100 protein-coding genes, 1 tRNA gene, 4 pseudogenes and 1 riboswitch (1 of these 106 running past the window's edge) are annotated in these 111,593 nt (G+C 72.9%); of the genes and pseudogenes, 41 read left to right on the top strand and 64 right to left on the bottom strand.

The window, feature by feature from the left end; translation table 11 throughout:
- Positions 1–1,009: the 5' portion of an ATP-grasp domain-containing protein gene (locus tag ESG85_RS15570; protein WP_128979649.1), read on the bottom strand. 248 nt of this gene lie to the left of the window's left edge; the window shows 1,009 of its 1,257 coding nt (coding positions 1–1,009); the start codon lies at positions 1,007–1,009; its stop codon lies beyond the left edge, outside the window.
- Between the two features lie 256 nt (positions 1,010–1,265).
- On the opposite strand from ESG85_RS15570, the gene ESG85_RS15565 reads away from it, so the two are divergent.
- On the top strand, positions 1,266–1,835 hold the full coding sequence (locus ESG85_RS15565) for a GNAT family N-acetyltransferase (protein WP_128979647.1): 570 nt from the start codon (positions 1,266–1,268) through the stop codon (positions 1,833–1,835).
- A gap of 219 nt (positions 1,836–2,054) precedes the next feature.
- Here the strand turns inward: ESG85_RS15565 and ESG85_RS15560 are convergent, their stop codons facing one another.
- Positions 2,055–3,254, bottom strand: a complete 1,200-nt coding sequence (locus tag ESG85_RS15560; RefSeq protein WP_128979645.1) for an MBL fold metallo-hydrolase — start codon at positions 3,252–3,254, stop codon at positions 2,055–2,057.
- A 100-nt stretch (positions 3,255–3,354) separates the two neighbouring features.
- Between ESG85_RS15560 and ESG85_RS15555 the strand changes: the two are divergent.
- Positions 3,355–3,954: pseudogene (locus ESG85_RS15555) on the top strand (TetR/AcrR family transcriptional regulator); the annotation flags it as partial.
- Between the two features lie 348 nt (positions 3,955–4,302).
- Here the strand turns inward: ESG85_RS15555 and ESG85_RS15550 are convergent.
- Positions 4,303–5,112 carry an SIMPL domain-containing protein gene (locus tag ESG85_RS15550; RefSeq protein WP_128979643.1) on the bottom strand — a complete coding sequence of 270 codons (810 nt, stop codon included), beginning with the start codon at positions 5,110–5,112 and terminating at the stop codon, positions 4,303–4,305.
- Between the two features lie 154 nt (positions 5,113–5,266).
- Positions 5,267–6,577 (bottom strand): glycoside hydrolase family protein, encoded by a 1,311-nt coding sequence (locus tag ESG85_RS15545; RefSeq protein WP_128979641.1) that lies wholly within the window; start codon positions 6,575–6,577, stop codon positions 5,267–5,269.
- Positions 6,578–6,747: 170 nt separating this feature from the next.
- Between ESG85_RS15545 and ESG85_RS15540 the strand changes: the two genes are divergently transcribed.
- The 5 genes from ESG85_RS15540 (at position 6,748) to ESG85_RS15520 (ending at position 12,135) form a co-directional block, all read left to right on the top strand.
- A complete protein-coding gene (locus tag ESG85_RS15540) occupies positions 6,748–7,707 on the top strand; it encodes an STM4015 family protein (RefSeq protein ID WP_128979639.1) in 960 nt (319 codons plus the stop codon).
- Complete coding sequence (locus ESG85_RS15535) at positions 7,704–8,834, top strand: STM4014 family protein (protein WP_128979637.1); 1,131 nt, start codon at positions 7,704–7,706, stop codon at positions 8,832–8,834. Before ESG85_RS15540 ends, ESG85_RS15535 begins: the two co-directional genes overlap by 4 nt.
- A gap of 98 nt (positions 8,835–8,932) precedes the next feature.
- A complete protein-coding gene (locus tag ESG85_RS15530; protein ID WP_128979716.1) occupies positions 8,933–9,766 on the top strand; it encodes an STM4013/SEN3800 family hydrolase in 834 nt (277 codons plus the stop codon).
- The gene (locus ESG85_RS15525) at positions 9,763–11,202 is read left to right on the top strand and encodes an STM4012 family radical SAM protein (protein ID WP_128979635.1); all 1,440 of its coding nucleotides are present in this window, start codon (positions 9,763–9,765) and stop codon (positions 11,200–11,202) included. Before ESG85_RS15530 ends, ESG85_RS15525 begins: the two co-directional genes overlap by 4 nt.
- A gap of 54 nt (positions 11,203–11,256) precedes the next feature.
- Positions 11,257–12,135: an STM4011 family radical SAM protein gene (locus ESG85_RS15520; RefSeq protein ID WP_128979633.1), complete on the top strand. Its 879-nt coding sequence runs from the start codon at positions 11,257–11,259 to the stop codon at positions 12,133–12,135.
- Here the strand turns inward: ESG85_RS15520 and ESG85_RS15515 are convergent.
- Together ESG85_RS15515 and ESG85_RS15510 are read right to left on the bottom strand one after the other, a co-directional pair.
- Entirely contained in the window at positions 12,122–12,916 is a 795-nt protein-coding gene (locus ESG85_RS15515) for an SGNH/GDSL hydrolase family protein (RefSeq protein WP_128979631.1), read from the bottom strand. The genes ESG85_RS15520 and ESG85_RS15515 overlap by 14 nt on opposite strands.
- A gap of 165 nt (positions 12,917–13,081) precedes the next feature.
- Positions 13,082–14,080 (bottom strand): M23 family metallopeptidase, encoded by a 999-nt coding sequence (locus ESG85_RS15510; RefSeq protein ID WP_128979628.1) that lies wholly within the window; start codon positions 14,078–14,080, stop codon positions 13,082–13,084.
- A gap of 4 nt (positions 14,081–14,084) precedes the next feature.
- A riboswitch (cyclic di-AMP (ydaO/yuaA leader) is annotated at positions 14,085–14,237 on the bottom strand.
- A 373-nt stretch (positions 14,238–14,610) separates the two neighbouring features.
- On the opposite strand from ESG85_RS15510, the gene ESG85_RS15505 reads away from it, so the two are divergent.
- Positions 14,611–15,408, top strand: coding sequence for a tyrosine-protein phosphatase (locus ESG85_RS15505; protein WP_164986249.1), 798 nt, complete (start codon positions 14,611–14,613; stop codon positions 15,406–15,408).
- A gap of 44 nt (positions 15,409–15,452) precedes the next feature.
- Here the strand turns inward: ESG85_RS15505 and ESG85_RS35000 are convergent, their stop codons facing one another.
- From ESG85_RS35000 to ESG85_RS15420, 18 genes are all read right to left on the bottom strand, one after another.
- On the bottom strand, positions 15,453–15,608 hold the full coding sequence (locus ESG85_RS35000; RefSeq protein WP_164986248.1) for a DUF6126 family protein: 156 nt from the start codon (positions 15,606–15,608) through the stop codon (positions 15,453–15,455).
- 18 nt (positions 15,609–15,626) lie between these two features.
- Complete coding sequence (locus ESG85_RS15500) at positions 15,627–16,256, bottom strand: helix-turn-helix domain-containing protein (protein WP_128979625.1); 630 nt, start codon at positions 16,254–16,256, stop codon at positions 15,627–15,629.
- Positions 16,257–16,331: 75 nt separating this feature from the next.
- A complete protein-coding gene (locus ESG85_RS15495; protein WP_128979622.1) occupies positions 16,332–17,732 on the bottom strand; it encodes an aspartate aminotransferase family protein in 1,401 nt (466 codons plus the stop codon).
- A 7-nt stretch (positions 17,733–17,739) separates the two neighbouring features.
- On the bottom strand, positions 17,740–18,759 hold the full coding sequence (gene hpnH / locus ESG85_RS15490) for an adenosyl-hopene transferase HpnH (RefSeq protein WP_128979620.1): 1,020 nt from the start codon (positions 18,757–18,759) through the stop codon (positions 17,740–17,742).
- Between the two features lie 7 nt (positions 18,760–18,766).
- A complete protein-coding gene (locus ESG85_RS15485) occupies positions 18,767–19,420 on the bottom strand; it encodes a phosphorylase family protein (RefSeq protein WP_128979618.1) in 654 nt (217 codons plus the stop codon).
- Positions 19,420–21,405, bottom strand: coding sequence for a squalene--hopene cyclase (gene shc / locus ESG85_RS15480; protein WP_128979616.1), 1,986 nt, complete (start codon positions 21,403–21,405; stop codon positions 19,420–19,422). The genes ESG85_RS15485 and shc overlap by 1 nt, the downstream gene beginning before the upstream one ends.
- Positions 21,406–21,524: 119 nt before the next feature.
- Complete coding sequence (locus tag ESG85_RS15475; RefSeq protein ID WP_128979614.1) at positions 21,525–22,625, bottom strand: polyprenyl synthetase family protein; 1,101 nt, start codon at positions 22,623–22,625, stop codon at positions 21,525–21,527.
- On the bottom strand, positions 22,622–24,049 hold the full coding sequence (hpnE, locus tag ESG85_RS15470) for a hydroxysqualene dehydroxylase HpnE (RefSeq protein ID WP_128979613.1): 1,428 nt from the start codon (positions 24,047–24,049) through the stop codon (positions 22,622–22,624). Before hpnE ends, ESG85_RS15475 begins: the two co-directional genes overlap by 4 nt.
- A gap of 154 nt (positions 24,050–24,203) precedes the next feature.
- Positions 24,204–25,154, bottom strand: coding sequence for a presqualene diphosphate synthase HpnD (gene hpnD / locus ESG85_RS15465; RefSeq protein ID WP_181019039.1), 951 nt, complete (start codon positions 25,152–25,154; stop codon positions 24,204–24,206).
- A complete protein-coding gene (hpnC, locus tag ESG85_RS15460; RefSeq protein ID WP_128979712.1) occupies positions 25,151–26,053 on the bottom strand; it encodes a squalene synthase HpnC in 903 nt (300 codons plus the stop codon). Before hpnC ends, hpnD begins: the two co-directional genes overlap by 4 nt.
- A 347-nt stretch (positions 26,054–26,400) precedes the next feature.
- On the bottom strand, positions 26,401–27,045 hold the full coding sequence (locus ESG85_RS15455; protein WP_128979611.1) for a TetR/AcrR family transcriptional regulator: 645 nt from the start codon (positions 27,043–27,045) through the stop codon (positions 26,401–26,403).
- 131 nt (positions 27,046–27,176) lie between these two features.
- Positions 27,177–27,962, bottom strand: a complete 786-nt coding sequence (locus tag ESG85_RS15450) for an ABC transporter ATP-binding protein (protein ID WP_128979609.1) — start codon at positions 27,960–27,962, stop codon at positions 27,177–27,179.
- Positions 27,955–28,884, bottom strand: coding sequence for an ABC transporter permease (locus ESG85_RS15445; RefSeq protein WP_128979607.1), 930 nt, complete (start codon positions 28,882–28,884; stop codon positions 27,955–27,957). The genes ESG85_RS15450 and ESG85_RS15445 overlap by 8 nt, the downstream gene beginning before the upstream one ends.
- A 48-nt stretch (positions 28,885–28,932) precedes the next feature.
- Complete coding sequence (locus tag ESG85_RS15440; protein WP_128979605.1) at positions 28,933–29,817, bottom strand: glycosyltransferase family 2 protein; 885 nt, start codon at positions 29,815–29,817, stop codon at positions 28,933–28,935.
- 11 nt (positions 29,818–29,828) lie between these two features.
- Entirely contained in the window at positions 29,829–30,608 is a 780-nt protein-coding gene (locus ESG85_RS15435; protein WP_128979603.1) for a CDP-alcohol phosphatidyltransferase family protein, read from the bottom strand.
- Complete coding sequence (locus ESG85_RS15430) at positions 30,586–31,647, bottom strand: iron-containing alcohol dehydrogenase family protein (RefSeq protein WP_128979601.1); 1,062 nt, start codon at positions 31,645–31,647, stop codon at positions 30,586–30,588. Before ESG85_RS15430 ends, ESG85_RS15435 begins: the two co-directional genes overlap by 23 nt.
- The gene (locus ESG85_RS15425) at positions 31,635–32,384 is read right to left on the bottom strand and encodes a phosphocholine cytidylyltransferase family protein (RefSeq protein ID WP_128979599.1); all 750 of its coding nucleotides are present in this window, start codon (positions 32,382–32,384) and stop codon (positions 31,635–31,637) included. Before ESG85_RS15425 ends, ESG85_RS15430 begins: the two co-directional genes overlap by 13 nt.
- Complete coding sequence (locus tag ESG85_RS15420) at positions 32,381–34,192, bottom strand: DUF5941 domain-containing protein (protein WP_128979711.1); 1,812 nt, start codon at positions 34,190–34,192, stop codon at positions 32,381–32,383. Before ESG85_RS15420 ends, ESG85_RS15425 begins: the two co-directional genes overlap by 4 nt.
- A 400-nt stretch (positions 34,193–34,592) precedes the next feature.
- On the opposite strand from ESG85_RS15420, the gene ESG85_RS15415 reads away from it, so the two are divergent.
- The 3 genes from ESG85_RS15415 to idi all read left to right on the top strand — a co-directional run bounded on the left by ESG85_RS15415 (position 34,593) and on the right by idi (position 37,839).
- Complete coding sequence (locus ESG85_RS15415) at positions 34,593–35,534, top strand: cation diffusion facilitator family transporter (protein ID WP_128979597.1); 942 nt, start codon at positions 34,593–34,595, stop codon at positions 35,532–35,534.
- A gap of 309 nt (positions 35,535–35,843) precedes the next feature.
- Positions 35,844–37,088: a bifunctional class I SAM-dependent methyltransferase/N-acetyltransferase gene (locus ESG85_RS15410; RefSeq protein ID WP_128979709.1), complete on the top strand. Its 1,245-nt coding sequence runs from the start codon at positions 35,844–35,846 to the stop codon at positions 37,086–37,088.
- A gap of 142 nt (positions 37,089–37,230) precedes the next feature.
- The gene (gene idi, locus ESG85_RS15405) at positions 37,231–37,839 is read left to right on the top strand and encodes an isopentenyl-diphosphate Delta-isomerase (RefSeq protein ID WP_128979595.1); all 609 of its coding nucleotides are present in this window, start codon (positions 37,231–37,233) and stop codon (positions 37,837–37,839) included.
- Here the strand turns inward: idi and ESG85_RS15400 are convergent.
- Complete coding sequence (locus tag ESG85_RS15400) at positions 37,805–38,332, bottom strand: ATP-binding protein (protein WP_128979707.1); 528 nt, start codon at positions 38,330–38,332, stop codon at positions 37,805–37,807. The two genes, idi and ESG85_RS15400, sit on opposite strands and share 35 nt — an antisense overlap.
- A 130-nt stretch (positions 38,333–38,462) precedes the next feature.
- The gene (locus tag ESG85_RS15395) at positions 38,463–39,119 is read right to left on the bottom strand and encodes an HdeD family acid-resistance protein (protein ID WP_128979593.1); all 657 of its coding nucleotides are present in this window, start codon (positions 39,117–39,119) and stop codon (positions 38,463–38,465) included.
- A 66-nt stretch (positions 39,120–39,185) separates the two neighbouring features.
- Between ESG85_RS15395 and ESG85_RS15390 the strand changes: the two genes are divergently transcribed.
- Positions 39,186–39,929 carry an enoyl-CoA hydratase/isomerase family protein gene (locus tag ESG85_RS15390; RefSeq protein WP_128979591.1) on the top strand — a complete coding sequence of 248 codons (744 nt, stop codon included), beginning with the start codon at positions 39,186–39,188 and terminating at the stop codon, positions 39,927–39,929.
- A 15-nt stretch (positions 39,930–39,944) separates the two neighbouring features.
- On the opposite strand, the gene ESG85_RS15385 is transcribed toward ESG85_RS15390, so the two are convergent.
- Together ESG85_RS15385 and ESG85_RS15380 are read right to left on the bottom strand one after the other, a co-directional pair.
- Positions 39,945–40,589 (bottom strand): DJ-1/PfpI family protein, encoded by a 645-nt coding sequence (locus tag ESG85_RS15385; RefSeq protein WP_128979589.1) that lies wholly within the window; start codon positions 40,587–40,589, stop codon positions 39,945–39,947.
- 56 nt (positions 40,590–40,645) lie between these two features.
- Positions 40,646–41,641, bottom strand: coding sequence for a GlxA family transcriptional regulator (locus ESG85_RS15380; protein WP_128979587.1), 996 nt, complete (start codon positions 41,639–41,641; stop codon positions 40,646–40,648).
- Positions 41,642–41,770: 129 nt separating this feature from the next.
- On the opposite strand from ESG85_RS15380, the gene ESG85_RS15375 reads away from it, so the two are divergent.
- Together ESG85_RS15375 and ESG85_RS15370 are read left to right on the top strand one after the other, a co-directional pair.
- Positions 41,771–42,634, top strand: a complete 864-nt coding sequence (locus ESG85_RS15375; protein WP_128979585.1) for an SCO6745 family protein — start codon at positions 41,771–41,773, stop codon at positions 42,632–42,634.
- A gap of 262 nt (positions 42,635–42,896) precedes the next feature.
- A complete protein-coding gene (locus ESG85_RS15370) occupies positions 42,897–45,311 on the top strand; it encodes a Tex family protein (RefSeq protein WP_128979583.1) in 2,415 nt (804 codons plus the stop codon).
- Between the two features lie 153 nt (positions 45,312–45,464).
- On the opposite strand, the gene ESG85_RS15365 is transcribed toward ESG85_RS15370, so the two are convergent.
- Complete coding sequence (locus ESG85_RS15365) at positions 45,465–48,572, bottom strand: glycoside hydrolase family 3 protein (protein WP_128979581.1); 3,108 nt, start codon at positions 48,570–48,572, stop codon at positions 45,465–45,467.
- A gap of 286 nt (positions 48,573–48,858) precedes the next feature.
- On the opposite strand from ESG85_RS15365, the gene ESG85_RS15360 reads away from it, so the two are divergent.
- Positions 48,859–50,145: a glycoside hydrolase family 16 protein gene (locus ESG85_RS15360; protein WP_246095052.1), complete on the top strand. Its 1,287-nt coding sequence runs from the start codon at positions 48,859–48,861 to the stop codon at positions 50,143–50,145.
- Positions 50,146–50,407: 262 nt separating this feature from the next.
- On the opposite strand, the gene ESG85_RS15355 is transcribed toward ESG85_RS15360, so the two are convergent.
- Positions 50,408–50,863 carry a hypothetical protein gene (locus ESG85_RS15355; RefSeq protein WP_128979579.1) on the bottom strand — a complete coding sequence of 152 codons (456 nt, stop codon included), beginning with the start codon at positions 50,861–50,863 and terminating at the stop codon, positions 50,408–50,410.
- Positions 50,864–51,050: 187 nt separating this feature from the next.
- Here ESG85_RS15355 and ESG85_RS15350 point away from each other — a divergent pair, with 187 nt between their 5' ends.
- The gene (locus tag ESG85_RS15350; protein WP_246095051.1) at positions 51,051–51,266 is read left to right on the top strand and encodes a hypothetical protein; all 216 of its coding nucleotides are present in this window, start codon (positions 51,051–51,053) and stop codon (positions 51,264–51,266) included.
- Between the two features lie 51 nt (positions 51,267–51,317).
- Here the strand turns inward: ESG85_RS15350 and ESG85_RS15345 are convergent, their stop codons facing one another.
- The 6 genes from ESG85_RS15345 to ESG85_RS15320 all read right to left on the bottom strand — a co-directional run bounded on the left by ESG85_RS15345 (position 51,318) and on the right by ESG85_RS15320 (position 57,381).
- The gene (locus tag ESG85_RS15345; protein ID WP_128979577.1) at positions 51,318–51,722 is read right to left on the bottom strand and encodes a hypothetical protein; all 405 of its coding nucleotides are present in this window, start codon (positions 51,720–51,722) and stop codon (positions 51,318–51,320) included.
- On the bottom strand, positions 51,719–51,985 hold the full coding sequence (locus tag ESG85_RS15340; RefSeq protein WP_128979575.1) for a hypothetical protein: 267 nt from the start codon (positions 51,983–51,985) through the stop codon (positions 51,719–51,721). The genes ESG85_RS15345 and ESG85_RS15340 overlap by 4 nt, the downstream gene beginning before the upstream one ends.
- Complete coding sequence (locus ESG85_RS15335; RefSeq protein ID WP_128979573.1) at positions 51,985–53,622, bottom strand: ABC-F family ATP-binding cassette domain-containing protein; 1,638 nt, start codon at positions 53,620–53,622, stop codon at positions 51,985–51,987. Before ESG85_RS15335 ends, ESG85_RS15340 begins: the two co-directional genes overlap by 1 nt.
- A gap of 225 nt (positions 53,623–53,847) precedes the next feature.
- Complete coding sequence (locus ESG85_RS15330; RefSeq protein ID WP_128979571.1) at positions 53,848–55,212, bottom strand: NAD(P)/FAD-dependent oxidoreductase; 1,365 nt, start codon at positions 55,210–55,212, stop codon at positions 53,848–53,850.
- Between the two features lie 412 nt (positions 55,213–55,624).
- On the bottom strand, positions 55,625–55,930 hold the full coding sequence (locus ESG85_RS15325; RefSeq protein WP_128979569.1) for a hypothetical protein: 306 nt from the start codon (positions 55,928–55,930) through the stop codon (positions 55,625–55,627).
- A 116-nt stretch (positions 55,931–56,046) separates the two neighbouring features.
- Positions 56,047–57,381, bottom strand: a complete 1,335-nt coding sequence (locus tag ESG85_RS15320; RefSeq protein WP_128979567.1) for a M14 family metallopeptidase — start codon at positions 57,379–57,381, stop codon at positions 56,047–56,049.
- 203 nt (positions 57,382–57,584) lie between these two features.
- On the opposite strand from ESG85_RS15320, the gene ESG85_RS15315 reads away from it, so the two are divergent.
- Positions 57,585–59,153: a M1 family metallopeptidase gene (locus ESG85_RS15315; RefSeq protein ID WP_128979564.1), complete on the top strand. Its 1,569-nt coding sequence runs from the start codon at positions 57,585–57,587 to the stop codon at positions 59,151–59,153.
- A gap of 275 nt (positions 59,154–59,428) precedes the next feature.
- On the opposite strand, the gene ESG85_RS15310 is transcribed toward ESG85_RS15315, so the two are convergent.
- Positions 59,429–59,980, bottom strand: a complete 552-nt coding sequence (locus ESG85_RS15310) for a GNAT family N-acetyltransferase (protein WP_128979704.1) — start codon at positions 59,978–59,980, stop codon at positions 59,429–59,431.
- A gap of 47 nt (positions 59,981–60,027) precedes the next feature.
- Between ESG85_RS15310 and ESG85_RS15305 the strand changes: the two genes are divergently transcribed.
- On the top strand, positions 60,028–60,681 hold the full coding sequence (locus tag ESG85_RS15305) for a TetR/AcrR family transcriptional regulator (RefSeq protein WP_128979562.1): 654 nt from the start codon (positions 60,028–60,030) through the stop codon (positions 60,679–60,681).
- Positions 60,682–60,688: 7 nt separating this feature from the next.
- Here the strand turns inward: ESG85_RS15305 and ESG85_RS15300 are convergent, their stop codons facing one another.
- Positions 60,689–61,501, bottom strand: coding sequence for a dienelactone hydrolase family protein (locus tag ESG85_RS15300; protein WP_246095050.1), 813 nt, complete (start codon positions 61,499–61,501; stop codon positions 60,689–60,691).
- A gap of 298 nt (positions 61,502–61,799) precedes the next feature.
- On the opposite strand from ESG85_RS15300, the gene ESG85_RS15295 reads away from it, so the two are divergent.
- On the top strand, positions 61,800–62,867 hold the full coding sequence (locus ESG85_RS15295) for a GlxA family transcriptional regulator (protein ID WP_246095049.1): 1,068 nt from the start codon (positions 61,800–61,802) through the stop codon (positions 62,865–62,867).
- Here the strand turns inward: ESG85_RS15295 and ESG85_RS15290 are convergent.
- Positions 62,819–63,712, bottom strand: coding sequence for an oxygenase MpaB family protein (locus ESG85_RS15290; protein WP_128979698.1), 894 nt, complete (start codon positions 63,710–63,712; stop codon positions 62,819–62,821). The genes ESG85_RS15295 and ESG85_RS15290 overlap by 49 nt on opposite strands.
- Positions 63,713–64,441: 729 nt before the next feature.
- Complete coding sequence (locus tag ESG85_RS15285; RefSeq protein WP_128979560.1) at positions 64,442–64,930, bottom strand: F0F1 ATP synthase subunit B family protein; 489 nt, start codon at positions 64,928–64,930, stop codon at positions 64,442–64,444.
- 183 nt (positions 64,931–65,113) lie between these two features.
- Here ESG85_RS15285 and sph point away from each other — a divergent pair, with 183 nt between their 5' ends.
- On the top strand, positions 65,114–66,130 hold the full coding sequence (gene sph, locus ESG85_RS15280) for a sphingomyelin phosphodiesterase (protein ID WP_128979558.1): 1,017 nt from the start codon (positions 65,114–65,116) through the stop codon (positions 66,128–66,130).
- A 93-nt stretch (positions 66,131–66,223) separates the two neighbouring features.
- On the opposite strand, the gene ESG85_RS15275 is transcribed toward sph, so the two are convergent.
- Together ESG85_RS15275 and ESG85_RS35900 are read right to left on the bottom strand one after the other, a co-directional pair.
- Positions 66,224–66,703: a hypothetical protein gene (locus ESG85_RS15275; protein ID WP_128979556.1), complete on the bottom strand. Its 480-nt coding sequence runs from the start codon at positions 66,701–66,703 to the stop codon at positions 66,224–66,226.
- Positions 66,704–66,811: 108 nt separating this feature from the next.
- Positions 66,812–67,097: pseudogene (locus ESG85_RS35900) on the bottom strand (macro domain-containing protein); the annotation flags it as partial.
- 76 nt (positions 67,098–67,173) lie between these two features.
- On the opposite strand from ESG85_RS35900, the gene ESG85_RS15265 reads away from it, so the two are divergent.
- On the top strand, positions 67,174–67,923 hold the full coding sequence (locus ESG85_RS15265) for a MerR family transcriptional regulator (RefSeq protein WP_128979554.1): 750 nt from the start codon (positions 67,174–67,176) through the stop codon (positions 67,921–67,923).
- On the opposite strand, the gene ESG85_RS15260 is transcribed toward ESG85_RS15265, so the two are convergent.
- From ESG85_RS15260 to ESG85_RS15245, 4 genes are all read right to left on the bottom strand, one after another.
- Entirely contained in the window at positions 67,907–70,120 is a 2,214-nt protein-coding gene (locus ESG85_RS15260; protein WP_128979552.1) for a 3-hydroxyacyl-CoA dehydrogenase NAD-binding domain-containing protein, read from the bottom strand. The genes ESG85_RS15265 and ESG85_RS15260 overlap by 17 nt on opposite strands.
- A 55-nt stretch (positions 70,121–70,175) precedes the next feature.
- Positions 70,176–71,399, bottom strand: a complete 1,224-nt coding sequence (locus tag ESG85_RS15255) for an acetyl-CoA C-acetyltransferase (protein WP_128979550.1) — start codon at positions 71,397–71,399, stop codon at positions 70,176–70,178.
- Between the two features lie 145 nt (positions 71,400–71,544).
- Positions 71,545–72,696: an acyl-CoA dehydrogenase family protein gene (locus ESG85_RS15250; RefSeq protein WP_128979548.1), complete on the bottom strand. Its 1,152-nt coding sequence runs from the start codon at positions 72,694–72,696 to the stop codon at positions 71,545–71,547.
- Positions 72,693–73,919, bottom strand: coding sequence for a CaiB/BaiF CoA transferase family protein (locus ESG85_RS15245; RefSeq protein WP_128979546.1), 1,227 nt, complete (start codon positions 73,917–73,919; stop codon positions 72,693–72,695). The genes ESG85_RS15250 and ESG85_RS15245 overlap by 4 nt, the downstream gene beginning before the upstream one ends.
- Before the next feature lie 196 nt (positions 73,920–74,115).
- Between ESG85_RS15245 and ESG85_RS15240 the strand changes: the two genes are divergently transcribed.
- The gene (locus tag ESG85_RS15240; protein ID WP_128979544.1) at positions 74,116–75,303 is read left to right on the top strand and encodes a saccharopine dehydrogenase family protein; all 1,188 of its coding nucleotides are present in this window, start codon (positions 74,116–74,118) and stop codon (positions 75,301–75,303) included.
- Positions 75,304–75,403: 100 nt separating this feature from the next.
- Here ESG85_RS15240 and ESG85_RS15235 read toward each other — a convergent pair whose 3' ends face one another.
- Together ESG85_RS15235 and ESG85_RS15230 are read right to left on the bottom strand one after the other, a co-directional pair.
- On the bottom strand, positions 75,404–75,826 hold the full coding sequence (locus tag ESG85_RS15235; RefSeq protein ID WP_128979543.1) for a VOC family protein: 423 nt from the start codon (positions 75,824–75,826) through the stop codon (positions 75,404–75,406).
- Between the two features lie 65 nt (positions 75,827–75,891).
- Positions 75,892–76,593: an endonuclease V gene (locus tag ESG85_RS15230; protein ID WP_128979540.1), complete on the bottom strand. Its 702-nt coding sequence runs from the start codon at positions 76,591–76,593 to the stop codon at positions 75,892–75,894.
- A 53-nt stretch (positions 76,594–76,646) separates the two neighbouring features.
- Here ESG85_RS15230 and ESG85_RS15225 point away from each other — a divergent pair, with 53 nt between their 5' ends.
- Positions 76,647–76,946 (top strand): YciI family protein, encoded by a 300-nt coding sequence (locus ESG85_RS15225; protein WP_128979538.1) that lies wholly within the window; start codon positions 76,647–76,649, stop codon positions 76,944–76,946.
- 18 nt (positions 76,947–76,964) lie between these two features.
- Here the strand turns inward: ESG85_RS15225 and ESG85_RS15220 are convergent.
- Positions 76,965–77,672: pseudogene (locus ESG85_RS15220) on the bottom strand (WD40/YVTN/BNR-like repeat-containing protein); the annotation flags it as partial.
- A 107-nt stretch (positions 77,673–77,779) separates the two neighbouring features.
- On the opposite strand from ESG85_RS15220, the gene ESG85_RS15215 reads away from it, so the two are divergent.
- From ESG85_RS15215 to ESG85_RS15205, 3 genes are read left to right on the top strand one after another with little or no spacing between them, the layout of a single operon-like run.
- The gene (locus ESG85_RS15215; protein ID WP_128979536.1) at positions 77,780–78,535 is read left to right on the top strand and encodes a TnsA-like heteromeric transposase endonuclease subunit; all 756 of its coding nucleotides are present in this window, start codon (positions 77,780–77,782) and stop codon (positions 78,533–78,535) included.
- Positions 78,532–80,589, top strand: a complete 2,058-nt coding sequence (locus tag ESG85_RS15210) for a Mu transposase C-terminal domain-containing protein (RefSeq protein WP_128979533.1) — start codon at positions 78,532–78,534, stop codon at positions 80,587–80,589. The genes ESG85_RS15215 and ESG85_RS15210 overlap by 4 nt, the downstream gene beginning before the upstream one ends.
- A complete protein-coding gene (locus ESG85_RS15205) occupies positions 80,586–81,581 on the top strand; it encodes an AAA family ATPase (protein WP_246095046.1) in 996 nt (331 codons plus the stop codon). The genes ESG85_RS15210 and ESG85_RS15205 overlap by 4 nt, the downstream gene beginning before the upstream one ends.
- An 861-nt stretch (positions 81,582–82,442) precedes the next feature.
- On the opposite strand, the gene ESG85_RS15200 is transcribed toward ESG85_RS15205, so the two are convergent.
- A complete protein-coding gene (locus ESG85_RS15200; protein ID WP_246095058.1) occupies positions 82,443–83,219 on the bottom strand; it encodes a hypothetical protein in 777 nt (258 codons plus the stop codon).
- A gap of 121 nt (positions 83,220–83,340) precedes the next feature.
- A pseudogene (locus ESG85_RS35895) lies at positions 83,341–83,676 on the bottom strand (WD40/YVTN/BNR-like repeat-containing protein); the annotation flags it as partial.
- 406 nt (positions 83,677–84,082) lie between these two features.
- Here ESG85_RS35895 and ESG85_RS15190 point away from each other — a divergent pair.
- The 4 genes from ESG85_RS15190 (at position 84,083) to ESG85_RS15175 (ending at position 88,659) form a co-directional block, all read left to right on the top strand.
- Complete coding sequence (locus ESG85_RS15190) at positions 84,083–84,559, top strand: (4Fe-4S)-binding protein (protein WP_128979531.1); 477 nt, start codon at positions 84,083–84,085, stop codon at positions 84,557–84,559.
- A 112-nt stretch (positions 84,560–84,671) separates the two neighbouring features.
- Complete coding sequence (ssgD, locus tag ESG85_RS15185; RefSeq protein ID WP_128979529.1) at positions 84,672–85,088, top strand: spore wall synthesis regulator SsgD; 417 nt, start codon at positions 84,672–84,674, stop codon at positions 85,086–85,088.
- A 445-nt stretch (positions 85,089–85,533) separates the two neighbouring features.
- The gene (locus ESG85_RS15180; protein WP_128979527.1) at positions 85,534–87,192 is read left to right on the top strand and encodes an ABC-F family ATP-binding cassette domain-containing protein; all 1,659 of its coding nucleotides are present in this window, start codon (positions 85,534–85,536) and stop codon (positions 87,190–87,192) included.
- 495 nt (positions 87,193–87,687) lie between these two features.
- Positions 87,688–88,659 (top strand): acyl-ACP desaturase, encoded by a 972-nt coding sequence (locus ESG85_RS15175; RefSeq protein ID WP_128979525.1) that lies wholly within the window; start codon positions 87,688–87,690, stop codon positions 88,657–88,659.
- A 191-nt stretch (positions 88,660–88,850) separates the two neighbouring features.
- On the opposite strand, the gene ESG85_RS15170 is transcribed toward ESG85_RS15175, so the two are convergent.
- Positions 88,851–89,117, bottom strand: a complete 267-nt coding sequence (locus ESG85_RS15170) for a WhiB family transcriptional regulator (RefSeq protein ID WP_128979523.1) — start codon at positions 89,115–89,117, stop codon at positions 88,851–88,853.
- Between the two features lie 251 nt (positions 89,118–89,368).
- On the opposite strand from ESG85_RS15170, the gene ESG85_RS15165 reads away from it, so the two are divergent.
- The gene (locus ESG85_RS15165; protein WP_128979521.1) at positions 89,369–90,139 is read left to right on the top strand and encodes an IclR family transcriptional regulator; all 771 of its coding nucleotides are present in this window, start codon (positions 89,369–89,371) and stop codon (positions 90,137–90,139) included.
- Between the two features lie 195 nt (positions 90,140–90,334).
- Here the strand turns inward: ESG85_RS15165 and ligD are convergent, their stop codons facing one another.
- The gene (gene ligD / locus ESG85_RS15160) at positions 90,335–91,351 is read right to left on the bottom strand and encodes a non-homologous end-joining DNA ligase (protein WP_128979519.1); all 1,017 of its coding nucleotides are present in this window, start codon (positions 91,349–91,351) and stop codon (positions 90,335–90,337) included.
- A 74-nt stretch (positions 91,352–91,425) separates the two neighbouring features.
- On the opposite strand from ligD, the gene ESG85_RS15155 reads away from it, so the two are divergent.
- From ESG85_RS15155 to ESG85_RS15145, 3 genes are all read left to right on the top strand, one after another.
- Positions 91,426–92,484 (top strand): ATP-dependent DNA ligase, encoded by a 1,059-nt coding sequence (locus ESG85_RS15155; protein ID WP_128979517.1) that lies wholly within the window; start codon positions 91,426–91,428, stop codon positions 92,482–92,484.
- Positions 92,485–92,827: 343 nt separating this feature from the next.
- Complete coding sequence (locus ESG85_RS15150; protein ID WP_374050379.1) at positions 92,828–93,082, top strand: hypothetical protein; 255 nt, start codon at positions 92,828–92,830, stop codon at positions 93,080–93,082.
- Positions 93,083–93,249: 167 nt separating this feature from the next.
- Positions 93,250–95,343, top strand: coding sequence for an MDR family MFS transporter (locus ESG85_RS15145; RefSeq protein WP_128979513.1), 2,094 nt, complete (start codon positions 93,250–93,252; stop codon positions 95,341–95,343).
- A 40-nt stretch (positions 95,344–95,383) separates the two neighbouring features.
- Here ESG85_RS15145 and ESG85_RS15140 read toward each other — a convergent pair whose 3' ends face one another.
- From ESG85_RS15140 to ESG85_RS15130, 3 genes are all read right to left on the bottom strand, one after another.
- Positions 95,384–95,845 carry a YchJ family protein gene (locus ESG85_RS15140; protein ID WP_128979511.1) on the bottom strand — a complete coding sequence of 154 codons (462 nt, stop codon included), beginning with the start codon at positions 95,843–95,845 and terminating at the stop codon, positions 95,384–95,386.
- Between the two features lie 96 nt (positions 95,846–95,941).
- Positions 95,942–96,535 (bottom strand): GNAT family N-acetyltransferase, encoded by a 594-nt coding sequence (locus ESG85_RS15135; protein WP_128979509.1) that lies wholly within the window; start codon positions 96,533–96,535, stop codon positions 95,942–95,944.
- Between the two features lie 140 nt (positions 96,536–96,675).
- Positions 96,676–97,065, bottom strand: coding sequence for a VOC family protein (locus ESG85_RS15130; protein ID WP_128979507.1), 390 nt, complete (start codon positions 97,063–97,065; stop codon positions 96,676–96,678).
- A gap of 17 nt (positions 97,066–97,082) precedes the next feature.
- Here ESG85_RS15130 and ESG85_RS15125 point away from each other — a divergent pair, with 17 nt between their 5' ends.
- Positions 97,083–98,426, top strand: a complete 1,344-nt coding sequence (locus tag ESG85_RS15125; protein WP_128979505.1) for a 6-phospho-beta-glucosidase — start codon at positions 97,083–97,085, stop codon at positions 98,424–98,426.
- A 99-nt stretch (positions 98,427–98,525) separates the two neighbouring features.
- Positions 98,526–100,442 (top strand): M64 family metallopeptidase, encoded by a 1,917-nt coding sequence (locus ESG85_RS15120; protein ID WP_128979503.1) that lies wholly within the window; start codon positions 98,526–98,528, stop codon positions 100,440–100,442.
- Positions 100,443–100,516: 74 nt separating this feature from the next.
- On the opposite strand, the gene ESG85_RS15115 is transcribed toward ESG85_RS15120, so the two are convergent.
- From ESG85_RS15115 to ESG85_RS15105, 3 genes are all read right to left on the bottom strand, one after another.
- Positions 100,517–101,341, bottom strand: coding sequence for an SAM-dependent methyltransferase (locus ESG85_RS15115; protein ID WP_128979501.1), 825 nt, complete (start codon positions 101,339–101,341; stop codon positions 100,517–100,519).
- Between the two features lie 74 nt (positions 101,342–101,415).
- Entirely contained in the window at positions 101,416–101,652 is a 237-nt protein-coding gene (locus ESG85_RS15110) for a DUF397 domain-containing protein (RefSeq protein ID WP_128979499.1), read from the bottom strand.
- Positions 101,653–102,528, bottom strand: coding sequence for a helix-turn-helix domain-containing protein (locus ESG85_RS15105; RefSeq protein WP_128979497.1), 876 nt, complete (start codon positions 102,526–102,528; stop codon positions 101,653–101,655).
- Between the two features lie 262 nt (positions 102,529–102,790).
- Between ESG85_RS15105 and ESG85_RS15100 the strand changes: the two genes are divergently transcribed.
- From ESG85_RS15100 to ESG85_RS15090, 3 genes are all read left to right on the top strand, one after another.
- Positions 102,791–103,219 (top strand): ATP-binding protein, encoded by a 429-nt coding sequence (locus ESG85_RS15100; protein ID WP_128979692.1) that lies wholly within the window; start codon positions 102,791–102,793, stop codon positions 103,217–103,219.
- Positions 103,213–103,680, top strand: a complete 468-nt coding sequence (locus tag ESG85_RS15095) for a hypothetical protein (protein WP_374050249.1) — start codon at positions 103,213–103,215, stop codon at positions 103,678–103,680. The genes ESG85_RS15100 and ESG85_RS15095 overlap by 7 nt, the downstream gene beginning before the upstream one ends.
- Before the next feature lie 165 nt (positions 103,681–103,845).
- Positions 103,846–104,559 (top strand): class I SAM-dependent DNA methyltransferase, encoded by a 714-nt coding sequence (locus tag ESG85_RS15090; protein WP_128979496.1) that lies wholly within the window; start codon positions 103,846–103,848, stop codon positions 104,557–104,559.
- Positions 104,560–104,651: 92 nt separating this feature from the next.
- On the opposite strand, the gene ESG85_RS15085 is transcribed toward ESG85_RS15090, so the two are convergent.
- Positions 104,652–104,739 (bottom strand) — tRNA-Leu (locus tag ESG85_RS15085).
- Between the two features lie 204 nt (positions 104,740–104,943).
- Between ESG85_RS15085 and ESG85_RS15080 the strand changes: the two genes are divergently transcribed.
- The gene (locus ESG85_RS15080; protein ID WP_128979688.1) at positions 104,944–106,221 is read left to right on the top strand and encodes a DUF2254 domain-containing protein; all 1,278 of its coding nucleotides are present in this window, start codon (positions 104,944–104,946) and stop codon (positions 106,219–106,221) included.
- 331 nt (positions 106,222–106,552) lie between these two features.
- Here ESG85_RS15080 and ESG85_RS15075 read toward each other — a convergent pair whose 3' ends face one another.
- The 3 genes from ESG85_RS15075 to ESG85_RS15065 all read right to left on the bottom strand — a co-directional run bounded on the left by ESG85_RS15075 (position 106,553) and on the right by ESG85_RS15065 (position 109,366).
- Entirely contained in the window at positions 106,553–107,209 is a 657-nt protein-coding gene (locus ESG85_RS15075; RefSeq protein ID WP_128979494.1) for a class F sortase, read from the bottom strand.
- A 182-nt stretch (positions 107,210–107,391) separates the two neighbouring features.
- Positions 107,392–108,222: a hypothetical protein gene (locus ESG85_RS35890; protein ID WP_246095044.1), complete on the bottom strand. Its 831-nt coding sequence runs from the start codon at positions 108,220–108,222 to the stop codon at positions 107,392–107,394.
- Between the two features lie 199 nt (positions 108,223–108,421).
- Positions 108,422–109,366, bottom strand: coding sequence for a beta-ketoacyl-ACP synthase III (locus tag ESG85_RS15065; RefSeq protein ID WP_128979492.1), 945 nt, complete (start codon positions 109,364–109,366; stop codon positions 108,422–108,424).
- A 203-nt stretch (positions 109,367–109,569) separates the two neighbouring features.
- Between ESG85_RS15065 and fdhD the strand changes: the two genes are divergently transcribed.
- A complete protein-coding gene (fdhD, locus tag ESG85_RS15060) occupies positions 109,570–110,406 on the top strand; it encodes a formate dehydrogenase accessory sulfurtransferase FdhD (protein WP_128979490.1) in 837 nt (278 codons plus the stop codon).
- On the opposite strand, the gene ESG85_RS15055 is transcribed toward fdhD, so the two are convergent.
- A complete protein-coding gene (locus ESG85_RS15055; protein ID WP_128979488.1) occupies positions 110,403–111,488 on the bottom strand; it encodes an IS630 family transposase in 1,086 nt (361 codons plus the stop codon). The genes fdhD and ESG85_RS15055 overlap by 4 nt on opposite strands.
- Positions 111,489–111,593: the final 105 nt, after the last annotated feature.

The raw sequence follows: 111,593 nt of genomic DNA, 5'->3' as shown, positions 1-111,593 counted from the left end.
CACTGGTCAGTCCGGTGGCGCGGCGGCGCAGGTCCGGCTCGCGGCCCAGGGCGACGTCCACGCAGGCGCCGGCGAGGTCGATGCCGGTCACGTGTCGCACGAGTTCGGTGATGCGGTTGCCGGCGGGCCGGGGATTGACCTCGACGACACGGGGCCCGTCGGCAGTCAGTTTGATCTCGGTGTGGGCGACGACGCCGTCGAGACCCAGTGCCTTGAGGGCCCGTCGGGCGGTCTCCTCGGCGGCCTCGGTGTCCGCGGCGTCCAGGGCCGCGGGGAACATGTGGCCGGTCTCGATGAACGCGGGGGCCCCGCCGAGCGTCTTGTCGGTGACGCCGACGACGTGCACGGCGCCGTCGTGCGAGACGGTCTCGACGCTCACCTCGGGTCCGCGGAGGAGTTCCTCCAACAGCACCACGGGCTCACGGTGCTGTCCACGGGCGTTGACGGGGAAGGCGGCGAGCGCGCGGAAGGCGTCCGCCAGAGCGGCCTCGTCGTCGACGCGGCGTACGAACATCCCGGCGCACAGGTCCACGGGCTTGAACACCAGCGGGTAGCCGAGGTCGTGTGCCGCGGCGGCGACCTCGGCCCAGTCCGCGCACACCGCGAAGCGCGGTCCCGGCAGCCCGGCCTCGGCCAGGACCCGGCGCGTCGCGTCCTTGCGGCACGCGTTGTCGACGGCGTCGGGCGTGGGGCCGGGCAGCCCGAGACGTCCCGCGATGCGTGCGGCCGTCCCGAGGTAGTAGTCGCAGGAGGTGATCACTCCGTCGAAGCGCAGGGCCTCGTGGGCCCGTTCGACGAAGGCCGGCAGCGCGTCGGTGTCGTTGGTCTCCGTCGTGAGCACGTGACGCGCCGCGAGGAGGGGGTGTGCGGTGCCCTCCGGAGCCGACCGCAGGTAGTGGTGCAGGTCGCGGGTCAGGAAGGTGAACTCGTGACCTGCCTCCCGTATGGCCCGTGGCAGCAACCTGCTCATGGACCCGACCCAGCTCTCGACCATCAGCAGATGAGCCACGACTTCCCCTTCACACAGTGCGATTGAGTGCGCTCCGTCACGGAGGCAGCGGCAGCACCGGCCAGGGCGCGACCGCTTGACCGATCAGGACCTTATCGATAATCGTTTTCATTGTCATCTGTCGGAACACGGCCTCTCCGCATGCGGACGCACGCATGCCGCGACATGCCCGTACCTCCGGCGCACCCCACCGCAGCCCGAAGCCGCACCCCGGCACCGTGGCCCCGTATCCCGTTCAGGCATCCCAGGAGATCCGATGAGCCGGCCCCCGCACCCGCCCTACACCGTGCGCCCCGCCACCACAGCCGATGTGGAAGGCGCCCGCCAGGTCATGCTCGACACCTTCTACCGGGACTTCGGCTACGGCTACGTGCCCGCGTGGCACCGCGACGTCACCGAGATCGAGCACACCTACCTGAACGACCCGCGCCACCTGCTGCTGGTCGCCGTGCACCGCGGCGAGGTCGTGGCCACCACCGGCGTCCGCTCGTCAGGCCCGGCCCACCCGCCGCACCCGCGCTGGCTCGCCGAGCGCTACCCCTCGGGCACCACCGCGCAACTCGTCCGGGTCTACGTACGCCCGGAGCACCGGCGCAACGGCCTGGCCCGCACCCTCGTGGACCGGGCCCGCGCCTTCGTCGCCCGGACGCCCGGGTACGACAGCATCTACCTGCACACCAATGTGGACGTCGAGGGCGCCGAGGCGTTCTGGCGCGGCATGGCCGAGGAGATCTTCGACGCCCGCACCACGGGAGAGCACGGCCCCGGCGTGGGCACCGTGCACTTCGAGATCCCGCTCCCGAAGCACGGTCCGCTCCGCGCATGACGGCGCCAGGGACCGAGAAGGGACCTCGGGACCGAGAAGGGACCTCGGGGACGGCGAGGGCCTGAGGGCCCTCAGGGACGGCGAGGGCCTGAACCGCCGCGCAGCGGCTTCACGCTCTGCCCGGCACCCCGTGCGGCGCTCGCGGCGAACGACCCCGCTCCTCCGTCGCGGGACGCCGCGGCATCCGGGCCGTGCCCCGCGGTCCGTCCTCGGCCGGCGTCACCGCTCGCCCGCGAGGTCGAGGTCGTCGCTGCGCGACTCCACGGCGACCTCGGCAGGCCGGGGGCGACGCCACGGCTGCGCGACCGGATGCGACACCGTCCGCCACCACGGCTCCACGGGCAACTTCCCCGCGGCCTCGAACGACTCCCCGGGACGGGGAAACGCCACCGCCTGGCCGGCCTCCTCGGCCTCGTACTTCGTCCACTCCCCCGGCTCCGCCCACGCGTGCGGGGCCAGGTTGAAGGTGGCCCAGTGGATCGGCAGCAGGACGCCGTGCGGGGTGCCGCCCTGGAGGTCGAGGTGGGCGCGCAGGCCCTCCTCGGGGGTCATGTGGATGTCCGGCCAGAACTCCGCGTACGCACCGATCTGGATCATCGTGGCGTCGAACGGACCGTGGGCGGCGCCGATGTCCTTGAAGCCGGAGAAGTAGCCGGTGTCGCCGCTGTGGTAGACGCGGTGGTCCGGGCCCTCGACGACCCAGGAGGCCCAGAGGGTGTGCTGCCGGTTGCGCAGGCCGCGGCCGCAGAAGTGGCGGGCCGGAGTCGCGGTCAGCCGCAGGTCGCCCACCTCGGTGGACTCGGTCCAGTCCAGTTCGCGCAGCCGGGAGGCACGCACGCCCCAGCGCTCCAGGTGGGCGCCCACGCCGAGCGGCACCGCGAACAGGGTGTCGGTGGTCGCCAAGGCCTTGATCGTCGACAGGTCCAGGTGGTCGTAGTGGTCGTGGGAGATCACCACGACGTCGACCGGACCGAGCGCCGCCAGCGGCGCCGGCACGGGATGCAGCCGCTTGGGACCCACGAAGGCGAACGGCGAGCAGCGGTCGCCCCAGACCGGGTCGAAGAGCACCCGGCCGCCGTCGATCTCGGCGAGCACGCTGGAGTGACCCATCCAGGTGAGGCGCAGCCCGGTGGCCGCGGGCCGGGCCAGATCGGCGACGGTCGTCGGATGCACGGGGATCGTGCCGTTCGGGGCCCGGCGTGCCCGCGCCTCCTTCTCGAAGTAGACCTTGGCGAACTCCACGGTCGAACCGGACGGCCGGTGCCGGGCCTCCTCGGGGTTGCGGAAGGTCCCGTCGGCGAAGTTCGGGGAGCGGCGGATGCGCTCCAGCCGTGCGCCCGTCGGGTCGGCGCCGAAGGCCGCGGCGCGCAGTGCGCGCAGGCGTGTCCGCAGCGCGTGGTCGGAGCCGGTGCCGGTCACAGGGCCTCCTGAAGTCGGGGGGTTCCTTCATTATGGGCGGCCCGGGCGGGAAGGCGCCGTGGCGATCATGTCTTTGTCATGTGCTGTGTAGGGTCGGGGCGTGGCGAGAGAGCGGTTGAGCGTGACCGAACGGCGGGAAGCCCTGCTGCGGGCGGCCGTGGCCCAGATCGAGGCCCGCGGCGTGGCGGCGCTGCGCATCTCCGACGTGGCCCGGGAACTCGGGGTCAGCAACGCGCTGGTCCTCTACCACTTCGCGACCAAGGAGCAGCTGGTCTCGGCCGCCTTCGCCCGCGCCGCCGAGCAGGACCTGGCGCGGCTCCGCGGCCTGCTGGGGCGCCGGACCTCGGCGGTGCGGCGGCTGCGGGCGGCCGTCCGCTGGTACGCGCCGACCGGCCAGGCCAAGGGCTGGCGGCTGTGGATCGAGAGCTGGGCGGCCGCGCTGCGCGACCCGGCGCTGCGCGAGGTCGCCGGCACTCTCGACCGGGCGTGGAAGGCCGAGCTGGCCGAGGTGATCGCCGAGGGCGTGGCGGCCGGCGAGTTCCGCTGCCCCGACCCGACCGCCGCGGCCTGGCGCCTCACCGCCTTCCTGGACGGACTGGCCGTCCAGATGACCTCGTACAAGGGCTCGCTCCCCCGTGCCACGATGCTGACCTGGGCGGACGCGGCCCTCGCCCGCGAACTGGGGCTTCCCGACGCGGCTCCGGCCGGCACCGCGCACGCCGCGGGTGGCGGCGGCATGGCTCCGACGGGTGACGCGGGCACTGCCCGCGCCGCCACCGGCGTCGCGGGTGCCGCGGGCCCCGCGGGTGCCGCTGACGCGGATGCCAGGAACGGCGCGGGTGCGGACGCCACGGACGGCGCGGGTGCGGACGGCGTGGGTGCGGACGGCGTGGGTGCGGACGCCCCGGGCCCTGCGACCGCCGCGGTCCGCACGGACGCCACGGACCATGCCGCCCCCTCGGACCCCTCGGACTCCTCGGACTCCCCGAACCCCTCGGACTCCCCGGACTCCCCGGACGCTCCGCCGACCGAGTGAGCGGCTCCTCGCTCAGACCAGCTCGAACACCGCCGTGAGCGTCACGTGCTCCTCGATCTCGCCCGGCGCGAGCGGTACGCCCTCGCCGCCGTCCGCCGGTGCGCTCGGGAGCGCGCCAGGGCCGGGGCGGGTGCTCTCGCCTTCGGTGAGCGAGACCAGCCGGCCCAGCCGGTGACCGCTCAGACGGGCGTGCTGGGCGGCCTTGTCGTGGGCGTCCCGGTAGGCGGCCTCGCGGGCCTTGGCGCGCAGCGCGGTGGGGTCGGCCACGTCGAAGACGACGCCGTTGATCCGGCCCGCGTCGCCGGTGGCATCGGTGGCGGCGCCGATGATCTGGCCGGTCCGGTCGATGTCGCGGACCTTCACCGAGAAGCTCTGTCCGGCCTGGTAGCCCGTGACCTTGCTCTCGCCCCCGGGGCTCTGGGTGTAGACCGGCGAGAGGGAGAGGTTCTCGGTGCGGACGTCGCGGTCGGCGATGCCCTGAGCGTGCAGCGCGTCGACCAGCGCCTTCGCCGAGGCGCTCTGGGCGGCCAGGGCCTCCTTCGCGGTCTTCCGGGTCGCCTCAACGCCGACCGAGAGCACCGCCAGGTCGGGTGCCGAGGCGGCCCGTCCGCTGCCGCTGACCGTGACGGTGGTCGCCTTCGGCGCCCGTACGGCCGCCGCTGACGCCGCCGCCCCCGTGACGGCGCCCGGTTCGGCGGCGAGGGCGGGGGCGGCGGCGCCCAGGAGGAGGACGCCCCCCAGCGCCGCTGCGGCCACGGCGCCGCACCAGGCTCCCGGCCGGGCCTCGGGTACAGAGGGGGTGACGGTGTGACGAGGTGTCATGGGCCGTTCCTTCGCGACTGGTTGATCAGGGTTCATCCGGTTTCGTCCGGCGCGGACATCCCACCAGCCGTCGCCTGCCGCGCCGCCTCGCCACTCCTGGACCGCTCCCTCCTTCACCTCTCCGTACCAGGCCTCCGGCCCCGGGCCGGAGGCCTCAGCAGTCGAGGCGGAGCGGCGGGCGCCAGAGTTGTCCGTCGCCCGCGACGCCCGGCGTGGGCGTGTAGGTCAGCGGGACGAGATGGGTGGCGGCCGCGGCCTCGTTGCGGATGCCCAGCCACAGGTCGATGATCTGCCAGGCCTGCCCGTCGAGGACGGTCACGGTCCTGGGCTGGCCGCCACAGCTGTTGCCGTTGAAGATGCGGCGCCCGAACGCGGGCGCGTTCCAGCCGAGGTTGCCCGGCGCCGCCCAGCCCGAGTACAGCGAGGGCGCGGTGGCGTAGCCGATCGGGGTGCCGGTGCAGTAGCCGCAGGCGGGATCGGCGTAGGTGAGGACGTACAGCCGCTGCACCGGGTCCCAGTAACCGCCGGGCCCCTCGATCTTCTTGAGCCCGGCGACCCTGCGCACGCCGACGCCCGTACCGTCGCTCCCCCGGGCGTCGAGTTCCTCGATGTTGAGCTGCGCGGACCCCGGGAGGGTGCAGACGATCGCGGGATGGCCGCCCGGCGTACCGGATTCGATGATGCCGAAGTCGCCGTTGCCCGTGCAGACGGACAGCGCGGGCTTGCGGTAGAAGCCCCCGGGCACGGGTGGGGGTCCGCACGGCCCCTCCGCGGAGGCGCAGCCCATCGCGTTGTAGGCGTGGGGTCCGCCGGCCGAGTAGTGGCGGGGACTGTTGAACCAGAGGACGAAGGCCCCGTCGTCGCGACCCCAGCCCGAGCGGCGGATCATCCGCGGGTTGAAGCAGCCCTGGCCGGACGTGCCGCAGGTGTCCTGCCACGAGTCGTCGGTCCACGGATCGACGGTCGTCGGGTCGAACAGCGCCTTGGGCAGGGTCCACGGCCCCTGCGGCGCGGGCGCGGTGGAGACGCCGAAGCCGCACCAGGGCGTCGGCTTCACGTACCACTCGAAGCCGCAGCCGTACATCGAGCCGTACATGTAGTAGGTGTCGCCGAACTTGGCGATCTGGGCGTCGTGGAGGTCGATGCCGGAGATGGTGAACGCGGTCGGCCGCGCCGTGTCGCGCGCCGCGGCGGCGCTCTCCGATGCGGCGGCGCTCTCCGCAACGGAGGCGAAGCCCGGTCCGGTACCGCTCTCCGACACGGAGGCGAAGCCCGGTCCGGTACCGCTCTCCGACACGGAGGCGAAGCCCGGCCCTGCGCCGGTCTCCGGTGCGGAGGCGATGGCCCGCCCGGAGGCGCTCGTGGTTCCTCCTCCGCCCGGGCCGGCCCCGGCCGCCGCCGGGACCGTGGCGAACAGCGCGGCGGTGGTGAGCAACAGGGCCGTGAGGATGCGACGGACGTCCACGGACGATGACTACCAGACGAATCATCACATTCCGGAACGGACACGCGCGTACGGTACGGCGGCCGACGCCCGCCACCGTCCTTGTCAGTGCCGCTTGGTAGAACTTCTGCCGTCAGCCGATCTCTGCCGCCGCGATCCGACGGCCGCACACACTGGTGTCTGGAGCAGCCATGACCATCGGGAATTACCTGCGGGTGTTCCACGACCTGCCCGTGTTCGAGTTCCCCACTCCCGCGACGTCGGCCGAGCTGCCCGACGCCGCGTCGGTGGCCTGGCGGCTGTCCGCGGTGACGTACCGCGACTCGGGCGACGAGGAGGAGTGGACGGAGATCTTCGAGCGCTTCCTCGACGCCGTGGACACGTCCCGGGTACGGGCCCTGGTCGTCGGCGGCTGGGAGGACGCGTACGAGGAGTCGTCCGACCCCATCGTCGAGGCGCTGGTGGCCGCCGCGGACCGGCTGTCCGCGCTGGAGGCGGTGTTCCTCGGCGACATGCTGTCCGAGGACTGCGAGATCTCGTGGATCACCCAGGGCGACGTCACCCCGCTGCTCGCCGCCTACCCGCGCCTCGCCTCGTTGGGCGTGCGCGGCGCCACCGGACTGGAGTTCCCGCCGCTGCGGCACGAGGGGCTGCGCCGGCTCGTCGTCCAGACCGGTGGGCTGCCCGGCGGTCTGGTGCGGGACATCGGCGCCTGCGACCTGCCCGCCCTGGAGCACCTGGAGCTGTGGCTCGGCACCACCTGGTACGGCGGCGACAGCACGCCCGAGGATCTGGAGCCGATCCTCTCCGGGACCCGGCTGCCCGCGCTGCGCAGCCTCGCGCTGTGCAACAGCGTGACCCAGGACGCGGTGGTGGAGGCCGTCGCGGGCGCGCCGGTCGTCGCCCGGCTCTCCGAACTCGACCTGTCCATGGGCACGCTGACCGACGCCGGTGCGGAAGCCCTGCTCGCCGGGCAGCCGCTCACCCACCTCAAGCGGCTCGACCTGGCCTACCACTACCTGTCGGAGGAGATGAGCGAGCGGATCGTCGACGCCCTCGCGCCGCACGGCGTGGACGTGGACGTCACCGACCGGCAGGAGCCGGACGTGTACGACGGCGTCGCCAACCGCTACACCGCGGTCGGCGAGTGACGTCCGCCGCGGACCTCCGCCTGGCCGTCGTCGGGAACACCGGAAGCCGCCGGGTCCGGTTCTTCCTGGAGGCGGTCCGCGCCGCCGGGCTGCCCGGGGCGCGCGTGGTGCCGTGGGTCGACGTGCTGCGCGGCACGGCGGAGTTCCGGTCCGGTGAGACCGTCCGCGTCGACTCCCCCGGGGAGGACCCGGAGGTGGACCGGCTGCTGCGCGGCGCGGACGACCCGACGCGGGTGGAGGGATCGCGGCACTGGTACGAGACGTTCACCGGCGCCCTGCGGGGGCTCGCCGCGCGGGCGGCCGGGGCCGGTGCGGCGCTGGTGGACGAACCGGCCGAGACGGCCGTCCTGTTCGACAAGCGGCTCACGCACGCGCGTCTGCGGGCGGCCGGGGTCCCGGTGCCCGAGTCCCCCACCTCGGGCGCCGACGCGCCGCCCGTGCGGGGCTGGGCGGACGTGCGGACGCTCATGGCCGGAGCGGGGCTGCGCCGGGTCTTCGTGAAGCTCGCGCACGGCTCCTCCGCCTCGGGCGTCCTCGCCGTGGAGACCGCCCCCGGCGGACGTGTCCAGGCCACCACCTCGGTGGAACGGACCCCCGACGGACACCTCTTCAACTCGTTGCGGGTGCGGCGCTACCGCACCGAGGCCGATGTCGGCGCCGTCGTGGACGCCCTCGCGCCCGACGGGCTGCACGTCGAGCGATGGGTGCCCAAGGCCTCGCTCGACGGCCGGGCCGCCGATCTGCGGGTGGTGGTGATCGACGGCCGGGCCACCCATGCCGTGGTCCGCACCAGCGGTTCTCCGCTGACCAATCTCCATCTGGGCGGCGTCCGGGGCGACCTGGACGCGGCCCGCGCCGCGATCGGCGCGGCCGGTGGCCGGTTCGCGGACGCGCTCGCCGTCTGCGAGCGCGCCGCCGCGGCCTTCCCCGGCATCCGCTGCGTGGGCGTCGACCTGCTGCCCTCCAGCGGCTGGCGCCGCTTCTCGGTCGGCGAGGTCAACGCCTTCGGCGACCTGCTGCCCGGGCTCACCGGGCTGCCGGGCGGCGGCGCCGAAGGCAAGGACACCTACGAGGCCCAGGTCGCCGCCCTCGTCCGTACGCGAACCACAGGAACGAGCACTTCGTGAACCCCCCGACCGCCGCCACGCCCGACACGGCCGCCGTGCCGGGCATGACCGTCGCACCCGGCACCGCCGCCGCGTCCGGCCCGGCCGCCACGACCGACATGAACGAGATCGTCGGCAGCCACGACGTCCTTCTCGTCACCCTCGACACCCTGCGCCACGACGTGGCGGCCGAGCTCGCCGCCGAGGGCCGCACACCCCACCTGGCCCGGCACCTGCCCGGCGGCGTGTGGGAGCGGCGGCACGCGCCCGGCAGCTTCACCTACGCCTCCCACCAGGCCATCTTCGCGGGCTTCCTGCCGACGCCTGCCACACCGGGACCGCACCCCCGGCTCTTCGCCGCCCGGTTCGCGGGCAGCGAGACCACCGCCGACGGCACCTACGTCTTCCACGACGCGCCCGACCTGGTCTCGGCGCTCGCGTACGAGGGCTACCGGACGGTGTGCATCGGCGGGGTCGGCTTCTTCAACAAGCAGCCCCCGCTGGGTTCGGTGCTGCCCGGCCTGTTCCAGGAGAGCCACTGGGAGCCGTCCTTCGGCGTGGCCTCGCCGACCTCGTTCGAGTCGCAGGTGGCCCGGGCCGAGGAGGTCGTCGCCGCGCTCCCGCGTGACCGCCGGCTCTTCCTCTTCGTCAACGTCTCGGCCCTGCACCAGCCCAACTGGTTCCACCGGCCGGGCGCGAGCCGCGAGGACGGCGACACCCGGGAGACCCACGCGGCCGCCCTGGAGTACGTGGACCGTCACATCGGCCGGCTGTTCGCCGCGATGAGCAGCCGCCGCGACTGCTTCGCGATCGTCTGCTCCGACCACGGCACGGCCTACGGCGAGGACGGCTTCACCGGCCACCGGCTGGGCCACGAGAGCGTGTGGACGGTGCCGTACGCGCAGTTCGTACTGCCGGGACCGGACCGCGACGCGAAGGAGACGGCCGCGTGAACACCCCCACCGCGCCCTCGTACGAGCCCGAGGCCACGACCGGAAACGGGACCGCGACCCCCGCCCGGAGCGGAAGCGGGACCGCGACCCCGGCCGCGGACGCGGCCGCGCTCCCGCGTCCGTACCGGAGCTACGTCTATGCCTACCCGCACAAGACGGCGTACCGCCCGCTCACCGACCGGCCCGCGCTCGCGGAGCTCTGGGCCGGCGAGCCGAAGGACGCGCTGTCCCTCTACGCGCACATACCCTTCTGCGAGGTCCGCTGCGGCTTCTGCAACCTCTTCACCCGGATCGGCGCCCCGGACGAGCTGACCACCCGCTACCTCGACGCGCTGGAGCGGCAGGCCGTGGCCGTGCGCGAGGCGCTCGGCGACGACGGTCCGGCCCGCTTCGCCACGGCCGCCTTCGGCGGCGGCACGCCCACCTTCCTCACCGCCGCCGAGCTGACCCGGCTCTGCGACATCGCCGAGCGGCGGATGGGCGCCGATCTGCGGGCGATACCCCTCTCCGTGGAGACCTCGCCGGCCACGGCTACCGCCGACCGGCTCGCCGTGCTCGCCGAGCGGGGCGCGACCCGGCTGAGCATCGGCGTGCAGAGCTTCGTCGAGGCCGAGGCCAGGGCGGCGGTGCGCCCGCAGCGACGCGCGGACGTCGAGGCGGCCCTCGGCCGCATCCGGGACACCGGTGTGCCGGTCCTCAACATCGACCTGATCTACGGGATCGACGGCCAGACCGAGGAGTCCTGGCGCCGCTCCCTCGACGCCGCCCTGGCCTGGCGTCCCGAGGAGCTCTACCTCTATCCCCTGTACGTGCGCCCGCTGACGGGCCTCGGCCGGCTCCAGGACCCGGCGGCGGCCGACCGGGCCTGGGACGAGCAGCGGCTCCGCCTCTACCGGCACGGCCGCGACCACCTCCTCTCCCACGGCTACGAGCAGGTGTCGATGCGGATGTTCCGCCGCGCGGACGCGCCGGCGCTGGGCCCCGACGACCACGCCTGCCAGACGGACGGCATGATCGGGCTGGGCTGCGGCGCCCGCTCGTACACCTCGCGGCTGCACTACTCGTTCGACTACGCGGTGGACATGCGCGAGATCCGCTCGATCATCGACCGCTACACGGAGACGGCCGACTTCTCCCGTGCGGAGGTGGGGCGCCCGGTCGACGCCGGTGAGGCGCGCCGCCGTCATCTGCTGCAGTCGCTGCTCCAGGCCGAGGGCATGCCGGTGGCCGACTACACGGCCCGCTTCGGCGGCTCGCCGTTCGAGGACTTCGGGGCCGAGCTGGCCCGCTTCGAGCGGCGGGGCTGGCTGGACGCGGAGGCCCCGGACGGGCTGCTGCGACTGTCGCCCGAGGGACTGGCGTACTCGGACGGACTCGGTCCCGAGCTGTTCTCGCCGGCGGTGCGGGCGGCGATGGCCGCGTACGAGGCGAAGTAGCGGAGGCGACGTGGTGGCGAGGCGACGTGGCGAGGGCGAAGGAGCGAGGCCGCGATGGATCTGACCCTGCTCTACCGGGGGCCGCTGGCCTCCTGCGACTACGACTGTCCGTACTGCCCGTTCGCGAAGCGCCGCGACAGCCGGGAGCAGTTGCGGGCCGACCGGGCGGCCCTGGAGCGCTTCGCCGGGTGGGCGGCGGGACGGACCGGGGACCGGCTGCGGATCCTGTTCACGCCCTGGGGCGAGGGCCTGGTGCGGTCCTGGTACCGGCGGACGATGGTGGAGCTGTCCCGGCTTCCGCACGTGGAGCGGGTGGCGATCCAGACCAATCTGAGCTGCCGTACGGAGTGGCTGACGGAGGCGGACCTCGGCTCGCTGGCGCTGTGGTGCACGTACCACCCGGGCCAGACGCCGTACGACCGCTTCCTCGGCAAGTGCCGTGACCTCGCCGCGCGGGGCGTCCGCTTCAGCGTGGGGATCGTCGGGCTGCCCGAGCACCGGGAGCACGCCCGGCGGCTCCGGGCGGAGCTGCCGGAGGAGGTGTACCTGTGGGTGAACGCGGCCGAGGGCCGCACGTACGCCGACGAGGAGGCCGAGGACTGGACGGCCCTCGACCCCCTCTTCCCGTACAGCCGGCATCCGCACGCCTCGGCGGGGCTGCCCTGCCGCACCGGCGAGTCGGTCGTCTCGGTGGACGGCGACGGGACGGTGCGCCGGTGCCACTTCGTCCCTGCCGAGCTGGGCAACCTGTACGACGGCTCGTACCGCGCCGCGCTGCGCCCGCGCCCCTGTCCGATCGCCGTGTGCGACTGCCACATCGGCTACGTCCACCTGGAGACGCTGCCGCTGTACGACGTGTTCGCGGGCGGTGTCCTGGAGCGGATCCCGGCCCCGCCGGCCCGGCTCCCGGCCCCGCGCCCTACAGGGGCATGAGGTCGGGGCGCTTGGCCGCGACGTGGTCGCCGGAGCTCTCGCCGCGCAGCCGGCGCCCGATCCACGGGACGAGGTACTCCCTTGCCCAGTGGATGTCGTCCTTGCGGACCTCGAGGGTGCCGCGCGGCGGCAGCGGCGGCCACGGCTGCTCCGGGTCGGCGGGTACGCGCCTGCCGAGGACCTGGGCGGCGCGCAGCGCGACCCGGGTGTGGCCCTCGGGCGACAGGTGGAGCCGGTCGTCGTCCCAGGCACGGCGGTCCTGGACGGACTTCAGCGACCACAGGTCGAGCACCGGGCAGCCGTACCGGTCGGCGATGGCCCGGACGTGACCGTTGTACGTGGCGATCTTGCCCCTCAGGTGCTTGAGGAGGGGCACGTCGCGGGTGTCGAAGCCGGTGGTCACCATGACGGTGCCGACGGCGGAGGTGAGGTCGGCCACCGCGCGCTCGAAGCGCTCGGCGACGTCGTCCGGGTCGGTGCCGGGTCGGATGATGTCGTTTCCGCCCGCGCAGAAGGTCACGAGGTCCGGGGCGAGCTCCTTGGCCCGCGGGACCTGCTCCGTGACGATCTGGTCGAGGAGGCGCCCCCGTACGGCGAGATTGGCGTACCGGAAGTGGTCGTGTTCCGGCATCTCGTCGGCGAGCAGGACCGCGAAGCGGTCCGCCCAGCCGACGAACGTCCCGTCGGGCCCGGGGTCTCCGACGCCCTCGGTGAAGCTGTCACCGATCGCCGCGTACGACCCGAATGCGTGCTGGTCTGTTGATCTCGAATCGTCTGCCACGGGAGCACATCCTTCCCTTCGGGATGTGACCTACGCGACCGTAAGGAGGGGTTGACGGTGGGTGACATACGCCACCGATAAAGATTCCCCCAAGCCGGAATACGCCGGAGGCCCGGCACTGGTCGTGCCGGGCCTCCGGAGTGCCGTCCTGGTGCTGACGCGAGGTCAGATGCTCACGCCGTGCCGGCGCAGGTAGGCCAGCGGGTCGATGTCGGCGCCGTAGCTCGGGCCGGTGCGGATCTCGAAGTGGAGGTGCGGGCCGGTGGAGTTGCCGGTCGAACCGGAGAGGCCGATCTGCTGGCCGCCGCTCACGGACTGGCCGGCGGAGACGGACAGCGAGGAGAGGTGGGCGTACTGGGAGTACGTGCCGTCGGCGTGCTTGATGACGACCTCGTTGCCGTAGGCGCCGCTCCAGCCGGCGGAGTGCACGGTGCCGGGGCCGACCGCGCGGACGGTGGTGCCGGAGGAGGCGATGAAGTCGGCACCGGTGTGGTAGCCGGAGGACCACATCGAGCCGGAGGCCCGGTACGGGGTGGAGATGCCTCCGGCGACGGGGGCGACCCAGCCGGAGGAGCTGGCGGCACCGGCCGAGGAGGACGAGGAAGAGGACGACGAGGAGGAGGCCGCGTCCGGGGAGGAGACGGCGGCGGCCGGGGCCGAGGCGCGCTCGCCGCCGCGGGAGGCGCGGCCGGGCGCGGTGTCGCCGTTCTTGCCGGAGCTCTTGGGGGTGGCGGCCTTGGCGGCGGGCTTGGGAGCGGCGGCCTGGGGAGCGGGTGCGGCCTTGGCGGTGTTCCTGGCGCCGAGGGTGAGCTCCATGCCGGGGAGGATCAGCGAGGGGTTCTCGCCGACGACCTGGCGGTTGTCGCGGTAGAGCTTCTGCCAGCCGCCGGCGAGGTGGTGCTCGGCGGCGATCTTCGACAGGTAGTCGCCGCGCACGACGGTGTACGTCGTGACCTTGGCCGGGGGCTTGGCGGGGGTCGCGGCGGCGTGGGCAGCGGCGGCGGCGATCTGCTGCGGGGCGGCGGGGGCGGTCTGCTCGGCGGCGTGCGCGCCGGTGGCGCCGATCAGCGGGAGGGCGACGACGGCGCCTCCGGCGCCGGCGGCCACGATCCCGCGGGTGATCGGGGTGACCTTGGGACGGCGGTGCTTACCCTTCGCGGGCATGGCGAATTCCTCTCCGTCGCCTGCGAGGTGAGCTGTCGGGTTCGGACTGGAGATGTCCGGCCGCGCGGTCACGCGGCTTCACCCCGAGCCGTCCTTTCGAGGGATCGGCGTCTTACCTGGGTCCCCCGCTCCTGCCGTGTACGGGTGGGTGCGGATTCCGGTCGGCGGCAGGATTAGGCGGTCCGTCCGGAGTGAGCGCGACGCTAGACGAGCGAGGACGACGAGAACAAGCCGCCGGTTCCATGGAATCGGCCACCGCGTGAATTCCGGCCGGAATTCCGGTCACCCTCCGTCGATGACGGCCTTTCGATTCGCCTTTGCCGAAGGGAATTTGGAAAAGACGATCAGCCACGGTCCGTCACGCGTATGACGCTGCTCACGCCCCGAAGCCCATCTCCCCTGCAACCAGGGCGGCTTATGTCCAATCAGTCAATTCGGACAGTTCACCCATTCCCTCCCGATGGGGTGTATGCACAGCCCCGCAGCCATGATGATTGCCCCAGGAACCGATCTCGACAGCAGGAGCAACCGTGACGCAAGCGACGACCGAGCCCGAGCTCACCGGCGTGCGCAACTTCCGCGACCTCGGCGGACTGCCGACCATGGACGGCCTGTCCGTGCGCCCCGGGCAGCTGTTCCGCAGCGGCCACCTCGCCCACGCCACGACGGAGGACGCGGAGTTCCTCGCCACCCTGGGTCTGCACACCGTCTTCGACTTCCGCAACGAGGCCGACCTGAGCATCGAGGGCCCGGACGTCGATCTTCCCGGCGTGCGGAACGTGAACATACCCCTGAGCGACCCGGCCGACGGCAAGGAGTTCTGGCGACTGGTCCGCACCGGGGACCTGGCCCAGCTGCGCGAGCTGCTCGGCGACGGGAAGGCCGCCGCCAGGATGTCCGATTCGTACCGGAAGATGGTCATCGGCAAGACCGCGGAGCACAGCCGCATCCTGCACGCGATGGCCGAGGACAGCGTCCCCGCCCTGATGCACTGCGCGGCCGGCAAGGACCGGGCAGGTCTCGCCATCGCGATCTCGCTGCTCGCGGTGCGCGTGGAGCGCGAGGCCATCGAGGAGGACTACCTGAAGTCCAACGCCCCGCACCGCCGCTACAAGGTGCAGCGCAGCTCCACCGCCCCGGACGCGATGTCGCCGGAGGTGATGGAGCTGCTGAGCCCGCTGTTCGACGCGCGGGTGGAGTACCTGCGGGCCGCCTTCGACGCCGTCGAGGAGACCTGGGGCTCGGTCGACGCCTACCTGGCGGAGGGCCTGCGGCTCGCCCCGGAGACCCGTGAGCGGCTGCGCGAGCGACTGCTCGCCGGCGCGTAGCCACCTGGGGCGGGCCCTGGGAGGGGCCCGCCCCTGAGGTTCCCCTACTGGTTCTGCGCGCCCAGGGCGAACAGCAGGTAGAGGAACGCGGCGAAGAGGTGGCCGGCGACCAGGTAGGCGAAGAGCCTGAGCACCAGGCCCTTGGGGAACTTGCCGCCACCGCGCTCCTCGCCGGTGACCGGTGCGGACTTCTCGGACATGTCGATCCCTTCTGGGGGTCAGCGGCGGTGCGGAACGCCGTCGCCGAGGCACAGCTCGGCGGCGGGGCTCTGCAGCAGCGTGTGGACGAACAGCAGCTCGGCGCCGCCGCGGGTGGCGGCGCCGATGCGGTGCGGGGTGAGCGAGTCGAAGTGCGCGCTGTCCCCCGGGTCGAGGACGTGCACGGCGTCGCCGAGCGCGAGCCTCACCCGGCCCTCGATGACGTGGATCCACTCCTCGCCCGGGTGGACCCGGACGATGTCGGCACTGGTGGCGTACGGCACGTGGACGCGCAGCGCCTGCAGGGCGCGGCCGGCCCCGCCCGCGGGGCGGTAGACCCAGCCGTCGGCCTCGACGGCCTCGGCCTTGTCACCGCGGATCACCGGGTCACGCTCGGGCGGGACCTCGCCGAGCAGCTCGGAGACCGTCGTACCGTAGATACGGGCGAGCGCGAGCAGCATGGGCAGCGAGGGCTGCCGGTGGCCCGTCTCCAGGCGGGACAGGTGCGCCGGGGAGAGGCCGGCCCGCTGGGCGGCGGCCTCCAGGGTGAGCCCGCGCCGACGGCGCAGTCCGCGCAGCTGGGGAGCGACGTCGGGCAGGACGTCGGCGACGGCGGGAACCGGGGCGGAGCCCTCGGGGACGTGGTCCATGCGTCCATTCCGCCAGGATCTTTCCTCTGGGGCAAATTTCTTGCCCCAGAGGCAAAACCCGGGAACCGGTTTCGGTCAGCGCTGCGCGACGGCCTGCTTGACCAGTGTCTTTCCGAAGTCCCACATCAGTCCGCCGCCGCCGTGGGCGTCGTCCATCACGGCCGTGAAGGCGGTCACGAAGCGGTCGACGTCCGCCTCGTCGACGACCAGCGGCGGGATCAGCTTGATCACCTCCAGGTGGTCCCCCGACACCTGGGTCAGGATGTGGTGCCGCTGCAGCAGCGGGACCACGACCATCTGGGCGAAGAGCCCCTTGCGGGCCGCCTGGAGCATCGTCCAGCGACTGCGCAGGCCCAGCGAGGACGGCCGGCCGAACTCGATGCCGATCATCAGGCCCCGGCCCCGGATCTCCTTGAGCAGCTCGTAGCGCGGTACGAGCTCGCGCAGCTGGCCGGCGAGCAGGTCGCCGATCCGGCGGACGTGCGCCACCGTCCCCTCGGCCTCCATCACCGAGAGCACCGCGAGCCCCGCCGCCATGGCCTGGGCGTTCGCGCCGAAGCTCGCCGAGTGGACCAGCACCCGGTCCATCGACGAGTAGACCTTCCGGAAGATCCAGTCCTTGCCGAGGGTGGCGCCGACCGGCACGTAGCCGCCGGAGAGCGCCTTGGCGACGCAGACCAGGTCGGGCTCGACGCCGTCCTCGTGCTGGTACGCGTAGAAGTCGCCGGTCCTGCCGAGGCCGGTCTGCACCTCGTCGGCGATCAGCAGGGCGCCGTGCCGGTGCAGGAGCTCCTGGGCGGCCCGCAGGAAGCCCGGCGGGGACTCGTGGACGCCCTTGCCCTGGATGGGCTCGACGACGAATCCGGCCACGTCGCCCCCGCGCAGCTCCCGCTCCAGCGCCTCCAGGTCGCCCAGCGCGATCGCGGTGTCGGGAAGCAGCGGCCCGAAGCCGTCCCGGAAGCCGCTCTCGCCGTTGACGGAGAGCGAGCCCGTGGTCAGCCCGTGGAAGGCGTGGGAGCAGTAGACGATCCTCGGCCTGCCGGTGGCGTACCGGGCGAACTTGAGGGCGGTCTCGACGGCCTCCGTGCCGCTGTTGCCGAAGAAGACCCGGTCGAGGTGCGGGCTGTGCGCGAGGAGCTTCTCGGCGAGGAGTCCGGGCAGCGGCGGGCAGTCGAAGCGGGTGAGGTCCGCGAGCCGGGCGTCGAGGACGTCGTGGAGCGCCCGCCGGACGACGGGGTGGTGCCGTCCGAGGCCCATGACGCCGAAGCCGGCGAGCATGTCGAGGTGGTCGTTGCCGTCGGCGTCCCAGAAGTGGGCGCCCTCGGCCCGCTCGTAGACCTTGTCGAAGCCGATGGTGTGCAGCATCCGCGGGAGCTGCGGGTTGAGGTGGCGGGCGTGCAGTTCGTAGCGCTCGCCGCCTCGCTCGGCGAGCAGCGCCCGCAGGTCGAAGCCGCCGGTGCCGGACCCGTCCGTCATGACCGGTTCACCCGTTCCCGGAGACGGTCTCGCGGACCGCGCGCAGCGACTCCTTGAGCGAGCCCATGGTGGCGAGGACGGCGGTGGGCTCGTAGCCGCAGTGCGCCATGCAGTTGGCGCAGCGCGGGTCCTTGCCGCGGCCGTACTTGTCCCAGTCCGTCTCCTCGATGAGCTCGCGGTACGTCGGGACGTAGCCGTCACTCATCAGATAGCAGGGGCGCTGCCACCCGAAGAGGGAGTAGTTGGGGATCGCCCACGCGGTGCAGGGGAAATCGGCCTTGCCTTCGAGGAAGTCCAGGAAGAGCGGCGAGTGGTTGAGCCGCCAGCGCCGGCGGTTTCCGCCCGCGAACGCCTTCCTGAAGAGTTCCCTGGTCTGTTCCACGCCGAGGAAGTGCTCCTGGTCGGGAGCCTTCTCGTAGGCGTAGGCGGGGGAGATCATCATTTCGTCGACCTTGAGGTCGTCGTTGAGGTAGTTGAGCACCTCGATGATCGTCTGCGGGGTGTCGGTGTTGAAGAAGGTCGAATTGGTGGTGACCCGGAAGCCGCGCCGCTTGGCCTCCTTGATCGCCGCCACCGCCTCGTCGAACACGCCCTCCTTCGCGACCGACTCGTCGTGCCGTTCCCGCAGTCCGTCGATGTGCACGGCGAAGGCGAAATACGGCGAGGGCGTGAATTCGTCCAGCTTCTTGCGCAGCAGCATGGCGTTGGTGCACAGGAAGACGTACTTGCGCTTGGCCACCAGCTGGCGGACGATCTCGTCGATCTGAGGGTGCATCAGCGGTTCGCCGCCGGCGATGGAGACCATCGGCGCCCCGGACTCCAGGACCGCGCCGACCGCCTGGGCGACCGGCATCCGCTGCTTGAGGACGCCGGCGGGGTGCTGGATCTTGCCGCAGCCCTCGCACTTGAGGTTGCAGGCGAACAGCGGCTCGAGCTCGACGATCAGTGGGAACTTGTCCCGCTTGCGGAGCTTCTGTTCGAAGAGGTAGGTCCCGACCCGGACGGACTGACGGAGCGGCATGGCCATAACTCGCTCACCTCCTGGGGAGCAGCAAAGAACGGTGCCATTCGGAGAATGCGGGAAGGACCGCACGAAGAACACGGAAGGCCGATATTCCCCCGCGCACCGTGCCGATCCGGACCAGTTCGTGTTCCGGAGCGTCCACGACCACCCGTACGGCCGCAACCGGGCGCGGTCCGGCGGCCACGGCGGTGCTCAGGGTGGCGGCGGACTCCATGTCGACGGCGATCGCCCCGTCGGCGAGCAGCGCCGCCCGCTCGGGGCCGCGGACCACGTGGTCGGATCCGGTGAGCGGGCCGGTGTGGACGGTGCGCCCGGGCAGCGTCCTGACCAGCGCCTTCACCAGGAGTCCGGTGCCGACGCAGGCGAGGGTGCCGTCGGGGCCGCGGGTCTCCTCGGCGACGATCAGATCGCCGGGGTGCATGCCCGGCGCGAGCCCCGCGCAGAAGCCGGAGGCGATGACGGCGGCGTCCCGCCAGGGCTCGCGCCCGAGGACCCGGGAGACCGCCCGGCGCGCCTGCGCCGGGCCCATCCCGGTCCGTACCACGGTCACGGGCGCGGGTGCCCCGCCCCGGTCGCCGCTGCGCAGCGCCAGCTTCTCGATGCCGAGCGCGCAGGCGACGAGCAGCGGCGGTACGGCGGCCCCGGCGGCCGGCTCCTTGTCCATCAGCGGCCCTCCCGGCCGTGCGGGACGGGCTCGCCGTTCACGTAGCGGCCGAGCGCGGTGAGCGGGAAGACCTGGCGGTAGAGGTGGTAGTTGATGGAGAAGTCCCAGGGGAAGCCGGTGCCGGTGAAGTACGGCTCGTCCCAGGAGCCGTCCTCCCGCTGTGTGCGGACCAGCCAGGCGACGCCGCGGCGGACCGCCTCGGACTCGCGTTCGCCGGCCGCGAGCAGCGCGAGCAGCGCCCAGGCGGTCTGGGAGGCGGTGGAGGCGCCGTGGCCGATCCACCGCTGCTCGTGGTAGGAGCGCAGGTCCTCGCCCCAGCCGCCGTCCTCGTTCTGCACGGACTCCAGCCAGCCGACGGCCCGCCGGATCGCCGGGTGACCGCGGGGGACGCCCGCGGCGGTGAGGGCCGGGACCACGGACCCGGTGCCGTAGACGTAGTTGACGCCCCAGCGGCCGAACCAGGCGCCGCAGGGCTCCTGTTCGGCGAGCAGCCAGGCGACGCCCCGGCGGGTGCTCGGGTGGTCGGCCCGGCCCTCGTGGGCGAGCATCTCCACGACGTGGGCGGTGACGTCGGCCGAGGGCGGGTCGACGACCTCGCCGAAGTCGCAGAACGGCAGCCGGTTGGGGAGGGGGCTGGTGTTGTCGGCGTCGAAGGCGCCCCAGGCGCCGTTCTTCGACTGCATGCCGAGGGTCCAGCGGCCGCCGCGGGCGACGGCCGCGTCCACCCGGGCCGGGTCGGGGTGCCTGACCCGGCGGAGCGCGAGGATCACCTCGGCGGTGTCGTCGATGTCCGGGTAGTTGTCGTTGTGGAACTCGAACGCCCAGCCACCCGGAGGGAGTTGGGGCCTGCGGACGGCCCAGTCGCCGGTGCGGACGATCTCCTCGCCGAGCATCCAGTCGGCGGCCTTGACGAGCGCGGGGTGGTCGGGCCGTACGCCGGCGTCGGCGAGGGCGATGGTGGCGAGGCAGGTGTCCCAGACCGGGGACTGGCAGGCCTCGACCATGCGGGCGCCGTCCTCGCGCCACACGGCGAAGCGGTCGAGGGACTCCAGCCCGGCCCGCATCACGGGGTGCTTCAGGTCGTAGCCGAGGAGGTGGAGGGCGATGATCGAGTAGACGGCGGGCGGCTGGATGCCGCCCCAGCAGCCGTCGTTCTCCTGCCGCTCGACGATCCAGCGGGCGGCGACGTTCATGGCGGCCTTGCGGAGCCGGCGCGGCGCGACCTTGCGGTAGAGGTGCAGTCCCTTGTCGACGCGCTGGAAGAAGCCGTCCCAACTCGCCGCGGGGGCCAGGGGTTTCCCCGGGTTGGGGCGGGCCGGGTCGGTGTGCAGCTCGTCGAGGCCGAAAGGGGCCGGGCGGACCGGCCGCTTGGCGGAGACGACGGTGAGCGGCACGATCGTCTGCCGGGCCCAGCAGCCGAAGTCGTAGATGTTGAGCGGGAACCAGCTCGGCAGGAACACCAGCTCGGGCGGCAGCTCGGGCAGGTCCTCCCAGCGCCACCAGCCGAAGAGGGCGAGCCAGATCCGGGTGAAGACGCGGGCCTCGGCGATGCCGCCTCGGGCGCGGACCCAGGCGGAGGCGCGGGCCATGTGCGGGGCGTCGGGCGCGTCCCCGGCGAGGCGCAGGGCGACGTACGCCTCGACGGTGGCGGAGAGGTCGCCGGGCCCTCCGTAGAAGGTGGTCCAGGCGCCGTCCTCGCGCTGTTCGCCGCGGATGAAGAGGGCCGCGGCGCGGGTGGTGTCCGGGTCGAGGATCCCCAGGAACTGCCGGAGCAGCAGGTCCTCGGCGTCCATGGTGACGTTGGTCTCCAGGTCGCCCTTCCACCAGCCCTCGGCGTCCTGGCGGCCGAGGAGGTGGTCGACGGATCGTTCCGCCGCGGCGGCGGCGGCCTCGTCGAGGTCCGCCGGGGTGGTGGTGGTCGTGTCGCTGGCCGCGGCCGCCCGGGGACCCACGGCCCCGGCGCTCCCGTCGGTCGTCGCTGTCATGGCTTCCCCTTCGTGCAGGCGGTGTACTTCGTCGTACGTTCTGCTTCTTCGGGTCTGCCGTCGTCCGGTGCCGGACGGCACCGGACGGCGACTGCGCACTCATATCAGGGCGATGGTGATCATCTCTTCCGTACGACGACGAAGTCGGCCAGCGCCGTGAGCTGTTCCCGGACGTGGGCCGGCAGGTCCACGTCGTGCAGGGCACGAACGGCGACGGCGTGCTGGCGGCGGGCCTCCTGGGAGGTCCACTCCCGGCCGCCGGCCTCCTCGATGAGGGCGGCGCGGGTGGCGAACTCCTCCTCCGAGAAGGAGTCGAAGTCGGTGCTCTTGGCGTCGGCGGCGAGCAGCCTGCCGAGTCGCTCGGAGGCCGGGCCGCCGGCCGCGAGCGCGGCGACGACCGGCAGCGACTTCTTGCGCTGGCGCAGGTCGGACCAGGTCTGCTTGCCGGTGGCCTCCGGGTCGCCCCAGATGCCGAGGAGGTCGTCGACCGCCTGGAAGGCGAGGCCCAGGTGGTAGCCGTACTCCTCCAGCTTGTCGGCCGTGCGGTCGTCGGCGCCGCCGAGGACGGCGCCGATGGAGACGGCGCAGGCGAGGAGGGCGCCGGTCTTGTTGCCCTCCATCTCCAGGCACTCCTCGACGGTGACCCGCTCGCGGTGCTCGTAGCTGATGTCCTGGGCCTGGCCGTCGATGAGCTTGCGGGTGGCCGTGGTCAGCCGGCGGGTGGCCCGGCCGGCCTCGACGGTGCCGATCTCGAGGAGCAGCTCGTTGGCGAGGGCGAACAGGGCGTCGCCGACCAGGATGGCCTGGGCGGGGCCGTGCACCTTCCACACGGTGTCGCGGTGGCGGCGCTGCTCGTCGCCGTCCATCAGGTCGTCGTGGAGCAGCGAGAAGTTGTGCACGAGCTCCACGGCGACGGCGCCGGGGATGCCGACCTCGGGCGCGGCGCCCGCCGCCTCGGCGGAGATCAGGGCGAGCGCGGGCCGGACGGCCTTGCCGCTGTCGCCCTCGGTCGGGTTGCCCTGGGCGTCGATCCAGCCGAAGTGGTAGGCGGCCACGGTGTCCATGGGCGGCGCGAGGCGGTCGACGGCCGCCCGCATGACGGGCGTGGACAGGGCGCGGCCCCGCTCCAGCAGTGCGGCGACGTCCGCGGTGTCGACCGCCGGACTCCCCGGGGGCACAGTCGGCACGGTTTCTCCTCTGGTTCCGGTACTCACACTCATGCCGCCTCCTGTAGCGGGTGGTCGTGGTGGCGGCCGAGGGCGGAGAGTGCGGCGCCCGCGGCGCTGAAGCCGCTGCGGACGGCACCCTCCATGGTCGCGGGCCAGCCGGTGGCGGTCCAGGCGCCCGCCAGGTACAGGCCGGGTGCATGGGTGCGGGCGCCGGGGCGGAGCCGGCCGACGCCTGGGGTCGGGTCGAACGTGGCGGTCCGCTCGCGAGTGACGAAGAAGTCCCGGATCCCGGCGCCCCGGGCGGCGGGCAGCAGCCGCTCCAGCTCCGGGAGGTAGCGCTCGCGGAGCGCGGCGACGGGTTCGTCGATGTCGTCGTGGGCGGCGGACTGGGAGACGGCGAGGTACTGCCCGCCACCGGTGAGCCCGGAGGAACCGGTGCGGTCGAAGACCCACTGGACCGGGGAGCCGAGCGCGGTGAAGAAGGGCTGCCGCAGCACCTTCCGGTCGTAGACGACGTGCAGGTTGAGGATGGGGGCGGTGCCGATGTCGAGGAGCCGGTCGGGGTCGTCGAGGGCGCCGTCGGGCAGGAGCGCGCGGGTCTCGCGCTGCGGGACGGCGAGGACGACGGCGTCGGCCTCCAGGGTCTCCCCCGGCACCCGCACGGTCCAGCGCCCGTCGTCGCCGCGGCTGATCCGCTCCGCCTTGGTGCGCAGCTCGGTGCGGACGCCGAGGGAGTCGAGGGCCTTGCGGGCGAGGGTGTCGTGGAGCTCGCCGAGCGGGACGTGCGCCCAGCCGATGTCGGCGGCGCCGGGCTCGGACAGCAGTCCGGTCTTGAAGACCATGGCCGCCAGGCCCATGGAGGCGCGCGGGGCGACGGCATTGAGGGTGGCGACGCCGACCAGGTCCCACAGGGCCTCGACGGCCCGTGCGGACTGGCCGTGCCGGCCGAGCCAGGTCGCGAAGTCGATGCCGTCGAGGGCGGGGTCGGCGGGGTCGAGCCGCTGCAGCGCGAGCGCGGCGCGGGCGACGGCCGCCCGCTCGGCGAGCGACAGGTGCGGGTAGGTGGCCAGGCTGCCGGCCAGGTGCAGCGGTACGGGCAGGCCGGTGCGCCGCAGCCGTCCGAGGCGGGGTCCGCGCGGATGCCCGACGTCCAGCACGGGCACGTCGAGCCGCGGCTGTACGGGGGCGAGGTGGGCACCGTCGACGCGCTCCAGGAACCACCGGTAGGCGGTGCAGCAGCGCAGGTAGACGTGCTGTCCGTTGTCGACGGTGAGGTCACCGCGCCGGAAGGAGAAGGCGAGGCCGCCGAGCCGCGGCCGTCCTTCGAGTAGCGTGACCCGCACGCCGCTCTCGGCGAGCCGCAGCGCGCACGTCACGCCGGCGAGCCCGCCGCCGACGACGACGGTGTGCTGCGGCGAGCCGCCGTGGCCGACGCCGGAGGCACCGCCCGCGACCCGCGTGTGATCGGCGGTCATGCGTCCTCCCGGACGTTCGTCACGCTCAGGGACGCGGGGCCGCCCGACGGGGTTGACCGGTGGCACCGCCGCCGGTCAGGAGAGGCCGGCGACGGCGAGGAGGGAGCCGGGGCCGCGCCCCGGACCCCGCCGCGCCGGCCGGCGCGCGGAGCCGTCACGCCGGCCTCCTCACCGCACGCCGCGAGACGTGCCGCGTGTCCAGCCCGGACAGCCCGCGGACGGCGACGTACGCCTTCTCCCGTCCCGGGAGCGAGACGCGCCCGCGCAGCACGGCCGCCGGGTCGCGCTCGATCCGGTCGAGCAGCCGGCGGTAGATGCCGGCCATGGCGGCCACGCACGCCCCGCTGCGCCGGTCGAGCATCGGCAGCAGCCGGTAGCCCTCGGCGAAGAGCGCGCGGGCGCGCCGTACCTCGAAGTGCACGAGCCCCTCGAAGTCGGCCCCGGGCGACGGGGTGTCCGCGGCGAAGCCGTCGGAGCAGCCGAACTTGGCCAGGTCGTCGGCCGGCAGATAGGTGCGCCCGTTCCCGGCGTCCTCGCGGACGTCGCGCAGGATGTTGGTGAGCTGGAGGGCGAGGCCGAGGGTGTCGGCGTACTCGGCGGCGTGGTCGGCCTCGGCTGCGCCGGGCTGGGTGCCGAAGACGCCGAGCGAGAGCCGCCCGATCGCGCCGGCCACGCAGCGGCAGTAGACCTTGAGGTCGTCCCAGGTCTCGTAGGTCTCGCCGCGGACGTCCATCAGGACGCCGTCGATGAGCTCGTCGAGCCCGCCGAGCGGGATCGGGAAGCGGCGGGCGGTGTCGGCGAGGGCGACGGCCACCGGATCGGTGTCGTCCTCCTCGACCTCGCCGGCGCGGACGCGGCCGAGGATCGCGCGGGTGGCCTCGAGCCGGTCCTTCTTGTCGCCGGGGGCGAGCGGCCCGTCGCCGATGTCGTCGACGCGTCGCGAGAAGGCGTAGAGCGCCGACATGGCCTGCCGCTTCTCGGTCGGCAGCAGCCGGATCCCGTACGCGAAGTTGCGGGCCTGCTGTCCGGTCACGGCCTCGCAGTAGCTGTACGCGGCCTGGACCGGCGCGGACGGCTGCGACTGTCCCTCCACTGTGCGGCTCACCCCTCTCTCCGCGCCGCGAGCAGGACGGCGCCCGCCCGGCGCATCAGACTCGGTCGGTCGGCCTTGGGCGGCCCTGGCAGGACGTCGAAGCCGGCGGCGGCGATCGCGTCGAGTGCCGCGTACCCGCCGGCGGTGAAGCCGGCGAGGAGCAGCCGCAGCCGGCCGTGGACGCTGCCGACGAGCGGGGCGCCGGCGTCGAGCAGGGCGCGGGCCCGCTCGGCCTCGAAGGCGATCAGGGCGCGCACGGAGGCTCCGGCGGTGGGCCGTGCGAGGTCGTCCTCGGTCACGTGGAAGCGCTTGAGGTCCTCGGCGGGGAGGTAGATCCGGTCGCGTGCCAGGTCCTCGGCGACGTCCTGGAGGTGCTCGACGATCTGGAGCGCGGTGCAGATCGCGTCGGAGCGGCGGATCCGCTCGGGCGTCGCGGTGCCGGTGATGCCGAGTACGAGCCGGCCGACGGGGTTGGCGGAGAGCTCGCAGTAGGCGAGGAGGTCGTCGTAGGTCTCGTAGCGCCTGACCAGCTGGTCCTGGCGGTTGGCGGCGACGAGTCCGAGGAAGGGCCCGGGAGTGAGCCGGCACCGCTCGACGGTGGGGACGAGGGCGCGCAGCAGCGGGTGGCGGGGAGACCCGTCGGCGGGGTCGAAGACGCGTTCGAGGTCGGCCTCGAAGGCGTCGAGCATCGCGAGGCGGTCACCGGCCCGCTCGTCGGGCACGCCGAGCAGGCGGGCGTCCGCGCCGCCGGGCGCGAGGTCGCCGTCGCCGATGTCGTCGACGAGCCGGGCGAAGCCGTAGACGGCCATGAGGTCGTCGCGCCAGGCGCGCGGCAGGAAGAAGGGCGCCACGGGGAAGTTCTCGTCCGCGGCCTTGCCGAGTGTGGTGCGCGAGGAGGCGTCGGGGCGCATCTGCCGGGTGTCCGTCACCGGCCGCTGCCCGACGCGGGGACGGCGACACCCTCGTGGAGCTGGAGATTCTGCGTCATGGCCGTCACATCTCCCGTTCTACACCGCGGATCCAATCCATCCTATTTCGGACACGCCGCCGAGCCCTGCCCGTGGCTTCCGCCCCGTGCCGGGGCGCCGAGGGGTATCGCCCCACTTGCCGCGAAACAGACCGGTACAGCTTACGTGGTACGACGTATCGTGCCGCGCCGGGGGCCCGGGCGCCTGTCGGCGACACCGGCGGGTCGGTCAACCTTCCCGGAGCGGGCGGACGTTCACACGTCCTTGACGTTTCGTTCGAGCGCCGGAGGTCAGGGGTTGCGGGTGCCCGAGACCACCATCGCGAGGGTGGAGTCGACGACGTCGTCCCGGCGCTGGGCGGGCAGCCGGCGCAGCGGCCCTTCGAGGAGCAGCAGGGACAGGCCGTGGACGGCCGACCACGCGGCGGCGTCGGCGGCGGGCCGGGAGGCGCGCGGTGGCCGGGCGGTGGCGGCGACGGCCCCGAGGGCGTCGGTGAGCAGGGTGAAGGCGCGGACCTCGGCCGTGCCGCCCTCGGCCCCGTGGTCGCCGTCGCCCGGGGCGGTACGGGGCGCGCCGAACGCGGACCGGTAGAGGCCGGGCTGCTCGACGGCGAAGGCCACGTAGCCGCGGCAGACGGCGGCGAGCCGGGCCTCGGCGGCCAGGGCGGGGTCGTCGGCTCCGGGTACGCGGGCGGCGGCCCGTTCCATGGAGTCGGCGAGGGCCCGCCGGGCGTGGTCGCGGACGGCGGCGAGGAGCTCGCAGCGGCCTTCGAAGTGCCGGTAGGCGGCGGTGGGCGAGACGCCGACGCGACGGGCGGCCTCGCGCAGCACGACGCGCTCGGGACCTCCTTCGCAGGCGAGGTCGACGGCCGCGCCGATGAGGGCGTTGCGCAGGTCGCCGTGGTGGTAGGTCTTGCCTCCCGAGATCGCTGCCATGCGCTCATCCTGCCCGATGTTGACCGCATGAACATTCCGGGCGGCCGCCCGACGCGCGAGAACCGGACGTCCGTGGACACGAAACCGCCCCCGCCGGTCGGAGCGGCGGGGGCGGTGACGGTGAGGTGCGGCTACTTGCCGGTCTCGCGCTCGTAGGCGGCGATGACCTCGTCGGTCGGGCCGTCCATGAGCAGCTCGCCCTTCTCCAGCCAGAGCACGCGGTCGCAGGTGTCGCGGATCGACTTGTTGCTGTGGCTGACCAGGAAGACGGTGCCGGCCTCCTTGCGCAGCTCGCGGATCCGCGCCTCGGAGCGGATCTGGAACTTGCGGTCGCCGGTGGCGAGCGCCTCGTCGATCATGAGGACGTCGTGCTGCTTGGCGGCGGCGATGGCGAAGCGGAGCCGGGCGCCCATGCCGGACGAGTAGGTCCGCATCGGCAGCGAGATGAAGTCGCCCTTCTCGTTGATGCCGGAGAAGTCGACGATGTCCTGATACCGGCTCTTGATCTCCTCGCGGTCCATGCCCATGGCGAGACCGCCGAGGATCACGTTGCGCTCACCGGTGAGGTCGCTCATCAGCGCCGCGTTGACGCCGAGCAGCGAGGGCTGGCCGTCGGTGTAGACCTTGCCGCTCTCGGTGGGCAGCAGACCCGCGATGGCGCGCAGCAGGGTCGACTTGCCGGACCCGTTGGTGCCGATGAGGCCGATGGCCTCGCCGCGGTAGGCGGTGAAGGACACGCCGCGCACGGCGTGCACCTTGCGCACCCCGCGGTCGGTCTGGCCCTTGCGGCGCCGGATGATGCGGCTCAGCGCTGCGGTGGCGCTGCCCCTGCCGCCGCCGCCTCCGTTGACCCGGTACACGATGTGGACGTCGTCCGCGATGACGGTGGGCACCCGCCCCTGGTCGGTGTCAGCCACGGCCGTACCTCTCCTCGGCCTTCCAGAAGTAGACGAAGCCGCCCACGCCGATCACCACGGACCAGGCGAGGGTGGCGAACCAGACGTGCGGCGGGAGGTTGGAGCCGCCGTAGCCGTCGATCAGCGCGAACCGGATCAGGTCCATGTGGAGCGCGGCCGGGTTGTACTGGAGCAGGTCGGAGATCCAGGCGGGCTTGTCCTCCAGCATCACCGGGATGGAGAACATGACGCCGGACGCGTACATCCACGTGCGCATGATGAACGGCATCAGCTGCGCGAGGTCCGGGGTCTTGGCTCCCATGCGGGCCACGACCAGGGCGAGGCCGGCGTTGAACACGAACTGCAGGACCAGGGCCGGCACGACGAGCAGCCAGCTCGCCGACGGGTAGCTGCCGAAGATCACCGCCACGGCGACGAGGACCACCATCGAGAACAGCAGCTGCTGGAGCTGCTGGAGCGCGAAGGAGATCGGCAGCGAGGCCCGCGGGAAGTGCAGGGCCCGGACGAGCCCGAGGTTGCCGGAGATCGCGCGGACGCCGGCCATCACCGAGCTCTGGGTGAAGGTGAACACGAAGACGCCGGTGACCAGGAACGGGACGTAGACCTCCCGCGGCATGCCCCGGTCCGCACCGATGATCACGCCGAAGATCAGGAAGTACACGAACGCGTTGAGCAGCGGCGTGACGACCTGCCACACCTGGCCGAGCTTTGCCTGGCTGTACTGGGCGGTGAGTTTCGCCTGGGAGAACGCCAGGATGAAGTGCCGCCGGCCCCACAGCTGCCGGATGTACTCCCGGAGACCCGGTCGGGCGCCGCTGACCGAGAGCCCGTACTTGGCCGCCAGCTCGGCCGGGCTCAGGCCGTCGTCGGCGGACGGTCGGGCGCTCGTCACGACCCCACCGTCCTGGGATGTGTCACTCACAGTCGAAACTTTCGTGTTCGGGATGCGCGGCAAGTCGGTACCACGATGTCAGACGACGGGCGGGCGCCCCAGTCGGGTCAGCCGCCACACCGTACGCCACCTCATGGGCTGCCGCGGACCGCACGGAGTCCGCCAGCCCGCCCGGAAACCGCCGAACCACGCCTGGAGGGCGGATGCGGAGGGACGCCGCGCCAGCGTGAGCAGCAGCCAGACGCCGAGATAGACCGGCACCAGGGGTGCGGGAAGATTGCGGCGTGCCAGCCACACCCGGTTGCGGGCCACGTTGAAGTGGTACGTCGCGTGCCGGGACGGCGGGGTGGTGGGGTGCAGCAGCACCATGTCGGAACGGTAATCGATCATCCAGTCGGCGTCGAGAGCCCGCCAGGCGAGATCGGTTTCCTCGTGCGCGTAGAAGAACTCGTCCGGCAGTCCGCCCACCTCGGCGAACACCTTGGTGCGCACCGCGTTGGCGCCGCCGAGGAAGGTGGTGACCCGCGAGGAGCGCATCGGGTCGGAGGCGCGCAGCCGCGGCACGTGCCGGCGCTGGGTGAGCCCGGTCTCCGGGTCGGCGATCCGGAAGCTGATGATGCCGAGCTTCGGATCGGCGGTGAAGGCCTGGCGGACCAGCTCCGCGGTGTCGGTGTTGGCGAGCAGGCCGTCGTCGTCGAGGAAGAGCAGCGCGTCGACGTCGGTGCCGCCCGGGCCGAAGGCCTCGATGCCGATGTTGCGGCCCGCGGGGATGCCGACGTTCTCCGGCAGGCTGACCGTACGGACGCCTTCGGGCAGCCCGGTGAGTTCCACGCCCTGGCCGACGACGACCACCTCGACGGGGTCGCCGTCCTGCCGGGCGACGGAGTCGAGGAGCGCGCGCAGGTCGTCGGGGCGGTTGCCCATGGTGATGACGACCGCGCCCAGGCGCATCGGCCGGGTCATGACGCCCGCCCTCACTTGAGCCTGCTGGAGGCGAGGATCGACACCAGGTGCAGGACGGTCTGCAGCAGCGCGATGCCGGCCAGCACGGCGACGCCGAGCCGGGAGAAGAAGAGGTCGCCGTGGACCTGGTCGGCGATCGCCAGGACCAGGATCAGCAGGGAGGCCTCGATCCCCAGGATCAGCCGGTGGAACTTGAGCGCGGCGGCGGCCCGGCGGGCCAGCGCCATGCCGGAGGAGCGCGGCTCGGCGGCCGACTCCTTGACCGGGGGCATGCCGTTCTGGTGGCGGGCGACGCCGACGAGGTCGGTCTCGGCCTTGATCAGGATCGCGCCGAGCGCGGCGAGGGTGCCGAGGAAGGCCCACAGCCAGTCGATCCGGCCGCCGCCCCACGGGTCGGCGGCGCGCAGGCCGAAGCCGACGAGCACGGCCGCGTCGCACAGGTAGGCGCCGACCCGGTCGAGGTAGACGCCGGCGAGCGAGTACTGCTTCTTCCACCGGGCCAGCTCGCCGTCGACGCAGTCGAGCAGCAGATAGCCCTGGACCGCGATCACGCCGAGCACGGCGCCCCAGATGCCGGGCACGAGCAGCGCGGGCGCGGCGAGGACGCCGGACAGCGTCATCAGGTAGGTCAGCTGGTTGGGCGTGACCTTGGTGTTCGCCAGGTGGCGGGTGATCCGCAGGGAGATCTCCCGCATGTACAGGCGGCCGCCCCAGTGCTCGCCGCTCCGCCGGTCCTTGACTCCCGGCGGGTGGACGACAGGGCGGAGTTCAGCTACCGATGGCTTTGGCATAGTCGGCGTACGCGTCCCTGATCTGGTCTGTGGACAGGTCGAGGTGTTCGAGGATGGTGAACCGGCCCGGGCGGGTCTGCGGGGCGAACTCCACGGCCCGGACGAACTCGTCGACGGTGAAGCCCATCTCCTCCGGCAGCACGGGCAGGCCGTGCCGGCGCAGGGTCTCGACCATCCGCCCGGACTCCTCGCGGGCGCCGCGCAGGTGCATGGCGAAGGCGGCGCCGAGGCCGCACTGCTCGCCGTGGCTGGCCGCCCGGGTGGGATAGAGCAGGTCGAAGGCGTGGCTGATCTCGTGGCAGGCGCCCGAGGACGGGCGGCTGTCGCCGCTGATCGACATGGCGATGCCGGACATCACCAGGCCCTCGGACAGGGTGACGAGGAAGTCGTCGTCGCCGACGCCGCCGGGGTGGCGGAGGACCGCCTCGCCGGCGCTGCGCGCCATGGCGGCGGCCAGGCCGTCGACCTTCTCGCCGGTCTCGCGGTGGGACAGCTCCCAGTCGGCGATGGCGGAGAGGTTGGAGATCGCGTCGCCGATGCCGGAGCGGACGAAGCGGGCCGGCGCGTCCCGGATCACGTCGAGGTCGATGACCAGCGCGATCGGGGTGGGCACACCGTAGGAGCCGCGCCCGTTGTCGTTGTCCAGGGTGGAGATCGGCGAACAGATCCCGTCGTGCGACAGGTTGGTGGCGATGGCCACCAACGGCAGGCCCACCCGGGCCGCCGCGTACTTCGTCACGTCGATGATCTTGCCGCCGCCGAGCGCCACGACGGCGTCGTACCGCTGGCCGCGCATGGCGTCGGCGAGCCGGACGGCTTCGTCGATGGTGCCGCCGTGGACCGGGTACCAGTCGGCGTCCGGCAGCTCGGAGGCGAAGCGGTCACGCAGCTTCAGGCCGGAGCCGCCGCTGATGGCGACGGCGATCCGGCCGTTGCTGGAGATCCGCTGGTCCGCGAGGAGCGCGGACAGGTCGTCCAGCGCTCCTCCGCGGATGTCGACGACGACCGGCGAGGGAATGAGCCGGGTCAGTACTGGCACGCGATGTCACGGCCCTTCGCCAGGTCGTCGTGGTTGTCGATCTCCACCCACTTGACGTCGCCGATGGGCGCCACGTCGACGGTGAAGCCGCGGTTGACGAGCTCCTGGTAGCCGTCCTCGTAGTAGAGGTCGGGGTCGCGCTCGAAGGTGGCCTTCAGGGCGTCGGCGAGCTCCGCGGCGGCTTCGGCCTCGATGAGGGTGACGCCGATGTACTCGCCGGTCGCGTCGGCCGGGTCCATCAGCTTGGTGATCTTCCGCACGCCCTTGCCCTCGGCGGTGACGACCTTCATCTCCTCGTCGGCGAGGCTCTTCACCGTGTCGAGGGCGAGGATGATCTTCCGGCCGTCGCCGCGGGCGGCGAGCAGGGTCTTCTCGACGGAGACCGGGTGGACGGTGTCGCCGTTGGCGAGGATCACACCGCGCTCGAGGACCTCACGCGCGCACCACAGGGAGTAGGCGTTGTTCCACTCCTCGGCCTTGTCGTTGTCGATGAGGGTCAGCTTCAGGCCGTACTTCGCCTCCAGCTGCTCCTTGCGCGCGTACACGGCCTCCTTGCGGTAGCCGACGACGATCGCGGCCTCGGTGAGGCCGACCTCGGCGAAGTTCTTCAGCGTGAGGTCGAGCACGGTGAGGGAACCGTCACCCGCCGGGTCCACGGGCACGAGGGCCTTCGGAAGCGTGTCGGTGTAGGGGCGCAGACGCCGTCCGGCACCGGCTGCCAGTACGAGGCCAATCATGCTGTCTCTCCTTCGTCGTGTACGGCGGGTGCTCCGGAGGAGACCCAGAAGCGGATGGACTCCACGAGCACCACGAGGCCCACGGCGACCGCGAGCGCGGTGAGGGCCGAGGCGAAGTCGTTGCCGCGGTTCGCCGACAGGGCGGCGAGTACGGCCACCACGAGCGTGCGCCCCTCGTGGCCGCCGATGGTGCGCACCAGCCAGGCGGGCGGCGCGCCGGTGCCGCCGCGGATGCGGTACACCGTGTCGTAGTGATGGTAGGCGACGGCCGCGACCAGCCCGAATGCGGCGGGCAGGGCCTGCGGGGAGTCGGACTTGGCGGCGAGGACGAGGACGGTGACGTACTCGGCGGCGCGGAAGAGGGGCGGGACGAGCCAGTCGAGGGCGCCCTTGAGCGGGCGGGCGCCGGCGAGGCCGGCGGTCATCGCGTAGATCACGGCGACCGCGATCAGCCGGGGGTCGCCGAACGGCAGGTAGAGCGCGCCGCCGATCATCACTGCGGCGCCGAGCGCGGCGGTGAACAGGGGGCCGACGGCGCCGGCGCGTCCGTGCAGGAGCCGGGCCTGGAGCTCGGCGAGCGGGCCCGAGTCGGCGAGGTCCGCCAGGGCCCGGCAGGCGCGCTCGGTGCGTGCCGCCCGGCGGGTGAGCGAGCGCAGCACGCGCCCCGCGGTGGTGTAGCAGGCGCCGAAGGCGCAGCCGACGATCAGCGCCCAGAAGACGATCCGGGGGTTGGTGGCGGCGGTGAGGACGGCGATCATGGCCCAGCGCTCGCCGATCGGCAGGATGATCATGCGCCGGGCCCAGACGGTCCAGCCGACGCTGTCGAGCCGGTTGGACAGGGCGGTGGCGGTTCCGCTGCCGGCGTTGGCCTCGTTGAAGGAGAAGTCCACGACGTGCCGGCAGGTCATCAGCACCATGGCGCCGAGTGCCAGGGCCCAGACGTCGTCGCCGTTCCGGGCCGCGCCGAGCGCGAGCCCGGCGTAGAAGGCGTACTCCTTGGCCCGGTCGAAGGTGGCGTCGAGCCAGGCGCCCATCGTCGAGTACTGCAGCGAGTAGCGGGCCAGCTGCCCGTCGGTGCAGTCGAGGACGAAGGAGACCAGGAGCAGCACGCCCGCGGCGACGTACCCGGCGCGGTCGCCGGTGGCGGCGCAGCCGGCCGCGAGCAGCGCGGTGAGCAGCGAAGCGGTGGTGACCTGGTTGGGCGTGAGTCCGCGGCGCGCGCACCAGCGGGCGATGTAGCGCGAGTACGGGCTGATGAAGAAGGTGGTGAAGAAGCCGTCGTGGGCCTTGACCGCCGACTTCAGGCGGACGGCCTCGTCGTCGACGGCCTCGACGGCGGTACGCGCCTGATGGCGGGCCTCGGGGCCGTCGGGGACGGCGGCGACCAGGGTGCCGAGCTGCGGCCGGTGGACGGCGACGCCGTCGGCGTCGAGCGCGGCGGCGAGGGTGTCGGGGAGGTTGTCCACGACGGTGTCCGTGGCCTGGCCGCCGGGCGCGGGCGTCTCGGCGGTTCCGGCCGCGCCGAGCGCGCGGGTGAGGGCCGCGCGGGCCTCGGGCTGCGCGGTGAGGGCGCCGGGGGCCGCGGCGGCCGGGAAGCGGGGGTCGGTGAGCGCGAGCCGCAGGGAGTGGACGTGGCCGACGAAGCGGGGGTCCACGAGGGCGACGCGCTGTCCGGCGGGTACGGCGGCGAGCAGGGCGCCCGTCTCGCGGGGGCCGGTGGCGACCTCGACGTCGAAGCCGAGGGACCGCAGATCGGCGTCGAGCGACGATCCGGGTACCGGCGGACCGGTGAGGATGGCGGTCGACAGGGCGAACTCACTCCTTGGAGCTGGCGGACGGGCCTGTGCGGCCCATGGCACGGCCCCGGGCGCGTTGTGTGCGGCCCGGAACCGGGCGGCGGCACGTCGGCTGAGGCTATCGGATGAACGGAAGCGCGAGTTCATCGAGGTTGGCCGGTGCGGACCTCCCCCGGGCCCACCCGCGTGCGTGCGGATGCGCCGTGCCGTGCCCCTGCCGCGCCGTGCGGAGATCATCATGGGCGATCGGCGGCCCGCCCCACAAACCGCGTGCGGGCAAGATCCGGCGCCTTGGGCATCATCGCAGGTCAGAGCATATGACAACGGTGTTCAGTACCGTGTTGCACATACCCCCCACCCGTAGTTGACTGGCTGCTCGGGGCACGGAGACGACACGACCGGGAGGCCTTGCATGGGGGCTGGACACGACCACGGGCACAGCCACGGCGGACCGCCGCCGAGCGGTACCGCGGCCCAGGCCTACAGGAACCGACTGCGCATCGCGCTCGGGATCACGCTCTCCGTGATGGTGGTCGAGATCGTCGGCGGCATCGCGGCGGACTCGCTGGCCCTGATCGCGGACGCGGCCCACATGGCGACGGACGCCGTGGGCCTCGCGATGGCCCTGCTCGCGATCCACTTCGCCAACCGCCCGCCCACGGGCAACCGCACCTTCGGCTACGCGCGGGCCGAGATCCTCGCCGCGCTCGCCAACTGTCTGCTGCTGCTCGGCGTCGGCGGCTACGTGCTCTACGAGGCGGTCCAGCGGTTCCTCGAGCCGGCCGAGACCCGGGGCGGGCTCGCCATCGCGTTCGCCGTGATCGGTCTGGTCGCCAACGTGATCTCCCTGACGCTGCTGATGCGCGGCCAGAAGGAGAGCCTGAACGTGCGCGGCGCCTATCTGGAGGTGCTCGCCGACGCGCTCGGCTCGGTGACCGTGATCGTCTCCGCGGGCATCATCCTGGCCACCGGCTGGCAGTACGCGGACCCGATCGCCTCCATCCTGATCGGCCTGATGATCGTGCCGCGCACGGTGAAGCTGCTGCGGGAGACCCTGGACGTGCTCCTGGAGTCCGCGCCCAAGGGCGTGGACATGGCGGACGTACGGGCCCACATACTGGCCCTGCCCGGCGTCGAGGACGTCCACGACCTGCACGCCTGGACGATCACCTCGGGCATGCCGGTGCTCTCCGCGCACGTGGTCGTCGAGCCGGACGTGCTGGACACCGTCGGGCACGAGAAGATGCTGCACGACCTCCAGGGCTGCCTCGGCTCGCACTTCGACGTCGAGCACTGCACCTTCCAGCTGGAGCCGGCCGGCCACGCGGAGCACGAGGCCAAACTCTGCCTGTAGGCCGTCCCCGTCGGATCCGGGCCGGGGCCGGGCCCCGCCGGGTCCTGCTAGCCTCGTAGGGACGACGTGCCGGCCCCGTGGCCGGCCCCGGAGGTGGAGAGGAGCTGAGGTTGATGACCGTCGCGATGGAGGCCGCCCGCAGCGGCGCCGCCCGGTCCAGCCTCAGCTTCCGGGTCTCCGGCTGATCTGATCCCCGGTTCTTCCACCGGTACGTCATGACGTCGGCCGGGACCCCTTCACCCAAGGGTTTCCACGTTGTCCGACAACGGCATCACCAGCGACATCACCGCTGACACCACCACCGACACCATGAACGCGCTTCGCGACGCCTTCTTCGCCCTGCACCACGGTCTGCCGCGGCAGGGCCCCGGCTCCGACGCCACCACCCGCCGGCTGCTCGCCCTCGCGGGCCCGCTGCCCGAGCGGCCGCGCGTGCTCGACCTGGGCTGCGGTCCCGGCCGCTCCGCGCTGCTGCTCGCCGCCGAGGCCGGCGCCGACGTGACGGCGGTCGACCTGCACGAGCCGTTCCTGGCCGGGCTGCGGTCCGCGGCCGCCGACCGGGGGCTCACCGACCGCGTCCGCACGCTGCGCGCCGACATGGGTGCACTCGGGGAGCTGCCCGACGCCTCCTTCGACCTGGTGTGGGCCGAGAGCTCGGTCTTCGTCCTCGGTTTCGACCGGGCGCTCGCCGAGTGGCGCCGGCTCCTCGCGCCCGGCGGCACCCTGGTGCTCACCGAGTGCGTCTGGACCACCGAGGAGCCGGGCCCGGAGGCCCGCGCCTTCTGGGCGGACGCCTATCCGCTCCGTACGGTCTCCGACAACGCGGCGGCGGCGGTCGGGGCCGGCTACCACGTCCTCGGCACCGTCCCGCAGCCCGAGGGCGACTGGGACGAGTACTACGGCCCGCTCGCCCGGCACGCCGACGCGGCGGACACCACCGTGCCCGGCATGGCCGAGGCGGTGGCCGCGGCCCGCGCCGAGATCGCCCTGCGCCGCGAGCACAGCGCCGACTACGGCTACACCGGCTTCGTGCTGCGCCCGGCCGACCCCCGCTGGACGGTCCGCGAGGAGACCGCCGACGACGTGCCGCGCGTACGGGAGATCAACGCGGCGGCGTTCCCCACGCCCGGCGAGTCCGCACTCGTCGACGCGCTGCGCGCGGACCCGAACGCCTGGCTGCCGGGCCTCTCGTACGTCGCGGAGGCCCCGGACGGGACGGTCGCCGCGTACGCGCTGATCACCCGGTGCCATGTGGACGGCGCCCCGGCGGCGGCCCTGGCGCCGGTCGCGGTGGCGCCTGCATACCAACGGACCGGAGCCGGGCAGGCCGTCGTACGGGCGGTGCTCGACGCGGCGCGGCTGCGCGGGGAGCGGCTCGTGCTGGTGCTCGGCCATCCGGAGTACTACCCGCGGTTCGGATTCGTACGGGCGTCCGCGTATGGGATCAAGCCAGCCTTCGAGGTTCCGGACGACGCCATGATGGCGCTCCTTCTGGACGGTTCCGGCCCTGTGACCAGGGGCACGATCTCGTATCCGGCGGCTTTCGGGGTCTGACGCGCCGGCCGCTCCCGCCGCTCCCGGTGTACTCCGGGGCGGTGGGAGCGGCCATGTCCGGCCGCCGAAGTACGGACAAGCCGGTTTTGTACGGCAGACTGAGGTGCCCCCCGGGGGGCGAGGACCGATGCGAAGGATGGGTATGCCGACCACATCAGCCACCGTGGCTCACAGCTCGTCGAACGGCGTGCGGCCGACCGAGGCCGAGGCGCCGATCATGCTCGAACTGGTCGACGAGGACGGCGTCACGATCGGCACGGCGGAGAAGCTCGCCGCGCACCAGGCGCCGGGGCAGCTGCACCGGGCCTTCTCGGTCTTCCTCTTCGACGAGACGGGACGGCTGCTGCTGCAGCGGCGCGCGCTGGGCAAGTACCACTCCCCCGGCGTGTGGTCCAACACCTGCTGCGGCCACCCCTACCCGGGCGAGGCGCCGTTCGCGGCCGCCGCCCGGCGCACCTTCGAGGAGCTGGGCGTGTCGCCCTCGCTGCTCGCGGAGGCCGGCACGGTCCGCTACAACCACCCGGACCCGGCGTCGGGCCTGGTGGAGCAGGAGTTCAACCACCTGTTCGTCGGTCTGGTGCAGACGGGGCCGCGGCCGGATCCCGAGGAGGTCGGGGAGACCGCCTTCGTGACCGCGGCCGAGCTCGCCGAGCGGCACGCCGCCGCGCCGTTCTCCGCCTGGTTCATGACGGTGCTCGACGCGGCGCGGCCGGCGATCAGGGAGCTGACGGGTCCGTCCGGGGGCTGGTGACCCCGGGCGCCTCCGGCGGTCCCGCGGGCGCCTGCCCCGGTACGAACGGGTTCAGGGGCAACGCCGCCCAGATGATCTTGCCGCCGCCCGCGGTGTGCTCGACGTCGCAGGCGCCGCCGGACTCGCGGGCGATCTCCCGGACGAGGAGAAGTCCGCGGCCTCCGGTCTGGCCCCAGTCGGCCTCCAGGGCCTTGGGGCGGTAGGGGTGGTTGTCCTCGACGGACACCCGTACCCATTCCGCCCCGATGGCCACTTCCACCGCTATTTCCGGGGAGAGCAGCGCGGCGTGCTTGACCGCGTTGGTGACCAGCTCGGAAACGATGAGAAGCAGTCCCTGCACGGTGTCGTCGTGGACCGGGACGCTCTGCCGGACCAGCAGGTCGCGGACGGCGTGCCGGGCCTGCGGCACCGAGACGTCGACCGCGGGAGCGGTGAACCGCCAGACCCCTTCGTAGGACGGTGGCCGGGCGGGGACGCTCCCGCGGCTCTCCATAGTCCGGCTCCCGCCCTCGTGCTCGATTGTCGCCACGGGTCGAGTCTTGGGAATCCCTGGGGGCACCTCTGGCTACTGACCAGAAGTCGACACTTATCGATCGACTTCCGATCGGGTGAGTATGCCAAAGTCAGTTGTTCGACTGTTCCTGATCCTCCGCTGACGTCTTCGGAGGATCGGCCGCTGGTGTGACCATATGGACGATACTGCGTCCTCCGACTCCCATCGCGATCAGGCCCAGACCGTCGAAGAGCAGCGCCAGCGAGAAGAACGTCCCGATGACGTACCGGCTGCTGTCGGGCCAGTCGACCAGCACCAGGACGCCCAGCAGCAGTCCGAAGGCGCCCTGGAGCAGCGTCCAGCCGAACTGCGGCCCGCGCACCACCACGCTGCCGACCAGCCGGAACAGCCCGCCGGTGAGGAAGAGCAGGGCCGCGAACATGGTCAGGGCCTCCGCCGAGCCCTCCGGGTGCCGGATGACGACCGCGCCGGCCGCGATGTTCAGCGCCGCGACCACCGCCGCGAGCCAGAAATAGCCGGTGCCGCGGGACGCGACGGCGTGCAGCAGACCGACGATCCCGCCGATCAGCAGGAGCCAGCCGAACAGCAGCATCGACGTGAGGGTGGCCAGCCCGGTGTAGATCAGTCCGACGATCCCGCCGACGACCAGCAGGATCCCGAACGCGGTGAGCAGGCCGAAGCCGCGACGGAGCTTCCGTCGCTCGCTGCGCAGTGCCGTGCGCTCGCCACCCGTCAGATGCTCCGGGGGCACGTCCTCGCGGGCCATGGGCGTCTCCTCCTCGCACCCCCCTTGCCGATCGTACGTACGACCTCCCCGGATAGCATCCGGCGCATGGAGCCGCAGCTGACCGTGAGCGTCGCCGACGAGGTCGCGACCGTCGTCATCGCCAACCCCGCCAAGCGCAACGCCATGACCGCCGCCATGTGGCGTTCCCTGCCCGGGCTGCTGGCCCCGCTGGCCGACGACCCGGCGGTGCGCGCCCTGGTCCTGACCGGCGCGGGCGACACCTTCTGCGCCGGAGCCGACATCTCGACGCTGCGCGAACCGGGTGACGAGCAGCAGGCCCTCGCCGTCCGCGCCGAGGAGGCGCTGGCCGCCTTCCCCAAGCCGACGCTGGCCGCCGTGCGCGGCTGGTGCGTGGGCGGCGGCAGCCAGCTCGCGGCCGCCTGCGATCTGCGGTTCGCCGAGGAGGGGGCGCGCTTCGGGGTGACCCCGGCGAAGCTCGGCATCGTCTACCCCGCCTCCTCCACCCGCCGGCTCACCGCCCTCGTCGGCCCCTCCGCCGCCAAGTACCTGCTGTTCTCCGGCGAGTTCGTCGACACCGAGCGGGCGCTGCGCACCGGCCTGGTCGACGAGGTGCACCCGGCGGGCGAACTGGACAAGCGGGTCGCCGAGTTCACCCGGACTCTGGTCTCCCGCTCGCTGCTCACCCAGGCCGCCGCGAAGGAGTTCGCCGACGGCCGCACCGGCCGGGAGGAGCACTGGACGGAGCAGGCCCGGGGCAGCGACGACACGGCTGAGGGCGTCGCCGCCTTCCTCGAGGGCCGCCCGGCCCGGTTCACCTACGGGCGCTGAACCCGGCGGGGCCGTCTACGACTCCTGGACGAGGACCCGCTCCGCCCGGCCGCGCCAGTGGGCGACGATCTCGGCCGGGGCCTTCTCGGGCGAGCCCGCGTCGTACGGCGGCTGCGGGTCGTACTCGGCGAGCAGCTGGATCGTCTGGGCGGTCGCGTCGCCGGCGACCCGCCCGAGCAGGTGGAGGGCCATGTCGATGCCGGAGGACACTCCGGCGGCCGTGACGTACTTGCCGTCGAAGACCACCCGCTCCCCGGTCGGCTCGGCCCCGAACGCCGTGAGGTCGTCGAGGGCCAGCCAGTGACAGGTGGCGCGGCGGCCCCCGAGCAGCCCGGCGCCGGCCAGCACCAGGGAGCCGGTGCACACCGAGGTGGTCCAGGTGCTGGTGGCGTCGGCGGCGCGCAGCCAGTCGAGGATCTCCGGGTCGTACATGGCCGTGCGGGAGCCGGGGCCACCGGGGACGACGACGATGTCGGGCCGTGGCACGTCCGCGAGGGCCTTGTCCGCGACGAGCGCGAGACTGCCCTGGTCGTTCCGGACGGGACCCGGCTCCTTGGCGACGAAGACCGTGTCGGCGCCGGGCAGCCGGGCGAGGAGCTCGTAGACGCCGACGGCGTCGAGCGCGGTGAACCGGTCGTAGAGCAGGACGGCGATCTGCATGAGGGTGTTCCCTTTCGGTTGACGGGCGTCGGTTGACGGGCGTCGGTTTCCGGGTGTCAGTTGACGGGTGCGTGGAAGCGCCGCCGGTAGTCGGCGGGCGCGGTGCCCAGCGCCTTCACGAAGGCGCGGCGCATGGCCTCGGGGGTGCCGTAGCCGGAGGCCCGGGCGACCTCCTGGACCCCGTCCGTGGACTCCTCCAGGAGCCGCCGGGCGTGTTCGAGCCGTACGCGGTCGACGTAGCGGCCCGGGGTCGTGCCGGTCTCGGCGAGGAAGGCCCGGGCGAAGTGGCGTGGCGAGAGCCGGGCACGGGCGGCGAGCGCCTCGACGGACAGATCGCCGCCCGGGTGCTCGGTGATCCAGGCCTGGAGGTCCCGGAGCGGTTCCCGGCGGGCGGTCTGCGCGGCGAGCTGGGCACTGAACTGGGCCTGGTTGCCCGGCCGGCGCAGGAAGACGACGAGATGGCGGGCGACGGTGAGGGCGGCCTCGCGGCCCAGGTCCTCCTCGACCAGGGCGAGCGCGAGGTCGATGCCGGCGGTGACGCCGGCGGAGGTGGACAGGCGCCCGTCGCGTACGAAGATCGGGTCGGGGTCGACGTCGACCTTCGGGTAGCAGCGGGCGAGGTGGTCGCAGGCGACCCAGTGCGTGGTCGCACGGTGTCCGTCCAGCAGTCCGGCCTCGGCGAGCAGCAGGCCACCGGTGCAGACCGAGACCAGCCGTTCGGCCCGCGGGGCGTGCCGGCGCAGCCAGTCGACGAGTGCCGGGTCGGGCCGCCGGGTGCCCTCGCCGCCGGGGACGAGCAGGGTGTGCGGAGGGCCGTCGGCGACGGCCCGCGCGAGCGAGGTGTCCGGCAGCAGCCGCAGTCCGCTGTGGCAGCGGACCGGGCCCCCGTCGAGCGAGGCGGTACGGATCGGGTAGCAGCCCGGGCCGGTGGGGTCGCCGGAAGGAGAGGTCCCGCCGATGCGCGAGGCACCGGCGAACACCTCGACGGGGCCGGTGACATCGAGGCTCTGCACGCCGTCGAACAGGACGACGAGGACGGGTCGCTGGGTCATGCCCCCATCCTTCGCGGCCCCGCCGTACGTCCGCAATGACGAGCATCCCACCTTTCCTGCCATGCCGGCGGAGGCTTCCGGGCGCCCCGGACTTTCCGCCATACCGACCGGTAGGTAAGGTGCGGCCGCATGACGACTCTCCCGCCCCGCGCCGCCCGCCGCTGCGCCCACCCGGTCAACCTGCTGCACGCGACCATGTTCTTCTCGCCCGACCTGGACGGCGTGTTCAAGGAGCTCGGCTTCGAGGACGGCAGCGCCATGCGGCTGGCCGCCCGCAGCGCACCGCTCGGCGCCGTGGGCGCCGGAACGGTCGCCGCGGCCTTCTACAACTACGACCACGCCTTCCTCGCCCGGCACCTGCCGGCCGTCTGGGAGACCGCCTCGCCCGCCGAGGTCCTCGACGCCCGGCTGCGGGCCGTGGACGCCACCCTGCGGCGGCTGCTCGGCGAGGACGCCGTGGCGTCCCCCGAGATGGCCGAGGCCGCGGACCTGGCCCTGCGCGCCGCCGAGGCCTGCACCCGGCACGCCCGTCCGCTGTACGCGGGCAACGCCGACCTGCCCGTGCCGGACGCCGCGCACCTGCGGCTCTGGCACGCCACGACGCTGCTGCGCGAGCACCGCGGCGACGGCCATGTGACGGCCCTGCTGCACGCGGGCCTCGACCCGGTGGAGGCTCTGGCCAGTCACACCGCGACCGGCAAGGGCATGTCCCCGCGCTGGGTGCTCGGCACCCGCGGCTGGGGCCGCGCCGACTGGGAGGCGGCCGTGGAGCGGCTGCGGGCACGCGGGCTGCTCGACGCGGAGGGCGAGCTCACCGAGGCGGGCGCGGCCCTGCGCGAGTCCCTGGAGGAGCGGACGGACCTCCTGGACGCCGCGCCCTATGAGCACCTGGGCGCCGAGGGCACCGCCCGGCTGACGGAGCTGGTCAAGGGCTTCCTGGTGACGGCTGTGGGCGCGGGCGCGTTCCCGGCGGACCTCACCGGCAAGGCCTGAGGCGGGCCCGCGGACGGTGCCGGGCCGGGGTCGGGCGGAGGCCGGATGGAAGCCGGGCGGAGGCCGGATGGACGCCGGATGGAAGGCGGGCGGAAGCCGGGCGGGCTTCGGGACGGTGCCCGAACGGTGCCGGGCCGGGGCCGGCCGGGAGCCGCGCGGGGCGGAGTCGTACGGGCCGGGGCGGGTCGGTTGCCGCGTACGGGTGACCGACCCGGCAGAATGCATCCGCAAGCTTGAGGCACGAGAAGGCGGGTCGGACATCGTGACGACGTCCATCGAGGCAAGGATCGCCGAGGAACTCGGCGTACGCGAGCGACAGGTGAAGGCGGCCGTCGAGCTGCTCGACGGCGGTTCGACCGTGCCGTTCATCGCGCGCTACCGCAAGGAAGCGACCGAGATGCTCGACGACGCGCAGCTGCGCACCCTGGAGGAGCGGCTGCGGTATCTGCGCGAGCTGGAGGACCGGCGGACCGCCGTCCTCGACTCCGTGCGCGAGCAGGGCAAGCTGACGCCCGAACTGGAGGAGCGGATCCGGGCCGCCGACACCAAGGCGCGCCTGGAGGACATCTACCTGCCCTTCAAGCCGAAGCGGCGGACCAAGGCGCAGATCGCCCGCGAGGCCGGTCTCGGACCGCTGGCCGAGGGGCTGCTCGGCGACCCCTCGGTGGAGCCGCTCGCCGCCGCGGCCGCGTTCGTCGACGCCGACAAGGGCGTCGCGGACCCGGCGGCGGCCCTGGAGGGCGCGCGGGCCATCCTCGCGGAGCGGTTCTCCGAGGACGCCGACCTGATCGGCGAGCTGCGCGAGCGCATGTGGGGCCGGGGCCGGCTGGTCGCGAAGGTCCGGGAGGGCAAGGAGGAGGCGGGCGCGAAGTTCGCCGACTACTTCGACTTCGCCGAGCCGTTCACGGCGCTGCCCTCGCACCGGATCCTCGCGATGCTGCGCGGCGAGAAGGAGGACGTCCTCAGCCTGGAGCTGGAGCCGGAGGAGCCCGTCGACGGTGCCGCGGCGACCTCGGCGACGTCCTCGTACGAGCCGATCGTGGCCGCCCGCTTCGGCGTGGCCGACCGCGGCCGGCCCGGTGACAAGTGGCTCCTGGACACCGTCCGCTGGGCCTGGCGCACCCGCATCCTGGTCCATCTCGGCATCGACCTGCGGCTGCGGCTGCGCACGGCCGCCGAGGACGAGGCGGTCCGGGTCTTCGCGGCGAACCTGCGCGACCTGCTGCTCGCCGCCCCGGCCGGCACCCGCGCGACGCTGGGCCTCGACCCGGGTTTCCGTACGGGCGTGAAGGTCGCGGTCGTCGACGCGACCGGCAAGGTCGTCGCCACGGACACGATCCACCCGCACGTCCCGGCGAACAGGTGGGACGAGTCGCTGGCGAAGCTGGCGCGGCTGGCGAAGGAGCACGCCGTCGAGCTGGTCGCCATCGGCAACGGCACCGCGTCCCGCGAGACGGACAAGCTGGCCGGTGAACTCATCGCGAAGCACCCTGAGTTGAAGCTGACGAAGGTGATGGTCTCCGAGGCCGGTGCTTCGGTCTACTCGGCGTCCGCGTTCGCCTCGCAGGAACTCCCGGACCTGGACGTGTCGTTGCGCGGCGCCGTGTCGATCGCGCGGCGGCTGCAGGACCCGCTGGCCGAGCTGGTGAAGATCGACCCGAAGTCCATCGGCGTCGGCCAGTACCAGCACGACCTGTCCGAGGTGAAGCTCTCCCGCTCCCTCGACGCGGTCGTCGAGGACTGTGTGAACGGCGTCGGCGTCGACGTCAACACCGCCTCCGCGCCGCTCCTTTCACGCGTGTCCGGGATCGGCGCGGGCCTCGCCGAGAACATCGTGGCGCACCGCGACGCCAACGGCCCGTTCCGCTCCCGCCGCGCGCTGAAGGACGTGCCGCGGCTCGGCCCCAAGGCGTACGAGCAGTGCGCGGGCTTCCTGCGCATCCGTGGCGGCGACGACCCGCTGGACGCGTCGGCGGTGCACCCGGAGGCGTACCCGGTGGTGCGCCGCATGGTGAAGACGGCGGGCGGCGAGGTCGGCGCGCTGATCGGGAACACCGGTGTGCTGCGTTCGCTGCGCGCGGACGACTACGTCGACGAGACCTTCGGCCTGCCGACGGTGACCGACATCCTGAGGGAGCTGGAGAAGCCGGGCCGCGACCCGCGTCCGGCGTTCCGCACGGCCACCTTCAAGGAGGGCGTGGAGAAGATCGGCGACCTGTCCTCCGGCATGGTCCTCGAAGGCGTCGTCACCAATGTCGCCGCGTTCGGCGCGTTCGTCGACATCGGCGTCCACCAGGATGGTCTGGTGCACGTCTCGGCGATGTCGAAGACCTTCGTCAAGGACCCGCGTGACGTGGTGAAGCCGGGCGACGTGGTCAAGGTGAAGGTCCTGGACGTCGACATCCCGCGCAAGCGGATCTCGCTGACGCTGCGCCTCGACGACGAGGCGGCGGCCGAGTCCGGTGCCGGCGCCGGGGAGCGCGCTCCCCGGCGCGAGCGCGGCGGTCGCCCGCCCCAGCAGCGCCGCGGTGGCGGCGGGGGTGGTGGCGGTGGCGGCAACCGGGACCGGGCCCAGGCCCCCGCGCCGGCGAACAGCGCGATGGCCGACGCCCTGCGCAAGGCGGGCCTGCTGAACGAGGGCGGCGCGGGCGACCGCGGCCGCCGCGGAAAGCGCTGAGGCAGGCAGGCGCCGACACGGTCCGGGCGTCGGGAGCGGAGCCACGCCCCCGAAGCCCGGACGGCCGGCCGGTCGGGCCCGGACAGCAGGGACCCGACCGCCTCCCGTGGCGGAGGGCGGCCCGCCGGGGCCGCCCTCCGGTGCCGCCGGTCGTCAGCCGGCCGCGCGGTAGGCCTCGGTCAGCCTGCCGACCGCGCCCGTCGGGTCGCCGGTCAGCAGCAGGTGGTCCGCGTCGGCGAACGGCTTCGACGTCGCCTCCGTCACGCGCTGCCCGATGCGGTCCTGGACGATCAGCCGGGCCTTTCCGACGAGGTGCCGGGCCGCGGCGGAGTCGCCGTGGCCGGCCTTCTGCAGGGCCCTGGCCGCCAGGCCGATCGCCCGCAGCGCGGGCTCACCGCCCGTCGGGGTGCCGCGGAGCGTGGTGAGGCCCCAGCCGTACGGGAACTGGGGGTCGTAGCGCGCGTCGCCGACGTTCAGCGGCAGCTGGTCCTCCGACTTCGGCCAGCTGACCGGCAGTCGTCCGGTGAAGGGCTCGCGGCCGTACAGGACGTCGGCCACGCCGTCTCCCTCGGTGCCCGGCAGCCAGGACGCCACCAGGGCGTCGATCGCGGGCAGCCGGTCCCCGATCAGCTGCGGACGGCCGGAGACGACGAGGACCGCGCACGGCATGGCGGCGCAGACCCGGTCGACGGCCGCCTTGTCGGCCGCGCCGAGCTCCAGGTCGTGCCCGTTGCCGACGTCGCCCATGCCCTCCGCGTACGGCGTCTCGCCGACCACGACCACGCCGACGTCGTGTCCCGCGGTGGGCTCGGAGGCGTCCTCGGAGTACGTGAGCGCGGTGCCGGGGGCGGCGGACCTGCGCATGGCCTCCAGGATCGTGGTGCCGGTGGTCGTCCGGCCCGAGGCGCCCTGCCAGGTGACGGTCCAGCCGCCCGCCTGGTTGCCGAGGTCGTCCGCGTTCGAGCCCGCCACGTACACCTTCTGGTCCGGCCTGAGCGGCAGGACGCCGCCCTCGTTCTTCAGCAGGACCTGCGAGGCTGCCGCCGCCTTCCGTGCCACGGCGCGGTGCTGCGCCGAGCCGACGGAGGCCAGGTGGGTGGTGTCCGCGTACGGCTTCTCGAAGAGGCCGAGGCGGAACTTCTGCGTGAGGATCCGGGCGACGGCGTCGTCGATGCGGGCGGTGGGGATGCGGCCCGCCCGCGTCTCGGCGACGAGGGTCCGCGTGAACTCCTGGTAGTTCGTCGGCACCATGATCATGTCGAGGCCGGCGTTGACCGAGGTGCGCACGTCGCTCGGGTAGTCGCCGGGGATCTGGTCGATGGCCTGCCAGTCGCTGATGACGAAGCCCTCGAAGCCCATCCGGTCCTTGAGCACGCCGTTGATCATCTCGGCGTTGGCGTGCATCTTCACGGGGCCCTGGTCGTCGCCGAGGATGTCGAGCGAGGAGTAGGAGGGCATGACGGTGCCCACGCCGTGCTTCACGGACTCGGCGAACGGCGCGAGGTGGACGGCCTCCAGCTCCTCGCGGGTGACCCGGGTGACGCCCTGGTCGATGGTGTACGAGCCGGTGGTCGACGAGCCGAAGGCCGTACCGCCGTCGCCGACGAAGTGCTTCGCGCCGGCCAGCACCTTGTCGTCGCGGTCGAGGTCCCGGCCGTCGGCGGCGCCCTGCATGCCGTCGATCACGGTCTCCATGGCGATGACGAGTGCGGGGTCCTCGCCGAAGGACTCGTAGGAGCGGCCCCAGCGTTCGTCCCGGGTCACGCAGAGACAGGGGGCGAAGTCCCAGGGCACGCCGGTGGCCCGGACCTCCTTGGCCGTGACGGCGCCGGTACGGGCGGCGAGACCGGGGTCGCGCGCGGCGCCGATGCCGATGTTGTGCGGCATGATCGTCGATCCGACGACGTTGTTGTGCCCGTGCACGGCGTCCACGCCGTAGATCAGCGGGATCTGCAGCCGGGTGGCCCGGGTGCGCAGCTGGTACGCGTCGACCATCCGCGCCCACGCCTCGGGCGTGTTGGGCGTGGGGACCGAGCCGCCGCCGGAGAGCAGGGAGCCGAGGCCGTAGCCGGCGATGTCGCCGGATGAGCGCAGGGCGTTGCGCTCGGCCTGGGTCATCTGACCGGCCTTCTCCTCCAGGGTCATCCGCGCGAGCAGGTCGGCGACCCGCTTCTTCACCGGAAGCCGCTTGTCGAGGTACGGCAGTCCGTGCGCGTCGACGGCGACGACCGGGGTCTCCGCGGGTGCCTTCGCACCCTGGACGGTCAGCTTCAGGGGGATCGTCTCGGCCTCTTCGCCGGTCCGGTCCTTCAGTGTCGTCACGGTGACGGACCGGGTCGTGCCCGAGGGCGTCCCGGCGGGGAAGACGACGGTGCCGCTGACCGGACGGTAGTCCGTTCCGGGCTTCGCCGGGCCGCCGTCGTCCGTCGCGTAGGCGACCGTGACCGCTTCGTCGGTCGGCCGGCCGGCCGTCGTGGCGACCTGGATGTCGATCCGGGCGGTGCCGCCCTCCTTCACGGGGTGCACCACCTGGCCGGTCACGACCCGGGTGTCGAGGGCCGGTTCGGCCTTGCCGTACAGCTCGACGCCGTCGACGGCGAAGCCGCCGGGCGAGCCGGTGGGCAGCGTGAGCGCGTAGCCCCACATCGCGTCGAGGCCGAGGACCTGGTCGATGCCGCCGACGGGCTGGTAGTCCGCGCGGTACCGGAACGCGGAGAACGGGATCTCGACGAGGTGCCAGCCCTCCCAGTCGTCGGTGAAGGAGGTCGTCCACAGCTCGGACGCCTCGCCGTTCGCTCCGCCGTCCTTGATCTCGAAGTTGATCCGCTTGCCGGATCCGGGCGGCAGCGGGGCGGTGTTCTGGCCGTACCACCAGAACCGGATGCCCTGGTGCGCGGTCCAGTTCCGGGCCGGCTGGTCGAAGGCGAAGTCGTGGGAGAAGCCGCCCCAGCCGCTGATGTCGTAGCGGCCTTCGAGGACCTTGGCGCCCTCGGGGGCGTCCGCGCGCTCGGCGAGGGTGAGGGCGGGATGGTCGTCCGTGTCGCTGCCCCAGGTGAAGAGGCCCTCGGCGGGCGGTCCCGCGAACGGGACCTCGCCCTCGAAGCGGTCGACGGCCCGGGGCGCCGGCTCGTCCTCGGCGGCCGGGGCGGCGGCACTGGGCGCGGCGCCGGCGAGCAGCCCGGCGAGGACGGTGGTGGCGGCGGTGACGGCGAGCGTGAGCACGCCCGCCCTTCTTCGGCGACGCGGGTGCGGGTGCGGCATGCGGGCTCCTGGGGAGAGGGGCGGGGAGAGGGCGACGCGGCGTCGGCCCGTCCGCCGGTGGCTCGCGCGACGCACGCGGCCCGGTCATGACCAGGCGCACGCCAAGTCTTTCCTTAAGCTGTGAAGTTATGGAGACATCCGATCCTCCGTCAACCCTCGTGCATACAACTCCCGAACACGCCAAGCGGGTTGAGGACGGATGTGACGCAAGGTCTTGTCGACCCGGTCCAGACCATGGCAGCCTTCGTTGCCGTCCACGACTCCCCCACCATCGGCGGTGACAACGATGTCCGCACCAACGATGTCCCCTTCCTCCTCACGGAGATCGCGCCTGCTCCTCGCCCTCGGCGTCGGGTTCGCCGCACTGGCGGCCCTGGTGAGCCCCTCGGTGCAGACGGCCGCGGCCGCGCCGACGGCACCGGCCGGCGACGTGGCCGTCCAGGCCACCACCACGTTCCGCGACGAGTTCGACGCCCCGGCGGGCACCCCGGTCGACGGCTCCAAGTGGAACCTGGAGACCGGCGACAACGTGAACAACCACGAGCGGCAGTACTACACGAACTCGACCCGCAACGCCGTGCACGACGGCCAGGGCAACCTGGTGATCACGGCGCGGCGGGAGAACCCGGGCAACTACACCTGCTGGTACGGCCGTTGCGAGTACACCTCGGCCCGGCTCAACACGTCCGGCAAGTTCACCCAGAAGTACGGCACCTTCGAGGCCCGCCTGAAGATGTCACGCGGCCAGGGCATGTGGCCCGCGTTCTGGCTGCTCGGCGACAACATCGGAAGCGTCGGCTGGCCGCAGAGCGGCGAGATCGACGTCATGGAGAACGTCGGCTTCGAGCCGAACACCGTGCACGGCACCCTCCACGGCCCCGGCTACTCGGGCGGCGGCGGCATCGGCGCCGGCTACTCGATCGGCTCGCCCTTCGCGGACGGCTTCCACACCTTCCGCGTCGAGTGGACGCCGGAGAAGCTGGTGTGGAAGGTCGACGGCGTCACGTACCAGACCCGGACGCCCGCCGATCTCGGCGGTCGGCAGTGGGTGTTCGACCACCCGTTCTTCCTCATCCTCAACCTCGCGGTCGGCGGCGACTGGCCGGGCAACCCGGACGGCAGCACGCCGATGCCGAACTCCCTGACCGTCGACTACGTGCGGGTCACCGACGACCAGCCGGCCCCGCCGACCGGCGGCGGGCAGATCACCGGCCTCGGGGGCAAGTGCGTGGACGTGGCCGGGGCGAACACGGCCAACGGCACTCCGGTCCAGCTGTACGACTGCAACGGCACCGCGGCCCAGAAGTGGACCGTGCACAGCGACGGTTCGATCCGCGCGCTCGGCAAGTGCCTGGATGTCACGGCCGGTTCGACGGCGGACGGAGCCAAGCTCCAGCTCTACGACTGCAACGGCACCGGCGCCCAGAAGTGGCGCGTGGAAGCGGCCAGGGACATCGTGAACGTCGCGGCGGACAAGTGCCTGGACGTCCCGAACAGCAACGCGGCCAACGGCACCCGGCTGCAGATCTGGACGTGCAACGGCACGGCGGCGCAGAAGTGGACGGTGGGGTGAGGGGGCGACCCGGGGGCTGAGCCCGCGAAACCGGGGGCCTGGCCCGCGGTGGTGGCCGAGGGCGCCCTTCCGGCGTCCTCGGCCTCGGTTCCCGTAGGCCTGCGCCACCCCTGCGGGTCATGCGCCGGATTCTCGGGGCTTGACACTGCCGGGGCCGGCCGAAACTGCCCTTGCGACGGGCAGGCACACGGGCGACAGAACCCCGTGGACGCGATGCCCACGGGGTTCTGCGCTGCTCGGCCGGCCGAGTGGGAGGCCGGCGTCACTTCCCGCACTTGACCTTGAAGCCGTCCAGCAGAGCCTTGCCGGCATCGGAGTTGTCGCGTACGTACACGCTACCGCTGATGCTGATCGAGGTGTCACTGATCGAGATGGGCTCGCTACCGGTCCGCTCGTTGCGGGGGTCCTCTCCGGCGACCGTCCAGATGATCTGGGACTGGTCCTTGTTGAACTCGCCGGTGCTGGTCACGTCCGGCTTGTCATACACACCTTCACATTCGTACTCATGATGCGAGACGCTGTTGCCCTTGACGACCAACTGGCCAAGGTCGGACGTGCCGTTGACGTCCTTGATGTAGTAGGTACCGTCGCGCTTGCTGCCACTGGCGCCGTCGCTGCTTCCGCTGCAGGCGGTGAGTATGAGTGAGCCCGCGGCCAGGGCCCCGATGGACACGGCGATCTTGGCCTGCGTCCTCCGCGTGGTCCTGGTGATGCTCATGGCGTTCCCCGTTCGTTCGTTCGTTCGTTCTGGATAGTCGCTTTGAGATGGAAGGCGAGTCAAACATCTTACGGATGGGCGACTTTGACTGACCGCGACTGCCTGTCAGGTGCCTTCTCGGAGGTTGTCGAGCCGATGTTCAGGCAGCGCCAGCGCGGCCTCGGCCTGTGCGGCGAGGTCATCGGGCTTGCGGATGCGGCTCTGCCGCTACCCGCGCAGCCTCTACCCGGCCGGCGTGCGCATCGCCGTCGTCCGCGACAACTTCTCCCCGCATCTGACCACCAAGCGCTGCCGGCGGGTCGCAGACCGGACCGAGGCCAACAACGTCGAGATCACCTACACCCCGAACGAGGAGTCCGGCTCCGCGGCTCCCGTCCCGGCTCGCGGAGCCGGGACGGCGTGAGGGCCCGGTCGACGACGGTGGTCGACCGGGGCCTCACCGATGTCCGCGTGGTCACGGCACGAAGCGCAGCGCCCAGTCCGCACGGTTGGCGACCGTCAGGTCGTCGTCGTCCGTCATCGGGCCGAGGAGCCGCTGAGCGGTCTTCGGGTCGGCCTGCACCAGGTCGACGATCTCCGCGGCCAGGCCGTCCTGGTCGTCGCCGAGGTCGACGGCCGAGGCCCGCACGAGGACCGGGAGGCGGTCGGGGCCGCCGAGGGCGGCGATGACGCCGCCGAGGAGCTCGCGGGCGTAGGAGTTGCGGTCGGCGACCGCGCGGTCGAGTTCGGCTTCGAGGCGCGGCAGCAGCCCGCGGTCGCCCGACGCCGCGATCTCGTCGGCGAGGTCGATCGTCTCGTCGACGTCGGCCTCGAGGTCGTCCAGCATCTCGATCAGCCGGGTCACACGGTCGTCGGTCATGGTGCCTCCTGGAATGCGCCGTCCATCAGGACGGGTACCACGGTGGACGCGTCGATCCCGGCGGCCACCTCCACGTCCTGCGAACAGCCGTACGCGTACGGTTCACGGCCCGGGTCGCCGCCGCGCAGGGCGACGACCGGGTCCTCCGTGGCCGCCACGGGCGGCCCGGAGCTGAGGGTGCGGGTTCCCGCCCCGCACGGGGCGGACGCGCCGGACGCCACCCCACCGGTCACGCCGGCCGGCGTGCTCGGCTCGGGAGGCATCAGAGTTCGGTGACCTTTCCCGCCGCGACCTCGACGCGCCGCGTCGTGCGGACCGCGTCCAGCATGCGGCGGTCGTGCGTGACGAGCAGCAGCGTGCCGTCGTACGACTCGAGGGCCGACTCCAGCTGTTCGATGGCCGGCAGGTCGAGGTGGTTGGTCGGCTCGTCGAGGACGAGCAGGTTCACTCCCCGGCCCTGGAGCAGGGCCAGCGCGGCCCGGGTGCGCTCGCCGGGCGAGAGCGTGGTGGCCGGCCGCAGCACGTGAGCGGCCTTGAGGCCGAACTTGGCGAGCAGGGTGCGGACGTCCGCCGGTTCGGTCTCGGGCACGGCGGCGCAGAAGGCGTCGAGCAGGGTCTCGGTGCCGTGGAACAGCTTGCGGGCCTGGTCGACCTCTCCGACGACGACGCCAGGGCCCAGGGCCGCGTCACCGGCGTCCAGCGGCAGCCGGCCGAGCAGCGCGGCGAGCAGGGTGGACTTGCCCGCGCCGTTGGCGCCGGTGATGGCGACCCGGTCGGCCCAGTCGACCTGGAGGGTGACCGGCCCGAAGGCGAAGTCGCCGCGACGGACCTCGGCGTCGCGCAGGGTCGCCACGACGGCGCCCGAGCGGGGCGCGGCGGCGATCTCCATGCGCAGCTCCCACTCCTTGCGCGGCTCCTCGACGACGTCCAGGCGCTCGATCATGCGCTGGGTCTGGCGGGCCTTGGCCGCCTGCTTCTCGCTGGACTCGCCGCGCAGCTTCTTCCCGATCTTGTCGTTGTCGGTGGCCTTGCGGCGGGCGTTGCGGACGCCCTTGTCCATCCAGTTGCGCTGCATGAGGGCGCGTGCTTCGAGGGAGGCCTTCTTGTCGGCGAACTCCTCGTAGTCCTCGCGGGCGTGGCGGCGGGCGGTGGCCCGCTCCTCCAGGTACGCCTCGTAGCCGCCGCCGTAGAGCGTGATCCGCTGCTGGGCGAGATCGAGTTCCAGGACCTTGGTGACGGTACGGGTGAGGAACTCGCGGTCGTGGCTGATGACGACGGTGCCGGCGCGCAGACCCTGTACGAAGGCCTCGAGGCGCTCCAGGCCGTCGAGGTCGAGGTCGTTGGTGGGCTCGTCGAGGAGAAAGACGTCGTAGCGGGAGAGGAGCAGGGACGCGAGTCCGGCGCGGGCGGCCTGGCCGCCGGAGAGACCGGTCATCGGCTGGTCGAGACCGACGGTGAGGCCGAGGGAGTCGGTGATCTCCTCGGCCCGCTCGTCGAGGTCGGCGCCGCCGAGGTCGAGCCAGCGCTCCAGGCTGACGGCGTACGCGTCGTCGGCGCCGGGCGCGCCGTCGACGAGGCCCTGGGTGGCCTCGTCCATCGCGGCCTGGGCGGCGGCGACGCCGGTACGGCGGGCCAGGAACTCCCGGACGGTCTCGCCCTCGCGCCGCTCCGGCTCCTGCGGGAGGTGACCGACGGAGGCGGTGGGCGGCGACAGCCGCAGCTCGCCCTCCTCCGGAGTGTCGAGGCCGGCGAGCAGCCTGAGCAGCGTGGATTTGCCGGCGCCGTTGACGCCGACGAGGCCGATCACGTCTCCGGGGGCGACGACGAGGTCGAGCCCGGAGAAGAGGGAGCGCTCGCCGTGGCCGGCGGCGAGGTTCTTGGCGACGAGAGTGGCAGTCATCAGGCCACGAATCCTACGTGGCGAGCGGCGGGGCGCGGGGCCATGGGCGGCGTGCCCGCCGCTGCGGGTCAGGCCGGGGCCCCGGTGAGGCGGGTCCGGGGCGGGGCCGCCTGCGAGGCCCGGCCGGGGGCCGCCTGGAAGGCCGGCCGGGGGACTCGGCGGTCATGTCGTGGAGGTTGGCTCAGATCACTCCACGCCATGCCGGATCAGGCGCCGTGCCGACCTTCAGGAGTCCCCGCGCAGGCCCCGACGGAGTGCCCGCCGGGCCAGCGTCCTGCTGCCGTTGAAGAAGTCGTTGAACCGGTCCAGCCCCCAGATGGCCCGGAGGACGAACGGTTGCATCAGCAGTGACATCGACGGCGGGTACTTCGAGGCGTCCGACCAGATGCCGGCGAGGTCCTCCGACATCTCACCGTCGACGATGTAGTCGGCGAGCTGGTGGGCCACGTACGGCACCTGACAGAGGCCGTGGCCGTTGCAGGCCATCGAGTAGAAGACGTTGTCGCCGACCTGCCCGGCGATCGCCAGCCAGTCCGGGCTGATGCCGATCCAGCCGCCCCAGGCCCGCTCGATGGCCACGTCGGACAGCGACGGGAACCGGTCGGCCAGGTCCTTCCCCATGTCCCGCACCACACCGGGATCCGGGACCCGGTCCGGGAGCGGGTAGGTCCGGCCCCGCTGTGCTCGGCGGACCCCACAGACGATGGTGTTGCGCTCGGTGAGCCGGTAGTGGGTCATCAACTGGTGCTGGGTGATGATGCCGGACCGACTGGTCCAGTCCAGCTCGGCGAGCCGTTCCGGCGCGATGGGTTCCGACTCGATCTCGATGACGTACAGCGGCGTCGCGAGGTTCTTGGGCGTGATGTCCCACTCGCCGCCGTAGACGCTGGTGGCGAGCACCACCTTGTTGGCCCGCACGGTGCCGTCCGGCGTCGTGATCTCGACGGTGCTGCCCGTCCGCCGGACATCGCTCACCCGCGTCCGCTCGAAGACCGTGGCCGAGGAGGCGAGCAGCGCGCGACGCACACCACGCGCGAGCTTGCCCGGGTTCAGCATCCCGCCGATGGATTCTCGCATCCCGCCCACGAAGCCGGCGGGGAGGCCGAGTTCCTCTCTGCTGCCGACGGTCCCGTGCCCGCCGAAGGCGCGCAGGATCGCCGCCTGAGTGCGCACCCTGAGCATCATGAGCGGTGAGACCGCACCCCAGACGAGTCCGTTCGCCACGTAGTCGCAGTCGATGTCGTGCGTCTTCATGAGGTTTTCCACGTAGCGGCCGGCGTGCTCCGCCAGTTTGGTCATGATCGGCATTTTCCTCGGGGACTGGAGGCTGAGCATCCGCAGGTCGCCACCGGGCGCCCCGGCGATCTGACCGCCGTTGCGCGAGGCCGAGCCGTAGCCGCAGAACTCGGCCTCCAGGAGGACCACGTCCTGGTCGCGCTCCGCGAGGCGCAGGGCCGCAGCCATGCCGCCCATGCCGCCGCCGATGACGGCGATGTCACAGGTGAGGTCGCCGTCCAGCGCGGGTCGCACGTCGTCCGGCGGGTCGATCCAGCCGGTGAAGTTGCTGTACTTCGTGCCGTCGGTCCTCATGCTGTCCCTTTGGGTGGGGGGCCTGTCCTTCTTCCTGCTCCGCGTCAAGGCATGCTCGGCATGGACTTCGCCTGCGGTGGCTGCCTCGTACCTCACTGTCGACGGCCACGGCCGCCGCGAGAACGACACTGGGCACCTGCTTTCCTTGCGGACGGTGCACGGTGCACAGGCCCGTCGTGTCCATGGCGGCGGAGGTGCGAGACGCCGTCGACGAGTTCGACCTGGTGATCATCGGAGCGGGAGTCTTCGCGATCGGCGCGGCCGGCTCTTTCAGCCGAGGGTCCCCGCCCCGGCCGGGCCTCACAGCCCCACGACGGACGCCCGCCCCGGGGCCGTACGGCTCCGGGGCGGGCGTCTGCGATCACGCGAGGTGTGGTCGCGCCGGCTCAGGGGCGGCGCGGCCCGGGCTCGCTCAGCGCGGGAACGGCTTGGACGCGCTGTTGTCCGAGTCCTCGCACGCCTTGGCCTTCTTCTCCAGGGCGGTGGCCTGGGCGCGGGCCTTGCGAGCGGCCTGCCGCTCGCCCAGGCGGTCGAGCTTCGCGGCCTTGGCGCGCAGCTCGTGGGCCTGGGTCCGCAGCTCGGTGGGCTTGCAGATGACGTGACCGGCCGCCTGGGCGGGCGGTGCGGTCACGGCCTGGCCGAGCAGCAGGCCCCCGGCCAGCAGCGTCGTGGCGGCCAGGGCCGACAGGGTGCGGCGCAGCGGCGTCGCGTTCGTCATGGTTCTCTCCAACTTCCGGACCGATCGGGCCCGTTCAGGTATGGTCAATACCGGTGAGTAACCATAACCCGAAATGATCACCTCGAAGACCGTCACCCGCCGTGCTCACCGGCTCCTCAACAGCTCTCCACAGGCTCTCCGCGAGTCAGCCCGTACGCGGCGCGCGGGTCGAGCAGCAGAGGGACGAGGGCTCGCTGCGACTGCCGCAGCGGGACGAGCACCCCGCCACCCTCCGCGCTACGTACGACGATCCCGTGCAGCGTCAACTCGTCTGCCACTGGGGCATACTGAGCGTCCGTCAGGCGATAGGCGCAGGGCGGGTCCCGGAGGATCTCGGCGGGTTCGGCCGGGTCGTTGTCGGCGCCGCCCAGGAGGATCGGTCCGCGGCCGGCGAGGCCGGCCGCGCGGGCCCGTGCGGTGGCCGCGGTCAGCCGCCCCCTCCGCGCGTCGAGGTAGGCGAACGTCCCGTCGAGCGCGGCCCGTTGGGTGGCGACCCGGCGGCGGTGGTTGAGGGCGGGGTCGTCCTTCTCGGCCGGTTCGCGGGCGTCCTCGCGGGCCTCGGCGAGCAGTCCGACAGCGTGCTTGACGCCCGCCGTGTTGCGCAGGATGCGCTCCTGGCCGTCCCCGGCGACCTGTCTGACCGGCTTTCCGGTGAAGGGGTCCGTCCAGATGCCGTAGATGCCGCTGCTGAAGCCCGCGAGCCCGGCGGCGGGGCGCACGTACGACTCGGAGAGGGTGCGGGACTCGTCGTGGACGGACGCGTGGGTGTTGAGGTTGCGCGGCCAGAGGACGAGCAGGTCCTTGTCGTAGGAGGGCGGTGTGGCGCCGTACTCGTGGAGGTCGTGGACGAGTTCGGGCCGCCGGTCGCGGATCACGGCGGCGAGGGCCCTCGCCTCGGCGGTGCGCAGGGCGAGGTGGTCGCGGTTGATGTCGACGCCGTCGCCGTTGCCGCGGGTGTTCGCCTCACGGCCGTCGGGGTTCGCCGTGGGCACGACCAGGAGGGTGGTGCGGGCCAGGAACTGCCGGGTCCCCTGGCCGCGGTCGTACGCGAGGTCGCGCAGGGTGCTCAGACAGGCCTCACGGCCCGCGGGTTCGTCACCGTGCTGGCTGCAGACGAGGAGCACGGTGGTCGGGCCGGTGCCGAGGGTGGCGAGGCGCAGCGGCCGGCCCTGCGCGGTGTGGCCGATCGTGCGGACGGAGAGGCGGGGGCTCGACCGGTCGACGGCGGCGAGGAAGGCCGTCTCCTCGTCCTCGCCGGTCCAGCGGGCGCCGCCGCTCTCCTCGAAGCCGGTGCGCGGCGGAGGGGGCGGGAGCGCCCGGTCGGCCGCCTCGGTGGGGGCGGTGAGGAGCGGCAGGCCGAGGGCGGCGGCGCCCGCCGTGACCAGGAGCACCCGCCGCGGGGTGCGGAGGCCGCGCCGGAAGGTGCGGAGCGTGCGGGACGTCGTCGGCATGGGGCGGAACGTACCCCGGTCGACTCCGGTGCAAAAGAGTGCCGTCACGGACAAGCGGTGCGGGCGGTTCATGTCGGCCGAATGGCGATCATGTGACGGGGGGTGCTCTGGACGTGACGGCCCGTCGCAGGCCTGAATAGTGTCGCACTAAGGACCGACGACCACCCGTGCGTCTTACGTTTCTTATGACTTGGGGAGCACCTGTGCACCGCAGAATCATCGTCCCGAGCGCCCTCGCGGCCTCCCTGCTGCTGGCGATCCCGGCATCGGCGGCCGACTTCACCGCAGGCGCGCCGGGCATCGGCGACTCCTACTACCCCGCCAGCGGGAACGGCGGCTACGACGTCTCCCACTACGACCTGCGGCTGACCTACCAGCCCGCGACGGACCTGCTGGAGGGCACGGCGACGATCCTCGCCACCACCAGGCAGAACCTCTCCCGCTTCAACCTCGACCTGGGGCTCAAGGTGAGCGAGGTGCGGGTGAACGGCCGCGTCGCGAAGTTCGCCGCCTCGGGCGACCACGAGCTGGAAGTGACCCCGGCCGTCCCGCTCGAGAAGAACAAGTCGGTCTCGGTCGTGGTGCGTTACGCGGGCAAGCCCTCGGAGCTGAAGATCGGCGGCTGGAGCGCCTGGCACCGCACCCCGGACGGCGGCGTTGCGGCGCAGGAGCCGGATTCGGCGGTCTGGTGGTTCCCGTCCAACGACCACCCGCTGGACAAGGCCACCTTCGACGTCTCGATCGCGGTGCCGGACGGAACGCAGGCGATCAGCAACGGCGTCCTGCAGTCGCAGTCCTCCCGGCTGGGCTGGACCCGCTACAACTGGCGCTCCAACAAGCCGCAGGCGACGTACCTCGCCACGCTCGCGGTGGGCAGGTTCGACATCACCACCGACCGGACGGCGAACGGCCTGCCGGTCCTCAACGCCTACAGCAAGGACCTCGGCGACAACGACGGCGCCGCGCGCGCCTCGATCGAGCGCACCACCGAGGTCGCGGAGTGGCTGGAGTCGGTCTACGGCCCGTACCCCTTCAACTCCCTCGGCGGCTACGTCCCGAACGTGACCAGCGGTTACGCCCTGGAGACGCAGACCCGGCCGTTCTACAGCCCGCGCCAGTTCGCCAACGGCGCGAACGTCTCCGTCGTCGTGCACGAGCTGGCCCACCAGTGGTACGGCGACAGCGTGTCGGTCGCCGACTGGAAGGACATCTGGGTCAACGAGGGCTTCGCCCGCTACAGCCAGTGGCTGTGGTCGGAGAAGGAGGGCGAGGGCACGGCCCAGGAGCTCGCCGACTACGTCTATCAGACGCGGGCGGCGGACGACCCGTTCTGGACGGTGAAGCCGGGCGACCCGGGCCCGGACGACCAGTTCCACATCGCCGTGTACGACCGGGGCGCGCTGGCGCTCCAGGCACTGCGCAACGAGATCGGCGACGAGGACTTCTTCGCCGTTCTGAAGGGCTGGCCGCAGAAGTTCGCGTACGGCAACGCGCGCGTGTCCGACTTCGTGAAGTACGCGGAGCGGGTCTCGGGCAAGCCGCTCGCCGAGCTCTTCGACACCTGGCTCTACCAGCCGGTGAAGCCCTCGGCTCCGGCGGCGGCCGAGGCCGGCCTCGCGGCGGCGCCGTCGGCGGCGGCTCGGGGCGCGGCTCCGGGGAAGACGGCCTCGGCCCGTACGGCGCCCGGCGCGACGCCGGCGAAGCCGGTGCAGCCGAAGTCGTGGAAGAAGATCGCGGCGACGAACACGATCCATGAGCACGACGCGCACTGACACGGGCTGACGCCGGGCACGCGGCGCGCATGCGTGCGGCGTGCGGCGTGTGCGCTGCGTGCGTGCGGCCGTGCGTGCTGCGCGCGTGCGGCCGGCCGCACCCCGGCGTGCGTCGCGCGCACGGACCGGCGCCTTCGTCCCGCGGTCGGGCGGGACGGAGGCGCCTTTCGTCGTCGCCGCTCCCTCGGGCACGGCGCCGGGAGAGGCGTCGTCGTCGGTCAGCTCCGGCGGGCCTTCTCCCTCGGGCACGACACCTGAAGAGGCGCCGCCGTCCCTCAGTTCCGGCGGGCCTTCCACTCGCGGGCGAGGACGGCCCACAGCTGCTTGTCGTGGCGGGCGCCGCCGTAGGGCCAGGCCTCGCGCCGGGTGCCCTCCAGGGTCATGCCGAGGCGTTCGGCCACGGCGGAGCTGCGGGCGTTGTCGGCGCGGCAGTGCCACTCGGCGCGGTGCAGACCGCGCTCGACGAGCGCCCAGTCCAGCAGGGCGGCGCAGGCCTCGGTGACCAGACCGTGGCCCTCCCCCGCGGGTTCGAGCCAGCAGCCCAGCTCACAGTTGCCGCCGGCCGCGTCGAAGGCGGTGAACATGACGCCGCCGACCAGGATGCCGTCGAGCCAGATGCCGTGGAGACGGCCGCCGTCGGCCGCCTGCCGCTCGCCGTAGCGGACCAGCGTGGCCCGGGCTCCTTCGACGTCGTCGGTGACGAAGGCCCGGCCGACCCACGGCCGGATGTGCTCGCGCGCCCGGTCCAGGTGGGCGGCGAACTCCTCGGCGTGCCAGGCCTCCAGCGGACGGAGCTCGGCGTTGTCCCGCAGCGGGAGGGCGAACATGAGGACCCCATTCACACAACAAGCGTTATGACTATTACCGTAGCAGCATGGCACGAACCAAGGGCGACCACGAGGCCCGGCGGCGCGAGGTCTCCGAGGCGGTCTGGCGGGTCCTCGCCGCCCAGGGCTTCGGCGGACTCACGCTGCGCGCCGTCGCCACCGAGCTGGGCGCCACCACCGGCCTGCTGACCCACTACTTTCCGGCCAAACGCGACCTGGTCCGGCACGCCCTCGACCTGCTCGACGCGCGCACCACGTCGCGCCCCCGCCGGGCCGGCGGACCGGGTCTCGCCGCCGTACGGGCCGCGCTCCTGGACATCCTGCCGCTGACGCCCGAGGCCACGGCGAGCAACCGGATCTGGGTCTCCTCCTGGGACACCGCGCTCGCGGACCCCGGCCTGAGCGAGGACCACGCCGCCCGGTACGCCCGCGGCCGGGCGCGGCTGGCCGCGCTGATCGCGACGGCGCAGGAACGGGGCGAACTCCCTGCGGGCGATCCCGGCCGCCTGGCGGCCGGCGCGCAGTCCTTCGCTCTCGGTCTGGTGGTCCAGGCCCTGCTCGGCCCGGCGGACTTCCCGCCGGAGCGCCAGCGCGAGCTGGTCGACGACTATCTGGCGGCACTGGCGACTCCGGCGGCCCCTGAGGCTTCTGCGACCCCTGAGGCTTCTGAGGCCCCTGAGGCCCCTGCCGCAGGCTCCTGATCGGGCGTCAGGCGGTCTCCGGGCGCAGGCGTTCGGCGAGGAAGGCGAGGATCTCGTCGCGGGCCCGGACCGTGGGATGGCCCGTCTCGTCGACGAGATGGGCGGTGACGACGCCGTGCGGGGTGCCGACGAGTTCGGCGAAGAAGGGCGGCGGGGCCGGGTTGGCGGCGGTGTCCGGGAGGACGCGGCCGTCGAAGGAGTCGCCGAGCAGCGCCCGGTAGGCGGCGAAGCGCCGACCCGTGCACCAGCGGTCGCCCTCGAAGCGGTAGGCGAGGACGGTGAGTCCGTCACGGGCGAGCCGGTCGCGCACCGCACGCGCGTCCGCGGCGTCGAGTTCGAGGCCGCCCGGGTCGTCGAGCGGCAGCGACGGGTGGTTGACCACGGGGGCGATCACCGCCGGCTCCAGGGCCATGGTCAGGGCGAAGTTGCCGGTGAAGCACAGGCCGATCGCGCCGACACCGGGCCCTCCGCACGCGGCGTGGGCCTGGCGGGCCAGGCCGCGCAGCCACGCCGTGACGGGACTGGTGCCGCCCCCGGCGAAGGCCCGGAACTCCGCGCTCACGCAGGCACGGCGGACGACCTCGCTGCCGCCCTCGACGGTGGGGAAGGCCCCGTCCGTCCCGAACAGGGAGGGCACGTGGACGGTGAAGCCCGCGTCCCGCACCCAGCGCGCGAGCCGCAGGACGTCGGGGCTGATGCCGGGCATCTCGGGCAGCACGACCACCGCGGGCCCGTCCCCGGCCACGTACACCGTCTTCTCGACCCCGTCGACGGCCATGCTGCGGCGGGTGAAATCGCTGATCGGATCGTTGTTGGTCACGGAGGAGAGCGTGCCGGGTCGCAGGCGTCCGGAGGAGGGGCGGGATCGCCGAGGTCACGGGTAATCTCGCCACACAAGGAGGGGCGACGGGGGTGACGGTCTGGGCGGACCGGACGGGGCCGGAGGGCTCGGCCAGACCGGCAGGCCGGAACCAGGCGGACGAGGAGCACAGGACGGACGGGCCGGGCGAGGCAGACAACTCACGAGACGGACGGCTCACGAGGCGGACGGCTCACGAGGCCGCCGACGATCGCCCCCGTCGAACGCGTCGAACGCGTCGGCGGAGCACGCGGAAGGCATGACCATGACGACACGGCGCGCGGACGGGCACCGGCGGCCGGCCCCCGCCTCGGACGAGCACACGAAGGGCAGCTCGGACGCGGCGGCGCTGCGGGTCGGCGTGCTCGCCTATCCCGGGTGCTTCGCCTCGGAGGTCTTCGGCATCCCCGACCTGCTGACCATGGCCGCACACGTCGCCGGGCCGGGCGGGCCCGGGTACGAGGTGTCGGTCGTCTCGCCGCGCCGTCGGGTCGCCGCCTCGGGCGGCACGAGCCTGGACGTGCGTCCGCCGCGTGAGGTCGACGTCCTCGTCGTGCCCGGTTTCGAGCTCGTCCCCGGCGACGACCTCGACGCGCGCCTCGCCCTGCTCGGCCCCGAGGTCGCGGTGATCCGCGCGCGGGCCGCCGCCGGCACCGCGGTCGTGTCGCTCTGCGTCGGCGCGTTCCTGCTCGCCGAGGCGGGACTGCTGGACGGGCGCCGGGCCACCACGTCCTGGCTGTACGCCGACGAGCTGGCCGGGCGCTGCCCGGGCACCGACGTCCGGCCCGAGCGGCTGGTCGTCACCGACGCGGGCGTGACGACCACCGCCGCCTTCACGGCCATGTACGACTTCGCGCTGGACCTGATCCGCCGGCACAGCGGCGCCCGGGTGGCCAGGGCCACCGCACGGGTGGCGCTCGTCGACGACGCCCGGAGTTCCCAGACCCCGTACGTCGACCCGCGGCTCCTGCCCCAGCCGGGCGGCGACTTCTCGCAGCGCGTCATGCGGCGGCTCGACCGGGACCTCGCCGAGCGGTACGACCTCGGCGCGCTCGCGGACGCCTTCGGGGTCAGCACCCGCACGCTGCTGCGCCGCTTCGCCGAGGAGACCGGGCGCAGCCCGCTGGCGCATCTCCAGGCGTCCCGGGTCCGCCGGGCCCGTCACCTCCTGGAGACCACCGACCGCACCGTCGCCGCCGTCGCGGCGGCCGTCGGCTACCGCGACCCCGGCACCTTCGCCGCCCTCTTCGCCCGTCACACGGGCCACCGCCCGAGCGCCTACCGCTCGGTGTTCCGCCGTTCGAAGGTCGCCCCGGGCAGGCCCTGACGCTGTCGACCGGCCGTGTCGGACCCGCGGTGGCGCGCCTCGCGGCGGGCGTTCGCACGGGCCTCGCGGGCCAGCGGGAGGTAGCGCAGCCGTTCGGGGAGCAGGGGGACGACGATCCGTACGACGCGGGCGAGGCGGCGGAGCCGGCGTTCCTGGTCCCGCGACCATTCCAGGCCGATCGCGGCGCGGGCTTCCGGAGGCATGAGTCCGGCGGTGAGGAAGGCGCGGGTCCGCAGGAAGGGGCGGCGGAGCAGCGGCCACAGGGCGGCGAGGACGACCCGTACGGGCAGCGGGCCGCGATCGGGCGCGGGTACGGCGGCGTCGGTGGCGACCAGTTCGCGGACGACGGCGGTGGCCTCGAGCTCCTCGTCGAGGACCCGGCGGTAGTACGGCCAGAACTCCTCGATCGACTGGGGCATGTCCCGGTCGTGGATGCCGAGGATCCGGCCGACCTGGAGCCACTCCGCGTAGAGCTGCCGTTCCTGGGCGTCGGTGAGGGGGCGGGCGAGGTAGCGGAGGCCGTGGCGGTACACGGGGTAGCCGGTGGCGTGCACCCAGGCGTAGTAGGCGGGGTCGAGCGCGTGGTAGCGGCGGCCGTGGGCGTCGGTGCCCTGGATCTCCTTGTGGAGCGCGCGCAGCCTGCGGCCCTCCTCGGCGGCCCGCTCGCCGCCGTAGATCCACAGCTGGAGGGAGCGCAGCGAGCGCTCGCCGCGGCCCCACGGGTCCGTGCGGAAGACGGAGTGGTCGTCGACGCCCGCGCCGATGGCGGGGTGGGCGACCTGCATGGTGAGCGCCGCGGGCAGCATGAGCAGGGCCCGTATGTCACCAGCGAGCGTCCAGAGCACCCCGCCGACGGGCGGCGGCACGGGCTCGGGGCGCGGTGCCCGCGGGCGTGATCCCGGAGCACGCCCCGGGCGCGCGTCCGGGGCCACGGGCACCTGCGACGGGGCCTGCTCGCGAACCTGGTCCCGGACCCGGGCCTGGGTCTGGACCCGAGCCTGGGTCTGGTCGCGGGCCTGGGCCTGGTCGTGTGCCTGATCCCGGACCCGGGCCTGGGCCTGGTCGTGGCCCTGGACCCGCTCCCGCTCCAGCTCCAGCTCCGGCGAGCCTGTGGGGCCGTGCGGCGCCGTCGGGCCGGCTCCCGGGTGCGGGATCGCTCGTTCGTGCGGGGTGTGGTCGTCGTGGTCCGTCAACTCGGTGTCCCTCTCGTTCTCCCAGGCTGCCCGGCTCCCGCGCGGCGGGCAAGGCCCCCGGACCGGGCGGACGGGGGCCGCCGGCGGCGGAGGCCCCGGTCGGCACCGGTCGGCACCCCGTCCCGCCGGCCCGGTCGGCACGGCGTCCGGTCGGCAGCGGGCCGGGCGCCGTGCCCGGCGGGCTCCCGGCGTACGGCGACCGGCGTACGGCGACCGGCGCTCGGAGTCGAGGCGTCCCGGGTGACGCAGCACGGCACGGCGCAGCACGGCGTCCGTCGCACGGCGTGCGTTCGCGGCGCGTCCGGTGTGGATACGACGCGGGGCCGCGGCCCGGGCCTGTCGGCGGCCCGGGGCGCGGCCCCTGCGCGTGTGCGTGGTGCGTCAGGCGCGCTCGGCGCCGACCGGCTCGCCGACGATGCGGCCGGCCAGGGAGCGGGCCCAGGCGTCGACGTCACCGGCGAGCTCGCGCTCGGCGGCCTCGCGCTCGACGGAGATCTGCTCGTGGCCGGAGGCGAGGATGCGGTCGCGCTCGGCGATGCCCTCGGCGCGGGCGGCGGCGATGGCCTTCGAGCCCTCCTCGGTGGCCTGGGCGCGAATGCGCGCGGCGTCGTGGCGGGCCTCGGCGAGCTCGGCCTCGTACTGCTCGCGGATGGCGGTGGCCTCGGCACGCAGGTCGTCGGCACGCTCGGTGCCGCCTTCGATGGCGTCCTCACGCTCGGCGAGCGTGCGCTTGATCTTCGGCAGGATCCCCTTGGCCAGGATCAGGAAGGTCAGGCCGAAGAGGACGGCGCCGAGGATGAGCTCGGCCCAGACCGGGTTGAGCGGTCCCAGGTCGGTGGGGAAGATCTGCGAGTTCTGCGCGAGGGTCATGCGCGCATCCTACCTGGTCGCAAAACTCCTATTTCCGGCAGATCCCGGGGAGAGGCCGGAGAGTTGGCGCGTTCGTGCGATCCACGCAAGATTCGCGGCATCCAGAGGCTACCGGAAGGTAACCGCGGCTGATTTGATGTGCGGCGCCCGGTCCAACCCCCCACCCTCACTCGGGAGTTCATCGTGCGTACCTCCGCGCTCCGCCGCCTGCCCGGCGCCGCACTCTCGGCCGCGCTGGCCGCGGCCACCCTGACCGCCGCCGCACCCTCCGCCTCGGCCACCGCGGCCACGAACGCCACCGCGCCGGCCTCCGCCGCGACGCCGGACCTGAAGGTGCTGACGTACAACGTCTTCCTGTTCTCCAAGACGCTCTACCCGAACTGGGGCCAGGACCACCGGGCCGCCGCGATCCCCGCGACCTCCTTCTTCCAGGGCCAGGACGTGGTCGTGCTCCAGGAGGCCTTCGACAACTCCTCCTCCGAGGCCCTCAAGAGCAGGGCGGCCGCCCGGTACCCGCACCAGACGCCCGTCGTGGGCCGCTCCACGTCGGGCTGGGACGCCACCGGGGGCGCCTACTCCGCCATGACGCCCGAGGACGGCGGTGTGACGATCCTCAGCAAGTGGCCGATCGTCCGCAAGGAGCAGTACGTCTACAAGGACGCCTGCGGCTCCGACTGGTACTCGAACAAGGGTTTCGCGTACGCGGTGCTCGACGTCAACGGCACCAAGGTGCACGTGGTCGGCACCCACACCCAGTCCACCGACCCGGGCTGCTCGGCCGGAGAGGCGGCGCAGACGCGCAGCCGGCAGTTCCGGAACATCGACGCGTTCCTCGACGCCAAGAACATCCCGGCGAACGAGCAGGTGATCGTCGCGGGCGACATGAACGTGGACTCGCGCACGCCGGAGTACGCCACGATGCTCGCCGACGCGGGCCTGGCCGGCGCGGACGCCCGCACCGGTCACCCGTACTCCTTCGACACGGCGCTGAACTCGATCGCCCGCGACCGCTACCCGAGCGATCCGCGCGAGGACCTCGACTACATCCTCTTCCGCGCCGGGAACGCCCGCCCGACGGGCTGGACGAACAACGTGATCCCGGAGCAGACCGCGCCGTGGACCGTGTCCAGCTGGGGCACGAAGTACACCTACACGAACCTCAGCGACCACTACCCGGTGACGGGCCGGTCGGCGAGCTGACGGGCCCCCGCCGGACCGCCACCGGCGACCGGCGGCCGGGACCCGGGCGCCGTGGCCGTGAGGATCCCACGGCGCCCGCCCGCGCGGGCACGGCTACAGCGCGCCGCCGAAGACCGCGTACGCCCACAGCGCGACGACGACGCCCACGCACATGAGGACCACCCACGAGCCGACGCCGGTGTGGCGCCCCCTGCCCGGGCGGGCCGCCTTCGTGGCCTTCGGGGACCGCGTCGCCCTCGCCGGGCGCGACGGTCTGGAGGCCCCGGCCGTCGAAGGCGCGGCGTCGGCGGCGGTCTCGGCGAGCAGCCGACGGCAGACCGTGGCCAGCTCGGCGGTGCCGGAGGTCAGGTCCACGACGGCCTCGAGCCGGGCGGGTGCGGTCGTCCCGCCGTCGAGTATCCGGCCGGCCCGGACCCGCGCCTGGTCCTTGCCGCCGGTGGGCGCCAGACTGATCCAGCGCCGCACGTGCTCGCCGCGGATCACCACGCCGCCGTCACGCTCGCGGTACACGGTGTGCTCCCGCCACAGGAGCCGGGCCAACTCGGTGGCCGTCTCCCTGAGTTGCGCCTGCATGCGCCCCCTCCCCTACCTACCCCTGAATTCGAACAGGCGCATGACTCTAGCGCCCGCCGCACGTCTCCTTCTCCCGGGCTCCCCTACCGCCCGGGACGCGGCCTGCGCCCCGAGGTCGTCCACGGTGACCGGTATCCCGCGCGCCACCAGCCGCTCCGCCACGAGCGGCTCGACCCGCGACCACTTCCCGCCCGCGAGCCCGCAGCCGATCCGCGGCATGTGGACCGAGGCCCCGAGCTCCGCCGGCCGGTCGGCGAGCAGGCCGGTCGGCGTGCAGGCCGAGGGCCGCGTCGATCGCCTCGTACCGCACCGGCACCCCGCTGCCGCGCCCCGTCCGGATCCCCCGCTGCCCCACCCTGTTGGCCACCCGCACATCCGGCTCCAGCCGCACGAACCAGCCACCACTGACATCGGTCCGCCTCCCGCCGACGTCTTTTACAGAGGTGGTGAGACAGCAATACTGTTGAACCATGGAGCACGCGAGCGACGAGCAGTCCGGAGAGCCGGTCTACACGGTGGACGAGCTGGCCGCGCGGGCCGGGGTGACCGTGCGGACGGTGCGGTTCTACGGGACGCGGGGGCTGCTGCCTCCGCCCGTCATCGGGCCGCGCCGGGTGGGGCACTACGGGCCGGCCCACCTGTCGCGGCTGGCACTGATCGAGGAGCTGCAGCGGCAGGGCATGACGCTCGCCGCGATCGAGCGCTATCTGGAGCAGCTGCCGGCCGATCTGAGCGCCCAGGACCTGGCGATCCACCGGGCCCTGGTGGCCTCGTGGGCACCGGAGTCGGCCGAGGCGATCACCCGGCAGGAGCTGGAGCGCCGGGCGGGGCGTCCGCTCGCGGACCGGGACGTGGACCGGCTCGCCGCCATGGGCGTGCTCGACCGCACCGCCGAGCCCGGCACCTTCCGGCTCGACGGCTCCCTGCTGCGGCTCGGCGTCGAGCTGCTCGACGTGCCGATCGAGCACGAGACGATCCTGGCCTCCCGGACCGTGCTCCTGGAGCACGCGCGCAGCGCGGCACAGGAGCTGGCCCGGCTGTTCCAGGAGCAGGTGTGGAGCCCGTACCGGGAGAGCGGCGCGGACCCGGACCACCTGACGGCGATGAAGTCGCTCTCGGCGCACATGCAGCCGATGGTGGTCCAGGCCCTGGTCACGGCCTTCCAGCGGTCCCTCAGCGAGGAGCTGAGGGCCGCGTTCCGGACTACTCCGCGTCCGTGAAGACCTCGCCCCGCCCGGCCTTCTCCACCAGGAGGGCGGGCGGGGTGAAGCGCTCGCCGTAGGTGGCGGCGAGCTCGCGGGCCCGCTCCACGAAGCCGGCGAGGCCGCCCTCGTAGCCGTTGACGTACTGGAGCACGCCGCCGGTCCAGGCCGGGAAGCCGATGCCGAGGATGGAGCCGATGTTGGCGTCGGCGACGGAGGTCAGGACGCCTTCCTCCAGGAGGCGCACGGTGTCGAGGGCTTCGGCGAAGAGCATCCGTTCCTGCATGTCGCGGAACGGGACGTCGGCCTCGGGCCCGGTGCCGTGATCGCCCGGGGCACGATCCCCGGAAGGCCCGAAGTGCTCGCGCAGGCCCGGCCACAGCCTGCCGCGCTTTCCGTCCTCGCCGTACTCGTAGAAGCCGGCACCGCCGCTGCGGCCGGGACGGCCGAACTCGTCGACCATCCGGTCGATGACGACGTCCGCCGGGTGCGGCGTCCAGGTGCCGCCGGCCTCCTCGACGGCCTTGCGGGTCTCGTTGCGGATCTTGCGGGGCAGGGTGAGGGTCAGTTCGTCCATGAGGGAGAGGACCTTGGCCGGGTAGCCGGCCTGGGCCGCGGCCTGTTCGACGGAAGCGGGCTCGACGCCCTCGCCCACCATCGCGACGCCCTCGTTGATGAAGTGGCCGATCACCCGGGAGGTGAAGAAGCCGCGGGAGTCGTTGACGACGATGGGCGTCTTGTTGATCTGGCGGACCAGGTCGAAGGCGCGGGCCAGGGCCTCGTCGCCGGTGTGCTCGCCCTTGATGATCTCGACGAGGGGCATCTTGTCGACAGGCGAGAAGAAGTGCAGGCCGATGAAGTCGGTCTGCCGCTCGACGCCCTCGGCGAGCACGGTGATGGGGAGGGTGGAGGTGTTGGAGCACAGCAGCGCGTCGGGCTCGACGACGTGCTGGATCTCCTGGAACACCTTGTGCTTGAGCGCGGTGTCCTCGAAGACCGCCTCGATCACCGCGTCACAGCCCGCCAGGTCGGCCGCGTCGCCGGTCGGCGTGATCAGCGCGAGCAGGGCGTCGGCCTTGGCCTGGGTGGTGCGGCCCTTGGCGACGGCCTTGGCACACAGCTTCTCGGAGTACGCCTTGCCCCTGGCCGCGGCCTCGGCGGAGACGTCCTTGAGGACGACCTCGATGCCGGCCCGGGCGCAGGAGTAGGCGATGCCGGCGCCCATCATGCCCGCGCCGAGCACGGCGACCTTGCGGACGGTACGGGGCTCGATGTCCCGGGGGCGGTTGGCGCCGGAGTTGACGGCCTGGAGGTCGAAGAAGAACGCCTGGATCATGTTCTTCGCGGTCTGGCCGACCACCAGCTCGGTGAAGTAGCGGCTCTCGATGGTCAGCGCGGTCTCGAAGTCGACCTGGGAGCCCTCGACGGCCGCGGCCATGATGTTGCGCGGGGCCGGGTAGGGGGCGCCGTTCAGCTGCTTGCGCAGGTTCGCGGGGAAGGCCGGCAGGTTGGCGGCGAACTTCGGGTTCGACGGGGTGCCGCCGGGGATCCTGTGGCCGGGCACGTCCCAGGGCTGGCGGGACTCGGGGTTCGCGTCGATGAACGCGCGGGCCTTGTCCAGCATCTCCTCGCGGGTGGCGGCCAGCTCGTGCACCAGGCCGTTCTCCAGCGCCCGCCGGGGGGTGTACTGGGTGCCCTGGAGCAGGACCTTGAGCAGGGCGTCGGTGATGCCCATCAGGCGCACGGTACGGGCGACGCCGCCACCGCCGGGAAGCAGGCCCAGGGTGACCTCGGGCAGACCGATCTTCGAGCCGGGCGCGTCGAGCGCGATGCGGTGGTGGGAGGCCAGCGCGATCTCGTAGCCGCCGCCGAGGGCGGCGCCGTTGATGGCCGCGACGACGGGCTTGCCGAGCGTCTCGATGCGCCGCAGCGCGCGCTTCATCTCCATGCCGGCCTCGAAGATCGCCTGGGCGTCCTCGGGGCCGGCCTTGATCATGTCCTTGAGGTCGCCGCCGGCGAAGAAGGTCTTCTTCGCGGAGGTGTAGATGATGCCGCGGATGGAGTCCTTCTCGGCCTCCGCGCGGTCGGCGATCGCCTTGACGGAGGCCCGGAAGGCCTGGTTCATGGTGTTCGCGGACTGGGCGGGGTCGTCGAGGACGAGGGTGACGACGCCGGTCTCGTCCTGCTCCCAGCGGATGGTGGTGCTCTCGCTCATGCTGATGCTTCTCCGCAAGAAGGGTTCGGAGGGGAGATGGGTGCGGACCGGGCGGTCAGAAGTGCTCGACGCGCTCGACGATGGTGGCGATGCCCATGCCGCCGCCGACGCAGAGGGTGGCGAGGCCGTAGCGCTTGTCCTGGCGCTCCAGCTCGTCGACGAGGGTGCCGAGGATCATCGCGCCGGTGGCGCCGAGCGGGTGGCCGAGCGCGATGGCGCCGCCGTTGACGTTGACCTTGTCCAGCGAGATGCCCATGTCCTTGACGAAGCGGAGGACGACGGCGGCGAAGGCCTCGTTGATCTCGACCAGGTCGATGTCGTCGATGGTCAGGCCGGCCTTGGCGAGCGCCTTGCGGGCGGCCGGGGCGGGGCCGGTGAGCATGATGGTCGGCTCGGAGCCGGAGACCGCGGCCGACACGATCCGGGCGCGGGGGGTCAGACCGTTCCGCTCGCCGGCCTCGCGGGAGCCGATGGCGACGAGGGAGGCGCCGTCGACGATGCCGGAGGAGTTGCCCGCGTGGTGGACGTGGTCGATCTCCTCGACCCAGTGGTACTTCTGCAGCGCGACCGCGTCGAAGCCGCCGAGTTCGCCGATGTCGGCGAAGGAGGGCTTCAGCCTGCCGAGGGAGTCGGCGGTGGTGCCGGGTCGCATGTGCTCGTCGTGGTCGAGGACGGTGAGTCCGGCACGGTCCTTGACCGGGACGACGGAGCGGTCGAAGCGGCCGTCCTTCCAGGCCGCGGCGGCACGCTCCTGCGAGAGGGCGGCGTACTCGTCGACGTCGCGGCGCGAGAAGCCCTCGATGGTGGCGATGAGGTCGGCGCCGATGCCCTGGGGGACGAAGTTGGTGGCGATGTTGGTCATCGGGTCGGCGAACCAGGCGCCGCCGTCGGAGGCCATCGGCACCCGGGACATGGACTCGACACCGCCGGCCAGGACCAGGTCCTCCCAGCCGGAGCGGACCTTCATGGCGGCCATGTTGACGGCTTCGAGACCGGAGGCGCAGAAGCGGTTCTCCTGGACGCCGGCGACGGTGTCGGGCAGGCCCGCGGCGATGGCGGCGATCCGGGCGATGTCGGAGCCCTGGTCGCCGACGGGGCCGACGACGCCGAGGACGATGTCGTCGACGGTGGCCGGGTCGAGTCCGGGGAAGCGGGCGCGGATCTCGTGGATGAGGCCGACGACGAGGTCGATCGGCTTGGTGCCGTGCAGGGCGCCGTTGGCCTTGCCGCGGCCGCGCGGGGTGCGGATCGCGTCGTAGACGTACGCTTCGGTGGTCACGGTGTTGCCTTTCGGGCGAGTCAGGCGGTTCAGGCGGGTCGGCTGAGGGGTCGGGCGAGTCAGGCGGTTCGGCTGAGGGGTCGGGCGGGTCGGTGAAGGCGTCGGGCGGGTCGGTGGGAGGGGTCAGGCGGGTCGGTGGGAGGGGTCAGGCGAGCAGGGAGCGGCCGATGATCTCCTTCATGATCTCGGTCGTCCCGCCGTAGATGGTCTGGATCCGGCCGTCGGTGAAGGCCCTGGCGACCGGGAATTCGCTCATGTAGCCGTATCCCCCGTGCAGTTGCAGGCAGCGGTCGGCGACCCGCTTCTGCAGCTCGGTGGACCACCACTTGGCCATGGAGGCGTGCACGGCGTCCAGACCGGGGCCGTCCGGATCGGCGTGCTCCTCGATGCAGCGGTCGAGGAAGGTCCGGGTGACGGCGCACTCGGTCGCCATCTCGGCGATCTCGAAGCGGACGTGCTGGAGCCTGGCCAGCGGCCGGCCGAAGGCCTCGCGCTCCTTCACGTACGTGGTGGTGAGCTCCAGGAGGTGCTCGGCGCCGGCGATGGCGGCGACGGCGATGGCGAGCCGCTCCTGGGCGAGGTTGGTCATCAGGTGGAGGAAGGCGCCGTTGAGCTCGCCGAGCAGGTTCTCCTTGGGGACGCGGACGTCATGGAAGAAGAGCTCGGCGGTGTCCTGGGACTTCTGGCCGATCTTGTCGAGGTTGCGGCCGCGCTCGAAGCCGTCCATGCCGCGTTCGACGACGAGCAGGGAGAGCCCGTGGGCGCCGCCCTCCGGGGTGGTCCTGGCGACGACGATCACCAGGTCGGCGAGGATGCCGTTGGAGATGAAGGTCTTGGAGCCGTTGAGGATCCAGTGGTCGCCGCGGTCCTCGGCGGTGGTGCGGATGGCCTGGAGGTCGGATCCGGCGCCGGGCTCGGTCATCGCGACGGCGGTGACGATCTCGCCGCTGCAGAAGCCGGGCAGCCAGCGGCGCTTCTGCTCGTCGGTGGCGAGCGAGGTGAGGTAGGGGCCGATGATGTCGTTGTGCAGGCCGATGGCGAGGCCGGGCGCGCCGGCCCTGGTGAACTCCTCGGCGAGGACGGCGCTGTACCGGAAGTCGGGGTTCCCGCCGCCGCCGTACTCCTCGTCGACGGCGAGGCCGAGCAAGCCCTGCCGGCCGGCGGCCCGCCAGACCTCGCGCGAGACGATGCCGTCCTTCTCCCACTGCGCGTAGTGCGGCAGCACCTCCTTGGCGAGGAAGGTGCGGACGGTCTCGCGGAAGGCCTCGTGGTCGGCGGTGTAGAGCCGGCGCTTCATGCCTGCTGCTCCTCGGGGTCGGCGGGGTCTTCGTGGTCGGCGGAGGCGTCGCCCCCGTCGGGGGCGCCGGGGCCGCGGGTGCCGCCGGAACCGGCGGGGCGGAGGGACGGTACGGCCCAGTCGCGGGCGACCTCGGCGGTGTCGGCGCCGGGCAGGGCCGGCCCGGCGCCGACCGTTGCGGGCGTGACGGAGAAGCGGGGCGCGGGGGCCGGCTGGACGAGTCCGCCGTGCTCGACGAAGGTGCCGCGGGCCGCGAGGTGCGGGTGGCCGGGGGCCTCGCGGAGCGAGAGGACCGGGGCGACGCAGGCGTCGGTGTCCTCGAAGACCGCGGTCCACTCCTCTCTCGTACGGGTGCGGAAACGCGCGGCGACGGCCTCGCGCAGTTCGGGCCAGCGGGCGGGGTCGTCGCGGAGCGCGGCGGCGTCGTCGAGGCCGAGGAGTCGGCCGAACTCGGCGTAGAAGCGCTGCTCCAGGGCGCCGACGGCCATGTGGCCGCCGTCGGAGGTCTCGTAGACGCCGTAGAAGGGGCAGCCGCCGTCGAGGAGGTTCGCCGCGCGCCGGTCCTGCCAGCCTCCGGCCGCGAGCATGGCGTGGATCATGGTGGTGAGGTGGGCGGTGCCGTCGACGATGGCCGCGTCGACCACCTGGCCCTCGCCGTGGGCGCGGGCGTGCTGGAGGGCGGCGAGGACGCCGATGACGAGGTAGAGCGAGCCGCCCGCGTAGTCGCCGACCAGGTTCGCGGGGACGACGGGCGGGGCGTCCGGCGCGGGGCCGATCATGCCGAGGGCGCCGGTGACGGCGATGTAGCCGATGTCGTGGCCGGCGGTGTGGGCGAGCGGCCCGTCCTGGCCCCAGCCGGTCATCCGTCCGTAGACGAGCCGTGGATTGCGGGCGAGGCAGGCGTCGGGGCCGACGCCGAGGCGTTCGGCGACGCCGGGACGGTAGCCCTCGACGAGGACGTCGGCGCGTTCGACCAGGTCGAGCACGGTGTCCGGGCCGCCGTCGGCCTTGAGGTCGACGAGGACGGAGCGCTTGTTCCGGTTGGTGAGGTCGTACGCGGGGTCGACGCCGAGGCCCGGGCCGCCGGGCCGGTCGACGCGGACGACGTCGGCGCCGAGGTCGGCGAGCAGCATGGCGGCGAAGGGGCCGGGGCCGATGCCGGCGAGTTCGACCACCCGGACACCGGAGAGCGGGCCGCCACGGGACGGGCGCGGAGTCGTCATCGAGTCCCCAGGCAAGTGTGACAGTGGTGATGTAACACCGGAGATGCTAGGAACGTGTTCCAGTCTGCACAAGCCCCCGGGCCGACGGAGGCACGGGAAAACGCCCGGCGGCCGGGTCCGTCCGGTCTTCCGCTAGAGTCCGCCGACGACATGCGCGCCGGGGGCGGCGCGGCGACATCGGAGGGGCTGGGGCTGGATGGAGACTGGGGCGGCCACACGGCCGTACGACGTGGTCCTCTTCGGGGCGACCGGATTCGTGGGCGAACTCACCGCCGCGTACCTGGCCGCGCACGCCCCGGCGGACTGCCGCTGGGCCCTGGCCGGCCGCAGCCGCGGCAAGCTCGCCGCCCTGCGTGACCGGCTCGCCGCGCGGTGGCCGCGGTGCGCGGAGCTTCCGCTGCTCGTCGCCGACTCCACCGACCCGGAGTCGCTGCGCGAACTCGCCGGTGCCGCCCGGGTGGTGGCCAGCACCGTCGGGCCGTACGTCTGGTACGGGGAGGAGCTGGTGGCCGCGTGCGCGGAAGCCGGCACCGACTACCTGGACCTGACCGGCGAGTCGGAGTTCGTCGACACGATGTACGTGCGGCACGACGCCCGCGCCCGGGAGACCGGCGCCCGGCTCGTGCACGCCTGCGGCTTCGACTCCGTCCCGCACGACCTGGGCGTCTACTACACGGTGCGGCAGCTGCCGGAAGGCGTGCCGCTGCGGATCGACGGCTTCGTCCGAGCCGGCGCGGTCTTCTCCGGCGGCACCTTCGCCTCGGCGCTCACCGCGTTCGGGCGCGGGCGGCGGATCCTGCGGGCCGCCCACGAGCGGCGGCTGCACGAGCCGCGCCTGGTGACCCGGCGGGCCCGGGCGCCGCTGGCCGGACCGCGGTTCAGCCGCGAGACCGGCACCTGGGCGCTGCCGCTGCCCACCCTCGACCCGCAGGTGGTGGCGCGCTCGGCACGGGCCCTCGACCGCTACGGGCCGGACTTCCGCTACCGCCACTACGCCTCGGTGAAGACGCTGCCGATGGCGCTCGGCGGTTCCGCGGTGGTGGGCGCGGGCGCCCTGGCGGCTCAACTCCCCTTCGTGCGGAACTGGCTGATGGGCCGTTACGAGCCGGGGCGGGGGCCGAGCGCGGAGCGGCGGGCACGCAGCTGGTTCTCGGTCCGCTTCGTCGGCGAGGGCGGCGGACGGCGCGTCTTCACCGAGGTGTCGGGCGGCGATCCCGGCTACGACGAGACGGCGAAGATGCTCGCCGAGTCCGCGCTGTGCCTCGCGTTCGACGACCTGCCGAAGACCTCGGGACAGGTCACCACGGCGGTCGCCATGGGCGATGCGCTCGTGGAGCGACTGGTGGCGGCGGGACTGCGCTTCCGGGTGGCGCACTCGGGCTGACCGGCCGCGGACCGGGGCCGTCGACGGGCGGGATCGAGGCCGTAGGCGGGCGGGATCGAGGCGGTAGGCGGGCGGAAACAGGGCCCGTTGGCGGGCGGGATCAGTGCCGTACGAGACAGAAGGGGTGGCCGGCCGGGTCGGCGTAGATCCGCCAGGCCCGGTCTCCGCCGTCGGTGTCGAGGCGCCAGGCACCGAGCGCGACGACCGCCTCGTGCGCCTCGTCGAGGTCGGCGACCCGCACGTCGATGTGGAACTGCTGCTCGGGCGCTCCCCATACGGGCGGCCGGTGGTCGGCCACGCCCTGGAAGGCGAGGACGGGCGCGCCCCCGGCGCCGTGCAGGGTGGCCCAGGCGTCGCCGACCGCCCACTGCGGGTCGGGGCGGTTGACCTCGCCGCCGAGCAACCGCTGGTAGAACGTGGCGAGTTCCATGACGTCGGGGCAGTCGAGGACCACGCACTGCAGGGTGCCGATGGGACCGGCGGGGGTGCCGGAGGTGGGGCGGGCGGAACCGGGGGAAGTCATGCCCCCACTCTGCCGTCCGAGTGTCACGGGCTGATATCCGTACGGGTACTCAGTCGTCCCGGGCGTCACTCGGTGTTCGTGCTCAGTGCCTCCCCAAGGGCTCGGCGGCACAGCGCGTCGGCGTGCCGCGTGGTCTCGGGAAGCCGGTAGCGCGGGCTGAGGTGCAGCGTGTGGGCGCAGGCCCGGTCCAGCGAGACGCGGTGACCGACCGACACGAAGACCGGCTTGACGCCGGCGCGGGTGCGCAGCGCGCGGCCGACGGTCTCGCCGTCGGCGACGAGGTCGCCGAACTCGCCGCGGGCCTCGCCGGGTTGCGCGTAGGTGAACGTGAACGGGTTCTTGGCGACGCCGACGGACGGCAGCCCCGTGAGCACGCCGAGATGGCTCGCGAGCCCGAAGCGGCGGGGGTGGGCGAGGCCGTAGCCGTCGCAGACGAGCAGCCCGGGCCGGGCGGCGAGCCGTCCGAGCGCGGCGAGCACGGTCGGCACCTCGCGGAACGCCAACAGCCCCGGCACGTACGGGAACGACACCCGGCCCACGGCGGTCGCCTCCTCCACGACCTCCAGGGTCCGGCCGTCGAGCACGACGGCCGCCGCCGCGACGAGGTCCCGCGCGTCGTCGTAGGCGACGTCGACCCCGGTCACGTTCCCCTCACCGACCCCGGGCCCCTCCTCCGCCACCACGAGCCGTGCCCTCAGCTCCTCCTGCACGGCCTGGGCCGTCTCCTCGTCCGCGGGCCAGCCGTCGGGAACCTCGATGATCGTCATGGTGGGGCACCCTACGACGGACGCGGCGGCGGGGCCTCGGTAGCCTGACGGTCATGTTCGTACTCGAGCTGACTTACACCGCTCCTCTGGAACGGGTCGACGCCCTCCTCGACGCCCATGTGGCGTGGCTGAACGCGCGGTACGCCGAAGGCGTGTTCCTCGCGTCCGGGCGGAAGGAGCCGCGGGACGGCGGGGTGATCCTGGCCGGCGGGGTCGGCCGCGCGGAGATCGAGGAGATCGTGGCGACCGACCCGTTCAGCGTCGAGGGCGTGTGCGCGTACCGGATCGTCGAGTTCCACGCCACGAAGACCGTGGACGGACTGTCGGCGTTCCGCGACGAGTTGCCCGCCTAGCGGTTCATCCGGATCGTCCTAGAACCGGACACCGCTCCGCGCGATGCGGCCCTTCTCCCCGGAGGCCCAGCAGGCGCCGTCCGGGGTGCAGTCGACCGTGTCGTACGAGCCGGTGTCGACGGTGCGCCAGGTGCGGCCGCCGTCGGTGGTGAGGTCCGTGCCGGTGGGGCCGACCGCGAGGGCGGCGGAGCGGCTGTGCGGCAGCCAGGCGACGCCGGAGCGGTAGGCGGGCGGCGGGGCGGTGGACGCCGTCCACGCCCGGCCCGCGTCACCGGTGACGGCGGCGGCCCGCGGCGAGGGCTGGTCCGTGCGGTAGTCGCCGCCGACCGCGATGCCGTGCCGGCGGTCGCGGAACGCGAGGCCGAACACGCCCTTGGCGCCCTCGCCCGCGGGAATCGTGGTCTCGGTGGCCGTCCAGGTCAGTCCCCGGTCCGCCGAGTGCAGCACCCGCCCGGTCGCCCCTCCGCCGGTCGCCAGCCAGACGTCCTTCGGCCCCGCCGACACCAGACACTGGCCGCTCGCCGCGAAGCCGGCCTCGCCGGGCAGCGCCGCCGGCATGCCGTCGGCCGGCAGGACCTTCCAGGACCTGCCGCCGTCGCGCGTCGACAGGATGCGGAACCGGCCGTCCACCGGGTCGCTCATCGCGAGCCCGTGCCGCCGGTCGAAGAAGGTCATGCAGTCGTAGAAGGCGCGCGGGTCGGTGTTGCGGAAGGACTCCGTCCAGGTCTCTGTCCTCCGACAACGAATCTTGTTCGATTGCCATCGAAGTCTGACGAACCCTACTTTCCTGTCATCGGAGCTTGAGCACTCGGGGCGATCGCTGGTCTGGGGGCATGGTGGGGGCACCTGCGCGTGCGTACGGGGATGCAGCGTTATCGGCCTTTGAGCTGGACTTTTCCGTGGCGGGTGAGCTGGTGCGGGTGCCGCTGGCCGAGGGGTGGAGCACGAGGTTCGAGGAGGCCGAGCCGGTTCGTGGCTTCCGGTGGGACAAGGGGGCCCGGGGTTTCGCGGGCTGGTACTACGCGGTCACCACGGCGGACTTGATCGGGTTCGAGTCCTGGCTGGAGCGGGACCGGCTGATCCTGCTGGACCGGGATCCGGATGTTGTTGGGGTCGCCTCGCAGCCGTTCTGGTTGCACTGGCACGACGGAGAGCGTCCGCGTCGGCACGCGCCGGACTACTTCGTACGTCTCGTGGACGGGCGGGCGCGTGTGGTTGACGTCCGGGCCGGTGATCAGATCGACGAGGCGTCCGCGGAGGCCTTCGCGGCGACGGAGCGGGCCTGCCGGGCGGTGGGCTGGGAGTTCGTACGGGTGGGGGTGCCCGATCCGGTGCTGATGGCGAACGTGCGGTGGCTGGTGCGCTACCGCCGGGCCCGGTCCGCCCGCCGGCCGGACGTCGTGGACGGTCTGCTGGGGCAGTTCGCCGAGCCGGGCCCGCTGCGGGCCGGGGCGGTGCGGGTGGGCGATCCGCTGCTGGTGCTGCCGCACCTGTTCCATCTGCTGTGGTCCGGGGCCCTGGTGGCCGACCTGGAGGAGGAACTGCTGCACAGCAAGACCGTGGTCTGGACGAGGGGGACGAGCCGGTGACGAATCTGCGGCGGCCGGCCGCGATCGAGGCGGGTGCCTGGGTGCGGGCCGCGGGGCAGGTCCGGGCGGTGGTGGCGGTCTCGGCGACGTCGGTGACGCTGACCGGCGAGGGGGAAGCCGAGCCGCTGGTGGTCGGAACGAAGGAGCTGCTGGCCGCGGAGGACTTCGCGGTGATCGGCAGCCCGGTGCGGATGCCGCTGCCGGCCGCCTCCCTGCTGGAGACCCTGCCCGAGCAGGCGAGGCAGAAGGCCTTGTGGTGGGAGGGGCACATCCTCGAGGTGCTGCACGGCCTGCCTCCAGATGCGGGTCCAGGCGCCGAGCCCCGGCCCGAGTACGGCCCGGGCCGGTCGCTGACGGTCCGCGAGCGGGCGAAGGCCGCCGAGCTGACCGCGGCAGGCCACCCGGCCGCCGCGAGCACGGTCGCCCTTAAGCGACGCCGCTACCAGGCCCAAGGGGTGATGGGGCTGGCCGATCACCGGCCGGTCCGCAAGAAGCCGGCCTTCGGGGCGGTGGACGACCAGATCGTGGCGGCGATGCGGCAGGCGATCGCCGAGGCCGTCGACGCCTCGACCCGCCGGGGCACGTTCATCATCTGGCGGACCGGCGAGCTGCTGCGGCAGACGCCCGAGGGCCGGGCGGTGAAGCTGCCTTCGGAGCGGACCCTCTACCGGCTGCTGGCCAAGCTCACCGACGGCACCCACACGTTCGGCTCGGCCGTCACCCGGCGTTCGCGCGCTCACGGGGCGGTCGGGCCGTTCGGCGAGCGGGAGGCGTTCGCGCCGGGCGAGATCATGCAGATCGACTCCACCCCGCTCGACGTCTTGGTGCTCCTGGACAGCGGGGTGACCGGGAAGGTCGATCTCACCGGCATGATCGACGTCGCAACGAGGACGCTGACCGCGGCGGTGCTGCGGCCGACCACGAAGTCGGTCGACGCGAGCGTGCTGTTGGCCCGCACGGTCACCCCCGAGCCCATGCGGCCGGGCTGGGCGGAGGCGCTGGCGATGTCCCGGTCGGTGCTGCCGCACCGCCGGCTCCTTCAGCTCGACGAGCGCCTGGCCCACGCCGCCGCCCGGCCGGTGATCGTGCCGGAGACGATCGTCTGCGACCACGGGAAGGTTTTCATCTCCCGCAACTTCCAGTCCTCCTGCCGGTTCCTGCAGATCGAGTTCCAGCCCACGCACAAGGGCTCGCCCTTCGAGAAGGGCCACATCGAGAAGATGCTCGGCTCGGTGGCCACCTTGTTCGCCCAGTTCGTCGCCGGCTACACCGGCCGCAGCACCGATCACCGCGGCCGCCAACTGGAGCGCGAGCGGCTGTGGTCCCTGCTGGAACTGCAGGAGTTGCTGGACGAGTGGATCGTCGCCGCGTGGCAGAACCGGCCGCACGACGGTCTGCGGGATCCCGCGCACCCGGGCCGGGCGTTCACCCCGAACGAGAAGTACGCCGCCCTGATCGAGGCCTGCGGCTACGTCCCGGTCGCGCTGAGCGGTGACGATTACGTCGAACTGCTGCCCGCCCTCTGGCGGGTGGTCAACGACTACGGCATCAAGATCAAGAACCGGATCTACGACAGCGAGGAGCTGGGCCCGATGCGGCGCCAGCACTCGGGGGTCCAGGCCAAGCACGGGCTCTGGGAGGTCCATCACGACCCCTACGACGTCTCCCGGATCTGGGTACGCGATCACCACGGCGACGGCGGGTGGGTGCCGGCCACCTGGAAGCACCTGAAGCGGGTCCCGGTTCCGTTCGGGGACCTGGCCTGGGACCACGTCGCCCGGCAGCTGCCCGAGGCGACGGAGGAAGAGCTCGCCGACGCCGTCTCCGCCCTGCTGACCCGCGCGCACGCCGGACCGCCGGGCGAGCCGGGCTCCCGGCCGAGCCGGCGCGAGCGGCGGGTCGCGGCCCGCACCAAGAACACCGGCCCCTCCATCCCGGCCCCCAAGCCCGCCGAACCGGACCACCCAGAGGACGAGTCAGACGGGGAGTCGCTGGCGGAAGTGATCCCGCTGGGTCTGTTCGACCCGCTCGAAGACCCCTGGAGGCGGAAGTGAGCGAGCCGGAAGAGACCGGGCAGCACCTGACCACCCTCGAAGGCTGGGTCCGGTTCATCAACCGCCCTCCCGAGGCACCGCCGCGACTGGCCCCGGACGAGTACGTCGCCCTGCCCGCGGCCAAGCGGACGGCCTACGACGAGGAACGGCTCGACTACCACACCCGCCTGCTGGTGGTCCGCACCTCCACCGTCCAGCACACCGTCGCCACCGGCCGGCGCCTGGTCCTGCTCAACCGGCACGCGATCAGCGCCCGCCGCGGGCTGATCGTCTCCGGGCCGGCCGGCACCGGCAAGACGATCGCCATCACCCAGCTCGGCCTGGCCCACGAACTCCTGGACCGCTCCCGCCATCCAGGTGACCTGGGCCGCATCCCGGTCGTCTACGTCACCGTCCCGCCCGCCGCGACACCCCGCATGATCGCGGCGGAGTTCGCCCGCTTCCTGGGCCTGCCGGTGACCGCCCGGTTCAACATCACCGACATCATCGAAGCCGTCGTCGGCGTCTGCACCGACGCCCGCACCGGCCTGGTCCTCGTCGACGAGCTCCACAACATCTCGCTGACCAGCCGCAACGGCGCCGAGGTCGCCGACACCCTCAAGTACTTCTCCGAGCGCATCCCCGCGACGTTCGTCTACGCCGGCATCAACGTCGAGCGCCTGCTGGCCGGCGTCCGCGGCGAACAGATCGCGGGCCGCTTCACCCTCATCCGCACCCACCCCTTCCCCTACGGACCCGAGTGGAAGGGCCTGGTCAGGACCCTGGAAGGCACGCTGGTCCTGCTTAAGCACGAACCGTTCAGCCTGATCCGCCTCGACCGCTTCCTCCACGAACGCTGCGGCGGCATGATCGGCTCCCTCTCCCACCAGATCCGCGGCGCCGCCATCGACGCGATCCTCACCGGCACCGAGGAACTCACCAAGTACGGCCTGGAGGACGTTCCGCTCGACATCGCCGCCTCGCCCAAGCCCCGCCGACGGACCGCTCGGTGACCCCCGACATGGAGCCGGACCCCACCGTCTCCCGCCTCCCCCGCCAAATCCGGCCGCTGGACCGCGAAGGAGTCGAGACCTTCATCGTCCGCCTCGCCCAGGCCAACCACCTCCAGCCCGCCTACCTGCGGGACTACCTCTGCCCGCCGCCCCACCACCGCGGGAAACCGAGCTGGGGCCGGCTCGCCGCCGCCACCGGCCGTCACCCCGCCGCCCTTCGCGAAGCCCTCGAAGGCCCGGCAACCCGATGCGCCGAGTGCGACGCCCCGCTCCCGCCGAAGGGCACCGCCGGCGGAAGCCCCCGCCGCCACTGCTCCGCCCGCTGCCGCCAGCGCGCCCATTTGCGACGCACCATCGGCACCCCGACCTGCGGATACTGCGGGATCGAACTGCCCAGGACCCCGGGGAAGAGCACGCCGTCCTGGTGTTCCCCCCGCTGCCGCCGGATGGCGCACCGCCAAGGCGTCGAGCGGCCCCCCGAGCCACCGGCCCCGACCGCATCCCCGGCGAAACTCTGCACGAAGTGCGGCGAGATCATCCACCGCATCCCCATGAGCCGCCGCGGCCCGGCCGACTACTGCCAGCGATGCCGAGACCAGGACTACCTCCTGCGCCAGCAGAACCCAGCCCAACCCCTCACCGGCCACAACGTCCCCACGGGCCCGACATGCGGCTTCTGCCGCACTCCCATGCAGCCGGCCTCAGCAGCCCGACGGTGGTGCTCGCACGCCTGCCGACAGGCCGCCTACCGAGCACGGAAACTCGGTGAGCTCCCGGCTACAGCTCTCTCCCGTCAAAACCGGGCGACCTGAGGCACCAGCGCCCGGTTCGACGAAGAAGCCTGCGTTTCGCTGGACCTGCTCAGTGTGTTGCGGACCAATCGGCACTGACCTGATCCGCTACGGAGAAGCCGGTTTCGCAGTCGGGGCACGTCGCATCGCCGAAGACGTAGGTCATCGCGCTGGCGACGTCTTGGTGCCCGTCGGCGAGGGCGATGTCGTGGAGCCGGCGGCCGATGCCATCCATGGCCGCGGGGCTGGCGGGACGCAGGGGCGTCGTCTCGACGTCATCCTCCGACAGCGCGTAGTCACCGCTCGTGGAGAAGAACCCGCGCTCGCCGATGACGATGAACAGCGCGGCTTCGCAGCCAGGACAGGAGACCTCGTACTCCTCGTTCACGAGGCCCCAGGCGAGGTCTTCGCCCCAGCCCACGACGCCTTCGAAGCTCAGCATGGATTCCAGGAGATAGGCGTACTCGTTCCGATCGGACGATGTCCGGAGGTGTTCGTTCACCGCTACCAGCAGGGTCTCGACCTCCGCAGCGTGCTGGGCGCGGACGTCGCCGGCCCCGTGCGGCTGGTCAGAGCCCGCCAAGATCGCACCCGCCAGGTTCAAGGCGCTCACCGCCTGCTCCCGGTCATCGCGGCCGGCTACATCGGCCAGCCACGGCAAGGTCGCGAAGCTGGCCGAGTAGACACTGCCTTGATGACAGAGCGCCGACCACAGATCGTTCCAACGCTCGGGGCTCGGTTCCGAAGCGATCTGATCCAGCAGCACCGGCATGTCTTCCGCCGAGCCGTAGGCATGGCTGAGTTGCGCCCAATCCGTCATGCCGGAATCCAAGCAGGTCAGTCCCATCCGCCGCGACTCCGGCCCCCGGACAAGGAAGCTCCTGACCTGCACGGTTAAGGTTCGATGTCCCGAAACCGGTAGTCATCACGCTTCGATGGCAAACGAGCAAGATTCGTTGTCGGAGGACAGTCTCGCCGCCGTCCTCGGTGCGGTAGACCCGCGACGCCTCGCCCTCGCCGATCGCGAGGACCACGGCGCGCCGGGCGTCGAAGGCCTCCACATCCCGGAACTCCAGTGCCCCGGCCCCGGCCGGCGAGACGTTTCGCCAGCTCTTCCCGCCGTCGGTGGTGCGCAGCACCGTCCCCTTCGAACCGGCGGCCCAGGCCACCGAGCGGCTGACCGCGGCGAGCCCGCGGAAGCGGGCGTCGGTGCCGGTCTGCGTGAGCCGCCACTCGCCGGCCACGCGCTCTCCGGCCGCGGCGGGCGCCGCCGTCACAGCCGTGGCGAGCGCGGCGGCCGCCAGCCCCGCGGCGAGTCCCGCCGCCCACGGGCGGCCCGGCCGCCACACCCTCCCTGACGGACGCGTCTGCCCCGCCTCGCGCGTCGTGCTCGTCTCTCGCGGCCTTCTCGTCTTCCCCATGGACGTCATGCCGCCGGAAGCTAGCCCAGCCGGAAGATCCCGTCCAGAGCGCCGGGGGCCGCCGCGGAGTGCCGGGGTCTCGCGGAGTGCCGGGGGGCCTCGCGGAGTGCCGGGGGCCGCCGCGGAGTGCCGGGGTCTCGCGGAGTGCCGGGGGGCCTCGCGGAGTGCCGGGGGCCGCCGCGGAGTGCCGGGAGGCCGAGGAGTACCCGTAGCGGCCGGGTGCCGGTGGCCGAAGCGCGTCGGGGAATTCCGGCGTGCGTATCGGTCACGTCGTTCCTAGGCTGGTCGCATGACGGACCGCGGCACCGGCACCGCCACCGACCCCGTCCCGGACGAGGCGCCGAAGCTCAAGGAGTACGACGGCGAGGGCATCACCGTCACCTTCGAGCCGCGCCGCTGTCTGCACGCGGCCGAGTGCGTTCACGGTCTGCCGAGCGTGTTCGACCTGGCGAAGCGCCCCTGGGTCCGGCCCGACGAGGCCGCCCCGGAGCTCGTCGCCGAGGTGGTCCGCCGCTGCCCCTCCGGCGCCCTGCGCTACCACCTGGCGGACGACACCGCCGAGCCCCCGGACTCCCCCACCACCGTCCGCCGCATGCCGGACGGGCGCCTGGTGGTACGCGGAGACCTGCTGGTCCGCTCGGACCGGGGCGAGCGGCACGAGACGCGGGCGGTGCTGTGCGGTTGCGGGGCCTCCGGCAACCAGCCGTACTGCGACCACTCCGGGCCCTGCGCGGGCGGCGACTTCGACCGCGCGGACGCGCGGTGACGCAGCTCACGTACCCGGTGAGTGCACTCCGGTGGCTCCTCGTTCGTCTCTCCTGGTGTCGGGGAGACGCAGGAGAACGTGGCCCGTGGCCGCGCGACAGGAGGCTGGCCCCATGTCCACCGTCATCGAGCAGGCCGTGCAGGCGCGTCTGGTCGCGTCCGCGCCCCGGGCCGAGTCCGTCGCCGCCACCCTGCGGTACGACCGCCAGGACCCGTACGCCGTCAGCATGGCCTTCCCGCCGCCCGCGACCCTCGAGGGCGTCGAGGTGTCCTGGGCCTTCGCGCGCGAACTGCTCGTGCAGGGCGTGGACGGCCCGGCGGGCGTCGGGGACGTCCGCCTGCGGCCGTACGGATACGACCGCACGGTGGTCGAGTTCCACGCTCCCGAGGGCGTGGCCATGGTGCACGTCCGCACCTCGGAGCTGCGCAGCTTCCTCGAGCGCTCCCAGCACCTCGTGCCGCACGGGCGCGAGCACCAGTACGTGGACTGGGACCAGGATCTGGCGCATCTCCTGGAGGAGCACCCGTAGCACGGACCGCCATGGCGGGCGGGCGGGCGAGCGGACCGGCCGTGACACGCCCATGACACCGGCCGTGACACCGGCCGTCACACACACCGTGACACCGGCCGCGTCAAGCTCGTGGCACCGCCGCCATGGCACGACGCCTGCGGCATCGCCGTGGTACCGCCCGTAATTCCGTTGCCGCCCTCCGCCTCCCGGCCGTAACGTCTTTCCCGGTCCTGTTGTCGCCCGATCGGAGAAGGCCGTTGCTCGTCTGAGGTCCGAGACACCGTGCCGCGCGTGCCGCCCCGCCGCCGCGTGTGCCGTCCTCGACCTCGGCGTACGAGCGCTGCCCCGTCCCGGTCCTCCCCGGTCGCTCTGACCGGCCGCTTCCGGACCGTCCCGGCTTTCGCCCGCGTCCCGGTGTCTCACGCGTTGCCCCTGTTCACGCATCGCTCCCCGGGAGACATCCATGGCTACCCGCCCCACCTTCATCACCTGTACGTCCCTGTCGTTCTCCTGGCCCGACGGGACGTCCGTCCTCGACGACTTCCGGCTGGCCGTCGGCCCCGGCCGGACCGGACTCGTCGGTCTCAACGGCTCGGGCAAGTCGACCCTGCTCAAGCTGATCGCCGGCGAACTCACGCCCTCGGCCGGCTCCGTCCGCATCGCCGGCGAGGTGGGCTACCTTCCGCAGAACCTGGTCCTGCACACCGGACTGCGGGTCGACCAGGCCCTCGGCATCGACGGGACCCGGGCCGCCCTGCACGCCATCGAGTCGGGTGACACCGCCGAGGAGCACTTCGCGGCGGTCGGCGACGACTGGGACGTGGAGGAGCGGGCGCTGGCCGTGCTCGACCAGCTCGGTCTCGGCGGGATCGGCCTCGACCGCACGATCGGCGAGATCTCGGGCGGGGAGTCCGTGCTGCTGCGGCTCGCCGCGCTGCTGCTCGCCCGGCCCGAGGTGCTGCTGCTCGACGAACCGACCAACAACCTGGACCGGCACGCGCGCCGCCGGCTGTACGAAGCGATGGACGCCTGGTCGGGGGTCCTCGTCGTGGTGAGTCACGACCGTGAACTCCTGGAGCGCGTCGACCAGATCGCCGACCTCCGGGACGGCGAGGTCACCTGGTACGGCGGCGCCTGGTCGGACTACCGGGCCGCGCTCGCCGCCGAACAGGAGGCCGCCGAACGGATGGTGCGGGTCGCCGAGGCCGACGTCCAGCGCCAGAAGCGCGAACTCCAGGACGCACAGTCCAAGTTGGCACGGCGCAAGCGGTACGCGCAGAAGAGCTACGAGAACAAGGTCGTGCCGCGGATCGTCGCCAACAACCGACGGGCGGCGGCCGAGGTCTCGTCGGGCAAGCACCGCGCCCTGCACGCCGACCGGCTCGCCGAGGCGCGCTCGCGTCTCGACGCGGCCGTGGAGGCGGTGCGGGACGACGACGAGATCCGCATCGAACTGCCGCGCACGACCGTGCACCCGGGACGCGACGTCCTGCTGCTGCGGGACCTGGAGCTGCCGTACGGAGCGCGGGTCGGCGGGGAGTTCGAGCTGCGGGGTCCCGAGCGGGTGGCGCTCGTCGGCCGGAACGGGGCCGGCAAGACGACCCTGCTGCGGACGCTCGCGGGCGAGCTCGCGCCGGTCGCGGGCGAGGTGTCGGTGCGGGTGCCGATGCGCTTCCTGCCGCAGCGCCTCGACCTGCTGGACGACGAGCGGAGCGTGGTGGAGAACGTCGCGCGGTTCGCGCCGGGGGCCACGGTCAACGAGATCCGGGCGCGGCTCGCCCGGTTCCTCTTCCGGGGCGCCCGGGCCGACCGGCCGGCGGGCACGCTGTCGGGCGGCGAGCGGTTCCGCGCGACCCTGGCCGCGCTGCTCCTCGCCGAACCCGCTCCGCAGCTGCTGCTGCTCGACGAGCCGACCAACAACCTGGACCTGGCGTCGGTGCACAGCCTGACCTCCGCGCTCGACGCCTACGAGGGGGCGCTGGTCGTGGTGAGCCACGACGTGCCCTTCCTGGAGTCGCTGGGGATCACCCGCTGGCTGCGGCTCGACGGCGAGCTCAGGCCGACGACGGCGGAGGCCGTACGGGAGGAGACGGAGGAGCGGACGGCCGTCCGCTCCGAGTAGGCGGGGACAGTCGCTCCGAGCAGGCGGGGACAGTCGCCCCGAGCAGGCGGGGACAGGTCGCTCCGAGCAGGTGGGGACAGGTCGCTCCGAGCAGGCGGGCGGCGACCGGTCGGAGCGGCCCGGCGGCGACCGGTCGGAGCGATCCGGTGGAGGACCCCTCTGCCCGACCGGGCGGAGGACGCCTCCCGGCAGCCGGCGGAGGACCTTCCGCTCCGCCCGGCCGGGCCGAGGACTGCTCCGAGCAGCCCGGCAGAGGGCCGCTCTGCGTAGCCGGGCGGGAGACCCCGGGCGCGGCCGGACGAGCCGTACCGGCGCGTGACCTGGGTCTCCCGCGCTCCCGGCACGCGCCGCGTGAGCCGGGAACATAACCGAACGTAACCGGACATCACCGGGACGGGCTTGGCCACTGCCTTATGGGGCCTTTAACCTACGGTCTCGTAACCTACGAATCCGTAGGTAGTTCCGTTTGCCCTTCTCCGTCCCCAGGAGTTCCCCTTGACGCTCACTTCTCCCCACCTCAGCTCGACGGGATGGACCGACGCGCGGCTCCTGTACGCCCTGGAAGAGGTCGTGGAGAAGGAGCTCGAACGGCACCTGAAGGTCACCAAGGACTGGATGCCGCACGAGTACGTGCCCTGGTCGGACGGCCGGAACTTCCCCGCGTTCTTCGAGGACGGCGAGGCCTGGGACCGTTCGCAGTCGAAGGTCACCGACGTCGGCCGGATCGCGCTCGTGGTGAACCTGCTCACCGAGGACAACCTCCCGAGCTACCACCACGAGATCGCCACCCTCTTCGGCCGCGACGGCGCCTGGGGCACCTGGGTGCACCGCTGGACCGCGGAGGAGGGCCGGCACGGCATCGTGATGCGCGACTACCTGCTGGCCTCGCGCGCGGTGGACCCGGACGAGCTGGAACGTTTCCGCATGGCACACATGAGCGAGGGGTTCGAGTCCGACAACCGGCACTCGATGCTGCACTCGGTCGCGTACGTGGCCTTCCAGGAGCTCGCCACCCGCATCTCCCACCGCAACACCGGCCACCAGTCCGGCGACCCGGTGTGCGACCGGATGCTCGCCCGCATCGCGCTGGACGAGAACCTGCACATGATCTTCTACCGCAACCTGCTGGGCGCGGCCTTCGAGATCGCCCCGGACCTCACCATGCAGGCGGTGCGGGACGTGGTCGTCGGCTTCCGGATGCCCGGCCACGGCATGCCCGGCTTCGAGCGCGCGGCGGCCCAGATGGCGATCGGCGAGATCTACAACCTGCGCATCCACCACGACGACGTGCTCCAGCCGGTCCTCCGCTTCCTGAAGGTCCTCCAGATCGAGGGCCTCGGCCCGGACGGGCTGCGCGCGCAGGAGGAGCTGGGCCTGTACATGAACGGCCTGGACAGCGAAGCGAGCAAGTTCGACGAGCGCCTGGCGGCCCGCAAGGCCCGCATGGCGGCCCGCGCCGCGGGCTGAGGACAGGGCCGAGGCCGCGGGCTGAGGCCGCGGGGCCGGGGGCCGAGGCCGCGGCCTGAGGACCAAGGGGTCGAGAGCACGGGTCGAGAGCACGGGCCGGGCTTACGCGCCGGGCTCACCGGCCGAAAACGAAGAGCCGCGGACTGTGGCCGCGGCTGGTGCACGCCTCGGCGCCGGCCGCCGCCCGGCCGTCAGCCCTGGCGGCGCTTCAGACGGATGCGCTCCTTCTCCGAGAGACCGCCCCACACCCCGAAGCGCTCGTCGTGCGTCAGCGCGTACTCCAGGCAGGCCACGCGCCCCTCGCACGCCCCGCACAGCAGCTTGGCCTCGCGGGTCGAGGAGCCGGGCGCCGGGAAGAAGAACTCCGGGCCGGCCTGGGCGCACAGCGCGTCCTGCTGCCAGGAGAGGTCGTCGGCCAGGAGGGTCTGCGGGGCGGTGAGCACGGTGTCGGTCTGCATGGAACCAGGCTGGTCCGAGGCCCTAAACGCGCCATCAACGTCCGATCAACGTGCTTGGCGAAAGCCGTCAACACGGCGCGCCGGGACGCCCGTCCCGCCGTTTTCGGCCAATTCCCGTCACGCGGCCTCCCAGGGTTCACCACAGGCTGCCCCGCCCCGCCGCTCCCCCACCGTGGGACGACTCGTGAACGGTGTGTTTCCGGCGCCGGATCCCGCCGGAGCCCCCTGCCGTCATGTGGCAGCGTGAGGTCATGACCACCCACGCCCGGCCCGCCCCCGCGTCCCTGTCCGCCTCCGTGCCGGCACCGGCCCGCACCGGGCCGCCCGCGGGGGCGCAGGCCGTCGGCCGGGCCCTGGACGTCCTGCTGTGCTTCCACGACAACGGCCCCGACCCGACCGCATCCGACCTCGCCCGCCGGCTCGGACTCTCCACGTCCACCGCGCACCGGCTGGCCAGGACGCTGCTCGCGGCCGGGTTCCTGGAGCAGGACGCGCGGACCGCGCGCTACCGGCTCGGCCCGGCCGTCACGGAGCTCGGCCGGATCTCGTACCACCAGCGCGGACTGCACCTGGCCGCCCCCGAGCTCCGTGACCTCGCCGCGCGGACCGGCACGACCGCCGCGCTCGCCCTGCGCAGCGGCGCCCACGCGGTGATCGTGGCGGGCGAGACGGTGGTGCCCAAGGCCGGTCTGCGGCGCCCGCTGCGCTCGACGGCGCCCGGCAAGGTCCTGCTCGCCTGGCCCGGGGACGGCGAACCGTCCTCGCCGATCGGCGAGTCGGCACTCGTACGGGACCGGGGCCACGTCCTGGAGGACGAGGATCCGTGCCCGGGCGTGCGTACGCTCGCGGTGCCCGTGCTCGACCGCTCGGGCAGCGCGCGGTTCGCGCTCGCCGTCCGGGCCGCTCCCGCGGAGCTCTCCGGGGCCCGCCTCGGCCGGCTGCTCCCTCAGGTACAGGCCTGCGCCCGGGCCTTGGAGGTGCTGCTCCTCCCGCCCGGCGAGCGGCGCGCCCCGGAGGCGTAGCGACTCGCGCGGTCCCCGCCTTCCCGACACCGCTCCCCGGCGAGCCCCGGCGAGCCACGACGTGGCCGGACAGAGTCCACCGCCCACCGCCCACCACCCACCGCTCGCTCCGGGCTCCGCCCGCCGCCTACCGCCCACCGCTCGCTCCCGCGCCCGCACGCGGCCGACCGTTCGGCATCCGTCCGGCCGCGCCCGTCAGTCCTTCTTCGCACGGCTCGGCTGCACCCGCTTGGGTTCGCCGGGCATCTTCGGGTACTCGGGCGGATAGGGCAGGTCGCCGAGCCCGTGCTCGGCCTCGTCGCGGCGGGCCAGTTCGAGGAGCGGCTCCAGGCTGAAGCGCCGGTCGTCCATGTCGGCGTGGACGTCGCCGAGTTCGGCGTAGCGGGTCGGCATCGTGCGGATGTCGAAGTCCGCCGGCACGGCGTCGTCGATCTCGTCCCAGCGCAGCGGCGCGGAGACGGGTGCGTGCGGGCGGGGGCGGACCGAGTAGGCGGAGGCGATGGTGCGGTCGCGGGCGGTCTGGTTGTAGTCGAGGAAGATCCGCTCGCCGCGCTCCTCCTTCCACCACTTGATGGTGACCCGGTCCGGCATCCGCCGTTCGAGCTCCCGGCCGCAGGCGATGGCGGCCCGTCTCACCTGGGTGAACGTCCATTCGGGCAGGATCGGGACGAAGACGTGGAGGCCGCGCCCGCCGGAGGTCTTGGGCCAGCCGCGCAGCCCGTGCTCGTCGAGGACGGCACGCAGTTCGTGGGCGGCGCGGACGGCGTCGGCGTAGTCGGTGCCGGGCTGCGGGTCGAGGTCGAGGCGCAGTTCGTCCGGATGGTCGGTGTCCTCACGGCGTACCGGCCACGGGTGGAAGGTGACCGCGCCGAGATTGGCCGCCCACAGCACGGCGGCCGGTTCGGTGGGGCACATCTCGTCGGCGGAGCGGCCGCTGGGAAAGGTGATGTGGGCGGTGGGGATCCAGTCGGGCAGGTACTTGGGCGCGCGCTTCTGGAAGAAGGACTCGCCGGTCACGCCGTCGGGGTAACGCTCCAGGGTGGTGGGCCGGTTCCGGAGGGCACGGGTGATGCCGTCGCCGACCGCCAGGTAGTAGCGCACCATGTCGATCTTGGTGTAGCCGGCCTCGGGGAAGTACACCTTGTCCGGGTTGGACACCCTCACGGTCCGGTCGCCGACCTCGAGCTCCACCGCTGCCGCCTTGCCTGCCATGCCGGTCAGCCTAGGTGCGGCACCCGCGACCCGCATATCGGGACGAATCGTCACCGTCCTCCTAGACTCGCGCCATGGACCTGCCGGTGATGCCGCCCGTGAAGCCGATGCTCGCCAAGGCCGTGAAGAAGATCCCGCCGGGCATGCACTACGAGGCCAAGTGGGACGGATTCCGTGCCCTCGTGCACCGGGACGGCGCGGAGGTGTTCATCGGCAGTCGCACCGGGAAGCCCTTGACCCGCTACTTCCCCGAGCTCGTCGAGGCGTTCCTGGCCCGGCTGCCGGAGCGCTGTGTGGTGGACGGCGAGATCGTCATCGAGCACGGCGGCCGGCTCGACTTCGACCGGCTCACCGAGCGGATCCATCCGGCCGACTCGCGGGTGCGGATGCTGGCGGAGACGACACCCGCCCGGTTCATCGCCTTCGACCTGCTCGCCCTCGGCGACGAGGCCTTCCTCGACACCCCGCTCGCCGAGCGGCGCTCCGCCCTGGAGACCGCGCTCGACGGTGTCACTCCCCCGGTCCACGTCGCTCCCGCCACGACGGACGCCGAGCTGGCCGCACGCTGGTTCGAGCAGTACGAGGGCGCGGGGCTCGACGGGGTGATCGCCAAGCCGCTCGACCTGCCGTACCGCCCGGACGAACGCCTCATGTACAAGATCAAGCACGAGCGCACGGCCGACGTCGTCGTGGCCGGATACCGCTTCCACAAGAGCGGACCCGTGGTCGGCTCCCTGCTGCTCGGCCTGTACGACGACCGGGGCACCCTCCAGCACGTCGGCGTGTGCGCGGCCTTCACGGCCAAGCGCCGCGCCGAGCTGATCGAGGAACTGGCCCCGCTGGTCATGGACCCGCCCGCGGGACATCCGTGGGCGGCCTGGACGGACGAGTCGGCGCACGAGTCCTCCCGGCTGCCGGGGGCGCCGAGCCGCTGGTCGGGCAAGAAGGACCTGTCCTGGGTGACGCTGCGGCCCGAACGGGTCTGCGAGGTGGGCTACGACCACATGGAGGGCGACCGCTTCCGGCACACGGCCCAGTTCAAGCGCTGGCGGCCCGACCGGACGCCGGAGTCCTGCGGCTACGGACAGCTGGAGGAGCCGGTCTCGTACGACCTCGGCGAGATCCTCGCGTAGCCCGCGCCGCGGCTCCGCAGTCCCTCCCGGGGCGGGACGGAGATCGTTACGGTCCGGGGGCGACGTGAGATGCCCCACATCGGGTTTGGCCGCAACGGCCATTTCCCGCCCCTCCGTTCGACGGACTGACGCTCGATCGGACCGGGAGACCCGGTCGCACCTGCGGGAACGTCCGGCGCGCCCACGGGGCCCTCCGCACGCCTCGCCGAGACCGGGCCGCGGGCGTTTCCCGGCGGTGACGCGACCGTCGTCGAACCGGCACCGCCATCCGGTACGTATGGAAGTACGTACGGACGAGAGAAACCCTCTCGCCGCCCCACGAGCCCCACAAGGACCGACCGTGATCGCCTCGCCCTCGACCCTCGTCCCCGTGCCGATCCCCGACCGCGTCGCCGCGCTGATCGGGTCCTGCCTGCCGCTGCACGTGCTCCAGGCCGAGGTCGACGCCGACTGCGCGGCGCGCGAGGTCTACCGCTTCCGCGGACCGCTGTGCCCGGAGGACCGCGCCGACCGGGAGCACGCGCTGGCCGCGCTCGCCCGGGCGAACAAGGTCCTGGCCAAGCACCACCCGAAGCTGCCGGTACGCCCGGACTGCTGACAACCGGACTGGTGACACCCGGCCCGCTGACGCCCGGCCTGCTGACGGGGCGCACCGCACCGGTTCTGTTCGGGCGCACCGCACCGCACCGATTCGGTTCAGGCGTACCGCACCGGTTCGGGCGTACCCCACATGCGGGACACGGTCGCCGGTGTGACCCTGCGAGAGTGACCACCACCAGCGAAGCAGCGCCCGCGCCGCCCGCCGCCGAGCCGCCGGTGCTCGACAGCCGCCGTCGCAACATCGTCTTCGGCACGATCATGCTCGGCGTCCTCCTCGCCGCGCTCGACCAGACGATCGTGGGCACGGCTCTTCCGACGATCGTGTCGGACCTCGGCGGCGCCGCGCACATGTCCTGGGTGGTCACCGCGTACCTGCTCGCGGAGACCGTCGCGACCGTCCTCGTCGGCAAGTTCGGCGACCTGTTCGGCCGCAAGGTGATCTTCCAGATCTCGGCGGTCGTCTTCATCACCGGCTCGTTCCTGTGCGGCCTCGCCACCAACATGACGCTGCTCATCGTGTGGCGCGGACTCCAGGGCATCGGCGCCGGCGGTCTGATGGTCACCTCGATGGCGCTGATCGCCGACGTCATCCCGCTGCGCGAACGCGGCAAGTACCAGGGCGCGATCGGGGCGGTGTTCGGCGTCTCGACCGTCATCGGGCCGCTGCTCGGCGGCCTGTTCACCGACCATCTGAGCTGGCGCTGGGCGTTCTACGTGAACGTGCCCATCGCCATCCTGGTCGTGATCGCCGCCGCCCGCTCGATCCCCTCCGTACGGTCCGTGAGCCGGCCCGTCATCGACTACCTGGGCATCGCGCTGGTCGCCGTCGGCTCCAGCGCGCTGATCCTGGCGACGAGTTGGGGCGGCAACGAGTACGCCTGGGGCTCCGGCGTCATCATCGGTCTCTTCGCCGGCGGGCTGCTCGCGCTCGCGCTGTTCTGCTGGGCGGAGACCCGCGCGGCCGAACCCATGCTGCCCATGCGGCTGTTCCGCAACCCGGTCTTCACCGTGTGCTCCGTGCTCAGCTTCGTCGTGGGCTTCGCGATGCTCGGGGCGATGACCTTCCTGCCGACCTATCTGCAGTACGTCGACGGGGACTCGGCGACGATCTCCGGCATCCGCACGCTGCCGATGGTCGTGGGCCTGCTCATCGCGTCCATCTTCAGCGGCAACGTCGTCAGCAAGACCGGGCAGTACCGGATCTTCCCGATCGTGGGCTGTCTGGTGATGGGGGTCGGCCTGTTCCTGCTGTCGCTGATGGGTCCGGACACCGGCACCTGGCTCGCCTCCCTGTACATGTTCGTGCTCGGCGTCGGCATCGGCCTGTGCATGCAGGTGCTCACCATCGCCGTGCAGAACACCGTCGACTACGCGGACCTCGGCACCGCCACCTCGGGCGTCACCTTCTTCCGTACGCTCGGCAGCTCCTTCGGCACCGCCGTCTTCGGCACCATCTACACCAACGCGCTCGAACCCAACCTCAGGGCGGGCGTCGGCGAGGCCTCGGCGATCGCCGCGGGGGCCGGACTGAACCCGGCGGCCGTGGCCGGCGCCGCGCAGAGCCCCACCGGGGTACACCGGCTGCCCGACCCGGTGGCGGAGCCGATCGTGCAGGCCTACGCGGACACCCTGCACACCGTCTTCCTGTGGACCGTCCCGGTGGCGGCCGTGGGCTTCGTCGTCGCGCTCTTCCTCAAGCAGGTGGCGCTCCGCGACACGGCCCGGGCCTCCGCCCCCGACATGGGCGAGGGCTTCGCCTCGCCCACCATCAGCGGCGACTCGGCCAAGCTGCTCGAACTCTCCGTGGGCCGGATCATCCGCAGGACCGACTACACGACCGCGCGGCGGATCGTCGACGCCTCCGACACCCGGCTCGACATCGCGGGCGCGTGGGCGGTCATGCAGGTGGAGCTGTTCACCCGGCTGGTCGGCCACGCCAGCCTGGGGCTGATCTCGGCGGGGCGGCGGGTTCCGCCGGAGGTGCTGCTGCCGGTCTTCGACCGGATGGTCGACGAGGGCTTCCTCACCCGGGACGGCAACCTGCTGTCGCACACCCCGGCCGGCAAGCGCGAGGCGGAGGTCATCACCAAGGCGTGGGGCGACTGGCTCAGCGACCGCGTCGAGCAGGAACGCGGCCGGCCCAGCGGTCCCGAACTGCGCGCGGCGACGGACGCCATCGCGAAGAAGCTGATCGCGGAGGACCTGGCCCAGGGGCTGCCGCGGGGCGACCGGGAACCGGTGGGAGCGGTGACGCGGTGAGCGTTACGGCCAAGGACGGGACGCGCGCCGCTCCCGCCGCTCAGTCCAGGAAGTCGCCGTCCGCGTACACCCAGGCGCCCTCGTGCCGGGTGAACCGGCTGCGTTCGTGGAGCTCGCCCGGCGCGCCCTCGTGCGTGAAGCGGGCCCGGAAGGTCACGGTGCCGCGCTGGTGGAAGGCCGTGCCGTCGCTCGTCTCCTCGATCTCCAGCCCCGCCCACCGCAGCTCCGGGTCGAAATCGACCTCGGCGGGCCGGGTCTCCGGCGCCCAGGTGCGCAGCAGATAGGGCTCGTCGCGGACGACGAACGCGCTGTAGCGGGACCGCATGAGCAGTTCGGCGGTCGGCGCGGTCGCCGGCCCGGAGTGGAAACGGCCGCAGCACGCGCCGTACGTGGCCGGCAGCCCGCACGGGCAGGGCGAGTCGGCGGTGACGGCCGGAGGGGCGTTGCGCGCGGAGCCGGCGGGGCGGGCGGTACGGGCGGGGCGGGCCTTGCGTCGGGACATGCGCTCATTGTCGCGCGCCCGCCGCCGCCCGCCCCATCGAGGTGCCGGCTCCGGGGTCACCGTCCCGGCACCCCGGCCGGCACGGGTCAGCGCGGGTCAGCGCGGGTCGCGCCACATCCCCCACAGCACCGGGCCGCCGCCCGGCAGCGCGAACTCCTCGCGCACGGTGAAGCCGAAGTGCTCGTACACCGGGATGTTGGCGGCCTTGGAGGACTCCAGGTAGACCGCCTGCCCCGCCGCGTCGGCCTGGGCGAGGCCGGAGCGGAGCAGCGCGGCGCCCTGGCCCTTGCCCTGGGCGGCGGGCGCGGCACCTATGAGGGCGAGCGACCAGTGGGGGTCCTGAGGCGTGTGCGCGGCGGCCGTCTCGACGGCCTCCTTGAACAGGCCGGCCCGGTCGCCCAGGATGCCGATGAGCTCCTGGATGGTGTCCGCGTCCGGCACCGCCTTCTCCTGCGCCTCGGTGGGCACCCAGAAGGCGGCCGCGGCGTCGGTGCGCTCGCACAGGCCGTTCAGCAGGTACTGGCGGGTGAAGAGGGTCGAGAAGTAGCGGCCGAGGGTGGCCTGGCGGGAGGCGTCCTCGGGGAAGAACCAGCGCATCATCGGATCGTCGTCGAAGGCCAGGGCCAGCGTGTGGCTGATGTCCCCGGCGTCCTCGAGCACTGCCTTCTTGGGCATGTTCGTGTTCGCCATGCGGACATTCTGCACTCAAGTGATCTTGAAACGACCGGCGGGGGTACCCCGGGCGAAACGGGCGTAGGGGCGTGACGGCGTAGGCGGAGGGATGCAGGGCGTACGGGCGCAGAGGATCGCCGCGACCCCGCCCCCGTCGCTCACGGCCGGTACCGCAGCGGGTGTCCCTCCGGGACCTCCACCACGGCGATCCGTACGCCGTCCGGGTCGGCCAGCCACATCTCGACCAGGCCCCACGGCTCGGTGACCGGTTCGCGCAGGACGTGGGCGTCGGGTCTGCCGCGCAGTTCCTCGCGGGCCGCGTGGACGTCCGCGACCTGGAGCCAGATCCGGATGCCGGTCTCCGGCGGCGGGGCGGCGGCGCGGCCGGAGAGTTCGAGGAAGCCGCCGCCGAGGAAGTAGACCGTGCCGCGGTCCGGGCCGGTGCCGAACTCGCGGTAGACGGCCAGGCCGAGGGTCTCGCCGTAGAAGCGCCGGGAGCGCTCGGGGTCGGTCGGGCGGAGCAGAATCCTGCTGCTCAGTACCTGCATCCCGGTAGCGTACGGGCATGAGACTGACGATTCTCGGAGGCGGCGGATTCCGGGTGCCGCTGGTGTACGGCGCCCTGCTCGGCGACCACGCCGAGGGGCGGGTCACCCAGGTCACGCTGTTCGACCTCGACGCGGCGCGCCTGTCGGCGATCGCCCGGGTGCTCGCCGAGCAGGGCGAGGGCGTGCCGGACGCGCCGGCGGTGACGGCGACGACCGATCTCGACGAGGCGCTGCGCGGCGCGGACTTCGTCTTCTCCGCCATCCGGGTGGGCGGGCTCGCGGGCCGGGCCGCCGACGAGCGGATCGCGCTGGCGGAGGGCGTGCTCGGCCAGGAGACGGTGGGCGCCGGCGGCATCGCGTACGGGCTGCGGACACTCCCCGTGGTCACGCACATCGCGCGGCGGATCGCGGAGCTCGCCCCGGACGCCTGGGTCATCAACTTCACCAACCCGGCCGGGATGGTCACCGAGGCGATGTCGCGGATCCTCGGCGACCGGGTGGTCGGCATCTGCGACTCGCCGGTGGGTCTCGGCCGCCGGGTGGCGCGGGTGCTCGGCGCGGCACCGGACGAGGCGTGGATCGACTACGTGGGCCTCAACCACCTCGGCTGGCTACGGGGGTTGAAGGTCGGCGGACATGACGTGCTGCCCCGGCTCTTCGAGGACGACGCGCTGCTCGGCTCGTTCGAGGAGGGCAGGCTCTTCGGGACGGAGTGGCTGCGCTCGCTCGGCGCGGTTCCCAACGAGTACCTGCACTACTACTACTTCAACCGCGAGGCGGTCCGTGCCTACCGCGAGGCGGAGCGCACCCGCGGGGCCTACCTGTACGACCAGCAGGCGGGATTCTACGAGGAGATGGGCAAGCCCGACACTCCTCCCCTGGCCACCTGGCACCGGGTCCTGGCCGACCGTGAGGCGACGTACATGGCGCACAACCGGGAGGCGGCGGGGGTCGGCGAGCGCGACGAGGCGGACCTGGAGTCGGGCGGCTACGAGAAGGTGGCCCTGGCGCTGATGCGGGCCATCGCGCGCAACGAGCGGGCCACGCTGATCCTCAACGTCCGTAACCGGAGCACCCTTTCGGTGCTCGACGCGGACGCCGTGATCGAGGTGCCGTGCTTCGTCGACGCGGCCGGCGCCCATCCGGTGGCGGTGGATCCGCTGCCGTACCACGCGGTGGGTCTGGTGACGGCCGTGAAGGCGGTGGAGCGCGAGGTGCTGGCCGCCGCGGAGAGCGGTTCGCGGGCGACGGCGGTGAAGGCCTTCGCGCTGCATCCGCTGGTCGACTCGGTGACGGTGGCCCGCCGGCTGGTCGACGGCTACGCCGCCGAGCACGCGGGGCTCGCCTACCTGCGCCACTGACGCCTCTCCGCGCCACGGACGGCCATCTGCGCCACGGACGGCGTGGACGGCCGACGGCCGTCTTTACGGGGTCGGGGGCGTGGCCTAGGGTCGCGCCCCATGACTTCACTGCGACGCACGGGTGTGCGAAGAGGAGTTGCCCGGCTCGCCGCGGCCTTACTGCTGGCCGCGGGCGTCCTGAGCACGGGTTCCCCGGCCGCCGGCAGCGCGCCGGCCGGGGAGCCCGCGGGAGCGACGGCGCCGCCCGGGGCGGTGGTGGTCCCGGTGCAGACGACCGGGCCCGCGGACAAGCGGTTCAACCTGGTGGTCATGGGCGACGGCTACACGGCCGCCGAACTGCCCCGGTTCCGGGCGGACGTGGAGCGGCATCTGAGCATGCTGTGGAGCATCGAGCCGTTCGCCTCGTACCGCTCGTACGTCAACGTGTGGGCGGTGGAGCTGCCCTCGGCCGAGTCCGGCGTGGACTGCGACCCCTCGCTCGGCGCCCCGGCCCGCGACACGGCCCTCGACATGGGCTTCTGGGGCGGCTGCAACCCGGACAGCGTGCAGCGGCTGCTCACGGTGGACAGCGGGAAGGCCGCGGCGGCGGCCGACCTGGTGCCGGGCACGAGCAGCGCCAACCGTCAGGTCGTGGCGCTCGCGAACAGCTCCACCTACGGTGGTGCGGGCGGGAGTTACGCGACCGCGTCCGGCGGCAACGCGCTGTCGGCGCTCATCACCCCGCACGAGATCGGCCATTCACTGGGCAACCTGCAGGACGAGTACGACTACTACGCCCGCGGGGTGCCGGGCGCCGCGTACCAGGGCGGCGAGCCGTCCTCCGTCCATCACACGCTCCTGACCGAGCGGCAGATGCGGGACCAGCGGGCGAAGTGGTGGCGCTGGCTGGGTGAGGAGAGCGAGTCCGGCGGGGTCATCGGCCGCCACGAGGGCGGGCTGTACAGCACGCGGGACGTGTGGCGGCCGAGCCGTCACTCGCTCATGAAGACCCTCGGCTACGCCTTCGACCAGGTCGAGCGCGAGGTGATGGTGCGGGCGATCTCCGCGAAGGTGAACCTGGTGCAGGACCACACGCCCTCCGAGCGGCCGCTCGGCGCGGACCGGACGGTGTGGGTGGACACGCTGCACCCGGTGGGCGGTGAACTGGCCGTGGAATGGCGGCTCGACGACCGCCCGCTGCCGACCGCCGGCGCCCGCACGCTGGATCTGCGCGGCCTGGACCTGCGCCGGGGCCGTACGTACGCGCTGACGGCGACGGTCACCGACCCGACGCCGTTCGTCCGCGACCCGGCGGTGCGCGGCTCGGCGGCCCTGACCCGTACGGTGCGCTGGACGGTGAACCCGGCGCTGGGCACGCCGTCGGACGGCGCGCGGGCGGCGTTCACCGGCCACACGGCGACGTCGGCTCCCGTGAGCGCGCGTTCGGTGGTGCACGCCGACACGACACACCCCGTTCGCCACGCCCCGGTCGTGACCTGGGCGCTGGACGGCCGGCCGGTGGCCAACCCGGGCAACGACCGTGACCTGGACCTGCGTTCGCTGCGCCTGACCCCGGGCACCCACACGCTGACCGCCCGGATTCCGGGAACGGCACAGGAGCTGAGGTGGACGGTGGACGGGACGGCCGCCTCCGTCGCGTACGAGCTGTCGCCGCCGCTGCGCACGGTGCGGCGGCCGGGGCAGCCGGTGGAGTACGTCTACGACGGGGCGTTCACCATGCGGCTGACCGCGCGGGACGACCAGGAGGGCGCCGTGGTGAGCCAGTTCCGGGTGGACGGTGACGGCTGGTACACGTACTACGGCTGGCCGACGGACGCCGGCGCGCCGTTCCTCTTCTCGCCGTCGGGCACGGTGATCGACGATCTCGTGTACGGCAAGTTGGGCCGGAGCCGCGCGGTGCCGTGGGACGACGCCACGCCGGACTACGGCACCCACACGATCGAGTACCGCACGGTCGACGCGGCCGGCAACGTCGGCCGTGCGCAGCGCTTCCTGGTGACGCTGGTGCGGCCGTAGGACGGAGGCAGGCGGGAAACGGGTGAGGCCCCGTCGGAGCACGTGCTCCGGCGGGGCCTCCTCGCGCGGACGCGTCAGCGCTTGCGGCCGACCGCCGCCCAGCCCGGGATCGGGTCGTCGCCCTGGACGGGCACGGGCTCGCCCAGCTCCGGGTGCCACTCGGCGGTCAGGGACACGCCCGGCTCGACGAGGTCGAGGCCGTCGAAGAACGCCGCCAGCTCCTCGCGCGAGCGCGGGCGGAGGGTCAGGCCGCGCGCCTTGTACATGGCGGAGGCCTTCGCCGCGCCCTCGGGGTCGAAGTCCCCGGTGACGTGCGAGAGGACGAGGTAGCTGCCCGGGGCGAGCTTGTCGACGATCTTGGCGACCAGGTCGTACGCGCCGTCCTCGTCGCCCACGAAGTGGAGCAGGGCCAGCATCGACAGGGCGATGGGACGGTCGAAATCAAGGACCTTTCCGGCCCTTTCGAGGATGGCCTCGGGCTCGCGCGCGTCCGCCTGGATGTACTCCGTGGCGCCTTCCGGGGTCGAGCGCAGCAGCGCGGCGGCGTGCGCGAGCACGATGGGGTCGTTGTCGCAGTAGACGATCCGGGACTCCGGCGCCGCCTCCTGCGCGATCTGGTGCAGGTTGGGCTCGGTCGGGATGCCGGTGCCGACGTCCAGGTACTGGCGCACGCCGGCGGCGCTGAGCCAGCGTATGGCGCGGTGCATGAAGGCCCGGTTGACGCGGGCCATGTCCCGGCCGCGGGCGTCGACGGTGAGGAGCTGACGCGCCATCTCCTCGTCCACCGGGTAGTTGTCCTTGCCGCCCAGGAACCAGTCGTACATGCGCGCGGGGTGCGGCTTGCTGGTGTCGATGCGTATCCCGCCGTGCGGGGACGCGGCGGGTTCCTGGCTGGTCATCGGCTCTCCTCGGCGGGACGAACGGCGGCACGTACAGCAAGAGTTACGCGATGGACGGGCGGGGCGGAAGGGGTTCAGGTGAGCAGGAAGTCAGCCTGACCGGATTTGGCCCCCTGGATGAAGGCGGCGATCTCGCCGTGGGTGTAGATCAGCGCGGGTCCTTCGGGGTCCGCGGACTGTCGCACGGCGATCCTGCCGTCCGCCAGCTTCATGGCCTCCACGCAGTTGCCCCCGTTCCCGCCGCTCCACGGCTTGTGCCATCCCTCGGCACCGAGCTCGGTGGCGGGCATGCCGTTGTAAATGCGGTCCATTCACAGCTCCTTGCGGAGATCCCTGAGGATCTCCTTCGTACGTTGTGCAGTCGCGGCCTGGGCCGCCATGCGGTCCAGCACCTCGAGGTGGGAGGCCACCTCGGCGCGCGAGTCCAGGTAGACGGCGCCGGTCAGGTACTCGCTGTAGACCATGTCCGGGAGTTCGGGCATGGCGAAGCGGAAGAGGACGAACGGTCCGTAGGTGCCGGGGTGGTGGCCGGACGCGTACTCCGCGATCTGCAGGGTGACGTTCGGCAGCTCGGACGCTTCGAGCAGCCGGTCGAGCTGGGCGCGCATCACTTCGGGCCCGTCGCCGACCGGTCGGCGGAACACCGTCTCGTCCATGATCACCCAGAACCTGGGCGCGCCTTCCCTGGTGAGCAGGGACTGGCGCTCCATGCGGAGGGCTACATGGCGCTCGGTCTCCTCGGCGGCATCCGTGTCGCTGCCGCCACCGACGGCCCCGCTGCGCAGAATGGCGCGGGCGTAGTCCTCGGTCTGCAGCAGACCGGGGACGTGCTGGGGTTCGTAGGCCCGGATGAGGCTCGCGGCCCCTTCCAGGCTGACGTGCATGGAGAACCAGCCGGGCAGCACGTCGTGGAACCGCTGCCACCAGCCGGGGAGGTTGGCCTCCTCCGCGAGGGCGACGAAGGCCTCCGCCTCGGAGTCCGTGACGCCGTACGCCTGCAGCAGCAGCTGGACGTACGGGATCTTCAGCGCGACCTCGGCGGTCTCCATGCGCCGGATCGTGGCCGGGGCCACCCTGAGGATCCTGGCGGCCTCTTCCCGCTTGAGGCCGGACCGCTCACGCAGATCCTGCAGACGTCTGCCGAGGACGACCTGTCCCACCGTGGGGGCGGACCGCGGCTCGCTCACTCTTCACGACCTCCCCGACGCGCTGTTTCGACGAAGTGTGCCACGAGGCCAGTCCAGAGAGAACACCGCACTCTGCAATTTTCAGAGTGCCACTTGCCAAGTGTCCCCGCCGGGAGCACAGTATTCCGATGAGCCGGTACCCCCATGCCGTCGTGCGCTTCGCCGCGCTGGTGGGGGGTGCGGCACTCCTGCCCACAGTTGTGAGGATCCGGTCGTGGCTTCTGGTAACGCGCACTCCTCAGGTCTCATGAGCCGCCGCGTCATGCCCCAGCGCCCACGGCCGCACGCCGAGTTCCGCCGGTTCGCCTTCGAGCTGGCCGCCCGTACCGAATCCGTCGCCCGGGCCCGCCGGCTCGCCGAGGAACGCCTCATCCTCTGGGGCTGCGACCCCGAGATACGCGACACCGTCGCCCTGGTCGTCTCCGAACTGGTCACCAACGCCGTCGTGCACACGGCCAGCGCGCGCGTCGTCTGCGAGCTGCGGGAAGGCGAGGAGCGCCTGCGGATAGCCGTACGCGACGAGGGCGGCCCCGCGGGGCCGTGCATCCGCGACTGCGGCGAGGACGAGCGCGGCCGCGGGCTGATCCTGGTCGACGCCCTGTGCGCGGCCTGGGGCGCGGACCGCACCGGCCACGGGACGGCGCAGATCGTGTGGGCGGAGCTCGCGCACGGCATGGGAGAGCCGTGCTGAGGTCGCTGGCGACGCTGCTGGCCTCGCGCGCCCGCAGGGCGCCCGGGCCCGCCTCCGGACCCTCCGCGGCATCCTCCCTCCTCTCCCCCACGCCCGTCGGCGTGACCCGGCTGCCCGTGCCCGCCGACCTGTCGGCCACCCTGGGCTGCGACGCCGTCGGCGTGCCCGCCCGCTACGGCTTCCGCATCCTGTCCCGGCTGCCCGCCAAGGGCTGCGTCTACGCCGACGCCGACTGGTGGTGGTGGCTGGTCCCGGCCGGTTCGGAGCACGAACTGACCTGGCCGCTGCCCGCCTGCTACGCGCCCGGCGCGGTGATCCCGGACCGTCGGCCGCGGCTGATCCACCATCCCGACGGCGACTCCCCGTACACCCCGCCCATCCCCCTCTACCTGCTGATCTGCCAGCTGACCGGCACCGCACCCGCCTGGGGCGTACCGCCGCCGGTGAGCAGCGCGCTGTAAGCGGGGCGGGCGCGCCGTAAGGGCCGGGGCGGGCGCGCGGTGAGGGCCGGGGCGGGCGCGCGGTAAGGGCCAGGGCGGGTTCGTCGTACTGCCGGGGCGCGTTCGTCGTAGGGTCAGGCGGGCGCGCCGCAAGGGCCAGGGCGGGTTCGTCGTAGGGTCGGAGGCATGTTCTCTCCCGAGGGCCCCACGCTCCGCGAGCTGACCCGGCAGGCGCTGTCCTCCGTCGAGCACGGCTACGACCTGCTCGCCGCGAAGTTCGACGCCACGCCCTTCCGCACCTCCGACCGGCTCCTGACGGCGGTCGCGGAGACCCTGGAGCCGCTCGGCCCCTTCGGCACGGGCCTGGACGTCTGCTGCGGCACGGGCGCGGGCCTGTCGGTCCTGCGTTCGGTGTGCGCGGGCCGGACCGCCGGGGTCGACTTCAGCGAGGGGATGCTCGCCGAGGCCCGCCGCGCCCACCCGGCGGCGACGCTCGTCCGGGCCGACGCCCTGGCCCTGCCCTTCGCCCCCGCCTTCGACCTGGCGGTGAGCTTCGGCGCCTTCGGGCACTTCCTGCCCGCCGAGCAGCGCACCCTCTTCGCCCAGGTCCACGGCGCCCTGCGGCCCGGTGGCACCTTCGCCTTCCCGCTCCCGGCGCCGCCGCGCGTGGGCTCCGCCCCGTACTGGACGCTGTGGGGGTTCGACGCGGTGATGCGGGTGCGCAACGCGCTGTGGCGGCCGCCGTTCGTCATGTACTACCGGACGTTCCGCCTCGCCGACGTCCGCGCCCGTCTGGAGGACGCCGGCTTCACCGTGGAGTGGCTGCCGATGCGGTCCCTCGGCGTGCGGGAGGACGGCAGTCCGCGCTGCCGGCTGGTCGTGGCGCGCAAGGGCGGGTGAAGCGGTGCGCGAGCGGGCGGGACACGGCATGGGGCCGGAGACGAGCACGGGGAAACGCGGAAGGCCCCGACTTCCGTCGGGGCCTTCCGTCGTGGTGTCCGAGGGGGGACTTGAACCCCCACGCCCGATAAAGGGCACTAGCACCTCAAGCTAGCGCGTCTGCCATTCCGCCACCCGGACCAGGTGTCTCGCCGCCCCGGGTGTTCCCCGCGGCGACATGGACAACTCTACCAGGGGTTCGAGGCGGCTTTCACCAGCGTTTCCCGTGGTCAGTGCCGCGCATCGGCGCAGCGGCGGGCTAGCCTGCGCGGAGTGAGCCCGCTTTCTCCGCTTCCTCCCCCGCCCGCGGCCGCGCCCCGCGCCGCCCGCTATCCCCGGCCGCGGATGCTGTCCCCCCTCCGGGAGCACCTCCGGGACACCTTCTGGTTCGCTCCGGTCGCCACCATGGCCCTCGTCCTGGTGGTCTGGTGGCTGTGCGAAGGGACCGACCGGGCGATCGTCGACGCGCTCCGGGAGGAGGGCGAGTACGAGGCACTGGGCGAGCTGGTGGGGATCGCGGAGGACGCGAAGACGGTGGTGACCACCGTCAGCTCGGCGATGATGACCTTCATCGGTGTCGTCTTCTCGATCTCGCTGGTCGCGGTGCAGATGGCGAGCGGGCAGTTCAGCCCCCGGGTGGTGCGGATCTTCATCCGCAGCCGGATCACCAAGGCCACCTTCTCGGTCTTCCTCGCCACCTTCGTGCTGTCCCTGCTCGTGCTCACCTCGTACGAGAGCGAGACCGACCCGCAGCTCGTGACGGGCGTGCCGCTGGCGCAGTCGATCGTGACGCTGGTGCTCGTGGGCCTCAGCCTGCTGCTCTTCGTGGCGTACGTGAACTCGACGCTGCGCCTGATGCGGGTGGGGCACGTGGTGGACCGGATCACCCAGGAGGCGTTCCGGGTGCTGACGAAGATGCCCTGGTACGAGGGCGGCGTCGGCGACCTCGGTCCGGTCACGGGGCATGTGGTGCACCGGGGACGGGCCGGGGTGCTGCGGGACGTGAACGTGGTGCGGTTCGTCCGGGTCGCGCGGCGGCACGGACTGGTGCTGCGCGTGCTGCCCCGCACGGGCGACTTCGTGGTGCCGGGGACGCCGGTCCTCGCCGTGTACGGCGGGCCGGCGCCCAAGGGGCTGGGAACCTCGGTGTCGGTGGGGATCGAGCGGACCTTCCACCAGGATCTGGGCTTCGGGCTGCGGCAGCTCTCGGACATCGGGCTGCGCGCGCTGTCCCCGGCCGTCAACGACCCGACGACGGCCGTGCAGTGCCTGGACCGGATCGTCCAGTTCCTGGCGGCGCTCGCCCACCGGCCGCTCGGCGCGGTGGAGTACCGCGAGGGGCGGGACGGCCGGGGCCCGGTGCGGCTCGTGCAGGACGTGCCGGAGTGGGCGGATCTGGTGGATCTGGGCTTCGCCGAGATGCGGGGCGCCGCCGGGAGCAGTCCGCAGGTGTCGCGGCGGATGCTGGCGGGTCTCGACGACCTGCTCTCGATGGTGCCCGAGGAACGCCGGGAGCCGCTGCTGCGGCACCGGGCGCTGCTGGTCGAACTGGTGGAGCTCACGGTGCCGGCCGCCGCGGACCGGGCCTTCGCACTGGAGCCGGACCGTCAGGGCATCGGCTGACCGCGCCGCCGTAGGGCCGGGCGGGCGACGGGCGCGCCCGACTGGGCGGCCGGACGTTCGGGCACCCCGGGTCCTGCGCCCTGAGCTCTGTCCTGGGTCCCGCGCCGTGGGCCCTGGGCTCTGGGCTCTGGGCCCTGCGCCCTGGATCCTGGGAGCCAGACGCCCCCCGACGCCTGCTCCGTGGACGCAACATTGACCACGAGAAGGCCTTCCAGGTCCAGTCCAGGACGGAAGTCCGTCAGGTCGCCGGCGGTGGAGAGAGTCGTTGACGGCCCAGGACCTTGATGGCCGGAGACGTCGGCGGAGGGAGGCGTCGGCGGGGCGGGCGGCGTCAGCGGACCTCGGTCAGTCGGGCCGAGACGACGACGTTGCTCTCGTAGCCTCCGTCCGGCGAGAACGGGCCGCCGCAGGTGATCAGACGGAGTTCCGGGCTGCCGGTGGAGCCGTAGATCCGCCGTGCGGGGAAGGCGTCCTTGGGGACGGCCTCGACGCCGTACACGGTGAACACCGCCGTATGCCCGTCGGCGCGGACGATCTCCACACGCTTGCCCCGGGCGAGCGCGCCGAGGTCGTAGAAGACGGCCCGGCCCGCGGGCGTGTCGACGTGGCCGACGACGACGGCGGTGCCCCGCTCCCCGGGCGTGACGGCGCCGGTGAACCAGCCCGCCAGGTTGGGGGCGTCCGGGGCCGGCGCGTCGATCCACCCTTCGGCGTCCAGGCCGACGCGGGTCACCGGGGCGTCGATCCGGACCGCCGGCACACGGACCCGTACCGGCGGGGAGGCGTCCAGCGGATCGGGCACCGCACCGGTGGCGGCGGGCGGCAGACCGGGCGCGGCGGCCGCGAGGGGCTGCGGAGGGCCGTCGGTCCGCCAGTCGCCGGACCCGTCGCGGACCAGGTGCACGCCCACCAGGAGCACCACGGCGATCACTCCCCATGCGCCGCGCCGGCGGTGTCCGACCGACCCCTCCACGTGCGTCCCGCCCACCTCTCGTCGTCTCCTCGGCTTCGCGTCTCCGCGACGTCGCCTCTCCGCGACGCGTCTTCACGTCTCGCCTCTCCGCACCGCGCCCGTTCCGGACGGCCCGCGGTCCCGTCGTATGGCGCCCCTCCGACCCGGTCCTCGTCACACCGGGGCGGAGGGGCTGTCTCGGGCCCCCGGGCGCCCCGTCAGCGCTCCGTGGTGTCGGCGGGTTCGCGGCGGCGCGTCAGGACGACGGCCGAGCCGAGCGCGCCCACGATGAGCACGGCTCCGGTGACCAGTTCGGTGGTGCCGATGCCGTCGGAGCCGAAGCCGGCCTTGACGCCCTTGCGGGCGCCGGTGGCGCGGTCGGGGTCGGGATGGTGTCCGCCGCCGGCGATGGTGAGGGTGGTGGTGCCGCGTTCGCCCTTGCAGTCGAAGGTGACCTCGTACCGGGCGCCGGCCTTGGCGTCGTGGTCGACGGTGGCGGTGCCCTGGCGCCCCTTGTTCAGGGTGACGGTGTCGAAGACGCCCGACTCGACGGTCACGGTGGGGACTTCACAGCCGTCGGAAGCGAGCGTGACGGTGCCGCCGGGAGCGACGGTCTGCGGCGTCACGGAGAAGCCGAAGGAGGTGATGCCGTGCCCGGTGCCGTCCTTGACGGGACCGTGGTCTTCCTTGGCGGGGCCGTGGTCGTCCTTCGGGAGGTCGTGGCCGTCCTTCGGGAGGTCGGGGCGGTTCTTGACGAAGTCAGGCGCTGTCTTCAGGAAGTCAGGAGTGTCCTCGGGGGTTTCCGGGCCGTCCTTGAGGGCGTCGGGGCCGTCCGTGAGGACGTCGGGGCCGTCCGTGAGGACGTCGGGGCCGTCGAGGAAGGCAGCGCCGTCCGTGAGGATGTCGGCGCCCGCCTTCGGGAAGTCGGCGGCGTCCTTGGGGAAGACGCCGTCCGGGAGGTCACCGTCGTCCGCCGGTGCCGCGGGCGCCGCCAGGAAGAACGGGACGGCGGCCAGCAGGGCGGCGGAAGCTACGCGTATCGCGCGCATGACGGTCCTCCAGGTCACGCGAGGGCGGACGCGGAGAGGTTCCGCGGACGGCCTGGCTGCACACCCTCGCCGCGATCGAAGCTAGGCCCGCCCCGAGGCCGTCGCCACCGGGCTCTGCCGATCAGGTGACGCCGCCGCACCGGCTCCTGCCGTGACGCGGAACCGCCACGGCACCGCCACGGAAACCGCCCCGGAGCCCCTACGGGACCCGGACGACCTGGCCCGCGTACGAGAGGTTGCCGCCGAAGCCGAAGAGCAGCACCGGGGAGCCGGAGGGGAGTTCGCCGCGTTCGACGAGCTTGGCGAGGGCGAGCGGGACGGAGGCCGCGGAGGTGTTGCCGGAGTCGACGACGTCGCGGGCGACGACCGCGTTGACCGCGCCGATCTTCGCGGCGAGCGGCTCCACGATGCGCAGGTTGGCCTGGTGCAGCACGACTCCGGCCAGGTCCTCGGGGCGGATGCCGGAGCGTGCGCAGGCCTGGCGGGCCAGGGCCGGGAGCTGCTGGGTGGCCCAGCGGTAGACGCTCTGGCCCTCCTGGGCGAAGCGCGGCGGCGTGCCCTCGATGCGGACGGCGTGGCCCATCTCCGGAACCGAGCCCCACAGCACGGGGCCGATGGCACCGGTGTCCGTGTCGGTGGCCTCGACGACGGCGGCGCCCGCACCGTCGCCGACCAGGACGCAGGTGGTGCGGTCGCTCCAGTCCGTCACGTCGGTCATCTTGTCGGCGCCGATGACCAGGGCGCGGCGGGCGGCGCCGGCGCGGATCGTGTGGTCGGCGGTGGCCAGGGCATGGGTGAAGCCGGCGCAGACCACGTTGAGGTCCATGGTGGCGGGCGAGCCCATGCCGAGGCGGGCGGCGACGCGGGCGGCCGTGTTCGGCGAGCGGTCGATCGCGGTGGAGGTGGCGACCAGGACGAGGTCGATGTCGGCGGCGCCGAGCCCGGCGGCGGCGAGGGCCTTGCCGGCGGCGTGCGCGGCGAGCTCGTCGACGGGCTCCTCGGGGCCCGCGACGTGCCGGGTGCGGATGCCGACCCGGCTGGTGATCCACTCGTCGCTGGTCTCCACGAGGGCGGCCAGGTCGTCGTTGGTGAGCACCTTGGCGGGCTGGTAGTGCCCGAGCGCGGCGATGCGAGTGCCCGTCATCCCGGGGACCCCCTCGGTGGTTCGATTGCGGCAGGAGGACCCAGTCTTGCCAGCGACTGATGGGTAACCGGTGACGTAAACCACCAAGATTCACCCGAAGTGCCTGTTCGACCGTGACAAGAGGAGAATGGGCCGATCAGGCCCCTGGGGGCGTTCCGCGGTGACAGAGGCGTCCCGCACGGACAGAAACGGGTGCAGCGACCATGGGACGGGTCACGGAGCGGCGGCGTGTGGTGCGCGTGCGGGGCGGGGCGGTCGGCATACGGCCGGACACGCTCGTGGCGGAGGAGCCGCTGGAGATCCGGCTGAACGGGCGGCCGATCGCCGTCACCATGCGCACGCCCGGCGACGACTTCGCGCTCGCGGTCGGCTTCCTGGTGAGCGAGGGCGTGCTGGCCGCCGCCGAGGACGTGCGGAACGTCGTGTACTGCGCGGGGGCGACGGCGGACGGCTCGAACACCTACAACGTGGTGGACGTGCAGCTGGCGCCGGGCGTGACCGTCCCCGACATCACGCTGGAACGGAACGTCTACACGACCTCGTCGTGCGGGCTGTGCGGCAAGGCGAGCCTGGACGCGGTGCGCACGACGGCCCGCTTCCCGATCGCCGACCGCCCTCCGGTGCGGCTGACGCCCGGGCTGCTCGCGGCGCTGCCGGAGCGGCTGCGGGCGGAACAGCGGGTCTTCGACCGGACCGGCGGTCTGCACGCGGCGGCGCTGTTCTCGGAGGACGGCGAACTGCTCGACGTACGAGAGGACGTGGGCCGGCACAACGCGGTCGACAAGCTGGTGGGCCGCGCGCTGCGGGAAGGGCGGCTGCCGCTGGAGCGGGCGGTGCTGCTGGTGTCCGGGCGGGCCTCGTTCGAGCTGGTGCAGAAGGCGGTGATGGCGGGCGTCCCGGTGCTCGCGGCGGTGTCGGCACCGTCCTCGCTCGCGGTGGACCTGGCGATCGAGTCGGGGATGACGCTGGTCGGCTTCCTGCGGGGGCAGGACATGAACGTGTACGCGGGCGAGCACCGGATCGCGCTGGAGAACGGCTAGTGAACTGGTTCGGAGATCCTGTCGCAGTAGCGGCAGATGCGGTCGAGGATCTGGTCGGCGGTCTTGGTCCAGGTGAAGGGCTTGGCCTGGTCGTTCCAGACCTTGATCCACTCTTCGAGTGCGGTCTTGAGGTCGTCGAGTGAGCAGAACACCCCGCGTGCGAGGCAGCGCCGTTCCAGCTCGGCGAACCACCGCTCGACCTGGTTGATCCACGACGAGTACGTCGGCGTGAAGTGCAGCCGGAAGCGGGGGTGCGCGAGGAGCCACTTGTGCACGACGGGCGCCTTGTGGGCGGAAAGGTTGTCACAGATCACGTGGACCGCCAGGCCGGGCTCGGTCTGGCGGTCGATCTCGTCGAGGAAGTCACGGAAGTCGACTGCCCGGTGCTGCGCGGACAGCTTGGTGATGACCTTGCCGGTCGCGGTGTTCAGGGCGGCGAACAGGTCGACGGTCCCGTGTCGGACGTAGTCGAAGCTCCGGCGCTCGGGCACTCCGGGAATCATCGGCAGGACCGGAGCGGTCCGCTGGAGGGCCTGGATCTGTGGCTTCTCGTCGACCGCGAACACCACGGCGTTCGCCGGCGGAGCGAGATACAAGCCGACGACGTCACGGATCTTGTCGATCAGGAACGGGTCCGGGGAGATCTTGAACGTCTCGGTCCGCCACGGCTGGAGGCCGAAGGCGTGCCAGATCCTCAGGACACTGGCCGGGGAGATCCCCACGACCTTGGCCAGCTCCCGTTTCGACCAGTGTGTCCCGGCCGGCGGTGTCTCTTCCAAGGTGCGGACCACTACCTCTTCGACCTGGGCGTCGGTGATGGTCCGCGGCACTCCGGGCCGCGGCTCGTCCGTGAGTCCGTCGAGGCGGTCGCGCAGGAACCGTGTGCGCCATCGGCGCACGGTGTCTCTGCCGACATCGAGTCGCGCGGCGACCACGGTGTTGTTCCAGCCGTTCGCGCACGCCAGCACGATGCGTGCGCGAACGGCCAGCCCCTGTGCGGTCGAGCGGCGCTTGGCCCAGTTCTCCAGCGTCAGCCGCTCGACGTCCGACAACACGACAGGTTCCAGCCGGGTATCGCCCATGCACACAGGACAGCGTGAACGCATGACCTGCCGCAGGCGAACCCCGCAATCTGAAACAGCAGACGCCTCACGTGGCGACCCACGACCTCAAAACCAGGTCACTAG

Source organism: Streptomyces roseicoloratus, from assembly GCF_004117935.1.
Taxonomy (GTDB): Bacteria; Actinomycetota; Actinomycetes; order Streptomycetales; family Streptomycetaceae; genus Streptomyces; species Streptomyces roseicoloratus.
This window is presented reverse-complemented; position numbering and strand designations above follow the sequence as displayed.

What these genes read in the sequence shown, in the direction of transcription:
- ESG85_RS15565 (WP_128979647.1), top strand. Translation starts at nt 1,266, where the DNA reads ATGAGCCGGCCCCCGCACCCGCCCTACACCGTGCGCCCCGCCACCACA.
- ESG85_RS15550 (WP_128979643.1), bottom strand. Translation starts at nt 5,112, where the DNA reads ATGACACCTCGTCACACCGTCACCCCCTCTGTACCCGAGGCCCGGCCG.
- ESG85_RS15540 (WP_128979639.1), top strand. Translation starts at nt 6,748, where the DNA reads ATGACCATCGGGAATTACCTGCGGGTGTTCCACGACCTGCCCGTGTTC.
- ESG85_RS15530 (WP_128979716.1), top strand. Translation starts at nt 8,933, where the DNA reads ATGAACGAGATCGTCGGCAGCCACGACGTCCTTCTCGTCACCCTCGAC.
- ESG85_RS15520 (WP_128979633.1), top strand. Translation starts at nt 11,257, where the DNA reads ATGGATCTGACCCTGCTCTACCGGGGGCCGCTGGCCTCCTGCGACTAC.
- ESG85_RS15510 (WP_128979628.1), bottom strand. Translation starts at nt 14,080, where the DNA reads ATGCCCGCGAAGGGTAAGCACCGCCGTCCCAAGGTCACCCCGATCACC.
- ESG85_RS35000 (WP_164986248.1), bottom strand. Translation starts at nt 15,608, where the DNA reads ATGTCCGAGAAGTCCGCACCGGTCACCGGCGAGGAGCGCGGTGGCGGC.
- ESG85_RS15500 (WP_128979625.1), bottom strand. Translation starts at nt 16,256, where the DNA reads ATGGACCACGTCCCCGAGGGCTCCGCCCCGGTTCCCGCCGTCGCCGAC.
- ESG85_RS15495 (WP_128979622.1), bottom strand. Translation starts at nt 17,732, where the DNA reads ATGACGGACGGGTCCGGCACCGGCGGCTTCGACCTGCGGGCGCTGCTC.
- hpnH (WP_128979620.1), bottom strand. Translation starts at nt 18,759, where the DNA reads ATGGCCATGCCGCTCCGTCAGTCCGTCCGGGTCGGGACCTACCTCTTC.
- ESG85_RS15485 (WP_128979618.1), bottom strand. Translation starts at nt 19,420, where the DNA reads ATGGACAAGGAGCCGGCCGCCGGGGCCGCCGTACCGCCGCTGCTCGTC.
- shc (WP_128979616.1), bottom strand. Translation starts at nt 21,405, where the DNA reads ATGACAGCGACGACCGACGGGAGCGCCGGGGCCGTGGGTCCCCGGGCG.
- ESG85_RS15475 (WP_128979614.1), bottom strand. Translation starts at nt 22,625, where the DNA reads ATGAGTGTGAGTACCGGAACCAGAGGAGAAACCGTGCCGACTGTGCCC.
- hpnE (WP_128979613.1), bottom strand. Translation starts at nt 24,049, where the DNA reads ATGACCGCCGATCACACGCGGGTCGCGGGCGGTGCCTCCGGCGTCGGC.
- hpnC (WP_128979712.1), bottom strand. Translation starts at nt 26,053, where the DNA reads ATGCGCCCCGACGCCTCCTCGCGCACCACACTCGGCAAGGCCGCGGAC.
- ESG85_RS15455 (WP_128979611.1), bottom strand. Translation starts at nt 27,045, where the DNA reads ATGGCAGCGATCTCGGGAGGCAAGACCTACCACCACGGCGACCTGCGC.
- ESG85_RS15440 (WP_128979605.1), bottom strand. Translation starts at nt 29,817, where the DNA reads ATGACCCGGCCGATGCGCCTGGGCGCGGTCGTCATCACCATGGGCAAC.
- ESG85_RS15435 (WP_128979603.1), bottom strand. Translation starts at nt 30,608, where the DNA reads ATGCCAAAGCCATCGGTAGCTGAACTCCGCCCTGTCGTCCACCCGCCG.
- ESG85_RS15425 (WP_128979599.1), bottom strand. Translation starts at nt 32,384, where the DNA reads ATGATTGGCCTCGTACTGGCAGCCGGTGCCGGACGGCGTCTGCGCCCC.
- ESG85_RS15415 (WP_128979597.1), top strand. Translation starts at nt 34,593, where the DNA reads ATGGGGGCTGGACACGACCACGGGCACAGCCACGGCGGACCGCCGCCG.
- ESG85_RS15410 (WP_128979709.1), top strand. Translation starts at nt 35,844, where the DNA reads ATGAACGCGCTTCGCGACGCCTTCTTCGCCCTGCACCACGGTCTGCCG.
- idi (WP_128979595.1), top strand. Translation starts at nt 37,231, where the DNA reads ATGCCGACCACATCAGCCACCGTGGCTCACAGCTCGTCGAACGGCGTG.
- ESG85_RS15400 (WP_128979707.1), bottom strand. Translation starts at nt 38,332, where the DNA reads ATGGAGAGCCGCGGGAGCGTCCCCGCCCGGCCACCGTCCTACGAAGGG.
- ESG85_RS15395 (WP_128979593.1), bottom strand. Translation starts at nt 39,119, where the DNA reads ATGGCCCGCGAGGACGTGCCCCCGGAGCATCTGACGGGTGGCGAGCGC.
- ESG85_RS15390 (WP_128979591.1), top strand. Translation starts at nt 39,186, where the DNA reads ATGGAGCCGCAGCTGACCGTGAGCGTCGCCGACGAGGTCGCGACCGTC.
- ESG85_RS15385 (WP_128979589.1), bottom strand. Translation starts at nt 40,589, where the DNA reads ATGCAGATCGCCGTCCTGCTCTACGACCGGTTCACCGCGCTCGACGCC.
- ESG85_RS15380 (WP_128979587.1), bottom strand. Translation starts at nt 41,641, where the DNA reads ATGACCCAGCGACCCGTCCTCGTCGTCCTGTTCGACGGCGTGCAGAGC.
- ESG85_RS15375 (WP_128979585.1), top strand. Translation starts at nt 41,771, where the DNA reads ATGACGACTCTCCCGCCCCGCGCCGCCCGCCGCTGCGCCCACCCGGTC.
- ESG85_RS15365 (WP_128979581.1), bottom strand. Translation starts at nt 48,572, where the DNA reads ATGCCGCACCCGCACCCGCGTCGCCGAAGAAGGGCGGGCGTGCTCACG.
- ESG85_RS15360 (WP_246095052.1), top strand. Translation starts at nt 48,859, where the DNA reads ATGTCCGCACCAACGATGTCCCCTTCCTCCTCACGGAGATCGCGCCTG.
- ESG85_RS15355 (WP_128979579.1), bottom strand. Translation starts at nt 50,863, where the DNA reads ATGAGCATCACCAGGACCACGCGGAGGACGCAGGCCAAGATCGCCGTG.
- ESG85_RS15345 (WP_128979577.1), bottom strand. Translation starts at nt 51,722, where the DNA reads ATGACCGACGACCGTGTGACCCGGCTGATCGAGATGCTGGACGACCTC.
- ESG85_RS15340 (WP_128979575.1), bottom strand. Translation starts at nt 51,985, where the DNA reads ATGCCTCCCGAGCCGAGCACGCCGGCCGGCGTGACCGGTGGGGTGGCG.
- ESG85_RS15335 (WP_128979573.1), bottom strand. Translation starts at nt 53,622, where the DNA reads ATGACTGCCACTCTCGTCGCCAAGAACCTCGCCGCCGGCCACGGCGAG.
- ESG85_RS15330 (WP_128979571.1), bottom strand. Translation starts at nt 55,212, where the DNA reads ATGAGGACCGACGGCACGAAGTACAGCAACTTCACCGGCTGGATCGAC.
- ESG85_RS15325 (WP_128979569.1), bottom strand. Translation starts at nt 55,930, where the DNA reads ATGACGAACGCGACGCCGCTGCGCCGCACCCTGTCGGCCCTGGCCGCC.
- ESG85_RS15320 (WP_128979567.1), bottom strand. Translation starts at nt 57,381, where the DNA reads ATGCCGACGACGTCCCGCACGCTCCGCACCTTCCGGCGCGGCCTCCGC.
- ESG85_RS15310 (WP_128979704.1), bottom strand. Translation starts at nt 59,980, where the DNA reads ATGTTCGCCCTCCCGCTGCGGGACAACGCCGAGCTCCGTCCGCTGGAG.
- ESG85_RS15305 (WP_128979562.1), top strand. Translation starts at nt 60,028, where the DNA reads ATGGCACGAACCAAGGGCGACCACGAGGCCCGGCGGCGCGAGGTCTCC.
- ESG85_RS15295 (WP_246095049.1), top strand. Translation starts at nt 61,800, where the DNA reads ATGACCATGACGACACGGCGCGCGGACGGGCACCGGCGGCCGGCCCCC.
- ESG85_RS15285 (WP_128979560.1), bottom strand. Translation starts at nt 64,930, where the DNA reads ATGACCCTCGCGCAGAACTCGCAGATCTTCCCCACCGACCTGGGACCG.
- ESG85_RS15275 (WP_128979556.1), bottom strand. Translation starts at nt 66,703, where the DNA reads ATGCAGGCGCAACTCAGGGAGACGGCCACCGAGTTGGCCCGGCTCCTG.
- ESG85_RS15265 (WP_128979554.1), top strand. Translation starts at nt 67,174, where the DNA reads ATGGAGCACGCGAGCGACGAGCAGTCCGGAGAGCCGGTCTACACGGTG.
- ESG85_RS15260 (WP_128979552.1), bottom strand. Translation starts at nt 70,120, where the DNA reads ATGAGCGAGAGCACCACCATCCGCTGGGAGCAGGACGAGACCGGCGTC.
- ESG85_RS15250 (WP_128979548.1), bottom strand. Translation starts at nt 72,696, where the DNA reads ATGAAGCGCCGGCTCTACACCGCCGACCACGAGGCCTTCCGCGAGACC.
- ESG85_RS15245 (WP_128979546.1), bottom strand. Translation starts at nt 73,919, where the DNA reads ATGACGACTCCGCGCCCGTCCCGTGGCGGCCCGCTCTCCGGTGTCCGG.
- ESG85_RS15240 (WP_128979544.1), top strand. Translation starts at nt 74,116, where the DNA reads ATGGAGACTGGGGCGGCCACACGGCCGTACGACGTGGTCCTCTTCGGG.
- ESG85_RS15235 (WP_128979543.1), bottom strand. Translation starts at nt 75,826, where the DNA reads ATGACTTCCCCCGGTTCCGCCCGCCCCACCTCCGGCACCCCCGCCGGT.
- ESG85_RS15230 (WP_128979540.1), bottom strand. Translation starts at nt 76,593, where the DNA reads ATGACGATCATCGAGGTTCCCGACGGCTGGCCCGCGGACGAGGAGACG.
- ESG85_RS15225 (WP_128979538.1), top strand. Translation starts at nt 76,647, where the DNA reads ATGTTCGTACTCGAGCTGACTTACACCGCTCCTCTGGAACGGGTCGAC.
- ESG85_RS15215 (WP_128979536.1), top strand. Translation starts at nt 77,780, where the DNA reads ATGGTGGGGGCACCTGCGCGTGCGTACGGGGATGCAGCGTTATCGGCC.
- ESG85_RS15200 (WP_246095058.1), bottom strand. Translation starts at nt 83,219, where the DNA reads ATGGGACTGACCTGCTTGGATTCCGGCATGACGGATTGGGCGCAACTC.
- ESG85_RS15190 (WP_128979531.1), top strand. Translation starts at nt 84,083, where the DNA reads ATGACGGACCGCGGCACCGGCACCGCCACCGACCCCGTCCCGGACGAG.
- ssgD (WP_128979529.1), top strand. Translation starts at nt 84,672, where the DNA reads ATGTCCACCGTCATCGAGCAGGCCGTGCAGGCGCGTCTGGTCGCGTCC.
- ESG85_RS15180 (WP_128979527.1), top strand. Translation starts at nt 85,534, where the DNA reads ATGGCTACCCGCCCCACCTTCATCACCTGTACGTCCCTGTCGTTCTCC.
- ESG85_RS15170 (WP_128979523.1), bottom strand. Translation starts at nt 89,117, where the DNA reads ATGCAGACCGACACCGTGCTCACCGCCCCGCAGACCCTCCTGGCCGAC.
- ESG85_RS15165 (WP_128979521.1), top strand. Translation starts at nt 89,369, where the DNA reads ATGACCACCCACGCCCGGCCCGCCCCCGCGTCCCTGTCCGCCTCCGTG.
- ligD (WP_128979519.1), bottom strand. Translation starts at nt 91,351, where the DNA reads ATGGCAGGCAAGGCGGCAGCGGTGGAGCTCGAGGTCGGCGACCGGACC.
- ESG85_RS15155 (WP_128979517.1), top strand. Translation starts at nt 91,426, where the DNA reads ATGGACCTGCCGGTGATGCCGCCCGTGAAGCCGATGCTCGCCAAGGCC.
- ESG85_RS15140 (WP_128979511.1), bottom strand. Translation starts at nt 95,845, where the DNA reads ATGTCCCGACGCAAGGCCCGCCCCGCCCGTACCGCCCGCCCCGCCGGC.
- ESG85_RS15135 (WP_128979509.1), bottom strand. Translation starts at nt 96,535, where the DNA reads ATGGCGAACACGAACATGCCCAAGAAGGCAGTGCTCGAGGACGCCGGG.
- ESG85_RS15130 (WP_128979507.1), bottom strand. Translation starts at nt 97,065, where the DNA reads ATGCAGGTACTGAGCAGCAGGATTCTGCTCCGCCCGACCGACCCCGAG.
- ESG85_RS15125 (WP_128979505.1), top strand. Translation starts at nt 97,083, where the DNA reads ATGAGACTGACGATTCTCGGAGGCGGCGGATTCCGGGTGCCGCTGGTG.
- ESG85_RS15120 (WP_128979503.1), top strand. Translation starts at nt 98,526, where the DNA reads ATGACTTCACTGCGACGCACGGGTGTGCGAAGAGGAGTTGCCCGGCTC.
- ESG85_RS15115 (WP_128979501.1), bottom strand. Translation starts at nt 101,341, where the DNA reads ATGACCAGCCAGGAACCCGCCGCGTCCCCGCACGGCGGGATACGCATC.
- ESG85_RS15110 (WP_128979499.1), bottom strand. Translation starts at nt 101,652, where the DNA reads ATGGACCGCATTTACAACGGCATGCCCGCCACCGAGCTCGGTGCCGAG.
- ESG85_RS15100 (WP_128979692.1), top strand. Translation starts at nt 102,791, where the DNA reads ATGCCCCAGCGCCCACGGCCGCACGCCGAGTTCCGCCGGTTCGCCTTC.
- ESG85_RS15090 (WP_128979496.1), top strand. Translation starts at nt 103,846, where the DNA reads ATGTTCTCTCCCGAGGGCCCCACGCTCCGCGAGCTGACCCGGCAGGCG.
- ESG85_RS15080 (WP_128979688.1), top strand. Translation starts at nt 104,944, where the DNA reads ATGCTGTCCCCCCTCCGGGAGCACCTCCGGGACACCTTCTGGTTCGCT.
- ESG85_RS35890 (WP_246095044.1), bottom strand. Translation starts at nt 108,222, where the DNA reads ATGCGCGCGATACGCGTAGCTTCCGCCGCCCTGCTGGCCGCCGTCCCG.
- ESG85_RS15065 (WP_128979492.1), bottom strand. Translation starts at nt 109,366, where the DNA reads ATGACGGGCACTCGCATCGCCGCGCTCGGGCACTACCAGCCCGCCAAG.
- fdhD (WP_128979490.1), top strand. Translation starts at nt 109,570, where the DNA reads ATGGGACGGGTCACGGAGCGGCGGCGTGTGGTGCGCGTGCGGGGCGGG.
- ESG85_RS15055 (WP_128979488.1), bottom strand. Translation starts at nt 111,488, where the DNA reads ATGGGCGATACCCGGCTGGAACCTGTCGTGTTGTCGGACGTCGAGCGG.